We start from the raw sequence: 114,982 nt of genomic DNA, 5'->3' as shown, positions 1-114,982 counted from the left end.
TTATACTGTGAGTAATGGCCTGGTTCTCCTGCCCGCTGATTATTACAGGCATTTGGCACCACGCCTGCCGGTGGAAACCGGCTTCCTCCTGCACAGAACGGTGCTCAAGCACGAACTGGCAGTGAGGAATTCCTGACGGGCTGACCTTACGAAGCGGCGCCCTGCACACTGTGCCGGACAACACCAGGCGGTTGGCCATCAGTAATTACTCTTCAGAATCCCCAGCATCTGCATCATCTGCGGTTTCATTTGCGAAATCATCGCGACGCTCACGACGCTCGTCTTTCGCTTTAACCATCGGAGATGCTTCGGTAACAGCGTGTTTAGTACGCATAACCATGCTGCGGATAACGGCATCGTTGAAGCGGAAGTTTGTTTCCAGCTCATCGATCACTTCCTGCGGAGCTTCAACGTTCAACAGAACGTAGTGTGCTTTGTGCAGTTTGTTGATCGGGTAAGCCAGCTGACGGCGGCCCCAGTCTTCCAGACGGTGGATCGTACCTTCTGCTGCAGTGATTGCACCAGTGTAACGTTCGATCATGCCCGGAACCTGTTCGCTCTGGTCAGGATGGACCATAAAAACGATTTCGTAATGACGCATCGAATTGCTCCTTACGGATTATTCAGCCTCCTGTCTGGGTCAGCCGAATCCCGGGGAGGCAAGGAACGTGTTAAAGGTCGGCTGAAAAATTGACGCGTCATAATACTGATGTCCCCAGCCAAACTCAAGGCAATTGCACAAATAATTCGCACTAAGCGCAAAGAGAAGAGCGCCAGGCGAATTAGAATTAAGCACAACGCATTACGGCAATTTTTTGAACGACAGCATCAGAAATGGTCGCGATACCTTTTTGGGCTAACGCGTAAACTTTAAACAGGCCTCGAACATAAGGAGGAGAGATGGTGAAAAACTAAAAAACGGCGTTTTATCGGAGCATAACATCATGAAATACATCGCAATATTACTAACAACCTTGCTGCTTAGCGCCAATGCCGCAGCGGCAATTAAACTCAACAACCAGCAAGCCCGCAATATGGACGATGTGCACAGCTTAGGCGTTATCTATATCAATCATAACTTCGCCACTGAGCATGAAGCGGACGAGGCGCTCAATGACGAGGCCGACGCGCACAGCGCCAAATATTACCGTGCAGAGCTCACTCATGAGCCGGGAAGCAACGGCAACCTGCACGCCAGCGCGTTTATCTACCGCTAATCACACGTTTTACAGGCCAGTCCCTCTTGCATTCGCGGCCCCGCATTGGGGCCGCACACCGACGTGAGAATTCTTTTCTTATCCCCCTTATCAAACCCCTTTTCGGCAGGTTTAATAGCGCTCTGGCTGTGGTGATGGAAAGTTACGAGGAAAGCAATGTTCAAGCGGTTTTCAACGTTAGGTCGCATACCTGCGGGGGTCTGGGTATTAGGCGGTGTCAGTATGTTGATGGATATTTCATCGGAGATGATCCACAGCTTGCTGCCGCTGTTTATGGCCACGACGCTCGGCACAAGCGTCGTGATTATTGGCCTGATTGAAGGGCTGGCGGAAGCCACCGCGCTGATGGTGAAAGTCTTTTCCGGCATGCTCAGCGACTACATCGGCAAACGCAAAGGGCTGGCGCTGCTGGGTTATGGCATGGGCGCATTAAGCAAGCCGCTGTTTGCGCTGGCCTCGACATCCGGGCTGGTGTTTGGCGCGCGCATGATGGACCGGCTTGGCAAAGGCATTCGCGGCGCACCACGCGATGCGCTGGTTGCCGATGTCACCCCGGCAGAAATCCGCGGCGCAGCATTTGGGTTGCGCCAGTCGCTGGATACCGTTGGCGCGTTCCTCGGGCCATTGCTAGCGGTCGCATTGATGCTGCTGTGGAATGACAACTTCCAGGCCGTGTTCTGGATCGCGGTGATCCCCGGTGTGCTGGCGGTCGCGCTGCTATTCTTTGGCCTGCACGAGCCGAAAACACCCATCACCCAAAAGCGCACCAATCCCATTCGCCGCGAAAATCTCAAACGGTTAAGCCGTGCTTACTGGTGGGTAGTGGCGCTCGGTTTTGTTTTTACCCTCGCCCGCTTTAGCGAAGCATTTTTGGTGCTGCGCGCCCAGCAGATGGAGATCCCGCTGGCGACCATTCCGCTGGTGATGGTCGCCATGAACCTGGTTTATTCGGTCACCGCCTATCCATTTGGCAAACTGTCAGACCGCATCAGCCACAGCCGGTTACTACAGCTGGGTCTGGTGGTACTGATCCTCGCGGATATGGCGCTGGCGCTCAGCCAGCACTGGAGCACGCTGTTGCTCGGTGTCGCGCTGTGGGGTGTACATATGGGCATGACGCAAGGCTTGCTCGCGACCATGGTTGCCGATACCGCGCCAGCGGAACTGCGCGGCACGGCGTTCGGCATGTTCAATTTACTCAGCGGTGTGGCACTGCTGCTGGCAAGCCTCGGTGCCGGGGTTTTGTGGGAAACCCACGGCGCGGCGTCAACCTTCTGGGCGGGTGCCATCATCTGCGTTCTCACACTGGTGGTGATGCGCCTTCGCCGGGCGGCTTAAAGATAACGGCTAAAAAAGTCCGTTGTCGTACTCAGCGCTTGCGGGGTAATGCGGTGCGTTACCCCGGCTTCCCACTGATAAGCGAGATTGGTGTCCAGCCCCTGTTCCTGCAACGCTTGTTGTAAACGGAAAGATTCCGCCGCTGGCACCACATCATCCTGCTCACCGTGCCACAGCAGTAGCGGGCGATCGGCGATGCGCGACAGTTGCGTACTGACGTCCCACTGTGAGAACGGAGCAATAATCGCGTCGAATTCATGCTGCTGTTCCGGCGTGGTTACAGCCAGAGGCGGGAAAAGCGTACGGGCAAGCGTGGTGAAATAGCCGGAACCCATCAGGCTTGCGACACAGCGCACTTCCGGGTGCTGGGTCATAATACCCAGCGCTGTCATCCCCCCCATCGACGCGCCGCCGACCGCCAGTCGACGATTATCAATTAATTCAAAGCGATCCAGCGCGTCGCGCAGCGCGGCGAACTCTTCAATATTGCCCTGTAAGATTTGCCAGAACTGATGCAAGCGCCGCTCAACATTGCCACTAAAGCGCGCGCCATGCTCCGGTGCGTCTGGCATCACCACGCGAAAGCCGGCTTGCGCCAGCGCCACGGCAAAGTAGCTGTAAACCAGCTTTGATGAGGTGAAACCGTGATAAAACACGACACAAGGCAACGATTCGGCGCGTTTTCCCACCGGGAAGGCATGCAGTGTTTCGACACCCGCAAATTGTTCAACCTGAAGTTCAATCATTACTCCCTCCTTGATCTATAGTGCTGGTATGCCACTGGCGACAGGGTGGCGCAAGTCAGATTTCGCATGAGCATCTGACGACGTTGAGAGATAGATTACGCTTTCAAAATACTTTCATTCGAAATTAGTGCTCGGGATAACATTTCGGGAACATTCCCCCAAACGGAAATTCACCAGGAACTACACTATGGCAATCAGGAGAGATGAGAAAACCATGCGTGCTTTACCATGCTTACTGTTCGCCTTGTTATTAAGCGGCTGCGCAGTACTGGAAGGTAAGCCGCAATCTGCACCGCCAGTTAGCGACCATCCGCAGGAAATCCGCCGTAATCAAACGCAGGATCTTCGCGAGATTGGTGCCGTTAGCGTAACGGTACTGGGTTCTCCCATGGACGTGGAAGACGCAATCAAAGCCAAAGCCGTGGCCGCCCGCGCCAATTATTACGTCATCATCATGATGGATGACACCATAATTCCCGGTCGTTGGTTCGGACGCGCCCTGCTGTATAAACAGTAGCGAGGCGTTGATTTTCAGGACATTTACATTGCTTTGCGTCCATTGATGTTCTCCTGTGCACAATAGGATTTTTCGAATCCGTTGCGCGAAAGGAAGCCCTGCAAACAATCGGGGTAACGTAAAATGGAGCTGACTATGAAACGATCTCTTGCCTTAAACTCACTGTTGCTTTCTACCGGTTTGCTAAATACAACAGCGCAGCCTGCAGAGTTCGCCAGCGCTGACTGCGTGACGGGATTAAACGAAATCGGTCTTATCTCCGTCAATAATGTCTCAGGGAGCCTACAGGACGTTGAGCGGGTTATCGCGTTAAAAGCAGATGAACAGGGAGCCTCCTGGTATCGCATTGTGCGAATGCAGGAAGATCAACACGTTGACAACTGGCGAGTGCAGGCCATTTTGTACGCCTGAGCCGCTGGAAAAAGCCACCTAAATCTGGTGGCTTTTTTATGCCCCTACAATAATTAAGATTATGTTATTGTAAGGATACATCGATGTAACATCTTGTTACATTGACAAACTAAATGTTATCGCAATTGTGCCGTTGAAGGAGCCTCATACACAGAACAACGGACAAATTATGAGCGCCTTTTTTCGTCGCACCGGCCTGGGTGCAAAATTGTCACTTCTGACTGGCGCAAGCGTTGCAACGCTTTTCCTCTTATTCACTTTTCTGATGAGCAATAAAGCCAGCCAACAGCTGGAAACGCTGGCCATGGAAGACCTGCACAGCCAATCCACCGGGGTGGTGGATATGGTGGAAATGTTCAACAGTAGTCTCAGTGATGAGGTGGAGAGCTACACACGCTTGTTCAGCAGTTTTCTGCCGCAGCCGCTCGCGGTTGATCCACAACAGCGCCGCGAGATTAACGGTATCGATGTGCCACTCTTCAAAGGCGGCGATACTGAACTGCATAACAACAATGCTATCCCGGACGATTTCCTCAACCGAACCAGCGCTATCGCGACGCTATTCGTGCGCAGCGGTGACGACTTTGTGCGTGTTGCAACATCGCTGCGCAAAGAGAATGGCGATCGCGCCATCGGCACAAAGCTGGATAAAGCCAGCCCGGCTTTTGCGCCGGTAATGAAAGGTGAAGTCTATCGCGGGCTGGCGCTGCTGTTTGGCAAACGCTACATCACCCAATACCAACCGGTAAAAGACGCCAGCGGCAACACCATTGCCATTCTGTTTGTTGGCGTCGATATCTCCCGTTCGTGGGAGGTGATGCGCAATAAGATCCTCGGTCGTAAGCTGGGTGAAAGCGGTCATTTCTTCGTGCTTGATCGCAACCAGGGCAAGAATTACGGCAATTATCTGTTCCACGACACCGACGAAGGCAAACGCCCGCAGTGGGATGAAAAAGATCTGCAAACCCTGCTGACAAACAACAGCGGTACGCTGACGCGCCAGAGCGCGGACGGCCGCGAACTGCTGATGTCTTACACCGCACTGCCCGGCTGGAACTGGACAGTCGTTGGCGAAGTCGACAAAGCCGTACTGCTGCGCGATGTCACCACCATGCGTAACCAGTTCCTGCTGGCTGGACTGGTGGTTTCCCTGCTGTTCGCCGCGCTGTTTGTCATCATCATTCGCCGCTGGCTCAGCCGCCCGCTGCGTAGCGTTATCGAACTCGCCCAGCAGTATTCGGCAGGCGATCTGCGCGCCACTCTGGTGGTGGATCGTCATGATGAAGTCGGTCAGTTGATCGAAGCCATTAACGGCATTGGCGACGGGCTGCACAAGATTGTGTTGCAGGTGCGCGAATCCGCCGCCGAAATTAACCTCGGCACCAACGCGCTGGCCGCCGACAGCGGTGAGATCAGCGAGCAGATTAACAAGCAGGCCAGCAGCGTGGAGGAAACATCCGCCAGCATGGAGCAGCTTGCCGCCACCGTGCAGCAAAACGCCGCCAACATGGAACAAACGCAAAGCCTGGTGAATGAAACCACCGACGCGGTGCAAAAAGGCGGGAAAACCGTCGATCACTCAGTGGCGACGATGGAAGACATTCGCGCGGCATCGCAGCGCATTGCCGACATTACCCACGTGATTGAATCCATCGCTTTCCAGACCAATATCCTGGCGCTCAACGCCGCGGTAGAAGCCGCGCGCGCGGGCGAACACGGGAAAGGATTTGCCGTGGTTGCCCAGGAAGTTCGTGCCCTGGCCGCGCGCAGCGCCAACGCGGTGAAAGAGATTGAAGCGCTGATTGGTGACACGCTGAAAAAGGTGAGCGAAGGACATTCCCAGTCAGAGGCCACGCGCGTTGCTATGCAATCGATCATCAACCACATGGATCAGATCAACCAACTGGTGCATGAAATTAATCATGCCTCCCACGAGCAATCAGCGGGCATCAACCAGGTTAACCTGGCGATGACGCACATTGGCGATGCCACGCACGTCAACGCCGGGCGCGTTTCGCAAAGTGAGGAAACTGCCCGTACGCTGCGGGAAAAAGGGGCTCACCTGAGCGAGCTGGTAAGCCTGTTCCGCCTGAAGATGGATTAATTTGCTGCCCCCGTGGCGCGTAGCAGCAGGTCGTTTTGCACCTGCTCGCCAATCGGCGACGTGCCACGGGTATCCAGCATCATCTGGCACCACGCCTGTGCTATCGGCGGCGATGCGTGGCGCAGCATTTGCGCTCCTGTCCCCAGCCGCCAAAGCAGTTGCGTTATCTCCCTTCCCTGCGCTTCATCCGGTCTGCGCAGCCGCTGTTGTAGCTGTCGCCATGCGCGATCAAAATGGCGATCCTGCCCTTTCACTGCTGCAAAATCGTCACTGAGTAAACCCACTATCCCCGGCTGTTTACCCAGCACGCGCAGCACGTCCAGGCACATGACGTTGCCGGAACCTTCCCAGATGCTATTGACCGGCATTTCGCGGTACAAGCGCGGTAATTCGCTCTCCTCGCAATAGCCGATACCGCCAAGCACTTCCATCGCTTCGCCGACAAACGGGATACCGCCCTTACAGACCGCAAATTTCGCCACCGGGGTAAACAGGCGCGCAAAGAGCGCGTCTTGCTCATTGCGGCGGCTGTCCCATGCGCGGGCGAGGCGAAACAGCATGGTGGTTTGTCCCTCCAGCTCCAGCGCCATCCGGCTCAGTACGTGGCGCATCAGCGGCTGATCGACCAGGTTTTTGCCAAATGCCTGCCGCCGGTGCGCGTGATAGAGCGCCACCGAAAAGGCGCGGCGCATTAGCCCATGGCTTCCCAGCGCGCAATCAAAGCGCGTCAGCCCGCCCATTTTGAGGATCTGCCGCACGCCGTCGCCCTCTTCGCCAAGCAGCCAGCCGCTGGCATCGCAAAACTCCGCTTCGCTACTGGCATTGGAACGGTTGCCGAGTTTCTCTTTCAGACGCTCAAGCCGCACGCCGTTACGCTGGCCGTCAGGCAGAAAACGCGGCACAAAAAAGCAGGAGAGCCCGCCTTTGGCCTGTGCCAGCACCAGATGCGCATCGCTTTGCGGCACGGAAAAGAACCATTTGTGCCCCACCAGCCGGTATTCATCGCCGCTTTTTTCCGCTCGGGTGGTGTTGCTCAGTACATCCGTTCCACCCTGTTTTTCGGTCATTCCCATACCAATCAGCAGGCCGCGTTTCTGGTTACCTGGCGCTAAATGTGGATCGTAACGGTCACTCAACAGCGGTTTTAACCAGTCATGAAAAGGCATCGGCAATGCCTGTTGCAGCAGCGGCGTTGCGGCGAAGGTCATGGTGATGGGGCATAACGTGCCGGATTCAACCTGCGCGTGCAGCACAAACCGCGCCGCCCGCGCAACAAAAGAACCGACGCGCGCCTCCTCTTCCCAGGCCAGGTTATGCACCCGGTTGGCGCACAGCCCCTGCATCAGCAGATGCCACGCCGGGTGAAAACGCACATCATCCAGCCGCTCGCCGGTAGTGTCATAACGCAGCAGCTCCGGGGGATTGGCGTTGGCTAATCTTCCCAGCTCCAGTGATTCCGCCGCGCCCAATTGTTGGCCAATGCTGGCGAGCAACTCGGCGTCCCACGCCGCACCTTCGCGCATCACTGCCTCGCACAGAGGGCGATCGGAAAGAAAAAGATTGCTGTTTTTTAACGGAATGGGTTGGTTAAAAACGGTATGTGTCTGCCAGTGCATCGTGTCTCCCTCCTTCAATGGCAATGAAGATAAGTATGGACAGCCTGCGCTAACGCTGCATGGGAGTAGGCTCACAAGGCCGCGATTTGGCGGTAATCATTCGTGAAACGGCTCACACAATATAAGAATAATATATTTCATGAATGCGATTACTGATGAATAATTTATTCTCACCTTGCCAAAGAGAATCCTGATGCCAGCTTCCCAACACGCACCGAATGCGCACAAGCGCGCGTTAATTGCCGGCTCGATCGGTAACTTTATCGAGTGGTACGAATTCGCGGTTTACGGCTTTCTCGCCACCGTAATTGCGAAAAATTTCTTTCAGCTCGCGGGCGAAACCGGGCTCACCAGCCTGATCCTGACTTACGCCTCCTTTGCCGTCGCCTTTTTCTTTCGCCCCCTGGGCGCAATGGTATTCGGGCGTATCGGTGACCGGATTGGCCGCAAGCCGACGCTGATTATCGTGCTGGTGATGATGACGCTCGCTACCGCCGCAATTGGTCTGGTACCGGTGTATGCCAGCATTGGCGTCGCCGCGCCGCTCATCATTACCGGCTTGCGCATTTTGCAGGGGCTGTTTGCCGGGGGGGAATACGGTGGCGCGGTATCGCTAATGACGGAGTTCGCGCCGCGCGGCAAACGCGGGCTGTATGGCGCATGGCAATCTTTTACCGTGGCGCTGGGGCTGCTTGCAGGTGCCGGTATTGTGGCGTTGCTTTCCGTGTTGCTGACGCCAGAAGCGTTGCATGATTGGGGCTGGCGCATCCCCTTCTTCCTTGCGCTGCCGTTGGGCGTTGTTGCGCTGTGGTTGCGGGTGAGCATGGAGGAGACGCCAAGTTTTGTACAACAGCAGGCGCAACCGGCTACTGAACGCGCCCGGCTAAGCGACACGTTCAAAGCCATCATCATGGGGATTGGCCGGGTGATGGTGTGGTCTGCCGCCGGTTATACCTACCTTGTGATCATGCCCGCGTATTTACAGTCGGCGCTGCATACCGGCTTTAATCAGGCGCTACTGATTGCGGTGATATCCAATATTGGCTTTGCGTTGACGATCATTCCCTCCGGTATCCTGAGCGATCGTATCGGGCGTCGTGCGGTGATGGTGATTGCCACCGCGCTGCTGCTGATTCTGGCGTTGCCGCTACTGAAAATCCTGCAGGCGGAATCGAGCACGCTGGCGATAAAAGCCGTGGTGGTGCTGGTGGCAGGCGGTCTGGTGGGTATGCTGGCAGGGCCTGGCCCGGCGATGCTTGCAGAGATGTTTCCAACCCGCGTGCGTTACACCGGGCTTGGTCTGGCGTATTCGCTGTCGAACGCGCTGTTTTCCGGCTGCGCGGGGTTAATCATCACCGGTCTTATCAAAAAGACAGGCAATGTCGACATCCCGGCCTATTATGTGATGGCAACAGCACTGGTGAGCATTGTGGCGCTGATGACGCTCAAAAAAGATGACCATTTGCGCTCGCTTGAGGAGTGACGTTTTTTGCCAGGCCGCGTTGCGCTTGCCGGGCGGTGAATTACCCGGCAATGTAATGCGGCACAAACCGCGAGGTATCTTTAGTAATCAGGGTACAATCTTCGCGGATGCCCATGCCAACGGCTTCATCGTCTACCACCCAACTGCCAATCAGCGTGTAGCTGTCGCCAAAGCGCGGCAGCGGCTGAAAAGCCTGGTAGATCATCGGTTCTTCACCGTAGTCGCCCTCTTCATGGTCAATCACGTTATGCGCCCCGTCGAAAAGGGTGACATTGCCGCCTTCGCGGGAAAACAGCGGCTTGCGCACGTAGCTGGCGCCCGCCGCGATTTGCGGTTTTTCTCCGTCAAACCAGGCGGGCAGCAGGTTCGGATGATTGGGGAAGAAACGCCACAGCAGCGGCAATAGCCCCTTATTGCTGAGCACGCTTTTCCACAACGGTTCCAGCCACTGCTCGCGGCGTTTACACAACAATGGGCCGTTTTCGTCGCGCATCATCCACTCAAGCGGATAAAGCTTAAACGCCTGGCGAATGACGTTATCATCCAGATCCGTCAAAACGCCGCCCAGCCCCAGCCCAACGTCTTCGATATAAATAAATCGCGTATCGAGTCCGGCCTGGCGAGCGCAATCTTCAAGATAGAGCACCGTGCCGCGATCTTCCTCGGTTCCTTTGCAGCAGCAAAAGTAGAGCGGGTGACGGCTCTGGATCTCGGCGAAACGGGCAATCAACTTGTCCTGAATGGCATTGTACTGATCGGCGTCGCGCGGGAGCGTACCATTACGCCGCGCATCCTCCATCCACAGCCACTGGAAATAAGCCGATTCGTACAGCGAGGTTGGCGTATCGGCGTTGTATTCGAGCAACTTCACCGGATCTTTGCCACACCAGACAAAATCCATCCGCCCGTACAGCGACGGATCGCGGTTGCGCCAGCTTTCGGCAATCGCGTCCCAGTACAACGGCGGGATTGCTAGCTGGCGTAGGATCGCCTCGTCCGCCACGGCGCGATCCACAACCTCAAGGCACATATGATGCAGTTCGGCGGTCGGCTTTTCAATCTGCTCTTCTATCTGGTGCAGCGTAAAGCGGTAAGCCCGGCTTTCATCCCAGTAAATTTCGTTATCAATGATATGGAAGTCGAAACCGTGGTCGCGGGCGATCCGCTCAAGGTCCGGGCGCACAGCAACATCATGACGCAGCATCGTTAGCCTCCCCAGCTTCCGCGCGCGCTCGACGAGCGCCCAAAACCGCCACGTGATGAGGTGGTCGCCTTTTTGGTGGTGTAACCGTAATGGCTGCTCGCGCTGCTACTTCCGCCGGAGCGCCAGCTGTAATCTCCGTCGCGGTTGCGCCACACCGGGCGGGAAGCGTAAGAACTGCCGCCGCTGCTGTAGCTGTATTGCTCATCCCGGTCTTTACGCAAGGCTTTGCTGAGCAGAAAACCGCTGAGCACCGGCATCCAGCGCTGACCAATATTGTCGTAGTAGCAATTATCGTATTGCTGCACGCAATACGGCTGCGACATATTGCGCGGGATCTCTTGCTCGAAGTTCATGCGCGCGTTATTCCACGCATCGTTACACACCTGCGCGGTGTTGCCGTCGTCAACGCAATCCTGCTGCGAGGTGTAATAAACCCCGTCACCGTCGTTATCGTCTTTATGATCGTTACAGCCTTTTAAAGCAAAAAAGGCCGCACCGCCCATAATCGCCAGCGTCAGGTATTGCCCGCTTTTACGCTCTTTCGGCTGGGTGAAAATGGGCCGCTGGGTGCGGCTTTGCGCAGGCGAAAGGATAGGATTTTTTTGCCGATTTGATCGCTTTCTGGCCATGATGTTCCATTACCACGTCATGCAGGCAGCATTAAAAATCCCGCCCGCCAGTGCCGCCGCACCCATAAATAACCCGGCGGCAGTATTGCTGTTAATTATTTTGTCACTCAGTTTCGGCATATACAGACGCACACCGCCGTAAACAAGTAACTGCACCACCAGCGCAATAACGCCCCAGATTAAATAATCCGGAATACTCACTGAATTAATGGCCGCGCTGGAGAGCGGAATAATATAGCCCAGCAGCGAACCACTAAATGCTAACGATGCGGCGAGGTTATTCTCTTTAATTAATCGCCATTCATCGTGCGGGGTAATGCGCGTATAAACGAAAAGAAAACAGAGCACCATTGCAATGCCAATAAAAAAATAAGAGCAAAACGCCAGTAGCGATCCGAGAATATGCATGTCTAATCCCATAATTAACCAATGACCTTTAATGATGTCAGCGGAATATCCACGCCCAGCGCGCGCGAGTAGATCCACTCCGGCTGGTTTTGCGCATTAAACGTCTCTTCGCCATTTAGCAGCAAATATTCAAACACGTCAGCGGTGACTTCGCGCTGGTACGCCATCATAAAGTTGTGTACTTGCCAGCTTGCGCCAGCGTGGTTATTGACGGTTTCCAGCGTATAGACTGGTTCAATATCGCCCCGCTCTTCCGCGTTAAACACGCGCTGCCACTGGCAATCGCGCCAGCGTAACGCGGTCTTACCCATTGCATTTGCGCTTAGCATATCGCGCCAGGTTTTTTCACCGGAAACCCCCGCGCTCTCTTCATACACAAACAGTTTGATGTCATCGATGTTGTGCGTTTCCAGACCGCCCGAGGTGCTGATTTGCAGGAACTCATCGCCCGTTGTGTAGTAGCGATGAATCATGCATCCGGCGCCGAGATCGAACGACCCGCACGCGCCAATGGTGTACTCTTCGCCAGGAAGCTGAACCAGCAAATCGTCTTCGCACAGGCGAAACAGCAGCGTATCAAGGGTGAAACCCGCGTGCAGATGCAACCCAAGCGGCCCTCTTATCGGGGCCGCCGCATCAGGCCGCCCCAGCAGGTTTTTCAGAAAAGAGAGCATCACGGTTTCTGTTGCTGTTGCAGACGCGCCAGCACATCCTGCGCCGAGGTTTTATCGCTGCCGCCAATACCGGCTTGCGCCAGTTTTTCGTCGAGATCGCGCCCGTCGGCCACTTTCTCAAGCTGCGTTGCCACGTCCAGTCGGGCCTGGCGTTCAGCCTGACGCGCCTGCAGGCGTTTCAGGGATTCCGCCGCCGTCGCCACATTGTTGGACGCGCCCACGGTAGACGTGGTGACAGCCTGTTGCGCGCGCTGCATCGCATCGGTGGCTTTAATCACTTCCAGTTGCTGCTCAAACTGCTCAATACGTTGCGCCGTGGCGGTGACCGCTTTTTCAACGGCATCGCGCGACGTTTCAAGATTCGCCAGCACTTGCTCTTCCGCCGCAATGGTATTTTCCAGACGGGCAATTTCACTGGCGACTTCATTCAGCAAACCGGCGTCCACATTTTTCGCCATCGCTTCCAGCGCGCGGGCTTCAAGGCTGGCTTTGCGCTCGCGCAAATCGTTGAGTTTGTCGTTGCTCAACTTAACGCGTGCCAGCAGGTCGACGCGGGATTTTCCCGCTTTATCCAGCTCAGCGCGCGCATCGCGGATATGCTGCTCCAGCATGCGCACACCCTGTGTCTCTTCAATCGACTCTTCCGCCTGAGCAATAAAGGATTTACCCAGCGTAAACAGGCTTTTTAAAATTCCCATACAACCACTCCCTGACAATGTTATTGGGTAAAATCATCGGTTAGTTCAGCAAGATCCAGCGCGTTTTGCGCAAGCGTGGAGATTTCCAGCAGGATATCGTCGAGCGAGGAGTTAAGCGACAGCGCGCCGAAGGCGACATAATACTCTTCCCCACCGACCGGCGAGATGCCAACAGACGATAAAGGTAAAAGTTTTTGATTGCGCAGCAGGAAGGCGTTAAAAGCGTCCTGTTGTTTAATTTCACTTAAAGGACAAATATAGGTTTCAATAATTATCTGTCGGGAGGTCAGTAACAAATTTAATTGCAAATCGCCGTAGTCATCCAGCTTAATAATTAACGCATCGGTTTCGTGTTGGATATTTAACGTAAGCGTCGATGTTTGCAATAATGCCGCGCTAAGTGTCTCTACAGTCCATGCCATCATTTATACCCTGATTATTCCATCGCAATAAAAGTAAAAAGAGAAAATATCTGCCGGCAAATTCTACCAGTCTTCAGAGCAAAAAAAACCACCCGAATAAGGGTGGTTTTACTGAACGTTGCAAGCTTAAAGCGCGCGCTGGCGCACCGCTTCAAACAGGCAGATACCGGTGGCAACCGAGACGTTAAGCGACGACACACTGCCCGCCATCGGGATGCTGATAAGCTCATCACAATGCTCACGCGTCAGGCGGCGCATACCTTCACCTTCCGCGCCCATGACCAGCGCCATGCGCCCGGTCATTTTGCTCTGGAACAGGGTGTGATCGGCTTCGCCTGCCGTACCGACAATCCAGATGTTTTCTTCCTGCAACACGCGCATGGTGCGCGCCAGGTTGGTCACGCGGATCAACGGTACGTTCTCTGCCGCGCCGCAGGCGACTTTTTTCGCCGTGGCATTCAGTTGCGCGGATTTGTCCTTCGGCACGATCACCGCATGCACGCCCGCCGCGTCTGCGCTACGCAAACACGCGCCCAGGTTGTGTGGATCGGTAACGCCGTCCAGGATCAAGAAGAAGGGTTGCTCAAGGCTGGCTATCAGATCCGGCAGATCGTTTTCCTGGTACTGACGCCCCGGTTTCACGCGTGCAATGATCCCCTGGTGCACCGCGCCTTCGCTTTTTTCATCCAGATACTGGCGGTTCGCCACCTGGATCACCACGCCTTGTGCTTCCAGCGCGTGGATCAGCGGCAGCAGACGTTTGTCCTCGCGGCCTTTCAGAATAAACACTTCCTGAAAACGCTCCGGGGCGCGCTCCAGCAGGGCCTGCACCGCATGGATGCCGTAAATCATTTCACTCATTGATGGTACTCATTTGGGGCGGTTTCGCCGCGTTATGTGGGCCGTGACACTCATCACTTGCGCTCATTATAACCGACACGCGCCGCAGAAAGTACCTCCGCTAGCTCAGGTGCCGCTTTGCCTCCAGCCGGACGCGGTGCAGCACGTGTTGCTTGATCTCGCTGTATTGCGGATGACCCGCAATAGTTTCAATATCGCGTTCGCGGCCAAACGGCAGCGTAATCTCTTCAACTATTTTGCCTGGGCGCGCCGACATAATCAGAATGCGGTCGGCGAGAAACAGCGCCTCTTCCACATCATGCGTGACGAAAAGCAGCGTGGTGCGGGTTTCCAGCCAGGCGTCGCGCAGTAACTCCTGCATCATCAGCCGCGTTTGGGCATCAAGCGCGCCAAACGGTTCATCCAACAGCAGCACGTCCGGCCCTGGCAGCCATGCGCGCGCCAGCGCCACACGCTGTTTCATGCCGCCGGAAAGCTGCCACGGCGCGTGGTGTTCAAATCCTTTCAGGCCAACTCGCGCCAGCCAGTCCAGCGCCTGAGCATTGACCTCTTCTTTGCGATATTTGCCAAGCCGTGGGCCGAAGGTGACGTTATCCAGCACCGATAACCACGGAAACAAATTCGGTTGCTGGAAAATCATCCCCCGTGATGGTCCGGGTTGCTGCACCGCTTTGCCGCCCGCGAGCACCTGCCCGCTATCCGGGCGAGTAAAACCGGCCACCAGGTTGAGAATGGTAGATTTACCGCAGCCCGACGGGCCAAGCAGTACGACAAATTCCCCCGGTGACAGCGCCAGCGAGATATCCTCCAGCACGGTAAACGGCTGCGGTTTTGCCGCGAAGGTTAGCGACACGTTTTCCAGTGCGATATGCGCAGTCATCACTCTTTTCCCGCCCAGGGCACCAACCAGCGTTGCAGCCCCAATAGTAGTAAATCCAGTAGATAGCCAATGCCGCCCAGCAGCAGAATGCCGAGCATGACGATATCCGTACGTAAGTAAGAACTGGCGTTTATTACCATCCAGCCCAGGCCTGAACTGGCGGCGACCATTTCGGCGGCAATCAACGACGTCCAGCCAATGCCGATAGAAAGCCGCACAGTGGTAAACAGTTCCGGCAGCGCATCCGGCAGCACCACACGCAGGAAGATCTGCCCTTTTGATGCGCCGAGCGTTTGCGCCACACGAATTCGCGCGCGACCAATGCGTTCCACCGCCGCGCTCGCGCCAACCACCACGCTCAAAAACGTGGCGATGAAAATCAGAAAGAATTTCGACGCTTCACCAATCCCCAGCCAGACTACCGCCAGCGGGATAAGGGCGATTTTCGGCAGCGGACGCAGAAACTGCACAAACGGGTTAAGCACGGCGGAGAGACCCTCGGATAAGCCCATCAGCAAGCCCAGCGGAATGCCGATGATAATGGCGACCGAAAAAGCGCCAAGCGCGCGCGCCAGGCTAACCGCGATATGTTGCCACAGCGGCACCTGGCGATAGCCATCGGCCAGTAACTCTTCGGCGGTCAACCCAATGTCCGTTAGCGATGGCAGCAGGAGCGGATCGACCCACTGCCGGGTGGCCGCTATCTGCCAGAGCGCAAAGAAAACCGCCACCGACAGCACGCTGATGGCGATATGTTGACGCAATTTCATTTTGCCGTTGCCGCCGCATCACGAATGTAACGGGAGTCGATAGCACTGTCCCAGTTAGCTGGAATATCACGTTTGCGGATCTCGCCGATCCCGGCAAGGAAGTCAGAGGTTTTGCTCAGCGCTTTGCCGATACCGCTGTCGCTGGTTTGCGTCCCGTTACCCAACCATGTCGCCGTGCCCTGCTCGCTCAACGTCGGGTACTCCAGCCCGCCAAGCGTATTCGCTGCAGTCGTGACCGGCGCGCCAACCTCTTTCGCCACAATGGCAGCGGCACGTTCCGGATCCTTTTTAAATTCATCCACTTTCTGCTGATGAACGCGCAAGAAGGCGGTCACCGCTTCTGGATACTGTTCAGCAAAGGCTTTACGCACGACGTAGTTGTTGTAAATCAGGTAGCCGTCTTTCTGCAGATCTTTGGTGGCGAAGACCTGATGCCCACCGGATGATTCCAGCTCTTGCGCAAACGGCGCCCAGACATAACCCGCATCGATGTCGCCACGTTTCCAGGCCGCTACCATTTCTGCCGGGCGTAGCGGCAGCAGCGTGATTTTGCTGCGGTCGAGTTTATTGACGCTGATCGCCGCTTCCAGCGCATACTGCGCCGTGGAATTCGGCGGGTAGGCTACGCGTTTGCCTTCGATATCGCGAAGTTGATGAATACCCTCTTTGCCAATTAAGCGTTCGTAACTGGCAATCACACCGGAAACGCCAATAATTTCGACGGGTAATTTCCGCACAATACCGGCGGTAGCCGGACTGGAACCAAAATTGGCAATATCGATGGCGTTGCTGGCGAAATAACTTAATGCATCCGCGCCGGAGGCGAATTGCACCCACTGCACTTTGCTGTTTAATGCTTTATCCAGTGAGCCGTCGGCTTTCGCCAGCATTAATACCTGCGAACCGCCGCTGTATGCGATGCGGACTTCTGTTGGTGTTGCTGCGAAGCTGGCGTTGGCCCATAAGCCACCCGCTGCCAGTAATAAGCAGAGACTTTTTTTCATTTTATTTAACCTTTGATTTAATTAGCGCTGAAACACTATATCGGGGGGTTGTCGTTTTATTTATTCAAATTATTGCATTAGGTATGCGTGAAATAAGAATCACGATATTCCAGCCAGTAGTGGGCACAGCGTTGCGCCAGTAATTGCGCCGGATCGTGGGAAACGTCAAGCACAGGAGAATTCACCGCCCGCAGAGCCACCGGCACTTCAGTACAGGCCAACAGCAACTGCTCAGCACCACGCGCCAGCAATGCCTCGGCCAGAAGCGCAAGTCGTTCCCCGCCTTCGCTTACCGCTCCGCGTTTTACCGCGTAACAGCCAGGGACAAACCACTGCTGTAGTTCCTCTGTGGAAGGCTGCAGTACATCAATACCCTGCGCCGCCAGCCCGCGCTGATACCAGCCGGCGTCCAGCGTGCCCTGGGTGGCAATCAGCCCTACTCGCGGCGGCTTTTTCGGCAGGCTCAGCAGATGCTCAACGGTGGCATCGACAATATGCAGTAGCGGCGCGGCGCTGGCGCGGCTCAACGCTTCAAACCAGTGATGCGCCGTATTACACGGGATGGCAATGTGGCTGGCTCCGGCCTGATTCAGTTTTTCGATGCCGTGCAATAACTGCGGTAGTGGCGAAGGACCAAGCCCGGCAAGGGCTTTTTGCCGATCGGCAACTTGTGGCACATTCCATACCACCGAAGGCAATTGCTGCTGGTCGCTCTGCGCCGGGGTTGCCAACAGCAACTGATGCTGAAAATCGAGCGTGGCGAGCGGCCCCATGCCGCCCAGCACACCGAGCAAAAAGGGCTTAGCCACGGTGATGCGCTTCCAGCACCTGACGATAGCCAAACAGCCCGGCAGAACCGCCAGTATGAACAAAGACCACGTTTTCATCACGACCAAAGTGACCTTTACGGATCAGGTCGATAAGCCCGGCCGCGCCTTTGCCGGAGTATACCGGGTCAAGCAAGATGCCTTCGTGGCGGGCGAACAGCGTCAGCGCTTCCAGCATCCCTTCTGTTGGCAGACCGTAACCCTCCCCCACGTAATCGCTGTTAGCCACCACGGCTTCACGCGGTAATTCACCGCTAACCCCCAGCAGTTCACGGGTGCGCGATGCCAGATTCCATACGTTCTCTTCCTGCTTCGCTTTGGGCGCGCGCACGCTGATACCGAGCACGGGGATCTGGCTGTTGGTCGCCGTTAAACCAGCAACAAGCCCTGCTTGCGTGCCGGTGCTACCGGTGGCATGCACCACGCTGTCGATGCGCAAGCGTAACTGGGATGACTGGAACAACAGTTCTTCAGCGCAGGCGACATAACCGAGCGCGCCGATGGGGTTGGAACCGCCGCCAGGAATGACATACGGGTTGTGCCCCTGTTCGCGCAGCTGTTGCGCCAGCTCTTCCATGGCGTTTTGCATATCGGTGCCGCCCGGCAGATGGGCGACAATCTCACCGCCCAGCAGGTCATCCAGCAAAATATTGCCGGAACGCTGATACGCCTCGCCAAAATCAGTCACGCGCTTTTCCAGCAACACTTTGGTTGGCAAACCAAGCTTTGCCGCTCCGGCGATGGTCTGACGAACATGATTGGACTGTGTTGCACCCTGGGTGATGATCACATCAGCTTTTTTCGCCAACGCATCCGCCAGTAAAAATTCCAGTTTGCGCGTTTTATTTCCGCCGGTAGCAAGCCCGGTGGCGTCATCGCGTTTAATCCATAATTTAGGGCCGCCGAGTAAGGCGGTTAAATTTTCCAGCGGCTCTAATGGCGTGGGGAAATGCCCTAAAGACAGACGAGGGAAACGGGCCAGATGCATAATCGCTCCTTGCAAAATAGGCAGATGCCGAAGCGATAATGCTCCGGTTTTAATCAGGTGAATTAAGGATGGATATTCACTATATAGATCTGCGTGCGCGGGCTAACGATAAATACCGAATATCAATGTGCAGGAAATAACTAAGACATATAAAAAAGCCCTTCATAAGGAAGGGCTTCGTAATATTACTGGTCGGTTTTCTTTTTCGCCGCGCGTTTCGCTTTGGTCGCGGCGGCGATTTTTTGCGTTTTCGCCGACGGTTTTTTGGCTTTTTTCGCTTTGCCTTTTCCACCTTCACCGCGGAAGGCGCTGTCTGGCTCGAAATTCACTTTTTTGCCCATCTGGCGGCGCGGCGGCTTTTTCGCAGTGCCGTTTTTGCCAGCCGAACCTTTCTTCGCTTTTTCACGCTCGGTTTTACCCACGTTACGCGGGCTGCGCTCACTGGAGATCAGCGAGAAGTCGATTTTGCGCTCATCCATGTTGACCGCTTCAACTTTTACCTGCACCCGATCGCCGAGGCGATACGTTTGCCCGCCGGATTCGCCAATCAGGCGCTGACCGATCTGATCGAAACGGTAATAGTCGTTATCCAACGAAGAGACATGCACCAGACCATCGATAAACAGATCGTCGAGCCGCACGAAGAAACCAAAGCCGGTCACGCTGGCGATAACACCCGGGAAGGTGTTGCCGACCTGATCCTGCATAAAGTCGCATTTCAGCCAGTCCGAGACATCTCGAGTGGCTTCATCAGCGCGGCGTTCGGTCATCGAACAGTGCTGGCCCAGTTGCAGCACTTCTTCCATGCTGTAGTGCCAGCCGCCAGTTTCGGTGCTGTTGCCCTTCAGCCCCTGCTCTTTCGCCAGTAAATATTTAATGGCACGGTGCAGTGATAAGTCCGGATAGCGGCGAATTGGCGAAGTGAAGTGCGCATAAGATTGCAGCGCCAGGCCGAAGTGGCCGCGGTTTTCCGGATCGTAAATCGCCTGTTTCATCGAGCGCAGCAGCATGGTTTGCAGCATTTCGTGATCCGGACGATCGGCAATCGATTCCAGCAGCGCGGCGTAATCGCGCGGCTCCGGTTTATTGCCACCCGGCAGCTCCAGACCCAGTTCGGCAAGCACGGAGCGGAACGCGGTGATCGCATCGTTGGTCGGCTTATCGTGAATACGGAACAGCGCCGGCTCGTCGGCTTTCTCTACAAAACGTGCTGCGGAGATGTTGGCGAGGATCATGCACTCTTCAATCAGCTTGTGCGCATCGTTACGTTGAGTCTGCTCAATACGCTCAATGCGGCGCTCAGCGTTGAAGATAAACTTCGCTTCTTCGCTCTCAAACGAGATGCCGCCGCGCTCAGCGCGCGCCTGATCGAGCACTTTATACAGGTTATGCAGCTCTTCGATGTGTTTCACCAGCGGCGCGTACTGCTCGCGCAGTTCCTGATCGCCTTGCAGCATATGCCACACTTTGGTGTAGGTCAGACGTGCGTGGGAGCTCATCACCGCTTCGTAGAATTTAAAGCCGGTTAAGCGCCCTTTTGAAGAGATGGTCATTTCACAGACCATGCACAGGCGATCCACTTGCGGGTTCAGCGAGCACAGACCGTTCGACAATACTTCCGGCAGCATCGGCACCACTTGCGATGGGAAGTAAACCGACGTACCACGGTTGCGGGCTTCGTTATCAAGCGCAGTGCCATGACGTACGTAGTAGCTCACATCAGCAATCGCCACCCACAAGCGCCAGCCACCGCCACGTTTTTTCTCGCAGAAAACGGCATCGTCGAAGTCGCGCGCGTCTTCGCCATCAATGGTCACCAGCGGCAGGTCGCGCAGATCCACGCGCCCAACTTTGGCTTCTTCCGGCACTTGCTCTTTCAGCCCGGCGACCTGTTTTTCTACTTCCGGCGGCCACTGGTATGGAATTTCATGAGTACGCAGCGCCATGTCGACCGCCATGCCGGTACCCATATTGTCGCCGAGCACCTCGACGATTTTACCAATCGCTTTTGTGCGGCGGGTTGGACGCTGCGTCAGCTCAACGACCACCACAAAGCCCATACGCGCGCCCATTACCTCTTCAGGCGGGATCAGGATGTCAAAACTCATGCGGCTATCATCCGGCACGACAAACCCGACGCCTGCATCGGTAAAGTAGCGACCAACGATCTGCCCGGTTTTCGGCACCAGCACGCGTACGATGCGCGCTTCGCGGCGGCCTTTGCGATCGGCACCCAGAGGTTGCGCCAGCACCTGATCGCCGTGAATACACATTTTCATCTGCTCGCTGGAGAGATAAAGATCGTCTTTGCGGCCTTCAACGCGCAGAAAACCATAGCCGTCGCGGTGACCAATCACCACGCCTTTGAGCAGATCAAGACGTTCCGGTAAGGCGTAGCACTGACGGCGGGTAAAGACTAATTGTCCGTCGCGCTCCATAGCGCGCAGACGGCGGCGCAGCGCTTCTTGTTGCTCTTCACCTTCGATATTGAGTTCAATAGCCAGTTCGTCCCGGCTGGCAGGTTTCTCGCGTTTGGCTAAGTGATCGAGGATGAATTCGCGGCTGGGAATGGGGTTGGTATATTTTTCAGATTCGCGTTCGAGGAAAGGATCTTGTGACATTGCGGTTCCTCCGTTGTCAGCTCTGGTGGAAATTTTCGTCATTCCACCAGCAATAATTTGTAAAGCGGTTGATTCTCTTCAACCAAATCGGCCAGCGTGTAGTTATCCAGCTCCTTAAGAAAACTTTGCACAGCTTTGGCAAGCGCCTTTTTCAGGCGACAGGCACTGGTAATATGGCAAAACTCGCTGCTGCAATTGACCAGCGCCAGCGGCTCAAGCGAGCGGACAACATCACCAATACGAATATCCTGCGCGGGTTTCCCCAGCCGGATCCCACCGTTTTTCCCACGGACGGCCGCGACGTAGCCTTCACGGCTCAGCTGATTGATTATCTTGACCATATGATTACGGGACACGCCATACGTTTCTGTAACTTCAGTAATGTTGGTCATTTGTCCTGCCGGTAGCGACGCCATGTAAATCAGGGCGCGCAAACCGTAATCGGTAAAGCTCGTTAACTGCACATCAACCTCATAAAAGGGAAAAAGATGAGATACCCGCAGGTATTGACACTACTGATGATAAACCAGCCACCTGTCAGGTCGCTAATTTATTTGAACGGAAGGGTGAAAAAAGCGAAGAAAAAGGGCGCGATTTACGCGCCCTTAAACCATATTATGCGTCGAACGGATCGCGCAGGATCATGGTTTCAGTACGATCCGGACCGGTGGAGATGATGTCGATCGGCACGCCGGTAAGTTCTTCAATGCGTTTGATGTAATTCAGCGCCGCCTGCGGTAGACCACTGCGATCTTTTACACCAAAGGTCGATTCAGACCAGCCAGGCATGGTTTCGTAAATCGGCTCGATACCTTCCCAGTTGTCAGCCGCCAGCGGTGTGGTGGTGACTTCGCGGCCATCCGGCATGCGGTAAGCAACGCAGATTTTCACTTCTTTCAGGCCGTCCAGCACGTCCAGCTTGGTCAGGCAGAAGCCGGACAGGGAGTTGATCTGTACTGCGCGGCGTACAGCAACCGCGTCCAGCCAGCCGGTACGACGACGACGACCAGTAGTGGCGCCATATTCGTTACCCTGCTTGCAGAGGAACTCGCCGATATCGTCGAACAGTTCGGTCGGGAACGGACCCGCGCCAACGCGAGTTGAATAAGCTTTGATGATACCGAGCACATAATCCACGTAACGCGGACCAAGGCCGGAACCCGTCGCTACACCGCCAGCGGTGGTGTTGGAGGAAGTCACGTACGGATAAGTACCGTGATCGATATCCAGCAGCGTACCCTGCGCACCTTCGAACATCACGAAATCGCCGCGTTTACGCGCTTGATCCAGCAGATCGGAAACGTCTACCACCATTGCCGTCAGGATGTCGGCAATCGCCATAACATCATCCAGCACCTTCTGGTAGTCCACTGCTTCCACTTTGTAAAAGTTCACCAGCTGGAAGTTGTGATATTCCATCACTTCTTTTAGTTTGTCGGCGAAAGTCGCTTTATCGAACAGATCGCCAACGCGCAGACCACGACGAGCGACTTTATCTTCGTACGCAGGACCAATACCGCGACCGGTAGTACCGATAGCTTTCGCGCCGCGCGCTTTTTCACGCGCCACGTCCAGCGCCACATGATAATCAAGGATTAACGGACATGCTTCAGAGAGCAGCAGACGTTCGCGAACCGGGATACCACGGTCTTCCAGTTCTTTCATCTCTTTCATCAGCGCAGCGGGAGACAGCACAACGCCGTTACCGATGATGCTGGTGACGTTTTCGCGAAGAATGCCTGATGGAATAAGATGGAGGACGGTTTTTTCACCGTTGATTACGAGAGTATGGCCTGCGTTGTGACCGCCCTGGTAGCGTACAACATATTTAGCCCGTTCAGTCAGAAGATCAACAATCTTCCCTTTACCTTCGTCACCCCATTGGGTGCCCAGTACGACGACGTTGTTACCCATTTTTCAAAATCACCGTTTGCTTAAAAATGGATTCTACCACCGCTTTTTTTCAGATTCAGCACTTTTTCTGTGCAAAAATGCCCAAAGAACACCTGATTTCCCTCAGCCAATCGTTTTCCTCAACATGTAGTAGATAACCACACCCGCGACCACAAGCCCACCGCCAAATCGACGCAAAAGATGATCCGGTAACAGGCTCAGAGAGGCGATCATACGCCGCCAGGCGCGCGGATAAAGCATCGGTCCAAGCCCTTCCAGTACCAAAACCAGCGCCAGAGCGAGCCAGATTGTCGAATTCATTGCTGATCCTTATAAACACAAAACCACCGCCGGAAAAGGCGGTGGTTTTTACGATGAAAACCGCAGGTTATCTTAACGAGTCGCGGAAGTCGGCGTCTTCATATAACGGAAGAAATCGCTATCCGGGCTAAGCACCATCACATCCTGGTTGCTCTGGAAGCTGCTTTCATAGGCACGCAGACTACGGATAAAGGCATAGAAGTCCGGATCCTGACTGAATGCATCAGCAAACAGTTTCGCCGCTTCAGCATCACCTTCACCGCGCAGGATGCGTCCCTGACGCTCAGATTCCGCCAGCGTTTTGGTCACTTCGTAATCCGCTGCGGCACGCAGTTTTTCCGCTTCTTCCTGACCCTGTGAACGGTGGCGACGGGCAACTGCTTCACGCTCGGCGCGCATACGGTTGTAAATCGCATCCGACACTTCAGTCGGCAGGTTGATCTGCTTAATACGCACATCAACCACTTCAATACCCAACGCCGCCATACTGTTCGGGTTGATAACCGGCACTTTGCCGTTGGTTTCAGCCTGAACGCGCTCCGCTGCTTTTGCGATGGCGTCATCAGCAGCAGGCGTCGACACTTCGTCTTCTGTACCCGCAGAGCCCGAATTCAGCGCATCGCGTACTTCGAGCGTCAAACGACCGCGAGAATCGGTAACGATGTCTTTTACGTCCAGACGACCGATTTCAGAACGCAGACGGTCAGAGAACTTACGTTTCAGTAACACTTCCGCCTGGGAGACGTCGCCGCCGCCGGTCGCCAGATAGTAACGGCTGAAATCGCTGATACGCCACTTGATGTAAGAGTCGACGATCAGGTCTTTTTTCTCTTTGGTCACAAAGCGATCCGCCTGGTTATCCATGGTCTGGATACGTGCATCAAGCAACTTAACCGACTCAATGAACGGCAGTTTGAAATGCAGGCCCGGCGCATATACCAACGGCTTGTTTTCATCATCACGCAGCACTTTACCAAAGCGCAGCGAGATGCCGCGCTCGCCTTCTTTCACTACAAAGATAGAGGTGTAGAGCACTACCAGCGCGATGATGATGATTGCGATAACTGACTTACGCATCGTTATTCCCCCTGACGCTGGTAATCGTTACGCTGCGCGTTAACGCGGCGTTGGTCCATGATATCTCCCGCAGACGTTGCGGGGGCGCTGTTGGCGCTGCTGCTGGAGCTTGACGCTGGCGGCAGACGCAGCAAGTTATTCGCGGCACTGTTGTCACTCTTTGCCGCAGGAGCGGTGTTACCGCCTTTCAGCATCTGATCCAGCGGCAGAACCATCAAGTTGCCGCCTTTATCGTTAACCAGCACTTTGCGAGTATGGCTCAGCACTTTTTCCATGGTTTCGATATACAGACGCTCACGGGTAATTTCCGGCGCGGCTTTATATTCCGGCAGGATCTTAGCGAAGCGCGCCACTTCACCCTGTGCTTCCAGGATAGTTTGCGTTTTGTACGCGCGCGCCTCTTCGAGGATACGCTGCGCCTGACCGTTCGCACGCGGCTGAACTTCGTTGGTGTAGGCTTCGGCTTCACGAATGTACTGCTGCTCGTTTTCACGGGCGGCAATCGCATCATCAAACGCGGCTTTCACCTCTTCCGGCGGACGAGCGGCCTGGAAGTTAACGTCTAACAGGGTAATTCCCATGTTATACGGGCGAATGGTCTCTTCCAGCTCGCGCTGGGTATCGCTACGAATAACGGTACGGCCTTCGGTCAGAATACGATCCATGGTGTATTTACCGATAACGCCGCGCAGCGCGCTGTCCGTCGCCTGACGCAGGCTGTCGTCGGCGCTGGTAACGCTAAACAGATAGCGCTCAGGATCGGTAACGCGATACTGCACGTTCATTTCAACACGCACGACGTTTTCATCAGACGTCAACATCACACCAGATGCCGCCAGTTCACGAACGGATTCTACGTTTACTGCAGTCACGTTATCGATAAAGGTCGGTTTCCAGTTAAGGCCCGGTTCGACCAAATGGCTGAACTTGCCAAAACGGGTCACAACGCCACGTTCCGCTTCTTTGATGGTGTAGAACCCGGTTGCAGCCCAGATAATAACGACCGCTGCGGCAACAATGCCCACAATGCGCCCGCTCGCCTGGCCGCGTGGGCCAGAGGAACCCGGATTACCGCCGCCGGTGCTTTTACCACCGCCCAGGCCACCGAGTTTTTTACTCAGTTTGCGGAAAATATCATCCAGATCAGGTGGCCCCTGATCGCGACCGCCTTTGTTTCCATTTCCCTCAGAGTTGCCGCCTGGTTTGCTGCTTCCCCACGGGTCGCGGTCTTGTCCGTTGTTACCGGGCTGATTCCACGCCATGTATGTGCTCCATATTTATTTGCGGTGTATACCCGGCCTTTGGCGGGCACCCCCAAAGGGGAAAAATCTTCAGGCTGCCGGTCAAACGACGTACTCTTCGAGTGCCGGTTCTTGTTTACAGAGTCGACGCCAGTCGACGATCGGCATACGCACCTGCATACCTACGCTGCCATCGTCTTCCATCCACTCTTTTTCTATTGCCTGAAGCTGGTGAAACCGACTTCTCAGACGCCCTTCCTGCGGCGGTAATCGCAGCGTGTGCTGCGCCACTTCACCCGCAAGACGCTCAGTCAAAGCCTGGAATAACAGTGGTACGCCCATCCCTGTCTGCGCGGAGAGCCAGACGCGGATCGGTTTGTTCTCTTCATCCCGGTCGATACGCGGTTCAAAATCGTCCAGCATATCGATTTTGTTCATCACCAGCAGCGTCGGGATATCGTGCGCCTCTATCTCTTCCAGCACGGTGTTCACTGCATCGATGTTTTCCTGCACCCGCACATCGGCGGCGTCAATCACATGCAGCAATAGCGTCGCCTGGCGCGTCTCCTGCAAGGTTGCTTTAAACGCGGCAACCAAATCGTGCGGCAAGTGGCGAATAAATCCTACCGTATCTGCCAGCACCGTTTCACCGACATCCGCGACATCGATACGACGCAGGGTCGGATCGAGGGTGGCGAATAACTGATCGGCCGCATAGACCTGCGCTTCCGTTATCTGATTGAACAGCGTGGATTTACCGGCGTTGGTGTACCCCACCAGTGAGACCGTTGGAATATCGGCTTTCGTGCGGGAACGACGCCCCTGTTCACGCTGCTTTTCAACCTTTTCGAGGCGCGAGAGGATCTGAGTAATGCGGTTACGCAACAAACGACGGTCGGTTTCGAGCTGGGTTTCACCCGGACCGCGCAAACCAATGCCGCCCTTTTGTCGTTCAAGGTGGGTCCAGCCACGCACAAGGCGTGTCGCCAGATGGCGCAACTGCGCCAGCTCAACTTGCAATTTCCCCTCATGCGTACGCGCACGCTGGGCAAAAATATCTAATATCAGACCGGTGCGATCGATAACTCGGCATTCGCACAGTCTCTCCAGGTTACGTTCCTGGGCTGGGGTTAGCGCATGATCAAAGAGCACAACAGAAGCGCCCGCAGATTTTACGGCATCCGCAATTTCAACTGCTTTACCTTCACCAACAAAATATTTTGGATGCGGTGCTTTACGGCTACCGGTAATCACCTGCATTGCTTCGACACCGGCGGAAGAGACCAGAGATTCAAACTCCTGGAGGTCTTCCATATCTTTGTCTTGCGAAAAATAGATGTGTACCAGTACCGCCTGCTCACCGGCGTCATAACGGTCAAACAAGCGTAAACCCTCATAAAATACCAGCGGGGAACACAGCTTTACTGGCTCCCCGATCTGGAAAATCAGCCGTCAACCTTATTCGGTCTCTTCGCCTTCCTGCTGTGCAGAGCCCTGCGCGTTGCTACCGTGATGGTAGTTACTGCTGGTACCGCCGCCGGCATTGTTGCTGTGATGAGAAACCGGACGAGATGGAACAACAGTTGAAATCGCGTGCTTATAGACCATCTGACTGACCGTGTTTTTCAACAGGATCACGAACTGATCGAAAGACTCAATTTGCCCTTGCAGCTTAATACCATTCACCAAATAAATTGAAACTGGAACACGTTCCCGACGCAGTGCGTTCAGGAACGGATCTTGTAAAGATTGCCCCTTAGCCATTCTATCTTTTCCTTATATGCTTGTTTTGTACTTAGAACCCGTAAGTTCTGAAAACTGCGTAAAAATTTGCGCGCCATACGACTTAATTGTACACATTCACCCTGCGATAGCACTAACAACCTGTAGCACGTCACGGTAAGACTTTTCTGGCTTTTCACTCTCTAACCAATGAACGCCATCCCAGCCCCGCAACCAGGTTATCTGCCGCTTGGCTAACTGCCTCGTCGCGCAAATACCTCGATAAACCATTTCATCGTATGAAATTTCGCCTTCAATGTATGACCACATCTGGCGGTACCCCACACAACGAACGGAAGGCATATCCGTATGCAAATCACCACGAGCAAAAAGCGCCCGCACTTCTGCTTCAAAACCTGAAGCCAACATCTGATGAAAACGCTGCTCGATTCGTTGATGGAGCAGTTCACGGCTCGCCGGGGCGATGGCGAACTGATGCACCTGGTAAGGCAGAGCGTCTCCTGACGTTTGCGTCAGATCCGTTAAAGTTTTACCCGAAATGAAAAAAACTTCCAGTGCCCGGGAAAGCCTTTGCGGATCATTTGGATGAATCCGCGCTGCCGCAACGGGATCGATCTCCCGTAACTGCTGATGCAACGCTTCCCATCCACGCTCTGCCGCCTGTTTTTCAATGTCTGCTCGCACTTGCGCGTCTGCTGACGGAAGAGGCGATAACCCTTCCAGCAGCGCCTTAAAGTAGAGCATCGTACCGCCCACCAGCAGAGGAATGCGCCCTGCATCGGTTATCTCTTTCATTTCCGCCAGCGCATCGCGGCGAAAATCAGCGGCAGAATAAGCTAACGCCGGATCGAGAATATCCAACAACCGGTGCGGCGCAGCCTGTAATTCTTCCGCGCTCGGCTTGGCGGTACCGATATCCATTCCCCGATAAATAAGGGCAGAATCTACGCTTATCAACTCAACTGGCAAAACTTTACGAAGCTCAATGGCTAATGCGGTTTTGCCGGAGGCCGTTGGCCCCATCAAAAAAATTGCCTTCGGCAGGCCAGCCTTACTTACTTCACTCATTTTTCAGGGCGTTCATCGCCTTTTGTAAATCAACAGGTTGTAATAAACCATCCGGCGGGGTCTTCACCAGATGCGGACAAAGCCGTTCAACGTCGGCAAGCAGGGTTATCGCCTGCGCCACACTCCATTGTGGATGCTCACTCGCCAACTGGCGCGCCAGCCAGTGCGCAATATTCACCGCATCAATGCTTGTCTGCTGCGCCAGGTAGCCTATCAGAGCGGGAATCAAGATTTGTAAATTTTGTTGGCGCAAGGGTAAAGGCACTGCGCGAATGGTCACGTGCTGTCCATCGGGAACAAATTCGATGCCCATTTCCGCAAGCACTGCCTGCGCACGCTTCAATACTGCGCTCTCTTGCGCAGAGATTTTTAAACGCACCGGAATCAATAACGGCTGACCGCAGGCAGGTGCGTGGTCTGGCGACAGTTGCGCATGGCGCAGCCAACGTTCAGCCACCGGCAACGCCAGTAACGCCAGTTTTCCATCACGCTCAAGAAGCGCGAAATGCGGCGCAATAAGCGTCAATACGCGACCAAAACTCTGGCTGTGTCCATCCAGTGCCGGAGCGGCAGGCTCCGCTTTTTCATTGTTACGTTCGACAACAGGGGTTTCCAGCAATTGCCGATACAGCGCCCCCTGCTGTTTCTGATAACCCGGCTGAGCGTTAGGCCACGGTTGAGCACCTGCGGTATTGCTACGCGCGCCCCCCGAAGTAGATGTGGGAACACGCGGTGCTTGCGGCTCGCGAGCGATCAGCGGTTCGGCAAACTGGTTACGCCCTGCCGCCACGCGGTTTTCCGGCAGCGCTCTTGGCACGGGTTCGTCAGAAAGTGGTAACGGTGTTTCCATCTGCTGTTGCAGCACACTCAACACGCCCTGGTAGATAAAATCATGTACCAGGCGAGACTGATGAAAGCGCACCTCATGTTTTGCCGGATGGACATTCACATCCACTTGATGCGGATCGATTTCCAGATAAAGCACAAACGCTGGCTGCTGATCCGCACCCAGCTTGTCTTCACACGCCTGGCGAATGGCGTGGTTAATCAGCCGGTCGCGCATCATGCGGCCATTCACATAGCAATACTGGATTTCAGCGAAAGCACTGGACGTCGTTTTGGGATCGGCCACCCAGCCACGCAATGCTAAGTCACCGTGTTGCCACTCAATGGCCAGCGCTTGCTCTAAGAATGCCGTGCCGCAAATCGCGCCAAGGCGGCGCTCTTTCTGCCCTCCTTCCGCAACGGCACGGTACTGACGCACCAATTTGCCGTTGTGATTGAGGTTGATAGTGACATCAAAACGCGCCAGCGCGATGCGGCGGATCACTTCATCGATATGGCCGAACTCGGTTTTTTCCGTACGCATAAACTTGCGCCGCGCCGGCGTGTTGTAAAACAGATCCAGCACTTCAAGCGTTGTGCCCACCGGGTGCGCAGCAGGTTTCACCGTTACCGCCATCTCGCGCCCTTCGGCGTAAGCCTGCCAGGCTTCTTGCTGTTCGGCAGTACGGGAAGTCAATGTTAAGCGGGAAACCGAGCTGATACTCGCCAGCGCTTCACCGCGGAAACCGAGGCTAATGATCGCTTCCAGGTCATCCAGAGAGGCGATTTTGCTGGTAGCGTGACGCGCCAGCGCCAGCGCCAGCTCCTCTTTTTTGATGCCGGCACCGTTATCACGGATGCGAATCAACTTCGCGCCGCCACGTTCAATATCAATATCAATGCGCGTAGCGCCAGCATCAAGGCTATTTTCCACTAACTCTTTCACCACCGACGCAGGGCGTTCAACCACTTCGCCCGCGGCGATCTGGTTCGCAAGCTGTGGCGGTAGAACCTGTATCGGCATGAAAAAAATCCTTAGTTAAGCAGCCCGTTAGCAGATGAGCCCGCACTGGCGGTTTGCCCGCCGCTCTGCGGCGAGGATTGCAACGGATGTGCGAGGAAATAGTTACGTAGCCCGCCGTAAATCGCTTCGGCAATTTGCTGCTGGTAGGCATCGCTTCCCAGCAGCCGCTCTTCGCTGCCGTTACTGATAAAACCGGTTTCGACCAGCACCGACGGAATATCCGGCGAGCGCAGAACACCAAGGCTGGCGTGCTCAGGGCGGCGTTTATGTAATGCACCGATACGCTGAAGCTGGCTGAGCATGCTGGTGGCGACATCATAGCCTACACGCTGGGAATGGCCGAACTGTAAATCCAGCACCGCCTGGCTCAGATACGGGTCAGACTGGCTATTTGCCAGCACATCGCCCGCGCCGCCAAGCAGCTCGGACTGCTTCTCATGCTGCTCCAGCCAGCCCGCCATTTCACTGTTTGCACGGCGGTTAGACAGCACCCATACCGAAGCGCCGGTTGCATCGCGGTTAGGCGCAGCATCCGCATGAATCGAAACCAGAAAGTTTGCGTTCTGCTTACGCGCCACGTCGGAGCGGCCCATCACCGAAATAAAGTAATCGCCATCGCGGGTCATCACCGGTTTGAACATCGGGTCACCATTCAGTAACGCCCGCAGCTTCCGCGCGATGGAGATCGTGACATTTTTCTCCTGCGTTCCCCCCGCGCCAATCGCGCCGGGGTCCTGACCGCCGTGCCCGGCGTCGATGGCAATCACCACTTTATCGCCAGAAGCCGCGCGCGACTGCATCGCAGGCCGCGTGATGGTATTACTGCTGGTGACGCTGGTGATGCGATCGTTTTCGCCTTTAAACGGATTACGCCCCGGTGCCGTTTGTTGCGGCATAACCGCCGGAGGTTCTGCGCGTTTCACCACCACTTTTGGCGGCGGTGGTGGCGGAGGAACGTCGGCATCAATGGTAAAGACGACGGTGTAACCCGCACCGCTTTGCTGTTTCACCGCGCGGGTTTTGCCGTTCTGCGTCAGATCCACAACCAGTCGAATCGACTGGTTGTCCTGTGCGGTACCGGCACGAATGCTTCTCACCAGATTATTGCCACTGAATTGCAGCGGCAATCCCTGAATCACGCCGGTCTGCTTGATGTCCAGCGCAACGCTGCGCTTGCCCTGCTGCGAAAACGAATAGTCAGGATCGCCCATAAAACTGAAGGTAATACGCGCCTGGCTATCGCCATTCGACACCTGAATATCCGCTAAACTCGCCGCACTCACCTGCGTACACAGCAGTAACAATGCGAGCGCCAACCAACTTTTCACGCGACAGATCATTCCGTCATCCTTCCGGTTAACCGGCCATACGTGCCAGTAACGAATCGCCAGATGAGGATACAGCGCTAACGCGCGCCTCACGCCCCTGCGCCTGGTAATCTAAATGAATTTCGACATCCGGGTCAGGCAGTACACCCGCACCTTGTTGCGGCCACTCGACCAGGCAAATCGCATCGTTGGCAAAATAATCACGGATCCCCATAAATTCCAGCTCCTCCGGATCCGCAAGGCGGTACAAATCGAAGTGATACACCATTAATTTATCGAGAGTGTAAGGTTCAACCAGTGTGTAAGTCGGGCTTTTGACATTGCCGTTATGGCCTAAAGCCTGCAGAAATCCCCGGCTAAAGGTGGTTTTACCTGCACCAAGATCGCCATATAAATAAATCACTGTCGCGCCGTCGCAGGCCTGCGCCACACGCTTGCCGAGATCCAGTGTTGATTGCTCGTCAGGTAAAGGGATAACTCGATTAATCATCTTCTGTTTCAATTACATTCGGGTTAACAACACGCACCAGCGTGCTAAAAAGATCGGTTGCCAGCATACCTCGCTGGCCGTGCTGCACCGCCAGGCGATCCGCCGCCGCGCCGTGCGCGACACACCCGGCGCAGGCCGCGTCATACAGGCTCAATTTTTGCCCCAGTAGCGAACCGATAATGCCCGACAGCACATCGCCCATTCCGCCACTTGCCATCCCGGCGTTACCGGCATCAATAATGCCCGTTTCGCCTTCGTCGCTCGCGATAACCGTACCCGCACCTTTCAGCACGACAACACCTGCGTAACGTTTTACCAGACGCCGGGCGGAAAGTAAGCGGTCGCTTTCAATTTCTGCCACGCTACAGTTAAGCAGGCGAGCAGCTTCGCCGGGGTGCGGCGTCAGAACGCGATTGTGACGTTTATCGGGATTGATTGCCAGAAGGTTCAGCGCATCCGCATCCCATAACATCGGTTTGCGAAAATTTTCCACTTTCTGTAGCGCCTTTTTACCCCACTCCTGTTGCCCAAGACCGGGGCCGATAACCACCACATCCGCCCATTCAAGGCTCTCATCCAGCGACTCGGCGGTGAGTTCGTGCACCATCAATTCCGGACGCGCGGTAATAATGGGCGGGATATTCTCGCTACGCGTCAGTACCCGCACCAGGCCTGCTCCTGTGCGCAACGCGGCCTCTCCCGCCATGCGCACCGCGCCAGCCGTTCCGTGATCGCCACCGATAATCACCAGCCGCCCGAAATCGCCTTTATGCGAAGTGGGCCGCCGTGGCGTAAACCACTGGCTAAGCAGGGTTGCATCAAAACGGGAAAGAGATGTTTGCTGGCCTGAAAGCCAGGCGTCAAGCCCCAGCGCATGGTGATGTAATTGACCAACCACATCGCGCGCTTTGCCCGTTAGTAAGCCGGGTTTAAGGGCGATAAACGTTACCGTATGACGTGCCTGCATCACCGCACCAGCAGCCGCGCCGGTTTGCGCATTCAGGCCAGAGGGAATATCCAGCGCCAGCACAGGAGCCGAGTGCGCATTGGCATGATCAATCAGCGCCGTCACATCATCGCGCGGCGCACGGGTAAGGCCGGTGCCAAGCAGCCCATCAATGATGAGATCAACCTGTTCCGGCCATAGAACGTCAGCCGCATGGATCTCGCCGCCCGCGTTGAGCCACGCATCGCGCGCCTGCGCAGCCTCTTCCGGCAGCGGTTTGTTGCCTTCCAGCGCCAGCAGCGTCACGGAAAGCCCCGTCGCTGCGGCTAAACGCGCCACCACATAGCCGTCGCCACCGTTATTGCCGTGACCGCATAGCACGAGCCAGCAGCGCGCATCAGGAAACTGTTCCCGCGCAATGTTGAATGCCGCTTCTCCCGCGCGCAGCATCAGTTCATAAAGCGTAATGCCAAGGCTATCCGCCGCCTCTTTTTCAGCGCGCCTGAGGTCCTCAGCAGGCCAGACAGAGTGTGGTATACTTGCTGCGATTTTCTTCATTGTATGGTCCGTCATGTCAGAACCCCTCGATCTCAATCATTTAGCGCAACAAATCAAACAGTGGGGCACTGAACTGGGTTTTCAGCAGGTCGGTATTACCGATACCAATCTCAGCGCCAGCGAACCTGCGCTACAGGCATGGCTGGATAAACAATATCACGGCGAGATGGAGTGGATGGCGCGTCACGGCATGATGCGCGCCCGCCCCCATGAGCTTCTCCCCGGCACGCTGCGCGTTATCAGCGTGCGAATGAACTACCTTCCCGCACAAGCGGCCTTCGCCAGCACGTTGAAAAACCCGGCGCTCGGGTATGTCAGCCGCTATGCGCTGGGTCGCGATTACCATAAGCTGCTGCGCAACCGGTTAAAAAAGCTCGGTGAGCTGATCCAGCAGCAATATGCTTCGCTGAATTTTAGACCTTTTGTCGATTCTGCGCCCATTCTTGAGCGCCCGTTGGCGGAAAAAGCCGGGCTTGGCTGGACAGGTAAGCACTCACTTATCTTAAGCCGCGACGCAGGCTCGTTCTTTTTCCTTGGCGAGTTATTGATCGATTTACCGCTGCCCGTCGACCAACCGGTTGAAGAAGGCTGCGGTCGCTGCGTGGCCTGCATAACCATCTGCCCGACCGGCGCAATTGTCGAACCTTACACGGTCGATGCCCGACGCTGCATTTCTTACCTCACCATTGAACTGGAAGGCGCTATCCCTGAAGAGTTTCGTCCGCTGATAGGTAACCGTATCTACGGCTGCGACGATTGTCAGTTGATCTGCCCGTGGAATCGTTTCTCTCAGCTGACCGAAGAAGAGGATTTCAGCCCGCGTAAAGCGCTGCATGCCCCAGCGTTGATTGAACTATTCGCCTGGACCGAGGCGTATTTTTTGAAAATCACTGAGGGCTCGGCCATACGCCGTATTGGTCATCTGCGCTGGCTGCGAAATATTGCCGTCGCGCTGGGGAATGCGCCGTGGGACGCAGCCAATATTCAGGCACTGGAACAACGTCTGGGTGAGCACCCACTTCTCGACGAACACATACGGTGGGCGATTGCGCAGCAGATTGAGAAGCGTAACGCCTGCGTGGTGGAAGTCCAAACGTCGAAAAAACAACGGCTGGTGAGGGTGGTTGAAAAAGGGTTGCCACGCGATGCCTGAGCCATCCACAGCTTGTGAATAAAATTAAAAACACATTACGATTCAACGTTCACAAAATCGTCAAGCGATCGCGTTAACAGTTTGAAATGTTATTTTGTTATTTATTATCAAGCAATTAAAAGAAAATCGTTTGCTTATCGAAGTAATCGTTGTGTTGCGAATGAAAGGCTCGCCTGTGGATAAGTCTGTTCACAAACGTTTAGCGAAGACAATAAAAAACGTCCCCAACGAGGAAACCCGCTGTGGATAATTTATTGGATTTGAAAATTTGGAGCGGGAAACGAGACTCGAACTCGCGACCCCGACCTTGGCAAGGTCGTGCTCTACCAACTGAGCTATTCCCGCATACTTATCTGGTTTGGCTTGCTTGCCGCCACCAGTAAATCTTGATGGTGCGTGCCTTTCGGCATTTCAAATTTGGAGCGGGAAACGAGACTCGAACTCGCGACCCCGACCTTGGCAAGGTCGTGCTCTACCAACTGAGCTATTCCCGCATATTTATCTGGATTCAACGTCAATGCCGAAGCCAGTAAATCTGGATGGTGCATTTCAAATTTTGGAGCGGGAAACGAGACTCGAACTCGCGACCCCGACCTTGGCAAGGTCGTGCTCTACCAACTGAGCTATTCCCGCTTATCATCGATTTTTCAGTAAGTTGCTTAAGCTTTTCACTAAAATTTCGTGATGCCGTGTTGCACATTTCTGTGTCTTCACGGGAGGCGCATTATACGAGAAATCCTTCCTGCTGCAAGCCCCCGAAAGCAAATTTTCGCTTTTTTTGTTCAAGTGCCGATTTAATCGACAAAACGCGCATTTTTCCAGCAAAACCGCATCACTACTGGCCTACAGGGCCGACGATAAAATTTTCGACCCTGCGCCGTTACCGCATTACAGCTTAATAAAATGCTCGCGATAGTAAGCCAGTTCCGCCACCGATTCGCGAATATCATCCAGCGCCTGATGGGTGTTCTGCTTTTTCAGCCCCTCCAGCACTTCCGGTTTCCAGCGACGCGCCAGCTCTTTCAGCGTGCTGACATCCAGGTAACGATAGTGGAAATAGGCTTCAAGCTCCGGCATGTACTTAAACAGAAAGCGGCGATCCTGGCCGATACTGTTACCGCAAATCGGAGATTTTCCCGCTGGCACCCACTCTTTCAGGAACGCGATGGTCGCCAGTTCTGCCGCACGGTCATCCAGTTGGCTGGCCTTGACGCGATCCACCAGGCCGCTGCCGGTGTGTGTGCGTACGTTCCAGTCATCCATCAGCGCTAATTGCGCGTCGGATTGGTGAACGGCAATTACCGGACCTTCCGCCAGAATATTGAGGTTTGCATCGGTCACCAGCGTCGCGATTTCAATAATGCGATCGCGCTCGGGATCTAACCCCGTCATTTCAAGATCGATCCAAATGAGGTTGTTTTCATTTGCGCTCATGCTATTTTCCACCCTTCTCGCGTAACTATATTCATCTAAAATTGCGTGTATCATAGTCGTTTTGCCCATCCGGGGCGACCAGGAGCCAGCACGATTGAGTAAAAATAAACTCTCCAAAGGGCAGCAGCGCCGCGTCAATGCGAACCACCAGCGCCGACTGAAAACGTCTGCGGAGAAAGCTGACTACGATGACAACCTGTTCGGCGATCCGTCCGAAGGGGTGGTGATCAGCCGCTTTGGCATGCATGCCGATGTGGAATCCGCCGATGGCGAAGTGCATCGCTGCAACATACGTCGAACTATCCGCTCGCTGGTCACCGGCGACCGCGTGGTATGGCGTCCGGGTAAAGCGGCGGCTGAAGGCGTCACCGTGAAAGGCATCGTAGAAGCGGTCCATGAACGCACCTCGGTGCTGACCCGCCCTGACTTTTACGATGGCGTCAAACCGATCGCGGCAAACATCGACCAGATCGTCGTGGTTTCCGCCATCCTGCCGGAGTTATCGCTCAATATAATCGACCGCTATCTGGTGGCGTGCGAAGCCTTGCAGGTCGAGCCGTTAATTGTGCTGAACAAGATTGATCTGCTGGATGACGACAACTTGCGCTTCGTTAACGAGCAGATGGATATTTATCGTGGGATTGGCTACAAGGTGCTGATGGTTTCAAGCCATACGCAAGACGGGCTGGCACCGCTTGTTGAAGCCTTGACCGATCGCATAAGCATCTTCGCGGGTCAATCCGGGGTGGGTAAATCGAGCCTGCTCAATGCGTTGCTCGACTTTCAGGAAGATCAAATCCTCACCAACGACGTTTCCGACGTCTCTGGTCTTGGCCAGCACACCACGACTGCGGCGCGGCTTTATCATTTCCCGCATGGCGGCGATGTGATTGATTCACCGGGTGTTCGCGAATTTGGCCTCTGGCATCTCGAACCGGAACAAATCACCAACGGTTTTGTCGAATTCCATGACTATCTTGGTCATTGCAAATACCGCGACTGCAAGCACGATACCGATCCAGGTTGCGCCATCCGCGCAGCGGTAGAGAAAGGCGAAATCGCCGAAAGTCGGTTTGAAAACTACCACCGCATTCTTGAGAGCATGTCGCAAGTAAAAACGCGTAAAAGCTTTTCTGAATCTGATGACTGACAACTACGCTTAGCGTCGCTAAAATCGTCCCCTTTTTAAAGGCTTCGGCGCTTACGTGCCGGGTCAGGAACGACAAAAACAATAGCCTGGAGGCTACCTTGTTAAACTCATTTAAACTTTCGCTTCAATACATTCTGCCAAAACTGTGGCTCACTCGCCTGGCGGGCTGGGGCGCGAGCAAACGTGCAGGCTGGCTGACCAAACTGGTCATCGATCTATTCGTGAAATACTACAAGGTCGATATGAAAGAAGCGCAAAAGCCGGACACCGCCAGCTACCGGACTTTTAACGACTTTTTCATCCGCCCACTGCGTGACGAAGTGCGCCCGCTCAACACCGATCCGAACGTGCTGGTGATGCCTGCGGACGGTGTGATTAGCCAACTTGGCGCTATCGACAACGACAAAATTCTGCAGGCCAAAGGGCACAACTACACCCTTGAAGCGCTGCTGGCGGGCAACTACCTGATGGCGGATCTGTTCCGTAACGGTAGCTTTGTCACCACCTATCTCTCGCCGCGCGACTATCACCGCGTGCACATGCCGTGCAACGGTATCCTGCGCGAGATGATTTACGTGCCGGGCGATCTTTTCTCCGTGAACCATTTAACGGCGCAGAACGTGCCGAACTTGTTTGCCCGTAACGAACGTGTGATCTGCCTGTTTGATACCGAGTTTGGTCCGATGGCGCAAATCCTTGTCGGCGCGACGATTGTCGGCAGCATCGAAACCGTATGGGCGGGCACCATCACTCCGCCGCGTGAAGGCATCATTAAACGCTGGACCTGGCCTGCCGGTGAAAGCGAAGGTGCGGTTGCGCTGCTGAAAGGCCAGGAGATGGGCCGCTTTAAACTCGGCTCCACGGTAATTAACCTGTTTGCGCCGGGCAAAGTAAATTTAGTCGAGCAATTGCAGAGCCTGTCAGTGACCAAAATTGGCCAGCCACTGGCGATTTCCGCCGAAACCTTCGCACCTGTTGATGCACAACCGGCACCGCTTCCGGAAGCGGAAATCAAAGCAGAGCATGACGCCAGCCCGCTGGTTGATGACAAGCAAGACGAAAGCTAAGCCTTAACCATTCTGGAGACTGATGTGCGCCTGATTATCGTTTTTCTGATGGCCTGGTGCCTCAGCCTGGGGGCTATCGCCGCAACGGCCCCCGATGCCCGACAAATCGCCCAGGAGCTGGAGCAAGCCAAAGCGGCGAAAAACACGCCAGATCAGGCAGAAACCGTCGAGGTGCTCCAGGCCGCGCTAAACGCGCTCGAAGAACGTAAAGGTTCGCTCGAGCGCGCCAAACAATATCAAGAAGTTATTGATAACTTCCCCAAACTCTCCAGAACGTTGCGTGCGCAGCTGGATAATCTGCGTGATGAACCGAAATCCGCTCCGGCAGGCATGAGCAGCGATGCGCTGAATCAGGAGATCCTGCAAGTCAGCAGCCAGTTGCTGGAGAAAACCCGTTTAGCTCAGCAGGAGCAGGAGCGCGCACGGGAAATTAGCGATTCGCTAAGTCAGCTACCGCAGCAGCAAACCGATGCGCGCCGCCAGGTCACTGAAGTTGAACGCCGCCTCGGCGCGCAAAACAGCAATACCCCACTGGCACAAGCGCAAAACTTTGGCGCGCAGGCGGAATCCGCGAAGCTGAAAGCGCTGGTTGACGAACTGGAACTGGCGCAGCTATCGGCGAATAACCGCCAGGAGCTGGCGCGCATGCGCTCCGAGCTGGCGCAAAAACAGAGCCAGCAATTAGACGCGTATTTACAAGCGTTGCGTAATCAACTCAATAGCCAGCGCCAGCGCGAAGCGGAACAGGCACTGGAAAGCACCGAATTACTGGCCGAAAATAGCGCCAACTTACCGGCGGGAATTGTCGAGCAGTTTCGCATTAACCGCGAGCTGTCACAGGCGCTGAACCAGCAGGCGCAGCGTATGGATCTGGTGGCCTCACAGCAGCGCCAGGCCACCGGGCAGACATTACAGGTCCGTCAGGCGCTGAACACCCTACGTGAGCAGTCGCAATGGCTTGGCGCCTCCAATATGCTCGGTGAAGCGTTGCGCGCGCAGGTCGCTCGTCTGCCTGAGATGCCAAAACCACAGCAGCTTGATACCGAAATGGCGCAGTTGCGTGTGCATCGCATGCGCTATGAAGATCTGCTGAATAAGCAGCCGCAACTGCGCCAAATCCGCCAGGCGGATGGACAGGCGCTGACGGCTGAGCAAAATCGTATTCTGGAAGCACAACTGCGCACCCAGCGCGAGCTGCTGAATTCGCTATTGCAGGGCGGCGATACGCTCATCCTTGAACTCACCAAGCTCAAAGTTTCCAATAGCCAATTGGAAGACGCGCTAAAAGAAGTAAATGAAGCCACTCACCGCTATCTGTTCTGGACGGCGGATGTCAGCCCTATCTCCTTCGCCTGGCCGATTGAGATCGTACAGGATCTGCGCCGCTTGCTATCGCTCGATACCATCAGCCAGTTGGGCAAAGCCAGCGCCATGATGCTCACCAGCAAAGAGACGCTTTTCCCGCTGTTTGGCGCGTTGCTGCTGGTGGGCTTTAGCATTTACTCCCGCCGTCATTTTACGCGCTTTCTGGAGCGTTCCAGCGCGCGCGTGGGCAAAGTAACGCAGGATCACTTCTGGCTCACCATGCGGACGGTGTTCTGGTCGATTCTGGTTGCCTCGCCGTTGCCGGTATTGTGGAAAACGCTCGGCTACGGCTTGCAGGAAGCCTGGCCCTATCCGCTGGCAGTGGCGATTGGCGACGGCGTGACCGCCACCGTGCCGCTGCTGTGGGTGGTGATGATCTGCGCCACGTTCGCCCGCCCAACCGGCTTGTTTGTCGCCCACTTCGGCTGGCCGCGTAACCGCGTGGCACGGGGAATGCGCTATTACCTGATGAGCATCGGTTTTATTGTGCCGCTGATCATGGCGCTGATCATGTTTGATAACCTTAACGATCGTGAGTTCTCCGCGTCGCTGGGGCGGCTCTGTTTTATTCTGATTTGCGGGGCGCTGGCGATCGTGACGCTAAGTCTGAAGCGTGCCGGGATCCCGCTGTATGTTGATAAAGCTGGCAACAGCGACAATATGCCCAACCACCTGCTGTGGAACCTGCTGCTCAGTGCGCCTCTGGCGGCGATTCTGGCCGCCTGCGTGGGTTATCTGGCTACGGCGCAGGCGCTGCTGGCGCGTCTGGAAACGTCTGTCGCCATCTGGTTCCTGCTACTGGTGGTGTATCACATCATCCGCCGCTGGATGCTGATCCAGCGCCGCCGTCTGGCCTTTGAACGCGCTCGCCACCGCCGCGCGGAGATCCTTGCCCAGCGCGCCCGTGGTGAAGAAGATGTTCCCCATCACACCAGCACCGAAGGCGTTGCCGAGGTGGATGAGCAAGAAGTTGATCTCGATGCCATTAGCGTACAGTCACTGCGCCTGGTGCGTTCGATCCTGATGCTGATCGCCCTGCTGTCGGTGATTGTGCTGTGGTCCGAAATCCATTCCGCCTTTGGCTTTCTGGAAAATATCCCGCTGTGGGATGTCACCTCAACAGTACAAGGCGTGGAGAGCCTGGAGCCCATCACCCTCGGCGCGGTGCTGATCGCCATTCTGGTGTTTATTATCACCACCCAGCTGGTGCGTAACCTCCCCGCCTTGCTGGAACTGGCGTTGCTGCAACATCTGGATCTGGCACCGGGCACCGGTTATGCCATCACCACGATCACCAAATATCTGTTAATGCTGTTTGGCGGGCTGGTAGGCTTCTCGATGATCGGTATTGAGTGGGCCAAATTACAGTGGCTGGTCGCAGCGCTCGGTGTCGGGCTGGGTTTTGGCTTACAGGAGATTTTCGCCAACTTTATCTCTGGCCTGATTATCCTGTTTGAAAAGCCGATCCGCATTGGCGATACGGTGACGATCCGCGATCTGACTGGCAGCATCACCAAAATCAATACGCGCGCGACGACTATCAGCGACTGGGATCGCAAAGAGATCATCGTGCCAAACAAAGCGTTTATCACCGAGCAGTTTATTAACTGGTCGTTGTCGGATTCGGTCACGCGCGTTGTGTTGACGGTACCGGCGCCAGCCGATGCCAACAGCGAAGAGGTCACGCAGATTCTTTACACCGCGGCTGAACGCTGTTCGCTGGTGATTGATAACCCGGCGCCGGAAGTGTTCCTCGTCGATTTGCAGCAAGGCCTGCAACTGTTTGAGCTGCGAATTTATGCGGCGGAAATGGGGCATCGCATGCCGCTGCGCCACGAAATCCATCAGCTGATTCTGGCGGGCTTCCGCGAACACGGTATCGATTTGCCGTTCCCACCGTTCCAGATGCGTCTGGAGAGTCTTGATGGCAAACGCAGCGCAAGAACGCTGACATCCTCAGGCAAAAGCAGCCGCCCGGCGGGCAGTTTGTAAGCCAACAAAAAAGGCGCTTCAGGCGCCTTTTTTACCGTGTACTCAATGGGTCATCAGGCCCGATCGACGGTAAACGCAATCACATCCGCCAGGCTTTCAGCCTGCAACGCCAGCATCACCAGACGGTCAACACCCAGCGCGACGCCGGAGCAATCCGGCAGACCGGCTTTCAACGCTTCCAGCAGGTTTACATCCACCGGTTGCTGCGGTAAACCGCGCGCGGCACGTTTGCGATTATCCTGCTCGAAACGCTGCTGCTGTTCGCGGGCATCGGTCAGCTCATGGAAACCGTTCGCCAGCTCGATACCTTTGAAATAAACCTCAAAACGCTCTGCTACGCGGTGATCTTCTGTGCTGATCTGTGCCAGCGCCGCCTGGCTTGCCGGGAAGTGATACACAAAAGCCGGACGATCTTTGCCGATCTGCGGCTCCACGCCCATGGTGAACAGCAGTTGCAGCAGCGTGTCCCGATCTTCTTCTGTATCGGCGATATTACTCAGATCAAGTTTCGCCGCCGCTTCACGCAACTGGGTTTTATCAGCAGAAAGTGGGTCGATTTCCAGATAACGCTGGAAAGCCTGCTGGTAAGAGAGCGACTCTGCCGCCGGGCACTCCAGCACCTGTTGCAGCAAATCATCCACTTCATTCATCAGACGATACATGTCGTAGTGCGGGCGATACCACTCGAGCATGGTGAATTCAGGGTTGTGATGACGTCCCATCTCTTCGTTACGAAAGCTTCTGCACAGCTGGAAAACCGGACCACAACCCGCAGCCAGCAAGCGTTTCATGTGGTATTCCGGGCTGGTCATCAAATAGAGATTTAGCCCCTGAGAGTGGCCAGGACCAACAAAACGGGTTTCGAACGGGAACAGGTGAATATCTGTCACCGTCGCCTGGCTCATACAGGGCGTTTCCACCTCAAGCACACCGCGATCGGCAAAGAAACGGCGAATTTCCGCCATAATTGCCGCGCGTTTCAACAGGTTGGGGATGGATGCGCTCGGCTGCCAGGTTGCCGTCTCGCTCATGGTACTTTCTCCGATTTCAGACAAGGGCACGAAGTCTACCCGCATCGATCCGCAGAGACAAATTTTGCGCAAAATAATTTCATTAATGTCGTCTATAACTAGATGGGTAAACATTTAATGGTGATATCAATCAAGATCGATGACATATCACCGCATAGAACAGCAAAAAAATCGAACGCATCAAATTTCCCCCGAATCTCTACGGTTATACTGCCCGTACCCAAAAAGGAGCAGTGGAACATATCCGCAACTACCTTGAGCGCTTCAGGCTTATCGTTGCGGAACAACAATAATCTGGAGGAATGTCGTGCATACCTTTCAAGCCGATATCGCTGTGATTGGCGCAGGCGGAGCGGGATTACGCACCGCGATCGCTGCGGCGCAAGCCCACCCCAACGCCAAAATCGCACTGATTTCAAAAGTCTATCCCATGCGCAGCCATACCGTTGCTGCGGAAGGCGGCTCTGCCGCCGTCGCCCAGGATCATGACAGCTTCGAGTACCATTTCCACGATACCGTTGCTGGCGGTGACTGGCTCTGCGAACAGGATGTCGTTGACTATTTTGTGCATCATTGCCCGACAGAGATGACCCAGCTTGAACAGTGGGGCTGTCCGTGGAGCCGCCGTCCTGACGGCACGGTCAATGTGCGCCGTTTCGGCGGGATGAAAATCGAACGCACCTGGTTCGCCGCCGATAAAACCGGCTTCCATATGCTGCATACCCTGTTCCAGACATCCCTTCAGTTCCCACAAATCCAACGTTTCGATGAGCATTTCGTACTGGATATCCTGGTCGATGACAACCATGCCCGTGGGCTGGTGGCCATGAATATGATGGAAGGTACGCTGGTGCAAATCCGCGCCAATGCGGTGGTGATGGCAACGGGCGGCGCGGGCCGCGTTTACCGTTACAACACCAACGGCGGCATTGTCACCGGCGACGGCATGGGCATGGCGCTGGCGCACGGCGTGCCGCTGCGCGATATGGAGTTTGTGCAGTATCACCCGACCGGCCTGCCCGGCTCCGGCATTCTGATGACCGAAGGTTGCCGTGGTGAAGGCGGGATCCTCGTCAACAAGAACGGCTATCGCTATTTGCAGGATTACGGCATGGGCCCGGAAACGCCGCTCGGCGAGCCGAAAAACAAATATATGGAGCTTGGCCCGCGCGACAAAGTGTCGCAGGCGTTCTGGCACGAGTGGCGCAAAGGCAACACCATCTCCACGCCGCGTGGCGATGTGGTGCATCTCGATTTGCGTCATCTTGGCGCGAAGAAAATTAACGAACGTTTGCCGTTTATCTGCGAGCTGGCGAAAGCCTATGTTGGCGTCGATCCCATTAAAGAGCCGATTCCGGTACGCCCAACCGCGCACTACACCATGGGCGGTATCGAAACCGATCAAAACTGCGAATCCCGCATCAAGGGTCTGTTTGCCGTGGGTGAGTGCTCTTCTGTCGGCCTGCACGGCGCAAATCGTCTGGGTTCGAACTCGCTGGCGGAACTGGTGGTGTTTGGCCGTCTTGCTGGTGAACGCGCTATGGAACGCGCCGCAACCGCAACCGAGGCCAATGACAGTGCGCTGAACGCACAAGCCGCCGACGTGGAAAAACGCCTGAAAGCTCTGGTGAATCAGGACGGCACCGAAAGCTGGGCGAAAATCCGCGATGAAATGGGTGAATCCATGGAAGAAGGTTGCGGCATCTACCGTACGCCGGAGCTGATGCAGAAAACCGTGGATAAACTGGCGGAGTTGCAGGAGCGCTTTAAACGTGTGCGCATCACCGACACGTCCAGCGTCTTTAATACCGATGTCCTTTACACCATTGAACTGGGCCACGGCCTGAATGTCGCCGAATGTATGGCGCACTCCGCGCTGGCACGTAAAGAGTCTCGCGGTGCGCATCAGCGTCTGGATGAAGGCTGTACCGAGCGCGATGACGTTAACTTCCTCAAGCACACGCTGGCGTTCCGCGGTGCCGATGGCGCGACCCGTCTGGAGTACAGCGACGTGAAGATCACCACGCTGCCGCCAGCAAAACGCGTCTACGGTGCTGAAGCTGAAGCGACCGAGAAGAAGGAGACGAACAATGGCTGAGATGAAGAATCTGAAAATCGAGATTGTCCGTTACAACCCGGAAGTGGACAACGCGCCGCACAGTGTTTTTTACGATGTGCCCTACGATGAAGCCACTTCGCTGCTCGATGCGCTGAACTATATCAAAGACAACCTCGCACCGGACCTGAGCTATCGCTGGTCGTGCCGTATGGCGATTTGCGGCTCTTGCGGCATGATGATCAACAAAGTGCCAAAACTCGCCTGTAAGACCTTTCTGCGTGATTACGAGAAAGGGCTAAAAGTCGAAGCGCTGGCTAACTTCCCAATCGAGCGCGATTTGGTGGTCGATATGACTCACTTTATCGAAAGCCTCGAAGCGATTAAGCCCTACATTATTGGTAACACGCGCACGCCGGATCAGGGGCCCGGCAAGCAAACTCCGGCGCAAATGGCGAAGTATCACCAGTTCTCCGGCTGTATCAACTGCGGTTTGTGTTATGCCGCTTGCCCGCAATTCGGTCTGAATCCGGAGTTTATTGGCCCGGCAGCGATCACGCTGGCGCATCGCTATAACCTCGACAGCCGCGACAACGGTAAGAAAGAGCGCATGGGGCAACTCAACAGCCAGAACGGCGTGTGGAGCTGTACGTTTGTCGGTTACTGCTCGGAAGTCTGTCCGAAGCATGTCGATCCGGCTGCCGCCATCCAGCAGGGCAAGGTAGAAAGCTCGAAAGACTTTCTTATCGCCACCCTGAAACCACGCTAAGGAGTGCATTATGACGACTAAACGCAAAGCCTGGGTTCGTCCCATGCCATCAACCTGGTGGAAAACCCTGCCGTTTTATCGCTTCTATATGCTGCGTGAAGGAACGGCGGTCGCGGCAGTCTGGTTCAGCCTCGAACTGATCTTTGGTCTGTTTTCGCTGAAACATGGGCCGGAAAGCTGGGGCGAGTTTGTGCATTTTCTGCAAAACCCGATTGTGCTGATCCTCAACCTGATCGCGCTGGCGGCAGCGCTGCTGCACACCAAAACCTGGTTTGATCTGGCACCGAAAGCGCAGCTCATTATTGTTAAGGGCGAAAAAATGGGTCCAGAGCCGGTTATTAAAGGGCTTTGGGTGGTAACGGCAGTGGTCACCGTGGTGATCCTGTTTGTCGCACTGTTCTGGTAAGGAGGCCAACGTGATTAACCCGAATCCAAAACGTTCTGACGAACCCGTTTTCTGGGGATTATTTGGCGCTGGCGGTATGTGGGGCGCGATTGTCACACCGGTTATCGTGCTGTTGATTGGCGTGTTGCTGCCGCTGGGATTCTACCCCGGCGACGCACTCGGCTATGATCGCGTGCTGGCGTTTGCGCAAAGCTTTATTGGCCGCGTCTTTATCTTTTTAATGATTGTATTGCCGGTGTGGTGCGGTCTGCATCGTATCCACCACATGATGCATGATTTAAAAATCCATGTTCCCAGCGGTAAATGGGTGTTTTATGGCCTTGCGGCCATTCTCACCGTCGTTACCCTGATCGGTGTGTTATTTCTTTGATATCAGTCGCTCTCCTGCGTAAGCAGGAGAGCAAATTTCCCGCCAGCGTCTATACCCTAAAGAAAAGATCTGGAAGGAAAATCTCATGCGCCTGATGCTTCTCATCGTGACTATTATCGCTGCGCTGTTCATTTCCGGCTGTAGTTCTCCCACTCCTCCTGACGGCGTGACCGTCGTACAAGACTTCAATACGCAACGCTATCTGGGTAAATGGTACGAAATCGCCCGCTTTGACCACGCATTTGAACGCGGGTTGGAAAGGGTCACCGCCACGTATAGCCTGCGCGACGATGGCGGTTTGACGGTGGTGAATCGCGGCTACAACACACAACGCGCTATGTGGCAGCAAGCCATCGGCACGGCGTATTTCACCGGTGACTCACGCACAGCCGCGCTGAAAGTCTCCTTCTTCGGCCCTTTCTACGGGGGCTATAACATTCTCGCGCTGGACAATGACTATCGCTACGCGCTGGTTTGCGGGCCGGACCGAGACTATCTCTGGATACTGTCACGCACGCCAACCCTGCCGGCGGACGTAAAACAGCAGATGCTCGATATTGCGGCCCGGCAGGGATTTGCTGTGGAAAAACTGCTCTGGATTAACCAGCCCCATTAATGGGCGCTGAGTTTCAACCCGATAATGCCCGCCACAATCAGACAGAGGCTGAGGATACGCGCCAGGCTTGCCGATTCGCCGAGCAGCACAATGCCGGCGACGGCGGCACCGACTGCGCCAATGCCGGTCCAGATGGCGTATGCCGTTCCCACCGGCAACGTTTTCATTGCCCATGAGAGTAGCACGACGCTTGCCACCATCGCCGTCACGGTAATAATGCTTGGCGTTAACCGGGTAAAACCGTGGGTGTATTTCAGGCCGATAGCCCAAACCACTTCAAGAAGACCTGCAATAAGAAGAATTAACCAGGACATTTTTGGCTCCAGTGTGGGGCCGTCCCCATTGTGAATGAGCGCAAACGGGTCGTCCCGTTTGGCGTGTTAGAGAGGGAAATTTTGACGTTTTAGGCTCGTTATTTCAATATTTTTGTTCTTGCGCAATTTTAGGCGTTTTAAAGCGAGAAATAGCCACTGTTCGCAGCGGAATTCCGGCATTTATTCACCATATCTACCCCCTATGATAAATCCGCTCTCCTGAATTCAGGACGTTGTGCGCCACTCTCTGACTGCGAAGAAAAATATGTTCAAGATTCTCGTGATTGACCGCTGTTACTTCACCCGCACAGGGATGGAATCCTGGCTCAATCAACCCGATTTGTTCCCCGCTTCCTTCCTGGTAACCGCGTTGCATAACTTGATGCTCGCCAAAGAACATATTGTGCAGTGGCAACCGGACCTGGTGATTGCCGACCTTCACGGATTCAAGAATGAAATACATCATATTCAACAGCTTGCGTCGTTTTTCTCCGTTTGCAGCGACCCCACGCAGGTGATGTTGTTAGAGTCAGGCGAAGATGCGCAACTGTCAGAATTTTGCGCGCAGTTTGCTATTCAGGCGACGCTATTGAAAACAGAACCGCTGGAAAAACTGGCGAAAATTATCGACGCAATGGTGCTGGCGCGCCCAATCCGGGCGATACCGAAAATCGCTACCCCGCTGCTGACAAAGCAGGAAGAGAAAGTACTAACGCTATGGATGGAAGGGAATAATAACCAGGCGATTGCCAGTAATCTCAGCATTAACGGTAAGACCGTTTACACCTACAAGCGCAATATCAGAATGAAGCTGGGGATGGGAAACCGTTTTACACCGTTCTTATCACTGCCGGAAAACTCAAACTAACGGTACGGCAAGCGCCGTACCGACAGTGATTACTGTTGCGCTTTTGACGCCGCGCCAGAAATCGCGTTACCGCCATCGGAGATGTCTTCTCCCACACCACGCGTGGTGTTACAGGCCGTCAGGACTGAGGAAAGAACCAGAACAGAAAAGATCGCAGCAATTGTCTTCTTAACCATAATATCTTCCTTTTGTAGCCAATATTGTTTGTGTATAGCCACTTAAGCATAGACAAAATTCGGAAGGTTACCGGAGCGGAAGCATTTTTAGGAAGAGAGGAAGTTTTAGTTCGCTGCGCGAGAGATGACATGGCCCAGACTTTGAATGTCTTCGCCAACGCCTCGGGCGGTATTGCAACCGGAAAGCAGTGCGCAACTGATAAGAAGTAGAGAGAAGAATTTCGTCAGACGTTTCATATCATCCCTGCCTGCAAAGTTCGACGGCGTAGCACGGCGCTACGCCGACGTCGTGAGGATTATTTCACGCGAGATACGTATTCGCCAGAGCGAGTATCTACTTTAATCACTTCACCAATCTGCACGAACAGCGGAACTTTAACCACTGCGCCAGTGCTCAGGGTTGCCGGTTTGCCGCCGGTACCTGCAGTGTCACCTTTCAGACCTGGATCGGTTTCAATAACCTCCAGTTCAACGAAGTTCGGCGGGGTAACGGCGATAGGCTGGCCGTTCCACAACGTTACGATGCACTCAGCCTGATCCAGCAGCCATTTTTCGCTGTCGCCAATGGCTTTTGCGTCAGCGGAAAGCTGTTCGAAAGTTTCGTTGTTCATGAAGTGCCAGAACTCACCGTCGTTGTACAGGTAAGTCAGGTTCATATCGACAACGTCCGCGCCTTCTGCGGAATCAGTGGATTTGAAGGTTTTTTCTACACGCGTACCGGTCAGCAGACGACGCAGTTTAACGCGTGCGAAAGCCTGGCCTTTGCCTGGTTTAACGAATTCGCTGGCTTCAACCGCATAAGGTTCGCCGTCCATCATGATTTTAAGACCGGCACGAAAATCGTTGCTATAGTAAGTCGCCATAAGGCCCTCTGAAATTGTTAACTGGTAGCTAAGCCACAAAATGGCGCATATTGTAACCCTAAAAACCCCATCCAGAGAAGATTGGTTAATACAACTTGCCGATGTAATCACCGATCCGGATGAACTGTTACGTCTTCTAAAGATAGACACTGATGAAAATTTAATCGCTGGCGGTGCGGCAAAGCGCCTGTTTCCGCTGCGCGTTCCCCGCGCATTCGCAGCGCGCATGCAGCCGGGAAACCCGCATGATCCTCTTCTGCGTCAGGTACTTACTTCACAGGAAGAGTTCATTGCCGCGCCAGGTTTCAGCACCGATCCGCTGGAAGAACAGAGCAGTGTTGTCCCCGGTTTACTGCACAAATATCGCAACCGAGCGCTGCTGCTGGTTAAAGGTGGCTGCGCGGTAAATTGTCGTTATTGCTTCCGTCGCCACTTTCCTTATGCCGATAACCAGGGCAACAAACGCAACTGGCAAGGCGCGCTGGACTATATCGCGGTGCACCCGGAACTGGATGAGATCATTTTTTCCGGCGGCGATCCGCTGATGGCAAAAGATCATGAACTGGACTGGCTGCTTGCCCAACTGGAAGCAATCCCACATATCAAGCGCCTGCGCATTCACAGCCGTCTGCCGATTGTGATTCCGGCGCGGATCACCGATACGCTAAGTGCGCGTTTTGCCCGCTCATCGCTGCAAATTCTGCTGGTGAACCACATCAACCACGCGCAGGAAATTGGTGATGATTTTCGCCATGCAATGGCGCAACTGCGTCAGGCCAATGTCACACTGCTGAACCAGAGCGTGCTGCTGCGCGGCGTGAATGATAATGCGCAAACGCTGGCGGATTTAAGTAATGCATTGTTCGATGCGGGCGTTATGCCTTATTACCTGCATGTGCTGGATAAAGTACAGGGTGCTGCACACTTTATGGTTAGTGATGAAGAGGCACGCACGATTATGCGCGAACTGCTGACACTGGTATCGGGTTATATGGTGCCGAAACTGGCGCGTGAGATTGGTGGGGAACCCAGTAAAACACCGCTGGATCTGCAGCTTCGTCAGAGTTAAAAAAAACGGCTACGCGATGAGAGCAAACGTAGCCGCGAAACAGACGAGCCTACAGCGGCTCGTCGCTAAAACTTAAAAAGTTTCCCATCCATCATCTCCGCCACCCGCCACTGCCGGGCGCGGCTGTCTGACTGGCAGCACGGAAGACTTCACGACAGCCGGTTGTTGACCGGGCAAACGGAAGACATCAACCAGCTGTTGCAGTTTGGTGGCTTGATCTTCGAGGCTACCGGCTGCCGCAGACGATTCCTGAACTAACGCGGCGTTCTGCTGAGTGGTGGTATCCATCTCGGACATCGCCTGGGCAATCTGCGAAATGCCACGGTTTTGTTCGTCGGATGCAGCGGCAATTTCCTGCATCAAATCTTTCACCTGCAGCACCGAGTTGACGATACCGCTCATGGTTTCGCCCGCCAGGTCAACCTGCCGCGAGCCCTCTTCAACAAACGTGACCGATTCGCTGATCAACGCTTCAATCTCTTTTGCCGCCTGAGCACTGCGCTGGGCTAATGAGCGCACTTCACCGGCCACCACGGCGAAACCTCGCCCTTGATCTCCGGCTCTTGCCGCTTCAACGGCCGCATTGAGCGCCAGAATATTGGTCTGAAAAGCGATGCCGTTGATGACCGACGTAATTTCCGAAATACGTTTGGAACTATCCATAATATCTTTCATGCGGCTGACTGCGGCTCCGACAACGCTCCCACCTTGAGATGCGGTATCAGAGGCGGTAAGGGCAAGCTGGCTGGCCTGATGCGCATTCTCTGCGTTCTGTTTTACCGTCGAACTTAGCTCTTCCATACTGGCAGCGGTTTCAACCACGGCGGCAGATTGCTGCTCGGTGCGCGCAGAGAGTTCGTTGTTGCCCAGCGCTATCTCATTGGCGGCGGTGTTCACAGAACCGGAAGCAGCACGCACCATGGCCAGCGATTCAGCCACACGCTCAACAAGATTATTAAATGCGCTTACTGCCTGCCCGATTTCGTCCAGACGCCCTGTCGGTAACGCATGGCTGAGATCCAGTTTTTCGCTAATAGTGACCATGCCGTCTTTCATGCCGTTCAGGCGACGTTTGATATTAAGGACAGTGAACAACCCAAACAGCCCCAGAATGAGGGTTGCGGCGAGCGTTGCCGTTAATGAAAGCATCATTGCTCGGGAAATTAAATTGTCGTTTGCTTCAACGGCCTTAGCAACTAATGATGAGTTGTAGGTCACTTGCTCAGAGAAATCATTAATTAACAGAGCAATGTTATCCGCAACAAACCCACCTTTCTGCATAGACTTAATAATGGCAACACGGTCATTACTTTCAGATACTTTAAAATACTGGTCCATTACCGAACGGAACTTATCTAAATCACTTAATGTTTTATTGGATAAATCCTGATCATGTTGGTCAGAAGTAAGATCTTTAATGTAACCCTGGTGCATGGCGTAGAGGTCGTCATACAATTTTGTTGCACTCTGTTTTATTTCTGCCATCCCGGCGGGATCATCCGTCAAACCATGTAAAAAGAGTTGTCCACGAACCTTCAGGATTTGCAACATCTCCTTATTCATTGCGTCGAGACTTGGTAACGTATTTTCCTGGAAGTAATTTTGTGAATCACCAATTTTGGAGAGAGATAATATAGCGATAACATTAGTGCCGATGAGGCTTAAGATCAGTAACGAGAAAGCAAGTAACAATCTCTTTGTAATATTCATTAGTAACTCCCGACACCATCATGCATAAAATATATTGTTAAATTATACAGTCCCTCGTTTTTTGTCCTAAGGGGGGTATCGGCAAGTCGTAATATTACTTTAGTCACGAATGAATTTTTTGGTGAAAAATATATTCAAAGCTGTGAATATAATCACATTAGATAAATCTTAAGAAAACTTAATATTCAGGATGATAGCAAGGTTAATTAGCAGAGGAATTATATTCACGCTTATTCATACTTAAATAACTAGAAGCAACATATTGAGGATGAAAGAGAGATTATTTTATATAGTCACGCACCCGCCATTACTGGCGGGGCGCTATTAACTATCTCAGTTCGGGCATTTATACACTTGCGCATTCATTTCGCTGGCGGTCGGCACGAAGCTGGATAAGAAGCCTTGTGTTGGGCTTGAGACGCTGTACAACACGTTACCGCCCATCGCCGCCGCCTGATTACGCAACGCATTCGCCGCGCCGCGTAACGAGCCGCCTTCCTCACCATGCTGGCCAGAGAGCCAGTTGCTCTGTGAACCCGTGGCGGTGCCGAGGTACTGGCAGGTTGCCGCCGGTTTCTCCTCGACAAAGCGGACGTTCTGCCCACCACTTGTCAATTCATTGCTGCTGCTACACCCTGCCAGCAACAGCGAGGCGCCAATAATCCCTGCTAAATGTTTTACGTACATGTTATTCCCCATAATCAATGAGCTGGACGCATGTCGCCCGTGTGTAAACCTTATACTAAAAAGATGACCAAAAGAAAAATGCCGCCATCTCAGGCCGCACAAATTGGGGAAAATAGTGAAAAAGGGCTGGAGCGAAGTGTAAAAATTCAACGTCACTGAAAGCGGCAGCGATTACGCCATGAAAAAGCGTACCAACGGCCTTAAAAGGTACCTGGCCAGCTCGTTAAAATCCAAAAACAATACGGCTGAACCATGAGCTGAAGATGAGCGCGTCCGCAGCACGTGGTGTTCACGTTAACAATAAAAAAAGAGCGGGCCGAAGCCCGCTCTTTTTCGTTGAACTCGCGCCAGGTCGCCCTGAACGCGTGTTCGGCAGCGATTACATCATGCCGCCCATACCGCCCATGCCGCCCATACCACCAGCAGCACCTAAGTCCGGTGCATCGCCTTTCGGCAGGTCAGTCACCATGCACTCGGTGGTGATCATCAGGCCAGCTACAGATGCCGCGTACTGCAGAGCAGAACGGGTCACTTTCGTCGGATCCAGGATACCCATGTCGATCATGTTGCCGTACTCTTCGGTAGCCGCGTTGTAACCGTAGTTGCCGTCGCCAGCTTTAACGGTATTCGCCACAACAGACGGCTCTTCACCGCAGTTCAGCACGATCTGACGCAGCGGAGCTTCCATCGCGCGCAGCGCAACTTTGATACCCACGTTCTGATCTTCGTTCTGACCTTTCAGGTCAGCGATTTTGCTGGCTACGCGAATCAGCGCCACGCCACCACCTGCTACCACGCCTTCTTCAACGGCAGCACGGGTTGCGTGCAGCGCATCTTCAACGCGGGCTTTTTTCTCTTTCATTTCAACTTCGGTCGCCGCACCAACTTTGATTACCGCAACACCGCCAGCCAGTTTCGCTACGCGCTCTTGCAGTTTTTCACGGTCGTAATCGGAAGTGGCTTCTTCGATCTGCTGGCGAATCTGAGTCACACGACCCTGAATTGCCGCTTCTTCACCCACGCCATCGATGATGGTGGTAGTGTCTTTGTTGATCACAACGCGTTTAGCCTGGCCCAGATCTTCCAGGGTCGCTTTTTCCAGTTCCATACCGATTTCTTCAGAAATCACGGTACCACCGGTCAGAGTTGCGATGTCCTGCAGCATCGCTTTACGACGGTCGCCGAAGCCAGGTGCTTTAACCGCAGCCACTTTCACGATACCGCGCATGGTGTTCACCACCAGCGTTGCCAGTGCTTCGCCTTCAACATCTTCAGCGATGATCAGCAGCGGTTTGCCTGCTTTCGCAACGGCTTCCAGAACCGGCAGCATTTCGCGGATGTTGGAGATTTTTTTATCAGCCAGCAGGATGAACGGGCTTTCCAGTTCTACTGCGCCAGTTTCCGGCTTGTTGATGAAGTAAGGAGAGAGGTAACCGCGGTCAAACTGCATACCTTCAACCACGTCCAGTTCGTCCTGCAGACCGGTACCGTCTTCAACGGTGATCACGCCTTCTTTACCGACTTTGTCCATCGCTTCGGCGATCAATTTACCTACGGTTTCGTCGGAGTTAGCGGAGATAGTACCAACCTGTGCAATGGCTTTAGAGTCAGAGCACGGTACAGACAGGGCTTTCAGCTCATCAACCGCAGCAGCGACAGCTTTATCGATACCACGTTTCAGATCCATCGGGTTCATGCCCGCAGCAACGGCTTTCAGACCCTCGGTGATGATGGACTGCGCCAGTACGGTTGCAGTGGTGGTACCGTCGCCCGCAGCGTCGTTCGCTTTGGAAGCCACTTCTTTCACCATCTGCGCGCCCATGTTTTCGAACTTATCTTCCAGTTCGATTTCACGTGCTACAGAAACACCATCTTTGGTGATGGTCGGTGCACCGAAAGATTTATCCAGAACCACATTACGGCCTTTCGGACCGAGGGTAACTTTCACTGCATCTGCCAGAACATTCACGCCGCGCAGCATTTTTACACGAGCGTCATTACCGAATTTTACGTCTTTAGCTGCCATTTTCTTTATTCCTTAAATTCGTTCAGGTTCGTTCGCGCGCGCTGTTACGCTTCCACAATTGCCAGAATGTCGCTTTCGGACATGATCAGCACTTCTTCGTTGTCGATCTTCTCAGCTTTCACACCGTAACCATCGTTGAAAATCACGATATCACCCACTTTCACGTCCAGCGGTTGCACAGTACCGTTTTCCAGGATGCGGCCCTTACCGACAGCGATGATTTCGCCACGAGTTGATTTACCTGCCGCAGAACCGGTCAGCACGATACCGCCAGCAGATTTAGACTCAACTTCTTTACGTTTGACGATCACACGATCATGTAACGGACGAATACTCATTGATAGCTCTCCTTTGAGAAAGTCTTTATCAGTTATGGATGACGCCGGGCCACAAACGGTTGTCCGGCTGGTGACCTGAGAGATGGGGTTGGCTTTTTCCCCCTTCAAGGGGGAGCAGCAAAAAAAATTTGCGAAAGTTTATCCGCACATAAGCCACCATTGCTGACAGGGGCTTGCGCAGTCATCAGCAAATCTGATTGTGATAACATCGACGCTCCTGACGATAAGCAGACAAAAGACAATGAGCGGATTAAAACAAGAGCTGGGGCTGGCTCAGGGCATTGGGTTACTTTCCACCTCCTTACTGGGCACCGGCGTGTTCGCCGTTCCGGCGCTGGCCGCGCTGGCGGCGGGCAACAGCAGCCTGTGGGCATGGCCGTTACTGATCCTGCTCGTGTTCCCGGTAGCCATTGTTTTTGCCGCGCTGGGCCGCCACTTCCCCAGCGCGGGCGGTGTGGCGTATTTCGTCGGGATGGCCTTCGGCCCGCGTCTTGAACGCGTAACGGGCTGGTTGTTTCTCTCTGTTATCCCGGTCGGATTGCCTGCCGCGCTGCACATTGCTGCCGGTTTCTGGCAAGGCATGTTTGGCTGGCAGGGTCCGCAATTGTTGATGACGGAGCTGGGTACACTGGCGCTGATTTGGCTGCTGGGTACACGAGGCGCAGGTTCCAGCGCGAACCTGCAATCGATTATCGCCGGGTTGATCGTGGCGTTAATTGTGGCGATCTGGTGGCGCGGCGGCATTAGCTTCAGCGATATTCCCTTTCCACCGATCTCGCAGGTACCCGTTTCGGCGATGTCGGCCTCGCTGGCGGTGATGTTCTGGTGTTTCGTCGGGCTTGAAGCTTTCGCCCATCTGGCCTCTGAATTCAAAAACCCCGAGCGGGATTTCCCCCGCGCGCTGATGATTGGCCTGCTGCTGGCGGGATCGGTTTACTGGGCCTGTACCGTTGTGGTGCTGCATTTCGATGCCTGGCACGCACAGGGCGCAGCGGCGTCGTTGCCGGTGATTGTCGTCGAGTTGTTTGGTAAACAGGCGCTGTGGATTGCCTGCATTATTGGTTATCTGGCCTGTTTCGCCAGCCTGAATATCTATATCCAGAGTTTTGCCCGGCTGGTGTGGTCGCAGGCGGCATACAAACCGGATAGCGCACTGGCAAAACTCTCCAGACGCCAGTTGCCCTTGAATGCGCTGAACGCGGTGATTATCTGCTGCATGTTCTGCACCCTCACGATTTATGCCTTCAGCGTGAATCTTGATACGCTGATCATCTACGCGAACGGTATTTTCATCATGATTTATCTGCTGTGCATGCTGGCGGGCTGCCGCTTGTTGAAAGGGCGGTTTAAAGCACTGGCGGTACTCGGAAGTGCTTTATGTTTGCTGCTGTTGGTGATCCCCGGCTGGAAGAGCCTTTACGCGGTGTTCATGCTGTTCGCATTGTGGTTGCTGCTGCCAAAGCGCCGCACAACATCCATTCATTCCGCCCAACCATAAAAAGAAGCCCGGCATTGCCGGGCGTCAATAATCAGCGATCATCTTTGTTATCCAGACGATCGCGCGGATTGTCTTTGCGCTGATATTCGCCCTCAAATGTCTGCCCGTCAGTCCCCCCCGCGCCAAACCCGCCGCCCGGCATCCGCGAAAAACGTAAATGCGGCATCAGTTTCAGCGTCAGGTGTTTTTGTACCGGGGGTAACAGCAACAGCAGACCCAGGAAGTCGGTAAAGAACCCCGGCAGCACCAGCAACAAGCCAGCGATAATCAGCGAAACGCTTTTGATCATCTCCGCCGCCGGGCTTTCGCCTGCCGCCATCTTCTGTTGCATCAGCAAAAAGTTCTTAAATCCCTGGTTGCGTACCAGCGACATGCCAATCACCGAGGTGAAGATCACCAGAATCAGTGTCATCAGTACGCCAAAAACATGCGCGACCTGAATAAAGATCGAGATCTCGATGTAAACGTATAAAAAGACTGCAATAAACGGTATCCAGCGCACTGGCTTCTCCTGTCAATGGACAGCCGCGTCAAAGCGTCTGCCGAAATGGGTTTGCAAATCGCATCCCTACCAAATGGTGGCAAATGCAAAAAATTCAATTTCGCGGCGGTTGTAAATTTTTGTCTGTTACGAAGCGGTGACTTATTTCACATATTATTAATTATGATGCATTGACGGGGATAATAAGTGATCCCGATTACGGAATTTCCTTTCCTTCAGCATATAATTTCAGACATCCGGCCGATTAAGGGGATAATCGTCGGTCGAAAAAGACACATAACCACATTAATATTGTGTGTTTGGTGTATTCATTCGTAGCTTGAAAAAGAAGGTTCACATGTTAAACAACATTCGTATCGAAGAAGACTTGTTAGGTACCAGGGAAGTGCCAGCGGATGCCTACTACGGCGTGCATACTCTGAGAGCGATTGAAAACTTTTATATCAGCAACAGCAAAATCAGCGACATTCCTGAGTTTGTCCGTGGCATGGTGATGGTGAAAAAGGCGGCAGCGCTGGCGAACAAAGAGCTGCAAACCATCCCGAAAAGTATCGCCAACGCTATCGTTGCCGCATGTGATGAGGTCCTCAACAATGGCAAATGCATGGATCAGTTCCCGGTAGACGTCTATCAGGGCGGCGCGGGCACCTCCGTGAACATGAACACCAACGAAGTACTGGCGAACATCGGTCTTGAGCTGATGGGCCATCAGAAAGGTGAATACCAGTTCCTCAACCCGAACGATCATGTTAACAAATGCCAGTCCACCAACGACGCCTACCCAACCGGGTTCCGCATCGCGGTGTACGCCTCCATCGTTAAACTGGTTGATGCCATCAAACAGCTTGGCGAAGGCTTCGAAAACAAAGCCGTGGAGTTCAAGGATATCCTGAAAATGGGCCGCACCCAGTTGCAGGACGCGGTGCCGATGACTCTGGGTCAGGAGTTCCACGCTTTCAACGTGCTGCTGAATGAAGAAACCAAAAACCTGCTGCGTACCGCCGAACTGCTGCTGGAAGTGAACCTTGGCGCAACGGCAATCGGTACGCGTCTCAACACCCCGGACGGCTACCAGCAACTGGCCGTACAAAAACTGGCGGAAGTGAGTAACCTGCCGGTGGTTCCGGCGGAAGACCTGATTGAAGCGACCTCCGACTGCGGCGCCTACGTGATGGTGCACAGCTCGCTGAAACGCCTGGCGGTGAAGCTCTCCAAAATCTGTAACGACTTGCGCCTGCTCTCCTCCGGGCCGCGCGCCGGGCTGAATGAAATCAACCTGCCGGAATTGCAGGCGGGTTCCTCCATCATGCCGGCGAAAGTGAACCCGGTGGTGCCGGAAGTGGTGAACCAGGTGTGCTTTAAAGTGATCGGCAACGACACCACCGTCACCATGGCGTCCGAAGCGGGACAGTTGCAGTTGAACGTGATGGAGCCAGTGATTGGCCAGGCCATGTTTGAGTCGGTGCATATTCTGACCAACGCCTGCTACAACCTGCTGGAAAAATGCATCAACGGTATTACCGCCAACAAAGAAGTATGCGAAGGCTACGTCTACAACTCCATCGGCATCGTCACCTACCTCAACCCGTTTATCGGCCACCACAACGGCGACATCGTTGGCAAGATTTGCGCCGAAACCGGTAAGAGCGTGCGTGAAGTCGTGCTGGAGCGCGGCCTGCTGACGGAAACAGAGCTGGATGACATCTTCTCTGCGCAAAACCTGATGCACCCGGCCTATAAAGCGAAGCGTTATACCGATGAAAGCGAACAGTAATTCCGACGGTTAGAAAGACAAAAGGCACGTCCTGAGCGACGTGCCTTTTTCTTTTGGATGGTTACTAAACTATAACAATTCGATATCACTTAGTTAAACAAGGAAGCCAACTATGTTTGCTGCAGAGCTTGTCCTCGTCCTGATTGCTATCTACCTTGGCGCCAGATTAGGCGGCATCGGCATTGGTTTTGCCGGTGGCCTTGGTGTACTGGTTCTCACCCTGTTCTTTCAAATCAAACCCGGGGCGATTCCCTTCGATGTCATAGAAATTATTATGGCGGTCATCGCCGCTATCGCTGCCATGCAGGTAGCGGGCGGGATGGATTATCTGGTGAACCTGGCGGAAAAAATGCTGCGCCGCCATCCGAAGTACATCACCTTTCTCGCGCCGCTGGTCACCTGGTTTATGACCATTCTCGCGGGTACCGGACACACCGCGTTTTCCACGCTGCCAGTAATTACCGAAGTGGCGAAAGAGCAAGGCATTCGCCCGTCGCGTCCGCTGTCGATTGCTGTCGTCGCCTCGCAAATTGCGATTACCGCGTCGCCCATCTCCGCGGCGGTGGTCTTTTTTGCCGGCATCCTCGAACCGCTTGGCGTCAGCTATCTGACACTGCTGGCAATCTGTATTCCGGTGACGCTGATTGCCGTCATGTTGACGGCGGTGGTCTGTAACTTCCTCGGCTGTGAGCTGAAAGATGATCCGGTGTACCAGGAGCGCCTGGCAAAAGGCGAAGTGAAGCTGCGCGGCAGCCAGGTTTTTGCCATGAAGCCGCATGCTAAACGTTCGGTGCTACTGTTCCTGATTGGTATTGTCGCGGTCATGCTCTACGCCACCGCCATTAGCCCGACCGTTGGCTTAATCACTAACCCGGTGCTGCCGCGTAACGAAGCGATTGTGGTGTTTATGCTGACCATCGCCACGCTGATTTGCCTGACCTGCAAAATCGACACCGGTGAAATTCTTAACGCCAGCACCTTCAAATCCGGTATGAGCGCCTGTATTTGTGTGCTCGGCGTGGCGTGGCTCGGCGATACCTTCGTGAAACACCATATTGAAGATATCCAGATGGTGGCAGGCGATCTGCTGCACAGCTACCCATGGCTGCTGGCGGTGGTGCTGTTTTTCGCCGCAACGCTGCTCTATTCCCAGGCCGCAACCACCAAAGCGCTGATGCCTGCCGCGCTGCTGCTCGGTGTCACCCCGCTGACGGCAATTGCGTCGTTTGCCGCCGTTTCCGCGCTGTTTGTGCTGCCAACTTACCCAACTCTGCTGGCGGCGGTCGAAATGGATGACACCGGCTCAACGCGCATCGGCAAGTTTGTTTTTAACCATGCGTTCCTCGTTCCCGGCGTGATCGCCATCGCCCTGTGCGTCGTGCTGGGCTTTATCTTCGGCGGTATCTTGTTGTAAAGGTCTTAAAATCGGGTCGCCCGGCGGCCCGCTCCTCTCACTTCGCGTGGTATAGTCGTTGCTTTCGCGCTTACGAGGTTGACGATGAACACGCCTGACGCCGTTGTTGTACTCTGCACCGCCCCGGATGAAGCCACCGCCCAGGATCTGGCGGCCAAAGTGCTGGCAGATAAGCTCGCTGCATGTGTCACCATTTTGCCGGGCGCGACTTCGCTCTATTACTGGGAAGGCAAACTCGAACAAGAGTATGAAGTGCAACTGCTGCTTAAAACCGACGTCGCACATCTCGAAGACCTCTTCGCCAGCATCAAATCGCACCATCCTTACAAAACCCCGGAATTACTGGCTTTACCCGTCACCCACGGAGATTACGATTACCTCTCATGGCTCAACGCATCTTTACGCTGATCCTGCTGCTGTGCAGCACATCCGCTTTTGCGGGCTTATTCGACGCGCCCGGTCGCTCCAGTTTTGTGCCCGCCGACCAGGCGTTTACCTTTGATTTTCAGCAGCATCAGCACGATTTAACGCTCAACTGGCAGGTTAAAGAGGGTTACTACCTTTATCGCCAGCAAATTCGCGTCACCCCGGCGCAGGCAACTATTGGCGCGTTAACGCTGCCCAAAGGGGAGATGCATGAAGACGAGTTCTACGGCAAAACGGAAATCTACCGTAAACGGCTGAACCTGCCGCTCGATATCAACGCGGCGGCAAAAGGCGCGACGCTGACCGTCACTTACCAGGGCTGCGCCGATGCCGGGTTCTGTTATCCGCCGGAAACCAAAGTGGTGCCGCTGATGGAAGTCGCGGCGGCTACACCGGTAAATGCGCCACCGGCCGCACCGCAGGAAACCACTGCAAGCCAGCTTCCCTTCTCTGCGCTGTGGGCGCTGTTGATCGGCATCGGCATCGCGTTTACGCCGTGTGTGCTGCCAATGTACCCGCTGATTTCCGGCATTGTGCTTGGCGGAAAACAGCGCCTTGCCACACCGCGCGCGCTGCTGCTGGCGTTTATCTACGTGCAAGGGATGGCGCTTACCTATACGGCGCTGGGGCTGGTTGTTGCGGCAGCAGGTTTATCATTCCAGGCGGCACTGCAACACCCGTACGTGCTGATTGGCCTGTCGGTGATGTTCACGCTGCTGGCGCTGTCGATGTTCGGCCTGTTTACCTTACAGCTTCCTTCTGCGCTGCAGACCCGTTTAACCCTGTGGAGCAACCGCCAGCAGGGCGGCTCCGTGGGCGGTGTGTTTGCCATGGGCGCGATAGCCGGGCTGATTTGTTCGCCCTGCACCACCGCGCCGTTAAGCGCCATCCTGCTCTATATTGCGCAAAGCGGTAACCTGTGGCTCGGTGGCGGCACGCTCTATCTTTACGCGCTGGGCATGGGCCTGCCGCTGATCCTCGTGACCGTCTTCGGCAACCGGTTACTGCCGAAAAGCGGGCCGTGGATGGAGCAGGTCAAAACCGCTTTTGGCTTTGTGATCCTCGCCCTACCGGTCTTTCTGCTGGAGCGCGTGCTCGGTGAAACCTGGGGGCTGCGGCTGTGGTCGCTGCTCGGCGTGGCGTTTTTCGGCTGGGCATTTATCACCAGTCTGGGCGCGAAGCGTGCGTTTGTCCGCGTGCTGCAAATCGCGCTGCTCGGCGCGGCACTGGTCTGCGCGCGTCCGTTACAGGATTGGGCGTTTGGTGCCCCCACCGCGCAGACGCACTCGCCGCTGGCGTTCACGCCGGTTTCGACCGTCGACGACCTGAACCAGGCGCTGGCGCGGGCTAACGGCCGCCCGGTGATGCTGGATCTCTACGCCGACTGGTGTGTGGCATGTAAAGAGTTTGAGAAGTACACCTTTAGCGACGCCGGCGTACAGGCTGCGCTGAAAGATACCGTGTTATTGCAGGCCAACGTAACGGCCAACAACGCCCAGGACGCCGCGCTGCTGCGCCATCTCAATGTGCTGGGTCTGCCAACGATTCTGTTTTTCGACGCGCAAGGTCATGAGCAACCGGCAGCCCGGGTGACCGGGTTTATGGACGCCGCTGCGTTCGCCGCGCATTTGCGCAATCACGCCCCGTAAACAACACTTTGTGGGGGAGTGAGCTTCAGATAACGGAGGATATCACCGTGCAACGCGAAGACGTTTTGAGTCAAACTTTGCAATTACTTGAATTAAGAGGGATTGCGGACACCACTCTTGAAATGGTTGCCGAGCGCATCGACTATCCCATCGATGAGTTCCGCCGTTTCTGGCCAGACAAAGAGGCGCTGCTGTATGACGCGCTGCGTTATCTCAGCCAACAGGTGGATGTCTGGCGCAGGCAACTGCTGTTGGATGAGACGCTCAGCAATGAGCAAAAACTGCTGGCGCGCTACGGCGCGCTCACTGAGTGCGTGAGCAATAACCGCTATCCAGGTTGTTTGTTTATTGCCGCCTGCACCTTCTTCCCGGACCCGGCGCACCCGATCCACCAGCTTGCCGATCAGCAAAAGCGCGACGCCCATGATTTCTCGCATCAGTTGCTGACGCAGTTAGAAGTGGACGATCCGGCGATGGTGGCGAAGCAGATGGAGCTGGTGCTGGAGGGTTGTCTGAGCAGGATGCTGGTTAACCGCAGCCAGGCCGATGTTGATACGGCCCAGCGGCTGGCGGAAGATATTCTGCGTTTTGCCCGCTGCCGCCAGGGCGGCGCGCTGACCTAAGCGCCCAGAAATCCCGCCCACGCGGAGAGCAACAGGCACAGTGCCATCACTCGCTGAAACCAGAGCAGCGATGTGGTGGTGCGAAACAGCCGGTTGACCGCCTTGCCGAGCAGCGTCCACGCGCTCAGGCACAGCAGAGAGATCAACAAAAACCACAGCGACAGCAACGACACCTCGCGTAGCGGATGCGCGCCGTGCGGGGCAAACAGGCTGACCACCGCCAGCGCCATCATCCAGGTTTTCGGGTTAATCAGTTGCAGCATTGCCGCCGCACGGCCGCTAAACGGTCGCTGCGCTTCGCCCTGCAAATCGGCCGCGGGCGCGGTAAATAATTGCCAGCTCAGCCAGCTTAACCACAACGCCCCCGCCCAGTTCATCACCTCACGCACCAGCGGATAACTGCGCAACACTTCACCCGCACCCGCGCCGGAAATAAACACAATCAGGCTGGCCGCCACGCAGGCGCTCACCACCGCAGGCAACGTCGCTTTGATACCAAAGCGCTGGCTGCTGGTCAGGATCAAAATGTTGGTTGGGCCAGGCGTAATCGACGCCACAAAGGCGAAGAGTAAAAACGGCAGATAGCTATAAAACGGGTTCACAGGCAGGCTCCTTATTAATGAGCCTTAGACTGTCGCGTTATTTGCCGTCGTCGTCTGGAAGATTTGTGCACAGCCTGCGGTATTGCGCGGGCGAGAGGCGGTAGGCGCGCTGGAACCAGCGTCCAAGATGGCTTTGATCGGCAAATCCCAGCGCGGCAGCAACGCCTGCTGGCGTCTCCCCTTTCGCCAGTTGCGAACGTGCGGTGGCCAGTCGCAGCTGAATCAGCCAGGCGTGCGGGCTTAAGTGGAACTCGCGTTTAAAGCAGCGTGTCAGCGTAAAGCGATCGGTTCCCGTCTCCCGCGCCAGATCCGAAAGGCCAACGTTGTCGCCAATGTGCGCATGCAGATAATCACGCGCACGGTGTGCAATGGCTGTACTTTGCAACTGCGACGGCAGCCGTTTGCGCCACTGGCAATGGTGCGTAAGCTGGCTGAGCAGCCCATCCATGGCGCTTTGCTGGACGATGCGCATCTCTTCGCTGTGCAGTGCGTAAAAGGTGTGCGCAATTGCGCGGATCAGTTGCGGTTCCCTGGCGATAGTGTGGGAAAAATGCAGTGAATAGCTGGACGGGACCGATTCATACAGGCCACGTAACGTGTCGCTGAGCCAGCGATCATCAAGGTAAAAGGTCAGATAGGTAAACCCGCCTTCAACCGGGGCGTCACCATCATGGATCTCACCCGGTTCCAGCAAAAAGGCATCGCCCGGCGTGCTACGGTGGCGCTCCCGCCGACAGTGAAACTGCTGCGTCCCGGAAAGCGTAATGCCCACCAGATAGCTGTCGTGCCAGTGCGGATCGTAAGCGTGCCCTTCAAAATGGGCGCGGATGGTTTCAATTCCCGTATCCGCGTGTTGCCGCAGTTCCAGCCAGTCTTTCGCCATATCGCCTCCAACGTGCCACCGGAAGTTAGCATTCATCTCCTTAAGGTAAAAGTCTGGAAGATTTGTGCAAGGGTCGATTTGTGCCGTGCAAATGCGCAGATTGCCGCAAAGTTGAGCAACTGGATAGAATTGAAGGAAATAAAGTTGACGCCTTAATACGATTAAGGTTTAATGCGCCCCGTTGCCCGGATAGCTCAGTCGGTAGAGCAGGGGATTGAAAATCCCCGTGTCCTTGGTTCGATTCCGAGTCCGGGCACCACTTATTCAGAGAACCCGCCCAAAAGGCGGGTTTTTGCTTTTCTGCTCCCGACACCTTCATCGAACTGCATTCGATTATTCGCCGCAAGCGACTCCGTTTGTGCTTGTTGAACGGTCACGTCTGATTCGCCCAACAAAACCACATGAAAAATCCTGGAAACATATTGATGCGCTCTGCGTATATCTGCTGATCACTCTCCTTGTTTAGAAGTGAGTCATCTCTCCGAGGCAGCATGAAAGGGGCATGTAACTCTCTCGACCCTATGCGGAATATCACCGGACAGGCACAGAAAGGACAGCGTTCTACGCCTGGTAATCTCCCAAAAATTGCTTATGTTTTATACAGCGAACACCGATCCAATTAAAAGGTGATGCCCTCACTCGCTGATCGCTTTTAACCACTGCCGCTCAGGCGCTCGCTGTTTGTTGGGCGAGGATAAACGTATAACTTTTGACAACGGCTGGCATTGATATCCTTAACGGGAGTCTGAAAATGAACGCGCAGGTACAGTACGAGCTTTTTCGCAAAACACCTACCGTTAATGTCCTGAATAACCGTGGGCAGACAGTCCGGGAGATCCAGTATTATCGCCATCCGGAAAACCTGGAGTCCACGGACGAGCGTGTTACCCGCCATCACTATAATGCCCGGAACTTTCTGGTGCAGAGCACCGACCCACGGCTATATGAATTACAGCAAAGCGACCCGTCAATCCGTCCCAATTTTACTTACCTTACTTCCCTCTTCGGAACGGTACTGCGTACGGAGAGCGTCGATGCCGGCACGACGATATCCCTGAGTGACGCTACCGGACGCCCATTTCTGGACGTCACCGCAGAAGGCGCTGTCTTCACCTGGCAATATGAAGAGAGCACTCTCCCCGGCAGGCCGTTATCCATAACAGAGCAGAATTCCCGGGATACTCCGTCCCGGATTACAGAACGCTTTGTCTACGCCGGAGCAACGCCAACGGAGCAAGCCTGGAACCTGGCCGGATCATGTGTACGTCACTACGATACGGCGGGTCTGGCTCAGACCGACAGTATGGCTATAACGGGCATTAATCTGTCTGTCACCCGCCAGTTGCTGAAAGATGCGGATAACCCAGGCAGCTCCCCCGACTGGACAGGAGAAGACGCATCAGCCTGGAATGATCAATTAGCGCCGGAATCGTATACAACCCTCACTACGTCCGATGCCACGGGCGCTGTATTAACTGCCACAGATGCCGCCGGCAATATACAACGCGTCGCATATAATGTGGCAGGAATGCTTTCTGGCTCATGGCTGAGAGTGGCGGGGAAAGTTGAGCAGGTCATTGTCAAATCCCGGGCTTATTCGGCTGCGGGTCAGATACTACGCGAAGAACACGGTAATGGCGTGATCACTACTTATATTCGCGAGCCACAAACACAGCGCCTCTCAGCAATAAAAACAGAACGCCCTGCAGGCCACCCCTCAGGTGAGAAGGTATTGCAAGATCTGCAATACCTCTACGACCCGGTAGGTAATGTCCTACGCGTCACCAATAATGCAGAAGAGACCTTGTTCTGGCGAAATCAGAGGGTCGTGCCAGAAAATACATACAATTACGACAGCTTGTACCAGTTGGTCAACGCTACCGGGCGGGAAATGGCCGGGATTGTTGACCAAAATCTCACCGGGCCTTCTCCCGCAGTCCCTCTGGTGTCGGATAGCAACGCCTACACAGCGTGGCTTCGTTCTTACCGCTATGATTCCGGGGGCAACTTGACGCAAATCCAGCACAGCGCCCCAGCAACCGGTAACCGGTATACCACTGCGATCACCGTTTCCAATAGCAGTAACCGGGGAGTACTGCGTTCACTGGCAGACACAGCGGATAAAGTGGAGAGCCTGTTTATGGCGGGGGGAAACCAGAAACAACTCGTTCCCGGACAATCTCTGACATGGACCTCCAGAGGCGAACTCATGGGGGTGACGCCAGTGACTCGCGACGGGCAGCCATCTGACTATGAAATGTACCGATATGATGCGAAGAGCCAGCGCATCCTCAAAATCAGTCAGCAAAAGGCAGGGAGCAATATTCTGGGCCAGCGCACACTTTATTTACCGGGGCTGGAGATAAGAACGACACTGAATGACGGCGTTGAAAACGATGTTCTGCAGAGCATCGTTATGGACGGTGTACGGATACTACACCGGACCACCGGAGCTATTGATGACCAGATACGTTACAGCTACGGTAACCTGACAGGCAGCAGCGAATTAGAAGTGGATGGCACTGGCAAGGTCATCAGTCGGGAAGAGTACTACCCCTACGGAGGCACCGCGGTGTGGACATCGCGCAGCCAGTCGGAAGCAGATGACAAAACCATTCGCTACATGAGCAAGGAGCGGGATGCGACAGGGCTGTACTACTACGGTTTTCGCTACTACCAACCCTGGGCAGGCAGATGGCTGAATGCAGACCCGGCGGGGACGGTGGACGGCGTAAATTTATATGCCTTTGTAAAAAATAATCCTGTTAAAAATATTGATGCTGACGGCCGAATGCTCAAACGCGAACGCACTAAAGTCACAGCGACTTCTGATGAAGAAAGAGGAATCGTCGTCGAAACGAATATCCTTACACTATACAGAGCAGACACACGCTCTCCAGAAGACATTATTAAAGCCGGTGGTTTTTCAGCATCAGGAGGAATCAACGATGCAGGAACACTAGGACGGTATAACAATGGAAAGGCGGAGGAACCTATTCTGTATACAGCAGAAACGGAGCTAGGGATGAAAGATTTTGCTTTTGATATGCCTAACGAACGGCATTTTTATGCCATTGATGCGGAAGGCTTAACGGTTGCCAGATATACAAAGAATTTCGAAGGTTTAAAAAATAGAAAGAACTTAACTGCGCATTTAAAGAAACAAGAACTTTTGATGGCCAAGGTCATTGGCGAAGACTGGAAAAACAAAACAGAAGCTGAATTAAGAAGAGAGCTCTATGCTGTCGAAGGCAAAACGTCCTGGTTTGATCTGACTACTGGCGTTAAAGAGGCACATATTATTGGTAAGCCAGAACAAATGTGGTCTCCTGAAGATTTACATTCTGGTACTCCCCTTCCCGTTTTAGTGCCTCTGGAGCGGTTAAGTTATATCGGTTCAAAAATGAAAGGGATTAAAAAATCGGTTCGACTGACGCAATTTGTCAGCGAGTTACAGGTGTAAATCTCTGCATTCTGTCAAAACGAGGCGTGCTGTAGCACACCGCATTGTTCTGCGGAAAATCGCAGCGCCTTGTTTTTCCATACGATCGCGTCAATAGTGTCTTTTTTTTCTGAAACGGATATTCCCATGGTTAAGAGCGTAAATCGCGCCTCGCTATCTGCGGCGGCGCTGGTACTGTTAGTGATCCTTATTTATACCGGCTGGTTTGCTAAAGACCGGGTAACCTGGCTGATGGAAGTGGTTCCGGTCATGATTGTCGTGCCATTGTTGCTCGTTACCTGGCGCCGTTATCCGCTGACATCGCTGCTGTATGTGCTGATCTTTTTCCACGCCATTATTCTGATGGTCGGCGGAATGTATACCTACGCGAAAGTCCCGGTTGGTTTTGATGTGCAACACCTTTTAGGGCTGAGCCGTAACCCCTATGACAAACTCGGTCATTTCTTCCAGGGGCTGGTGCCGGCGCTTGCCGCCAGAGAAATACTGCTGCGCGGGCAATATGTGCGGGGCGGGAAGATGCTCGACTTTATCGTCTGCTGCATTGCGCTGGCGATTAGCGCCACCTATGAACTCATTGAGTGGTGGGCAGCGCTGGCAATGGGCCAGGGCGCGGATGAGTTTCTCGGCACCCAGGGCGATCCGTGGGATACCCAGTCGGATATGTTCTGCGCCCTGCTTGGCGCGCTGACTACGGTGCTGGTTCTGGGGCGCTGGCACAAACGCCAGCTCAACGTGTAAGACAAAGCGCGGCGAAGACTGGAGCCAACGGTATTCGCCGCCTATACTCCGGAGATTCCCCCCAACGCCCACACACCTATGACCACGCAACTTCTCACCCGTGACTGGCGCTTACCCGCCGCCGTTGCCCTGCTGGCGGTGGTGCTGGCTGCTGTCTTCGTTTTACATGCGCACTGGGCGGCCTTTTTGCAATGGTGCCTGGCAACGCAAATCACCCTGCACCGCTATCTGGTGATGTATTTACTGCAACTGAACAACCACCAGTACAGCGGCGGCTTATGGCTGCTGACCGGCGCTTTCTTTTATGGCGTGCTGCACGCGATTGGCCCAGGCCACGGCAAGTTTATCGTTACCACCTGGCTTAGCACCAATAACGAAAGCCAGACCGCGGCGCGTGTCATTCCCGTATTGGGCAGCCTGATGCAAGGCGTCAGCGCCATTCTGTTCGTCTTTATTCTGGCGGTCGGTTTCAACCTTGCCGCAGGCGATCTCAGTGAAAGCCGCTGGTACGTTGAGAAAATCAGCGCGGTGATGATTGGCGGTTTTGGTGCGTTTGTCGTCTGGAACGCGCTGAAAGGCCTCAAGCCGCGCAAACTGGCAATCCGATCACTGACTCCCGCGCATCAGCATGACGATCATTGCGGCTGCGGCCACCATGGCGTTGGCGTTAGCACGCAAGGCGACTGGAAAACACGTCTCGGTGTGATCCTCGCTATCGGCGCACGGCCTTGCAGCGGAGCGATCATGATTTTGCTCTTCGCCAATGCGCTCGGCATCGTGAGTTGGGGCATTGCGGCGGTGATGACCATGGCGGTCGGCACGGCACTGTCGATCGCCGGATTGTCGCTGGCGGTGCGTTATGCGCGTAACAGCACGGCGGCGTTTTTTGGCGGTGAAGCCAGCACGTTATACAGGTTCGTTCCGGTGCTGAAAATCGCCGGTGGCGTAGCCCTGATCCTGTTCGCACTGGTACTGTTTTTAACGGTTATTCCGGTGAGCGCGAACGGGGATTATATTGCGGCGGGATGTTAAAAAATCCCGGATGACAGCGCCATCCGGGATTGGTATTACTCGTTTATTTTGGGATGCTGTTGCACCAGGCGCGCACGTTTTTCCTGCAACTGAGCGATCTCTTCATCAATGTCTTCGATTTTCTGCTCAATGTTATCGTGATGCTCCTGCAAGATTTCCCGCGCTTCCTGCAGATCCGACGCCGCCGGGGTCGCCCCTTTCAGCGGTAAGTTCGCCGTCTCTTTCATCGTCAGGCCGGTAATCAGGCCAATCACCGCAACCACCATCAAGTAATAGGCAGGCATCAGCAGGTTGGCTGAACTTTCCACCAGCCAGGCTGCCAGCGTCGGTGTCAGACCGGCAATCAAGATAGAGATGTTGAACGCACTCGCCAGCGCACTGTAACGAAGATGTGTCGGGAACATCGCCGGTAACGTTGATGCCATCACGCCGGTAAAGCAGTTCAGCACCACCGCCAGCATCAGCAGACCCGCGAAGATCAGGCCAATAATGTTGCTGTTAATCATGATGAAGGCCGGGATCGCCAGCACAAACAGCGCAACGCTGCCGAGAATAACAAACGGACGGCGGCCAAAACGGTCGCTCAACAGCCCCATCACTGGCTGCACAAACAGCATACCAATCATGATAGCAATGATGATCAGCACGCCGTGGTCTTCGGAATAATGCAGGTTATGCGACAAGTAACTTGGCATGTACGTCAGCAGCATGTAGTAGGTCACGTTGGTGGAAATCACCAGACCAATACAGGCCAGCAGGCTGCGCCAGTGTTTCGTCGCAATCTCTTTAAATGAGACTTTCGGCCCATCCTGCAACCCCTCGCGATCGCCCTGCTCCAGTTTGTCGACGTGCTGCTGGAATGCCGGCGTCTCTTCCAGCGCATGGCGCAGATAGAGACCAATTAACCCCAGCGGCAGCGCCAGGAAGAACGGGATACGCCAGCCCCAGTCGAGGAAGTTCTCCTCACCGACAATGGTAGAAAGCAGAACGACTACGCCCGCGCCGAGCACAAAACCGGCGATGGAACCGAAGTCCAGCCAGCTACCCATAAAGCCGCGTTTTCGATCCGGCGAATATTCGGCGACAAAGATGGACGCCCCGGTATATTCGCCGCCCACCGAGAAGCCCTGCGCCATCTTACACAGCAGCAGTAAAATCGGTGCCCAGATACCAATGGTGGCATACGACGGGATCAGACCAATACAAAAGGTACTGACGGACATGATTACTATCGTTATCGCGAGGATTTTTTGTCGGCCGTATTTATCGCCCAACATGCCGAAGAACAGGCCACCTAACGGACGAATCAGGAACGGAACCGAGAAGGTCCCAAGCGCGGCAATCATCTGCACGCTGGGGTTTGCATCGGGGAAGAACACCTTACCAAGGGCGTAGGCCACAAAGCCGTAAACGCCGAAATCAAACCATTCCATGGCGTTACCCAACGATGCGGCGGTAATTGCTTTACGCAATTTGCCATCATCGATAATGGTCACATCACGCAAGGTGATGGGTTTAATTTTTTTCCTTTTTAGCATGCATCTATTCCTCTTTAGACTTTCGCCCTGAACCGCCCGGCGTACTCTCCCTGCCGGGCGTTTTAACTGGCTTTTCAGCCTTCCTGTTCAAGCGTAGCAGGTTTACTTACACGGACTGTTTAAAGCCTGTACAACCGAACCTGTTGACGCCTGCTGGGCAGTGGATGACCTTTTTACCCTAACAGGGTTTAAAAATGTGATCAAATTCACATAGTTTTACTACGCAATAATCCTCCTCACAGTTTTAACGCTTTTTCTCTCCTCTGGAATAAGAAACATCTAATGCGTTACAGGCTAAAAATACGCCGGTAATCACCCTCGTGATTATTACCTTCCTTGTCATCTTCTCCATATATTTCTTCACAACTCATTTACAGCAAAAATAAATAAACAAATATCAGATTATCTTTACGCAAAATATGTGATCGACGTAACTAAAACATTGTTTCATTCTTATTGAATAGATATTCCATTGATCGGATGATAACGACATAAACCCGCAACACATCGTCTTTTGATGCGGAGACCAGCGGCAATCGATAGCGAATGCCCTGCCTGAGAAATTCTTTAATGAATTGAAAATATTCACTATTAATTTTTAGCTTTCCTCGTTCATGGTAATGACGAGCAGTGAGGATTTATTATGAAAATCAAGGCCACGATAGAACGCATTCCTGGCGGGATGATGCTGGTTCCGCTGCTGTTAGGCGCAATTTTGAATACGCTGGCACCGGATACCGGTGCTTATTTTGGTTCATTCACTAAAGGGATGATTACCGGCACGGTACCCATCCTTGCCGTGTGGTTTTTCTGTATTGGCGCATCCATTGATTTACGCGCTACCGGCACCGTTTTACGTAAATCCGGTACGCTGGTACTGACTAAAATTGCCGTCGCCTGGGTAGTGGCAATGATCGCCGCGTCGTTTATTCCGGACACCGGCATCCAGACCGGGTTCTTCGCCGGGCTTTCCGTGCTGGCACTGGTTTCAGCCATGGACATGACCAACGGCGGTCTGTACGCGAGCCTGATGAACCAGTACGGCAGCAAAGAGGAGTCTGGCGCGTTTGTGTTGATGTCGCTGGAATCCGGCCCGCTGATGACCATGGTGATCCTCGGCTCCGCCGGTCTGGCCTCGTTTGAACCGCACCATTTTGTCGGTGCAGTGCTGCCGTTCCTGATTGGTTTCGCGCTGGGTAACCTCGATCACGATTTACGCGCTTTCTTCAGTAAAGCAACGCCAGTGCTGATCCCGTTCTTCGGCTTCGCGCTGGGTAATACCATCAACCTGAGCGTTATCATGCAAACCGGCCTGTTGGGCATCTTTCTCGGCGTCGCGGTGATCATCATCACCGGTATTCCATTGATCATCGCCGACCGTGTAATTGGTGGCGGTAACGGAACGGCAGGTGTCGCGGCCTCGTCTGCGGCGGGTGCAGCGGTGGCGAACCCGGTGATTATCGCGCAGATTAACCCGGCGTTCGAACCGGTTGCCGCATCCGCAACCGCGCTGGTCGCCGCGAGTGTAATAGTCACGGCCATACTGGTGCCGATTATCACCGCGCTGTATGCGAGACGCTTCGGGCATGTGCCGCAAGCTAAAGAAGAAGCAGAGGATCCGATCGAGTCGACAGGACACTAAAGGTGCTCGATCAAAAAAGCCCCGTCAGGGGCTTTTTTGTTGCCAGTAGAAAACCGCTTCCGCCACGCGCGATCAGCAACAAACATTGGCTCTGGCATGCACTCGCGCATGACGGGAGAACATGCACTTTATGAGTTTTGAGCGGCTCTTTCACCGTGACTCAACGCCGCCTTTCTTTATATAGATATAGGGATGTTTACGGGTGTGAAAGCGGCTACTCGCCAAACACTTCGTCCACCATCGCCGTCGCGATGCGTGTCGCAGAACAGAGCCGTGGCATGCCCAGCGCTACCGTTTGCCAGCTCTGGGTGACAGACCAGCAGATCGGATGGCGTTCAGCATCACACCAGTCGCCAAGCCAGCCGAGTAAATCTTTGTAGTCCATCAATCCTGGCGTTGAAGGTGTCGCCAGCCATTGATGGTAGAAATGTCGGGTCGCCGGAGAAGCATTGATCCCCTGTGCCAGAAAATCAGCAGCCATCGCGCGCAGATTATCTTTTAGCATTTTCGCCACGCCTTCATTCGCCAGGCGACAGGCATCACCAAACGCCCCCCAGCGCAACTCTTCCAGCGCGATATAGCAGCGCCCGGCCATCGACCAGCCGTTGTAATTCCCGGCGCGCCAGTGGGCAAAAACTTGTTCGCTATGGTTCCCCGCCTGGACGGCCAGCCCGCGTTGGGTCAGCGCTTTCTCTTTCCACGCCGCGCGTTGGCTAAAATGGTCAACCAGCTCGTCATATTGCTGCGACGCGCCAGGCGTCGCGTTGGCAGGACGGCGCTCAGCTTGTTGTAACGCCGCCAGCCGCTCGGTAATGCGGGTTAATGCCAGATACCCCGGATCAAGCATACTGGCCAGTTTTTCCGCCAGCCCCAGACGCAGCGCGTCGTTCTCATTTAATACGCCAGACATCGCCCACGGGCGCAGCTGCGTTTGCGCCATGATCTCCTGCGTCAGCCGCTCACGAAACAACTGCTGTTGAGGCACAATCGGCGTCTGGCGCGGCGCATCAACGCCCTGCACTAAATCCACGATAAATTTCGGGTGAATACACTCAAGTACGCGCCCCGGGCCGTCCAGTAGTCGATTTTTCATGGTAGATCTGCCGCGAAGAGGGTTTGTATATCATCGCGTAACAGGCGTGCGTCCTCATGGATCCAATTGGCTGTCCTGATACTCTGCTGCAACTGCTGGCGCAACGCCAACACTGACGACTCGTTCTGCTGTCGTATCGCCAGGCTGTCACGCAAACTTTCCTGTAGTCCCGCGAGACTTAACGAGAACTCGGCAAAAAATGTCGCCATTCCCGCCGTAACAGAAACATCGACCTGCGCGCTCAAAGCTTTACGAATTTGTTCACAAAAATGAGCAACATGGTCGATGAGTTTCTTATTTAACGCCGTAAGGTCGATCACATAGCGGGTACGCGTGGCGACATAATCGTCCCACCCCCAACTGGGGTTATTGAGCCAGCGCGACACGGTTTCCCGCATGCTGCCAGCGCGCGGCGCCTGACCGGCCGGCAAATCTTGCGGCGCTATCACATTGGTAAACAGCGAACGGGCGTTAAAGTTGAGCGCGCTCGCCTGGAACGCCGGGAAACTGATACGGGCGCGAAAACCGGCGTGCGTGAGTTCCTCTTTAATGCGTGTTTCGATGGGGCGCATCGCATCGTTCAACGAGCGCGCCAGCGTATTTTCCAGCTCGTCGAAACGTTGTGCCAACTCACGGCTGATGCGCTCCTGCGCCGCGACTAAAATCGTCTCGCACACCGAACGAATTTTACTGAGTGCGACCTGCGCCTGGCCTTCATTTTCCAGCACCAGTTGCCCCGGCGCGAAATGTTCATCAAAACGCAGGTCGGCATGGCTTTCGCTGACCATGGTCATTAACTGACCATCATGGAACCAGGCATCAATGGCTTCGACAATTTCAAATTGTTGGCCATGAATATAGATTTCGGCTGCGGCGAGCGCCTCTTCCACTTCGTGTTCAATTTCATCGCTAACACCTTCCTGGCTGCTACGCAGCAGCGCCATGTCCTCTTCCAGCCGGGAAATGTTTTGCTCCAGCTTTTCGTAGGCCACGGTTAATCCCTGATAGCGAAAGTCAAGGTACTCGCGGGCGCTTTGGGTGTAGTTCAGCAGCTTATGCGACGCCGAACGCAGCGCATAAAGCGAGGCGTTCGCGTGCGCGGCATGCAGCAGTGTGCGAATCGGTTTTTCAAACAGCGAATCTTCCCACAGCAGATCGGCGGCATGGCGGATATGCTCAATATCCTCTAAATCGGCGTTGCGCCAGCGGCGTCCGAGCGCAGCTTCGGCGAAATCCTGCACCCAGCGCTGCTCTTGCGGATCCGGCAAACACCCCTGGTGCTGCAACTCGTGGCGGGCACGGTTTGCCAGATAACCCCACATTGAAGAAACGGGGAAAATCTGTGTCGGGTTAATGTTTCCTTTCATTAACGTACCGGAAATCAGCGCCTTCACCTGATCTTCATCGTCGCTGTTGCGATCTTTTTGATCGAATTTATTCACCAGCGCATACAACGGCACCGAACGGCCGACCGAGGAGATCGCGCGGCGCACTTCTTCATCAGAGATGGATTTAAGCTGTGTGTAGTCCATCACTGCCAGCACCGCCGACGCGCGCGCCAACTGCTCATTGAGCATTTTTTGCAGATGTGGCTGCCCGGCTTCATTCGGCCCGGGGGTATCCAGCAGCGTCAGTTGGCCCAGTTGATTATCCAGACCGGCCAGATGCACAAACTCCACCTCAATCACCGGAATATGTTCAATCGCCGCATACGCGGAAAATGGGAAGTCCACATCAAGCGCTTTGGAGAGACGCACCAGATCATTGAGGCTTTTCAGGCAGTGGAAGATCGGCTGAGCACCCAGATAGTGCTTATCAAAAGCATCGCCTTGCGCAATGCGATCCAGCAGAGCGGCCATGTCTTTATCGATTTCAATTTTTTGCGCCAGCTTTTCACGGTTGTAATTAAAAAGCCGCGTCTGAAGCTGTTGCGCAAGCGCGTCGATAGGCCCGACGTGAGAAAAGTGCAGCACCGGCTCTTTTTGACCAGGCGTATGGCGAATAAGAGTTGGCAGCGCGGTCATCGGCCGGTTACGGTTGGGCAGCACTTCCGTGCCAACAATCGCGTTGATGGTGGTCGACTTTCCTGCCTTCATGGTACCGACAATCGCCAGCACCATTTCCAGCCGGGTAATTTTCCGTAATTCGTTATGCAGCGTCGCCTGCTGCGCTTCAACGCCGCGCGCGCTGAAATGCAACGGCAAAACATTGGCGTTTTCCGCCTTACCGGTAGCATTCGTCTCATCAAACGTCGCTGTCGGTATTTTTTTTAAAGCCTGGAGATTGTGCAAGGAAAGTTGCAACAATCTTTCTGCTTCCTGGCTTAATTCAAAAATTGTTTGTGTGTGCATGTTAAAAGTCTTTCCTTAACGCAAATTTTCTTACTTTTATTTAGCCGGAATGTTTTATTAGTGAAGTTTCGGCTTTTATAATTACGTGTGGAAAATATCTTCGAAAAGATAAACACCTGATGATACTCAGGAAAATATATAATTTGTTTCTCAAAAAATGACAGCAGCACAACTCCGGCGATAAAAACCAGAGAGTTTGAGCTTAGCTCATTTCTAAGAACAGCCAGGATATATCATCATTTATTTACCCACCCAATTTGAGAGGTAATAACCACCATTGCTGGTAGCGTAGCAGGCATGACAGTTCGGGTTCGAATAACACCAGATACTACATGCCACCTTATCTGAATTAGTAAATGCTGGCAATTTCCACCAGAAAATAATCTAAATAACTGGCATAAGCATTTACTCATTATGTTTCTGGGATAAGCATCGCTTACGCGAATGACAGGTTATGTCACTACTATCATTTTTTTATGTTTTTTCTGAAAAAAATAATAACAACGGCAACTGTACGGTTTTGCTGTATAATCGCTGCCTTTCTGGCGCTGAGCCTTTGTGCGGTTTATCCCGCTCTGTATGTACTTTTGAGGAACTCCCTATGCAACTCCCCCACTGTCCAAAATGTAATTCCGAATACACCTATGAAGATAATGGCATGTTCATTTGCCCGGAATGCGCTCACGAGTGGAACGATGCGGAACCTGCTCACGATGCAGATGAATTAATCGTCAAAGATGCTAATGGCAATCTTTTAGCCGATGGTGATAGCGTCACCGTAATTAAGGACTTGAAAGTAAAAGGCAGTTCTTCAATGTTGAAGATCGGCACCAAGGTAAAAAATATTCGTCTGGTCGAAGGCGATCATAATATCGATTGTAAAATCGACGGTTTCGGTCCAATGAAACTCAAATCTGAATTTGTTAAAAAGAATTGATGTTTTGGCGGGGAGCTTTGTCTTCCCGCCTGGTTTACTTTTTCCCGCAACCGCTACACTTAATGGCAGATTTCGTTACCCGAGGTAATGATTATGCCGCTCAGTCCCTACATCTCTTTTTCTGGTCAGTGCCAGCAGGCCATCGAGTTTTACCAACAGGCACTCCATGCCGAATTAACCTATAAGATAACGTTTGGTGAAATGCCCAAATCCCCGCAAGAGAATAATAGCGATGAAGGCTGCGCTGCGGGTCAGGCTTTTGCTGATAACGATATTGCCCATGCGAATTTACGCATTGCCGGTAGCGAAATAATGTTGAGCGACGGCAGGCAAAACAGCGGGGATTACAGCGGTTTTACCTTAAGCCTCGCCACACAAGATGTCGATCAGGGTAAAGCCTGGTTCGACGCGCTTGCCGCCGGCGGGCGCGTCACCATGCCGTGGCAGGAGACATTTTGGGCGCACGGCTTTGGCATGGTGACCGATAAATTCGGCATTCCCTGGATGGTGAATGTCGCCAAAGCACCACAAGCCGCTTAATCTCTTCATTTAACTTAATCTCTTCATTGAAAAAGGAGCCGTTGGCTCCTTTTTCATTTTCATACCGCCATACAGCTTTTTCTGTTTGCCAAGATTCATCCCCGCGCAATCATCGTATAACCAAAATGCAACATTTGCGCTTCACGATAAGACCACTTTTTACCTGGCCCGCGGAGCTACAATGAGCATGCACTTGTCCAGACATCCGACCAGTTATCCCACGCGCTATCAGGAAATTGCCGCAAGGTTAGAGCAGGAACTGCGCAGCAACTATCGCTGCGGCGACTGGCTGCCCGCAGAACAGCAACTGGCTACGCGTTTTGAGGTTAACCGCCACACGCTGCGCCGCGCGATCGATCAACTGGTGGAAAAAGGCTGGGTACAGCGCCGCCAGGGCGTTGGCGTAATGGTGCTGATGCGCCCGTTCGATTACCCCCTCAATGCGCAGGCGCGCTTTAGCCAGAACCTGCTCGATCAGGGCAGCCATCCCACCAGCGAACGTCTGCTGGCGGTGCTGCGCCCGGCGTCTCAACACGTCGCCGATGCGTTAGGCATCCAGGAGGGCGACAACGTGATTCACCTGCGCACTCGCCGCCGGGTGAATGGCGTGGCGCTGTGTCTTATCGATCACTATTTCTCCGACCTGCAGTTATGGCCGCTGCTGCAACAGTTTGATAGCGGTTCGCTGCACGACTTTTTACGTGAACAGGCCGGTGTCAGCCTGAAGCGTACCCAGACGCGCATCAGCGCCCGCCGCGCACAAGTTAAAGAGAGCCGCTGGCTGGAGATCCCCAATATGGCGCCGCTGCTCTGCGTGCGCACCCTTAACCATCGTGAAGGCGAGGTCAACGCCACGGAATACTCCGTCAGCCTGACGCGCGCCGACATGATTGAATTCACCATGGAGCATTGAATGCATTTTGATACGCCAACCCGACAGCGCTGGATGGCCGCACTTGCGCACTCCACGCCGGAGATGCTGCGCGGCCGAATGCGCACACTCGGACTCGCCCCGGAATACGAACAGGTGCGCGCCCCGCAGACAGGCCTGGTGCAGATCCAGGCACGCATGGGCGCGACCGGCGAGCGTTTCTTTCCGGGTGACGCCACGTTAACGCGCGCCGTTATTCGCCTTGAGTGCGGCACACTCGGTTTTAGTTGGGTGCTCGGGCGCGATAAAGGCCACGCCGAGCGCTGCGCCGTCTGTGATGCGCTACTGCAGAGCCCTTCCTATTTCCAGACGTTGATGGAAACCCTTATTACACCGCTGGAAGCGGACCGCGCCGCGCGCCTCACTGCGCGCCAGGCCGAAGTCAACGCCAGCCGGGTCGACTTCTTTACGCTGGTTCGCGGAGATAACGCATGACCTTACAACCCGCTTTCGCTTCGGCGGTTCACGATGCCCAACACTGTTTTCGCCGTCTGTTAAAAGCCATGAGCGAGCCGGGCGTGATTGTCTCGCTGCCGCAGTTAAAACATGGCTGGCCGCCGCTCAACCCGGCCACCACCAGCGTGTTGCTGACGCTTGCCGATAACGACACGCCGATTTGGCTTTCCGCCGCCGTGGATAACGACATTGTGCGCCAGAACCTGCGCTTTCACACCAACGCGCCGCTGGTCGATCAACCGCAACACTCGCTGTTCGCCATTGCCGACAGCACCCTCAGCGCCGAGCAACTGAGCGCCCTGCCAGGCGGCACGGATATCAGCCCGGAAAGCAGCGCGACCCTGATTTTACAGCTCCCGGCACTGAGCGGCGGGCGCATGCTGCGCCTGACCGGACCGGGCATTCTGGAAGAACGCATGATTGCCCCGCAGTTGCCGGAGTGCATTACCGATGAGTTTACCGACCGTCCGCACTCGTTCCCGACAGGCATCGACGTGATCCTGACCTGTGGCGAACGCGCGCTGGCAATACCGAGAACCACGCTGGTGGAGGTGTACTGATGTACGTTGCTGTCAAGGGGGGCGAAAAGGCCATCGCCGCTGCCCACGCGTTGCAGGAGCATAAACGCCGTGGCAACGCGGAGCTTTCGGAGCTGAGCGTTGCACAAATTGCCGACCAGTTGCATCTGGCGGTCGACCGCGTGATGACCGAAGGAGGCATTGCCGATCGGGAACTGGCGGCGCTGGCGTTAAAACAGGCAAGCGGCGATAACGTCGAAGCCATCTTTCTACTGCGCGCTTACCGCACCACGCTGCCGCGCCTGGCCGTGAGCGAACCCATCGACAGCGCGAAAATGCGTTTAGAACGCCGTATCTCGGCGGTTTACAAAGATATTCCCGGCGGCCAGATGCTTGGCCCCACTTACGATTACACCCACCGCCTGCTTGATTTTACCCTGCTCGCCGAAGGCGAAACGCCGACGCTCACCACGCGCGAAGCGCAGCAGGACGCCGCACCGCACGTGTTCAGTTTGCTGGTCAATGAAGGGCTGGCAAAAGCCGAAGAAGATAGCGGCGCAACCCCGGACGACATTACCCGTAATCCCCCGGTTTACCCCTGTTCACGCTCCTCACGTTTGCAGCAACTGGCGCGCGGCGATGAGGGTTACTTGCTGGCACTGGCCTACTCCACTCAGCGCGGTTACGGGCGCAACCACCCGTTTGCCGGTGAGATCCGCAGCGGGTATATCGATGTGGAAATTGTGCCGGAAGAGCTGGGTTTTGCGGTCAACGTCGGCGAATTGCTGATAACCGAATGCGAAATGGTTAATGGCTTTGTCGCTCCGCATGATGAGCCGCCACACTTTACCCGCGGCTACGGGCTGGTGTTCGGCATGAGCGAACGCAAAGCGATGGCGATGGCGTTGGTCGACCGCGCTCTGCAAGCCGCCAACTACGGTGAGCCGATAAAAAGCCCGGCGCAGGATGAAGAGTTTGTGCTGGCGCACGCGGATAACGTTGAAGCGGCGGGCTTTGTCTCGCACCTGAAACTCCCCCACTACGTTGATTTCCAGGCCGAACTGGATTTGCTCAGACAGCTGCAACAGGAGAAACACCGTGGCTAACGCGCTGACCGGTTACAACTTTGCTTTTCTTGATGAGCAAACCAAACGCATGATCCGCCGCGCGCTGCTGAAAGCAGTGGCGATCCCCGGTTACCAGGTGCCGTTTGGTGGGCGCGAAATGCCGATGCCCTATGGCTGGGGCACCGGCGGTATTCAGCTCACCGCCAGCGTGATCGGCGAAGATGACGTGCTGAAAGTGATCGACCAGGGCGCGGACGATACCACCAACGCCGTCTCTATTCGCCAGTTCTTCACCCGCGTTACCGGCGTGGAAACCACCGAGCGCACCGCTGAAGCCACGCTGATTCAGACACGTCACCGCATTCCCGAAACGCCGCTCAAAGAAGATCAAATTCTGATTTACCAGGTGCCGATCCCCGAACCACTGCGCTTTATCGAGCCGCGCGAGACAGAAACCCGAACAATGCATGCGCTGGAAGAGTACGGCGTGATGCAGGTGAAGCTGTACGAAGATATTGCCCGTTTCGGCAATTTCACCACCCGTTATGCATGGCCGGTCAAAGTGAACGCCCGCTACGTGATGGACCCGTCACCAATTCCGGCGTTCGATAACCCGAAAATGCACATGATGCCCGCCCTGCAACTGTTTGGCGCCGGGCGTGAAAAACGCATCTACGCCGTGCCGCCCTATACGCAGGTGGTGAGCCTCGATTTTGAGGATTACCCCTTCGCGCCACAAAAATGGGATCAGCCGTGCGCTATATGTGGTTCAACCCACAGCTACCTCGATGAAGTGGTGCTGGATGATACCGGCACGCGCATGTTCGTCTGCTCCGACACCGATTTCTGCCGCCAACAGAGCGAGGCTTTACGCAAATGACCCAACCGCTGCTTTCGGTGAATCACCTTTCCCATCTTTATGCGCCAGGCAAGGGTTTTCAGGACGTCTCTTTCGATTTGTGGCCGGGCGAAGTACTGGGCATTGTCGGCGAATCCGGCTCTGGCAAAACCACGCTGCTGAATGCCATTTCGGCGCGTCTGGTGCCGCAACACGGCACCATCACTTACCAGGCGCGCGATCTCTACGCGATGAGCGAAGCCGAACGCCGCCGCTTGCTGCGCACCGAGTGGGGCGTAGTCCATCAGCATCCGCTGGATGGTCTGCGCCGCCAGGTTTCCGCCGGTGGCAATATCGGCGAGCGTCTGATGGCGACCGGAGCGCGCCATTACGGCGATATCCGTGACTGCGCTGAGCAGTGGCTCAGCGATGTCGAGATCCCGCCCTCGCGCATTGACGACTTGCCGACCACCTTTTCCGGCGGCATGCAGCAGCGTCTGCAGATCGCCCGTAACCTGGTCACTCGCCCGAAACTGGTGTTTATGGATGAGCCCACCGGCGGGCTGGATGTTTCCGTCCAGGCGCGTTTGCTCGACCTGCTACGCGGCCTGGTGGTGGAGATGAACCTTGCCGTGGTGATGGTGACCCATGATTTGGGCGTCGCGCGGCTGCTGGCGAACCGCTTGCTGGTGATGAAACAAGGTCAGGTGGTGGAAAGTGGGTTAACCGATCGGGTGCTCGACGATCCGCACCACCCCTACACCCAATTGCTGGTCTCCTCGGTATTGCAAAATTAAGGAGTGGATGATGACTGTTTTGCGTGTGGAAAATGTCAGCAAGACCTTTGTTCTGCATCACCAAAACGGCGTGCGCCTGCCGGTGCTGCGCGAAACATCGCTCAGCGTCGGGGCCAGTGAATGTGTAGTGCTGCATGGCCATTCCGGCAGTGGGAAATCGACCCTGCTGCGCTCGCTGTACGCCAACTACCTGCCCGACGCCGGACATATTCATGTCAAACACGGCGATGAATGGGTGGATTTAGTGCAGGCCCCGGCGCGTAAAGTGCTGGAGGTGCGCCGTCACACCATTGGCTGGGTCAGCCAGTTTTTACGCGTTATTCCCCGCGTGAGCGCACTGGATGTGGTAATGCAACCGCTGCTGGAACAGGGCATTGCCCGCGAGCAGTGCGCGCAAAAAGCGGGTGAACTGCTCACCCGGCTGAATGTGCCGGAACGCTTGTGGCACCTCGCTCCCGCGACCTTTTCCGGCGGAGAGCAGCAGCGCGTCAATATCGCGCGCGGGTTTATTGTCGATTACCCGATTCTGCTGCTCGATGAACCTACCGCTTCGCTGGATGAGAAAAACAGCGCTGCTGTCGTTGAACTGATCGCACAAGCAAAAGCGCGCGGCGCAGCGATTGTCGGCATCTTTCACGATGGCGCAGTCCGGGAACATGTCGCCGACCGCCTCTACCCGATGGGGATCTCCGCATGATTATCAACAATGTAAAACTGATCCTCGAAGACGAGGTGATCAGCGGCTCGCTGGAAGTCCGTGATGGTGTGATTCGTGCGTTTGCCGAAACCCAAAGCCGCCAGCCCGGCGCGCATGATGGCGACGGCGGCTGGCTGATGCCGGGGCTTATTGAGCTGCATACGGATAACCTGGATAAATTCTTCACCCCGCGCCCGAAAGTGGACTGGCCCGCCCATTCCGCGATGAGCAGCCACGACGCGCTGATGGTTGCCAGCGGTATTACAACGGTGCTGGATGCGGTAGCGATTGGTGATGTGCGCGACGGCGGCGACCGGCTGGAGAATCTGGAAAAGATGATCAATGCCGTGGAGGATTCGCAAAAACGCGGGCTGAACCGCGCGGAGCACCGCCTGCACTTGCGCTGTGAACTGCCGCACCACACCACTCTGCCGCTGTTTGAAAAACTGGTGGGCCGCGAGCCGGTCGCGCTGGTGTCGCTGATGGACCACTCGCCAGGACAGCGCCAGTACGCCAGCTATGAGAAGTATCGTGAATATTATCAGGGCAAATATCACCTCACCGATGAGCAGATGGATCAGTTCGAGCAGGAGCAACTGGCGCTCGCCGCGCAGTGGTCGCAGCCCAACCGGTTAGCCATCGCCGCTATATGCAATGCGCGTAATCTGCCGCTTGCCAGCCACGATGACGCAACGCGCGAGCACGTTGTCGAATCGCACCAGCTCGGCAGCGTGATTGCTGAATTCCCGACCACTTTCGCGGCGGCCGAAGCCTCGCGAGACCATGGATTAAGCGTGCTGATGGGCGCACCCAATATCGTGCGCGGCGGTTCCCACTCCGGCAACGTGGCGGCACATAAACTGGCGCAGCTTGGCATGCTGGATATTTTGTCGTCCGACTACTACCCCGCCAGCCTGCTGGATGCGGTGTTTCGCGTAGCCAGCGATGAAGAGAATGATTTCAGCCTCGAGAAAGCGGTTCACCTGGTGACCAAAAACCCGGCGCAGGCGCTGAATCTTAACGATCGCGGCGTGATTGCCGAAGGGAAGCGGGCGGATCTGGTGCTGGCGCACCACAAAGGCGACCACGTACGCATTGATCATGTCTGGCGCGAGGGGAAAAGGGTGTTCTGATGGGCAGACTGATCTGGTTAATGGGGCCGTCCGGCGCAGGCAAAGACTCGCTGCTGGCGGCACTGCGCCAGCGGGAACACCCGCAATTACTGGTCGCGCACCGCTACATTACTCGCCCGGCCAGTGCCGGGAGCGAAAACCATATCGCATTGAGCGAAAAAGAGTTTTTCACCCGCGCCGAGCAGCATCTGTTTACGCTGAGCTGGCATGCCAACGACTTTCATTACGGCATTGGCGCAGAGATAGACCTCTGGCTCAACGCCGGGTTTGATGTGGTGGTAAACGGTTCGCGCGGGCATCTGCAGCAGGCGCAAACGCAATATGGCGACACGCTGATGCCCGTCTACGTGCAGGTTTCGCCAGCCATTTTGCGCCAGCGCCTGGAAAAACGCGGGCGAGAGAGCGCCGCAGAGATTGAAGCGCGGCTGGAACGCGCGGCGCGTTACCAGCCGGGTAATTGCCTGACGCTGAATAACGACGGCAGTTTGCTACAGTCAGTAGAAGGACTGGTCATGCTGATTCGTGCGCAACAAGGGAAAAGCGCGTAATGATGTCGGCGTAGCGTTGCTGCGCCGGTTACGTTGACTCAACCGTTAAAGCGAGGCGCTATGAGCCTGACAATTACCCTTACCGGCACCGGCGGTGCACAACTGGTGCCGGCTTTTGGTTGCGACTGCGCAGCCTGCCGCCGTGCCCGTCAGAATGAAACTTATCGCCGCAAGCCCTGTAGCGCCGTCGTGAAGTTTAACGATGCAGTGACCTTACTTGACGCCGGTATCCCCGATCTAATGGATAACTTTCCCGCCGGTCATTTTCAGCAGTTCCTGCTTACTCACTATCACATGGATCATGTGCAAGGGCTGTTTCCGTTGCGCTGGGGCGTGGGCGAAAAAATTCCGGTCTATGGCCCGCCGGATGAGCAAGGTTGCGACGATTTGTTTAAGCACCCCGGCCTGCTCGATTTCAGCCATACCGTTGAACCGTTTGTGGTGTTTGATCTGCAAGGTCTGCAGGTGACGCCGCTGCCGCTGAATCACTCGAAACTCACGTTCGGCTATTTGTTCGAATCGGCGCACAGCCGGGTGGCGTGGCTGTCGGATACTGCCGGGTTACCGGACAAGACGCTGAAGTTTTTGCTCAATAATCATCCGCAAGTGGTGGTAATAGATTGTTCTTATGAACCGCGTGCGCAAACGCCGAAAAATCACTGCGATTTGAACACGGTTATCGCCTTAAATGAGGTGATTGGCTGTCCAAGAGTTATCCTAACGCATATCAGTCATGTCTTTGATCAATGGATGATGAAAAACCCGCTGCCGGCGGGGGTTGAAGCAGGGTATGATGGCATGCGGATTGTGCTGGATTAGACCGCGTAATACCGATATATTCGTCGCATCTTTTCCGGTGGAAGCGGAATAAGCAGACGCAGCCTGTAAAGAGGTCGTTTGAGGGATTAAGCGTACAGACTCGAAGCAAAAAAAGTTGTTGCGCATAACGCAACGGGGTCTTACTTACCCGCGTGTGAGCTGCAGTTATTAGCACATCGCGGCTTTGACAGAGTATTGAGCTTGCCATGAATGTGCTTTTTATTTGTAGCCGAAACCAGTGGCGCAGCCCCACGGCTGAGCAGGTTTTTCGCCGCTACCCTGGGCTAAATGCCCGTTCCGCTGGCACCCAGCGCCAGGCGAGAAAAACCGTCTCCCCCGCCATTCTCTCCTGGGCGGATGTTATCTGCGTCATGGAAGAACATCACAAAAGCCGGATTCTGGAAGACTTCAGCCGCCTGGTGCAGCATAAACCGGTTTACGTGCTGGATATTCCTGACCATTACCACTTTATGGATCCGCAACTGATCGCGTTGCTGGAAGATGTTGTTCCGGCGCGTTTAGGTTTGCGCATCCCTGCGTAGCCGCGTTAGCGATAATCATCGTCATCCAGCCTGCGCTGTTCATCTTCCAGCTGGCGCCGCTCGCGATCGAGCTGGCGCTGGCGGTCATCCAGTTGACGACGCCGGTCCTCAAGCTGCTGATAACGGTCGTCGTACTGTCTGCGCTGGTCGCGACTTTGATAGTCATCATCGCGCCGGTCATCGCGGCTATCCGTGTTATACGCCTCGCCAATCGCCCGCTGGATATTACCAATCGCATCATCAATCATATCCGCGTGGGCAACCTGACCACTGAGTAAGAGAGCGCCGAGCACCAGCGCGTTCGCGTAACGTTTCATAAAGGCCAGCCTCAAATAGGGACGAGGCTTACGTTAATTCAGCCACGCGCGCGCCGGGTAGCGGAGGAATCTCAAATCCCCTATGCCGCAATGCGCCGCAGCGCCTGAGCGAGTTGTACGCGGGTAAAGGGTTTGCGCAACAGTTCAACATCCGGCAACGCAGGGTTATGCGCCGGGCGCAGGTCCTGGCCGCTTATCAGCAACAGCGGCAGTTGCGGATAGTGCTGGCGCGCAAGGTTGATCACTTCCGCCCCACTTAGCGTTCCGGGCAACATCAGGTCGCTAATCAGCGCGCCAATCTCCGGCGACGCGCTCAGCAATTGTAACGCCTGCTCGCCACTTTCGGCCTCCAGCGTTAAATACCCCAGCTCATGCAGCTGTTCACATAGCGTCTGGCGGACATCTGCTTCATCTTCCAGCACCAGAATCAGCGTGTCGCGGGTATCACGCGTTTGCGCCATATCCGGCTCGGGGTGATTGACCACCTGCACCGCCGCGCGTGGCAGTTGTAAACGCACCGTGGTGCCCTGCCCTGGCGCGCTTTCAATCTCTACCCGTCCGCCGGACTGGCGGACAAAGCCGTAAACCATCGATAGCCCTAACCCGCTGCCGCTACCGGTCTGCTTGGTGGTGAAGAACGGTTCAAACACCTGCGCTTTTATCTCTTGCGACATCCCGCAGCCGTGATCCACCACTTCCAGCGCCACCATATCCTGCTTGCGCCCGTCGCTGCGGGTGACACGCTGGTTCCAGGTGCGCACTTTGATAACGCCGCTTTGTCCTTCCATGGCATCGCGGGCGTTCATCACCAGGTTAATGATGGCGTTTTCCAGTTGCCCGACGTCGATCCACGCGGGCCACGCCGGGTTCTGCGCCTCAATCTCCAGCGTCAACGTCGCTGGCAGGGAGTGGCGCATCAGCTCGCCGAGGTTTTCCAGCAGCGGCTGCATCTCTACCGCGTGCGGATGCAGCGACTGCTTACGTGAAAACGCCAGCAAGCGCTGCGTGAGCAACGCCCCGCGCTCGGCAGCTTTCAGCGCCCGCGAAATGCGCGGCGCATCCGGTGAATCGGGCGCAACCAGTTCGAGGCTACCGATGATCACCGCCAGCAGGTTGTTAAAGTCATGCGCCAGCCCGCCGGTCAGTTGCCCGACCGCTTTCATCTTCTGGCTGTGCAGCAATGCGGCTTCCAGCCCTTTACGCTCGGTTCGGTCCAGCACCACGTTAACTATTCCGCGCCCCGGCACCGGGCTGAAGCGCAGCTCAATGGTGCGGTCATCCGCCAGCCGCAACTCCTGCGGTTTTGGCAGCGGGCGCGCCAGATTCTCCTGCACGTGACCGGGTAAATCACTCACCTGGTGCAGCAAACGCTGATAGTGCTGGCCCCGCTGGAGCGCATCGGCGGTTAACCCCAGCAGCAGCGGATATTGCGGGTTCCACACCACCAGACAGCCCTGGTTATCAAACAGGGCAAAACCGTCGCGCATGGCGTGAAAAGTGGTTTCCAGTTGCGTACTTTTCTCTTTCAGCAGCTTTGAGGTGTGCTCCAGCGAGGCGGTGTTGCGCGCGAAGACGTTAAACGCCCGCGCCAGTTCGCCCAGCTCGTCACGCCGCTGCAAACCCGGTACGGAAACCTCCTTTTCACCGTGCGCCAGCCGCGACATCGCGCGCGAAATCGCGGTTAAATTAGACCCCAGGTTACGGTAGATATACCAACCGGCAAAGCCGGTGATCACCAGCGCCAGCAGGGCGAAAACGCTGATAAACACAATGATGGATCGCATCTCCTGGTGGCTCTGGGTGGTGCGCAGTTCAGAGGCGTTCGCCACTTCAGAGACATACTGGTTAATGTCGCTGTTGAGTAGCGCCACCAGCGCTTTGATGTGAAACATCGACCAGCTGATCGCCAGATCGCTCTCTTCCAGTTGCAGCGACAGCGGCTCCAGTTTGCGCAACTCAGCGCTGAAATCGGGCAGGATAAACGCCACCGTTGGGCTGGCGCTTTGCAGCGGTAATGTTGCCATCACTTCCGATAACTGCTTGATGGTCGGGCGCGGGGAGGGCGTTTGAATGGCGGCAATGATGAGCCGGTCCATCTCTTCCAGTTGGCGGCTGTCGGGGATATTTCCCCCTTCCCGCGTATTTATTTCCTGTAAATGGCGCAAGTAGCTTTGGCTCTGGTAGAGCGAACTGAGCAGCGCATTACGCTCCAGGTGACGGCGCTGCCCGCGTTGCAGCATCTCGGTGACGCTTTGCTGCAACTCATGGCTGCGCCGCGTGATCTGCGCCACCAGCTGCGGTTCCAGTTGCGCCAACGGCGCGTTCGCAAGCTGGTTAAGCGAATGTTGTAGCGCACTTTGCGTCGCTTTCAGCCGCTCGGCTTCCCCTTTGTACTCCAGCGCGCCGACCACCTGCGACAAACGCACCGCCGCCGTGGCGACGTTGGCGGTATCGCGCGCCAGGTTCATGCTGCCGGTCATATCGTCCAGCGTCTGCTGCTGCACCTGTTCCTGAATCTGGCTGGCATGGCGAAAGCCGAACACCGCCACGCCGCACACCATTAAGGTTACCGCCACCACTAACACATTAAAAAACAGCAGCCGCCCACGGGCGCTGGAAAAGAACGGATTCGCGCGATACGGCATAGTGGCTCCACAAGAGGCTCAACGCGGTTATGTGGCGTCACTATGACAAATATGAACAGCTTCTGACATTGTGCATTTACGAACGTGTGATGAAGTGCCGATATCGTCCTTCCGAGGAGCCTGACATGAGCACAACGCCCGTTCTGGAGATGCGCAACATTGCCAAAGCGTTTGGCAAGTTTTACGCGCTCAAAGGGGTGGACCTGACGGTCTGGCCCGGCGAGATCCACGCGCTGATGGGGGAAAACGGCGCGGGGAAAAGCACGTTAATGAAAATCCTTGCCGGGGCTTATAGCGCCACCAGCGGCGAGATCCTGATTGACGGCCAGCCTTACAGTATCAAAGGCCCGAAAGACGCACTGGCTGCGGGCATTACCTTGATTTACCAGGAGATGCAGCTCGCGCCCAATCTTACCGTCGCCGAAAACATCTTTCTCGGCAGCGAAATCGCCCGTGGCGGGCTGGTGCAGCGCAAAGAGATGGCCGCGCAAGCCCAGGCGGTGATCGATCGCCTTGGCGCAAATTTCAAAGCCACCGACCGGGTGATGACCTTAACCATCGCCGAACAACAGCAGGTGGAGATCGCCCGCGCGTTGCATCGCAACAGCCGCATTCTGGTGATGGATGAACCCACCGCTGCCCTCTCCTCGCGTGAAACTCACCGCCTGTTCGATCTGATCCTGCGCCTGCGCGATCAAGGTATGGCGATTATCTACATCAGCCACCGCATGGCGGAAGTATATGAGCTTTCCGATCGCGTCAGCGTGCTGCGCGACGGGCAATACGTCGGCAGCCTGACCCGCGACAAACTAAATGCCTCCGAACTGGTCCGCATGATGGTCGGGCGACCGCTCAGCGATCTGTTTAACAAAGAGCGCGATATTCCGCTCGGCAGCCCGCGTCTGAGCATTCACCACCTGACCGATAACGAAAAGATCCAGCCGGTTAGCTTGCATGTCCGCGCCGGGGAGATCGTCGGTCTCGCCGGGCTGGTTGGTGCGGGGCGATCGGAACTGGCGCAGTTGATCTTCGGCGTGCGTAAAGCCACCGGCGGCATGATCGAAGTGGATGGCGAACCAGTGGTGATCCACTCCCCGCGCGCCGCCATTGATTTGGGCATCGGTTTTTTGACCGAAAACCGCAAAGAGCAAGGGCTGTTTCTCGAACTGGCGGCGCAGGAGAACATCACCATGGCGACGCTTGAGCGCGACGCCGCCTGGGGAATGCTCGATCGCAAAAAAGCGCAGTCGATCTCCGATGATGCCATCAAGCTGCTCAACATCCGCGTACCGCACGCGCAAGTACGGGCGGGCGGGCTTTCCGGCGGTAACCAACAAAAACTGCTGATCTCGCGCTGGGTGGCGATTGGCCCGCGCATTTTGATCCTCGACGAGCCAACACGCGGTGTCGATGTCGGCGCGAAAAGCGAGATCTACCGGATCATGAACCAGATGGCGCGCAAAGGCGTGGCGATCCTGATGATCTCCAGTGAGTTACCGGAAGTGGTCGGCATGAGCGATCGCGTATATGTGATGCGCGAAGGCGAGATTGCCGGAGAGTTACTCAACGGCGACATCACCCAGGAAAACATCATGACGCTGGCGACCGGCGTTAACGAATCCCTACACCCGGCGGTACACCATGACTGATTCCAAAGAAAATACAGCCACCGAGGTCGCCAAATCGGCCTCCGCCAAAAAGATGTTGATGGGCGATCTGATGCAAACGGTCGGCATCTTGCCGATTTTGATCCTCATCGTCGCCATATTTGGCTTTATCGCACCGAACTTCTTTACCGAAAGCAATTTGCTGAATATCACCCGCCAGGCGTCGATCAACATTGTGCTGGCGGCGGGAATGACCTTCATCATTCTGACCGGCGGCATCGACCTGTCTGTCGGTTCGATTCTGGGCACCACGGCAGTGGCAGCCATGGTGGTGTCGTTGATGCCGGAGCTCGCCATGCTGTCGGTGCCGGCGGCGCTGATGCTTGGCCTGGTTCTGGGGCTGTTTAACGGCGCGCTGGTGGCGTTCGCCGGGTTGCCGCCGTTTATCGTCACGCTCGGCACTTACACCGCGCTGCGCGGTGCGGCCTATCTGCTGGCTGACGGCACCACGGTTATCAACTCCGACATCAGTTTTGAGTGGATCGGCAATAACTACCTCGGCCCGGTGCCGTGGCTGGTGGTGATCGCACTGGCGGTGATTGCGGTGTGCTGGTTCATTCTGCGCCGTACCACGCTTGGCGTTCATATTTACGCGGTGGGCGGCAATATGCAGGCCGCACGCCTGACCGGCATCAAAGTGTGGCTGGTTTTACTGTTCGTCTATGGCATGAGCGGGTTGCTTTCTGGCCTTGGCGGGGTGATGAGCGCCTCGCGCTTGTACAGCGCCAACGGCAACCTTGGCATGGGCTATGAGCTGGACGCCATCGCGGCGGTGATCCTCGGCGGCACCAGCTTTGTCGGCGGGATTGGCACCATCACCGGCACGCTGGTGGGGGCGCTGATTATCGCCACCTTAAACAACGGGATGACGCTGATGGGCGTCTCCTACTTCTGGCAATTGGTGATCAAAGGGGCGGTGATCATCATAGCGGTGCTGATCGACAAATACCGTACCCGGCATCATCAGGCAGCATAACAATACCCTACAAAACAGCAACATAAGTGAGGATTACAGCATGCGTCTTAAACCTCTTGTCACTGCGCTCTGCGCGGGTGCTCTGCTGGCAAGCGCCCCGTTCGCGCAGGCCAAAGAACTGAAGTCCATCGGCGTCACGGTGGGCGATCTGGCGAACCCCTTCTTCGTGCAAATCACCAAAGGGGCGGAGCTGGAAGCGCGCAAACTAGCGGGCGATAAGGTCAAAGTCACGCTGGTTTCCAGCGGCTACGATCTGGGTCAGCAAGTGGCGCAAATCGATAACTTTATCGCCGCCAAAGTCGACATGATCATCCTCAACGCCGCAGATTCCAAGGGCATCGGCCCGGCGGTGAAACGGGCGAAAGACGCCGGGATCGTCGTCGTGGCGGTTGACGTGGCGGCAGAAGGCGCTGACGCCACCATCACCTCCGATAACACCCAGGCTGGCGAAATGGCGTGTAAATACATCACCGATCGTCTGAAAGGCAAAGGCAATGTGGTGATCATCAACGGGCCACCGGTTTCCGCCGTGCAGAACCGTGTCGAAGGTTGCCAGACCGAGTTTAAACGCCACCCGGACATCAAGGTGCTTTCCGATAACCAGAACGCCAAAGGCAGCCGTGAAGGCGGGCTGGAAGTGATGACCTCACTGCTTGCCGCTAACCCGAAAATCGACGGCGTATTTGCGATTAACGATCCGACGGCGATCGGCGCCGATTTAGCCGCTAAACAGGCGCAACGCAACGAGTTCTTTATCGTTGGCGTCGACGGCAGCCCGGACGGTGAAGAGGCGCTGAAACGTAAGAACTCGCTATTTGTCGCCACCCCGGCTCAGGATCCACAAGTGATGGCCGCCCGCGCGGTGGAAATTGGCTATGACATCCTGCAAGGCAAACCCGCGCCGAAAGCGCCGGTGCTGATCCCGGTGACCATGATCGATAAACAGAATGTGGGTAGCTACAAAGGCTGGACGGTGAAATAACGGTTTATCCCTCTCCCGCAAGGGAGAGGGAGCGCCAACACAGGGGATACCATGAAACGCTCCGCCATTAATGAGATTCTCGGCCATACACGACAGTTCTTCTCGATGCACGATGTGCATCTGCCTCCTTTTGCCAGTTTTCCACCGACCAAATGGCAACAGCTGGACAGAGAGGCCTGGCGCGAAGTGTTCGATCTGAAGTTAGGCTGGGATGTCACCGCCTTTGGCAGTTCGAATTTCTACGCCCAGGGACTGACGCTGTTTACGCTGCGCAACGGCTCGCCCAACGGCGCGCCTTATGAAAAATGTTATGCGGAAAAGATCATGCATGTGCGCGACGCGCAGGTGACACCGATGCATTTTCACTGGCGCAAGCGCGAGGACATCATTAATCGCGGCGGCGGTAATTTAATTATTGAACTGTGGAACGCCGGAGCGAATGACGAAACGCTCAACACCGACGTTACCGTGGTCATTGATGGCTGCATTCAGACACACGCGGCGGGCAGCCAGCTGCGCCTCTCACCAGGGGAAAGTATTTGCCTGCCACCGGGGCTATATCACAGCTTCTGGGGCGAACCCGGCTTCGGCGATGTGCTGGTCGGGGAAGTGTCGTCGGTTAACGATGACGAACATGACAACCACTTCCTGAACGCCATGGATCGCTACAACAACGTTCTGGAAGACGAACCGGCGCTGCTGGTGCTGTGCAACGAGTATCATCTGTTTCTGAGCTAAAGGAGTTTGCTATGCCGCTGATTTCTCTTGCCGAAGGCCTGGCCCACGCCCGCGAACATCACTACGCCTTAGGTGCGTTCAACGTGCTCGACTCCCACTTTCTACGCGCCTTGTTCGCCGCCGCGAAGCAGGAGCGATCGCCGTTTATCATCAATATCGCCGAAGTGCATTTTAAGTACATCTCGCTGGACTCGCTGGTCGAAGCGGTGAAATTCGAAGCCGCCCGCAGTGACATTCCGGTGGTACTCAATCTCGACCACGGCCTGCATTTTGAATCGGTGGTGCGTGCCTTGCGGCTCGGCTTTAGTTCGGTGATGTTCGATGGCTCCACGCTGGAGTACGAAGAGAATATTCGCCAGACGCGGGAAGTGGTGAAGATGTGCCACGCGGTGGGCGTTTCCGTTGAAGCCGAACTGGGCGCAGTGGGCGGCGATGAAGGCGGTGCGTTGTACGGCCACGCTGATGAAGCCTGTTTCACCGATCCGGCGCTGGCGCGGGATTTTGTGGATCGCACCGGCATCGATACGCTGGCGGTCGCCATTGGCAATGCGCACGGTAAGTACAAAGGCGAACCGAAACTTGATTTTGAGCGCCTTGACGCCATTCGCCAGCAAACCGGCCTGCCGCTGGTGCTGCACGGCGGTTCCGGTATCAGCGATGACGATTTCCGCCGCGCCATCTCGCTCGGCATTCATAAGATCAATTTTTACACCGGCATGTCGCAAGCCGCACTGGGCGCCATTGAGCAGCGCATGGGCAACCGCCAGCCGCTGTACGACGAGTTCGCGCAGCTCTTGCTCAGTGTTGAAGAAGCCATTACCGATACCGTCGCCGGGCAGATGCGTATCTTTGGCAGCGCGGGGCAACTGTGATGGAACGTAAAGGGGTTATCGCCGCCGGAAATATGCTGGTCGATCATGTCCACCAGATTGTGCAGTGGCCAGAGCGCGGCTGGCTGGCGGAAATCACCCACAGCGAGCGTTCCACTGGCGGTGCGCCGCTGAATGTGTTGTTGACGCTGGCGAAAATGCACGTTGGCTTACCGTTGCAGGCGGTTGGGCTGGTGGGGGAAGACAGCGACGGCGATTATATTCTGGCGATGCTGGAGCAATATCACGTCAACCGCCAGCACGTGCAGCGCACCACGTCTGCACCGACGTCGATGTCGCAGGTGATGACCGACCCTTCCGGTCAGCGCACCTTTTTCCACTCGCCGGGTGCGAACCGTCTGCTGGATTTGTCTGCCTTTGACGGGCTGGATGACAGCATGAAGATTTTCCATCTCGGCTATTTGCTGCTGCTCGACAGCCTTGATAAAGCGGATGAGGAGTTTGGCACCCGCAGCGCGCGCCTGCTGGCGCAAATGCGCGAACTGGGTTTTGAAACGTCGCTGGATTTAGTGTCGCGCAAGGGCGATCCACGCTATCAACCGCTGGTGCTGCCCTGCTTGCCGCACCTCGATTACCTGGTGATCAACGAACTGGAAGCGGGCGAATTCAGCGGACTACCGATGCGTACTGCCGACGACGGACCACATATCGACAACATCGCTCTCGCGGCGGCCAAACTGCTGGCGGCGGGCGTAAAACAGCGGGTGGTGATCCACTGCCCGGAAGGTGCCTGGGGTGAAGCGCCCGGCGATGCGGGCAGTTGGGTGCCTTCGCGAATGCTGAGCCAGGCCGAAATTATTGGCAGCGTGGGGGCGGGAGATGCCTTTTGCGCGGGCTTTTTATATGGCTGCCACGAAAGCTGGCCGCTGCAAAAAAGCATCCTGCTGGCACATGCCTGCGCCCGCGCCAGCCTGCTGTGCGCCAATGCCATTGACGGCGCGAAAACGCTGGACGCGTTATTACAGGAGTGCTGAGGCTCAGGCGGCTTTATCGCCGTGCGAAACGTCTGCGGCAAACACGTAGCCAAGCCCGCGCAAGGTTTTGATCAACGCGGGTTGGTGGGGATTGGTTTCGATTTTGCGGCGCAGGCGCATAATCAACACGTCAATAGTGCGGTCAAACACATCGACGCTTTCGCTGTGCGTCAGCTCCAGCAACTGTTCGCGATTCAGTACCCGGCGCGCGTTTTGTACCAGCGCCAGCAACAAGCTGTACTCACCTTGAGTTAGGCCAACACTCTGCTGCTGCGGGTTAAACAGCTCGCAGCGCTCGGGATCGAGATGCCAGCCGTTAAAGACAAACCCCGGCGTTTTGATGGCGGTGGCTTCCGCCGCCAGCACGCCAGTACGTCGCAATACGGCTTTGACGCGCGCGACCAGCACACGCGCGTTGAATGGCTTGCCAATGTAGTCATCGGCACCCATTTCCAGGCCGACCACCACATCCGATTCGCTGCCAAGCCCGGTGAGCATCACCACCGGCAGCGACGGGCGCAGTTTTTGCAACTGCTGTAACACCTGCAAGCCGTTGATATCTGGCAACATCATATCTAACAGCACCAGCGCGATATCCGCATGCTGCGCACAGAGGTTTACCGCATCGCGCCCGTTATGGCAGGCGTAGACCGTAAAGACGTGCTCGTTGAGCACATCTTCCAGCAGTGAACACACCGCCGTATCGTCATCTACAACCAGAATCGCAGGTTTCATTGTCCGCTTCCGCCAGGCTTCATTTGCTCATTCTGGCTCATTCTGTTGGCTGCGATTGATAAATGCAGCGACTAAATGCCGGATTTTTAACCGGGGTCACATCCCCCTCGCCTTTCGACACGTCACTTTTGACGATGACCTGCGTTTCGTCAGTATTTTGACCAAATATCCGCCGTAATATCAGTGAATACCCCCAGCAACACTGTGGCATAGAAGATGCATAATCGGGGGCGATATTCTTAACTGGAGCGAAAGTGATGAAAAAAGTCGTCACGGTTTGCCCGTATTGCGCCTCAGGTTGCAAGATTCACCTGGTGGTCGATAACGGCAAAATCGTTCGGGCGGAGGCAGCGCAGGGCAAGACCAATCAGGGCACTCTGTGTCTGAAAGGTTATTACGGCTGGGATTTTATTAACGATACCCAGATTCTGACGCCTCGCCTGAAAACCCCGATGATCCGTCGCCAGCGCGGCGGCAAACTGGAGTCTGTATCCTGGGATGAAGCGCTCGATTATGTCGCCGGTCGTCTGAGCGCCATCAAAGAGAAGTACGGTCCGGACGCGATCCAGACCACCGGCTCTTCCCGCGGTACGGGTAATGAAACCAACTACATAATGCAAAAATTCGCGCGCGCCGTTATTGGTACCAATAACGTCGACTGCTGCGCTCGTGTCTGACACGGCCCATCGGTTGCAGGTCTGCACCAGTCGGTCGGTAATGGCGCGATGAGTAATGCCATTAATGAAATTGATAACACGGACTTAGTGTTTATCTTTGGTTACAACCCGGCGGATTCTCACCCGATCGTCGCTAATCATGTGATTCGCGCGAAACAAAACGGGGCGAAAATCATTGTCTGCGATCCGCGCAAAATCGAAACCGCGCGCATTGCGGATATGCACGTTGCATTGAAAAACGGGTCGAACATCGCCCTGCTCAACGCGATGGGGCATGTCATTATTGAGGAAAAGCTGTACGACGAAGCGTTTGTCGCCAATCGTACCGAAGGGTTTGAAGAGTACCGGAAAATCGTTGAAGGCTATACGCCGGAATCGGTCGAGGAGATCACTGGCGTCACGGCGCAGGAGATCCGCCAGGCCGCCCGCATGTATGCCGGTGCGAAAACCGCCGCCATTCTGTGGGGCATGGGCGTGACCCAGTTCTACCAGGGTGTGGAAACGGTGCGTTCGCTGACCAGCCTCGCGATGCTGACGGGCAACCTCGGAAAAGCACACGTTGGCGTGAACCCGGTGCGTGGTCAGAACAACGTACAGGGTGCCTGCGATATGGGCGCGTTACCGGATACCTACCCTGGTTACCAGTACGTGAAAGAGGATGCGCACCGCGAGAAATTCGCCAAAGCCTGGGGCGTTGAAAGCCTGCCTGCGCATACCGGTTATCGCATTAGCGAGCTGCCGCACCGCGTTGAGCACGGCGAAGTCCGCGCCGCTTATATCATGGGCGAAGATCCGCTTCAGACAGATGCCGAGCTTTCAGCGGTACGTAAGGCGTTTGAAGGGCTTGAACTGGTGATTGTGCAGGACATTTTCATGACCAAAACCGCAGCCGCGGCGGACGTCATCCTGCCATCGACCTCCTGGGGTGAGCACGAAGGTGTTTATACCGCAGCGGATCGCGGCTTCCAGCGCTTCTTTAAAGCGGTGGAACCGAAGTGGGATCTGAAAACGGACTGGCAAATCATCAGCGAGATCGCCACCCGGATGGGTTATCCGATGCATTACAACAACACGCAGGAAATCTGGGATGAGTTGCGTCATCTTTGCCCGGACTTCTACGGCGCCACCTACGAAAAAATGGGTGAGCTGGGCTACATTCAGTGGCCGTGTCGTGACACGTCGGATGCCGATCAAGGCACGTCGTATCTGTTTAAAGAAAAATTCGATACGCCGAATGGGCTGGCGAAGTTCTTCACCTGCGACTGGGTCGCGCCAATGGATAAACTCAACGAGGAGTATCCGATGGTGCTTTCCACCGTGCGAGAAGTGGGTCACTACTCCTGCCGTTCAATGACCGGTAACTGCGCCGCGCTCGCCGCGCTGGCGGATGAACCGGGTTATGCGCAAATCAACACGGCCGACGCTGCAAGGCTGGGCATTGAAGATGAAGCGCTGGTGTGGGTGAACTCGCGCAAAGGCAAAATCATCACGCGTGCGCAGGTCAGCGAGCGTCCGAATAAAGGCGCGGTGTATATGACCTACCAGTGGTGGATTGGCGCCTGTAACGAGCTGGTGACGGAAAACCTCAGCCCGATAACCAAAACGCCGGAGTACAAATACTGCGCCGTGCGTGTGGAGCCGATCGCCGATCAGCGCGCCGCCGAACAGTATGTGATAGATGAGTACAACAAACTGAAGACTCGCCTGCGCGAAAGCGCAATGGGTTAAGTCGTTAATGCGGGGTGTTCACCACCCCGCATTTTTTTCAGATCGCTTTGGTAAAACAGCCAAACCAGAACCCATTTTCTCGTTCGAACTTTTCATCGCCAAAAGCGCGAGTATGTTCGGAAACCACATCCAGACAGCAAACAGACAATCCCGTCAGATAGCGTTTCAGTTCATCCGCCGAATAGGCTTTTTCAATCATGTTGTCGAATTTACGTTTGAACAGGCCCGGTTCATCCAGCGTTACATCGACGACTTTATCGTTAAACACCGCCTGGTTACTGACGGCAAGGAAGAAATAAGCGCCGCCCGGTTTCAGGAGCCTGACCACGTTGTTGAAATAAGCGACGCGTACCGCTTCATCGGGAATAAAAGTAATAGCGGACATAATATCGAAAATGCAATCGAAGTGATCATTCGGAAAGGGTAAATCACCTGCCGCGTTGGCCTTAATAATCTGTACAATGCCTTTCTGTTGATAATCACTGAGCAGCTCCGTTGCTTTATGAATCGCGATATCGGTCTGATCAATACCGACGTAATTATCAGAAAAACCATGGGTAATAAGGTAATGAAGATTGCGACCAAACCCACAGCCAATTTCCAGTGTGTTGACGGTGGTGGAGTGAGTTTGAATATATTCCAGGCTTTCGTAGATTCGTTTTATGGCGTAACTGGGTGTGGTGCGCACACGTTCATCCGCCGATTTTTTATGTAACTCTTCCCATTTACTTTTATTTTGCTGGCTACGCTTATTTGATGCAAAGATATCCATGGAATTCACCGTATTTCATGATCGTGGCAATTTGTTTAAACCCGACTTCCGCAAGGATCTTTCTGTTTTCTCGTTCGGTGCAGGGCCGCATCATTCCTTCGAGGCTAAATTTTTTAGCGAGAATTTCATCAACCGAAAACCCTCGCGACAGTTTGAATTTAAGATAACAAGACTCGATCATTTCATTTATTTTTGAGTCGTCAATAACCTCTTTTTCAAAAAGAATTAACGCACCACCCGGGATTAACGCATCATATAATTTTTCATAAGCCATTATGCGCTTAGTTAGTGGAATAAACTGCAAGCAGTAATAAGAAGCGATAAAGTCGCACGCTTCCATGTCGATATTTTCAATGGTGTTATGCAGATATTCAATGGGTAAACTGCCGGTTCTTTTTTTCGCCTGCGCGATCATATTCTGAACCGGTTCAACGCCAATAAACCGTGTCGCTGCTTTTTGGCTATGACGGGTATAAATTTTATGAATTAGCGCACCAGTGGAGCAGCCTATTTCATAAAACACTGAACCGTCTTTAATAAAGAAATCACTTAAAAAACCAATAAGTTCATGTCCCTCCTGATAAACCGGCACCGACATTTGCACATGTTCATCAAAATGGCTGGCGACATCATTATCAAAAGACCATTGTTGCCCGGTTGATATTGAAATACTGTTACCCACTTCCATGTTAATACTCCCGATTAAGAAGAAAGAGTGAAAGGACAATCAGGCATCCGCCGATAATAAGCTGGATGGAAAGACCATCATGCAACGTGAAAATTGAAAAGATCGTTGAAAAGAGAGGAACCAGAAACAGAAAGCCGCTGGCAAGCGTTGCGCCGCCCTGCCGTAGCGCTGAAAACCACAGGCCGAACGAGCCGACGCTGGCGGGTAAAATAAGCCAAATAAACCACACCCAGCCCCAGGTTTGTAAATCGCCGATGTCATATTTTTCATGTCTTATCCAGGCGATGATCAACATAAACAACGCACCGAGAAAAAGCTGCCAGCCGGTAAATACCCAGCTATCTTTATCAAAAACAAATCGCTTACTCACGACCGTGCATACCGCCCAGCATAGCGATCCCAGAAACGCATAAAATAAACCGGTTCCGCCTTTAACGCTCTCAAGCCCCAGACAAACAATCACCCCCGCGACACCGATGACCAGTGAGATTATTTTTCGCTTATTTAATTTATCGTGCAGCAGATAATGCGCTAATATCGCGAGCCATAAAGGGTTGGTAAAAAGAATAATAGAAGACATGGATGAGGTAACGCTCTCCAGCGCCAGGTTGAGAAAGCCCATTGTTCCTGTCGTCTGCAGCGCGCCAACGACAGCGGTTAAAAGCAGCCCCTTCGCGACAGAACCTTCACTGGTCGGAATGATGGCCTGAACGCCACGGGTAAAAACCGGGATTAACAGCATAAAAAGCCCGGCCGCCATAAACCGCCAGCCGCCCATTAAAAACGGTGGCATATTTTCGTAAGAGATTAAGTATTTCCCGGTTGGAAAAGAAGACCCCATACAGAGGGTCGCAATAACGACTTTTATTAGAAAGTTCATATTTCTCGTGGTCACACTGCTTTCCTTTTATCAATACAGCCAATGGCAAACAATAAAACGAATGAAAGAGCAATAACGAGCATAGAGAGAAAGAGATAATCCAGCTGACTAAAAAAAGCCACGGCGGTAAACAAATATTGAATAATGACCAGCGCCAGCAGTAGCTTTCGGATAAATGCATCCCCATGCCGAATAGAAAAGAGAATACCTAAAGGTGCAAAAATAATGACCACCGGAATCGTTGCACTAAGGTATTTTAATGTCTGCATACTCACATTACCGGCACTGATATTTAACGCTGTTGCAAAGATGGATATTAATGCCATCACAATGACCGCAGAAGGTGTTGCCACGGATTCAGTGCGGGAAAACAGTAAAATCAACACGCAAAAAAAGACCACATCGATACCATTACCAATCCACGACGTCACAATTCCACCCGCGAAGCAAATAGAGATAAATAGCAATAATCGCCAGCCGCTCGCGTGAGCAGTTTCAATAGTCTGCGAAATAGTTTTTTTTCTTCTGACAAGGAAAATCGCTGCGCCAAAAGCAAGCCAGAAAGAGGAGAAAAAGACTTTTAATCCTGCGGATGAAAAAGGATTGGGAATATAAAACAGCGCCAGCAGATAACCTATAAAGCTGGTAATGACACACCAGGTAATTAGAAATTTATCCACCGGTATCTTGCGGGTATATATCGCTAAAGAAGATGCCGACATGCCAAACGATTGCATTGCCAGGCAAAAAACAGCGGCTTCTTTCGCAGGGATCTGCTTGATAAAGGTCAGTACCGGAAACGCAACCACACCACCGCCCACGGGTGTGGCACTGCCGACAAACGCGCCGATCATCATGGAGAGACTTAAAATATAATTCTCGGCAATACTAACAAAGCCAGTAATATAAACCGTCAATAGAAGCCATAAAATTAAAGCAAAAAATCTGAAAAAGAGGAGGGAGTCCTTATATAAAGGTCGTTGTAAGAACATTATGACTGCCTTGTCTGTTCTGAATTGCGGTATTCTTTACGAACAAACACATAAATGTTTAATTCTTTAATGAACTATGAACGTCATGACAGAACAACTTCCTAATTTTAGTCGGTTGGCTTGTTTGTTAGCAGATGCGAGCCGGGCAAGAATGCTCTGCGCGTTAATGGATAATAGCCGGCTCACCGCATCGCAATTAGCCATTACCGCCGGGCTTTCCCCCCAATCCACAAGTAATCATCTGGCGAAACTCATCCATTGCCGCGTCGTTGCCTTCGATAAGATTGGCCGCAACCGTTATTACCGGCTTTATAACTCGCTGATTGCCCAGGCGATAGAATCAATGATTGTCGCCACCTATGCCGATAGCAATTTTCAGGAACGGCTAAAACCCAGCGGGTTCAAGAAAATGTGTTATGCCAGAACTTGCTACGACCACATTGCCGGGCATGTCGGCGTGGCGATTTACGAGCACCTTTGCCAACAAAAAGTGCTCGAGGCCGCAGAAGGAAATCTTGCCATCGGCACCACTGGTGTTACGTGGTTCGGCACTCACTTAGGTATTGATGTTAACGCGCTTCGCCATTCACGCCGGGCACTGGTTATTCCCTGCATGGACTGGAGCGAACAGAGTTACCATCTTTCGGGAGAGCTCGGCGCGCACCTCTTTAGCGCTCTGCTCAAGAAGCGTTTTATTCTCAAAACCAATGAAGCACGTATTTTGGCCCTCACCCCTGCCGGTAAAGCGTTTTTGCAACGCAGCCTGGGGATTCATAACCTTGATGATGAATAATGTGCCGTTTATCAGCTCCTGCGCCAGCTAATCGTGAAACGTTTTGCCCCGGGCACAGGGGACCGCGTAGAGGAGACAAAACAAACACTCTGCTCCGCCACCGCTTCGATGGCAAAAATTGGCAGCACGCGCTCTGAAATTTACGGTTTGCAGCCGGTATTTATCAGCAAAAAAAGAGTTCTTCGTCGATAATGCCTTTTCAGCCGAATTTTATTTCGGCAAGAAAAAAATAAACATCGCAGGAAAATAAAAATAAATATTACACCGCCAGTAAAACTGGCAACCATCATTCATCATAAATAGCTACATTATAAACAGCTTATTTCGTTATTATTAAATGCCGCGTCAATGTTACCCTCTTGATATAACTAACAAAATTAGCCAAAATTCACATTCCACCACTAAATATCATTCGCTCTATAAATAATTAAACCCAACAACATGGAAGTTACCAATAATAAGTGAGGCAACAATGCATCGTATTACCCGATTATTAAGCATCATTTCATTTCTGTTTTTATTTACGCTGAGCTCTCACGCTTATAGCGAAACGATCAATATAAGCTCGAAATTCTCGTCATCATCTGGAAACGACTTTATCAATACCACGCCGCAAGGCGGGTTTTGTAGAGAATATTCACAGCAATGCAGCGGCAATAAGACGTACAGTATCTCGCTCGCCCTGACGGCATCATTAATGCAGGACTGGATCCTGGCGTATGGCGCGCCTCAGGATGCTATGTACTATAAAATGCCGGGAGCCTTACGGAGTGTGAAAGTGACGAATGCCGAACACAAAAGTGTATTTGTCCATTTTAGATTTGCCGGGCTCGCCGCCACCTATTCCACGCATTTTGACTGGACCGTTGCCCAACACACTGATTCCTGGGTTGGCGGTGCATTTATTAACGCGCCTGGCCCGTGCATCTCTTCCGGCGTCGGGGTGCCTTTAACAAGAAAATATATCTTTATGTGGAAATGGCCCGAAAACAATGTGGCTTGCTATAAAACCCCGGTCGCGGATCTGCACTATGAACCTTATCTGATAAGTGACATGAGCATTGTTTATGAATTGCGAACACCTGACCCATTTCAGCTGGCACCCGGTGACTATAAGGGAACATTGCATTTCACTATCGGCCCCGGCGGGGATATGGATTTTGGCGATCGTTTTGTCCCCAGCGATTCCAGCCTTGATATTAACTTCCTGTTGTCCGTGAACCATGAGTTTAAAATAACCACCTCCGCAGAAGACCGGATGGTGGCGCTACAGCCCTGCAAACCGGGCCAGGTCTGTTCTGCAAAAGAGGGCGAGGCAAACTGGGAGCGCTGGATGGTCAGCCGCGTCACACCGCAGCTCACAGGGCGAAGTAACTTCGGTATCACCAGCTCCGGGGATTTCACCGTTTACCTTGCCTGCATGAATAGCCAGATTGGTCAGGACTGTGCGCTGGAAAGTGATAACACCGCGCAGCAGGTGCCATTCTCTGCCTTTATCAACCTGCCCGCGAATATTGTGGATAGCACCACGGGAGCGGCGGTCGTTCAGCAGCGCTTACACATTGGCAAAGATCCCGCGAAGAATCTCTTTACCACCAAAACCTATGCGCAGAATCAAAAAGGCAGTATCGATTTCCTGGTTTCTCAACGCGATGTTGAAGCCATGCTCAGCACCCGGCCGGATACCTATCGCGGCGGCGCAACGGTGATTTTCGACCAGAACATAAATTAACGGCGAGTCTGCTATAAAAATCCCTCCGTGAAGGAGGGATTAAAAAAACCACTGTTCGCCTGCTTACGCCGATTATCGCCACATTCCTTCCTCATAAAACGGCACTGTTTAGCACTTAATTTATCCCGGTAATTCCAGCGTCTTTTCCGGCGGAAAGTACGTTTCAGATATCGCTTAATAGATAAAAAACGAAAAACCGAAAGGCAAAACACTCACAGTTAAACGCCATAAAAATTTATTTCCCCATCACCATTCATCATAAAAAGCGCCAATATTGCCGGGTAATCGCCCTATTATTATTCACCTCCTAAATGCTACCCTCATCGCTATATGGGTAAGATTTAGCGGAATTATTCCCCGCCGTTATTTTCCTGGCGGGATACTATCGTTTTGGTCACAGAACAAGATGGCAATAAAAAATTAAGTGAGACAGCAATGGGTCGCATCATCAAATTATTCAACGTTATTTCATCTACTTTCTTGCTTATTGTAAGTTTTCATACTTACGGCCAAACGCTCAGCATTAGCCAGGAATACAACTCCGCATCCGGAAACACCTTTGTTAATACCACACCGCAAAGCGGTTTTTGTATAGAACATGCTCCCCTGTGTACCGACGGTAAAACGTTCAGTCTCTCACTCCATTTAACAGCAACGTTGATGAAGACATGGATCCTTGCGAACGCAGCCCCACGAGATGGCGTGTACATAAAATTGCCGGGGGTCGGGGGTGATGTGAGGGTCATCAATGCTGAGGGGAAAATCACCACGGTTCATTTCAGGATTGTGGGTTTAGCCGCGAATTATAATACCCATTATGACTGGGATCTTGCTGATCACATTAACTCATGGGTCGGTGGATCGTTTGAGACAGCGCCCAGCCCATGTACCTCTTCCGGTATAAGTCAGGCTCTCACCCGATACTACCAATTTATGTGGAGATGGCCTAAAAGCGCTGTGGCCTGTTATAAAACTGCAGCAAGGGATCTCGAAAATGAACCCTATTTATTAAATGAGCTGAGCATTGTCTACGAATTAACAAATGCCAGCCCGCAACAATTAGTGTCGGGGGATTATACCGGGACATTACATTATTCCGTCGGTCCCGGCGGAGATATTGATTTTGGTGACGCGTATGTCCCCAGCGATACTTCCGGTATTGATATTAATTTTCGCCTGACCGTGAAGAATGAGTTTAAAATCACCACCACCGCAGACGACCGACAAGTTGCTCTGCAACCGTGCAAGCCCGGCAAAATCTGCACACCAGATGAAGGCGAAGCAAACTGGGAGCGCTGGATGGTCAGCCGCGTCACACCGCAGCTCACAGGGCGCAGTAATTTCGGCATCACCAGCACCGGCAACTTCACCGTTTACCTTGCCTGTGCTGACGGCCAGGTAGGCCAGGATTGCGCCTTAAAAAGCGATAACAGCGGGCAGCTGGTACCGTTCAGAGCATCACTCAACCTGCCAACAAATATCGTGGACAGCACGACGGGCGCGACAGTTGTTCAACGGCACCTGAACGCCGGGAAAGATCCGTCGCAGAACATCTTTACCACCAAATCCTATGGCCAGGATCAAAAGGGCAGTATCGATTTTCTGGTCCCGCAACGCGATGTTGAAACCATGCTCAGCACAAGGCCGGATACTTATAGAGGCGGTGTGACGGTGATGTTCGACCAGAGTATTAATTAGCAAACGACGTTATTTAACAGGCAAGGCGGATAAGCCCGCCTGATGTAAAAATCCCTCCGTGAAGGAGGGATTGAGAAGGTTACTGATCGGCAGTTTTATCAAATTTGCCCAACATCTCGCGCTCGTAAGCGCGCGCTTTTTTACGGTCAAACTTGTGTTCCCACTTGGCGATCACCAGCACCGCCAGCGCATTACCCACCACATTCAGCGCAGTACGTGCCATATCAAGGATACGGTCAACACCGGCGATAAACGCCAGCCCTTCCAGCGGAATACCGACGCTACCCAGCGTTGCCAGCAGCACCACAAAGGAAACGCCCGGCACACCCGCAATCCCTTTCGAGGTGACCATCAGCGTCAGCACCAGGATGATTTCCTGCCACAGCGACAGGTCAATGCCATACAGCTGCGCAATAAAGATGGCCGCAATGCTCTGATACAGCGTCGAACCATCGAGGTTAAAGGAGTAACCGGTCGGCACCACGAAACTGGTGATCGACGCCGGTGCGCCATAGGCTTCCATCTTCTCGATAATGCGCGGCAGCACGCTTTCCGAACTGGCGGTGGAGTACGCCAGAATCAGCTCATCTTTCAGGATGCGGATCAAAATCCAGATGCTCAGCCCGCACACACGGGCCACAATTCCCAGCACCACCAGCGCAAAGAACAGAATGGCGAAATAGACCAGGATAACCAGCTTTGCCAGCGGCCACAGCGAAGCAAAACCGAAGTTCGCCACCGTTACTGAGATCAGCGCAAACACGCCGACCGGTGCATAGCGCATCACCATATGAGTGACTTTAAACATGGTTTCGGAAATAGAACGGAACACGGTGACCAGCGGTTCGCGGTGCGAGGCTGGCAGAGAAGAGAGCCCCAGGCCAAACAGCACCGAGAAGAAGATGATCGGCAGCATATCGCCCTTCGCCATCGACGCGATGATATTGGTCGGCACCAACGATAAAATCGTCCCCATCAAGCCGTGGGCGTGGCTTTGCACATCCGCGGTGGTGCTTTGGTATTTCGAAATATCCACCGTCGCCAGCTGCGACATATCAATTCCCGCGCCCGGCTGGAACACATTCGCCAGCGTGATACCGAGAATAATCGCCACCGTAGTGATCACTTCGAAATAGATGATGGTCTTCGCGCCGATTCGGCCAAGCTGTTTCGCGTCGCCAACGCCTGCAATGCCGACAATCAGCGTCGAGATAACAATCGGCACGACAATCATTTTGATCAAATGGATAAAGATATCGCCTGCCGGAGACAGGAGATTCGCAATCAGCCATTCGCGGCTGTCGCTGTGGTAGTGCAGATAACTACCCAAAAGAATACCCAGCACAAGGGCTAGCAGAATCTGCCAGGCCAGGCTGATTTTCATGTTTTTCATAACTACAGACATCCTCAATGAAGCGCCATTCCAGGTCCGGAACGACCCATACTGAAAGGGTATGATTAGCGTCGCACAGTATTGCGGGGTTTTTTAACGCGCATTATCAGTATCATTTGCAGGGTGTAACGCGCAACCCTATACCGGGAGGGGGTTTGACTGAATTTTTACTCAAAAACCGTCTTTTATTTCAGTTATTATAAATAACTCTTTGTTATGAAAAACTTTTCACTACTCTTAAATCCAATATTTACCATTAGAAATTATTACGCATAATTCGTTCATTTGCGCATTTTTTAATCATGAAAAATGCCATCCCGACCAATCTTTACCGAAATTTCGTCTGCCTTTCGTAATGAATGCAGTGAATAATACACAGCACCAACCATTATCAGGCTAATAATCGAGTAGTGCATTTTCATAGACTTGCATCAGCCTGCATTTTTACGCCGATAGTAAGCGTAATCGAACTGCCACATTCCATAACTTGCTGTTATGAAGCGCCTTTCTTTCCGCTCCACCTTTTTGCGTTCTTTCGCGCGCCAGCACATTTATTTTGCTCGCTTTTTGCACAATTCATTTAATGCGTGATCTATCGCGCAAATAGTAAACAAAGCTGGCAAAGGCCCTACAATTAACGTTCTTGTGACATATTATTAACATCTTACAAGGAGAGCAATCGCCATGAGCCAAATACATAAACACGATATTCCCGCCAATATTGCGGAACGTTGCCTGATAAATCCGGAGCAGTATGAAGCCAAATACCAGCAATCGGTAACTGACCCTGACACATTCTGGGGCGAACAAGGCAAAATCCTCGACTGGATCAAACCTTACAAGAAGGTGAAAAACACCTCCTTCGCGCCAGGCAATATTTCCATTAAATGGTATGAAGACGGCACGCTGAACCTGGCGGCCAACTGCCTCGACCGCCACCTCGCCGAACGCGGCGATCAAACGGCCATTATTTGGGAAGGTGATGACGCAAGCCAGAGCAAACTCATCACCTACCGTGAATTGCACCGTGATGTCTGCCGCTTCGCCAATGTGCTGGTGTCGCTCGGTATCAAGAAAGGCGATGTCGTCGCCATCTATATGCCGATGGTGCCGGAAGCCGCTGTGGCAATGCTCGCCTGTGCGCGTATTGGCGCGGTGCATTCGGTTATTTTCGGCGGCTTCTCGCCGGAAGCGGTCGCCGGGCGCATTATTGACTCAAGCTCGCGGCTGGTGATCACCGCCGATGAAGGTGTGCGTGCCGGGCGCAATATCCCGCTGAAGAAAAACGTCGATGACGCGCTGAAGAACCCGAACGTCAGCAGCGTCGAGCATGTCGTGGTGTTCAAACGCACCGGCGGCAACATCGACTGGCACGAAGGGCGCGATCTGTGGTGGAACGAGCTGACCGACAAGGCCAACGACCAGCACCAGCCTGTTGAAGTGGGCGCAGAAGATCCGCTGTTTATCCTTTATACCTCCGGCTCCACCGGGAAACCGAAAGGCGTGCTACACACCACTGGCGGTTACCTGGTCTATGCCGCGTCAACCTTTAAATATGTCTTCGATTACCATCAGGGCGATGTCTACTGGTGTACTGCCGACGTCGGTTGGGTTACCGGGCACAGCTACCTGCTGTACGGACCGCTGGCCTGCGGCGCCATCACGCTGATGTTTGAAGGCGTGCCGAACTGGCCGACCCCGGCGCGCATGAGCCAGGTGGTGGACAAACATAACGTGAATATCCTCTATACCGCGCCAACGGCCATTCGCGCGCTGATGGCGGAAGGGGATAAAGCGATTGATGGCACCAGCCGTGCTTCGCTGCGGATCCTCGGCTCCGTGGGCGAGCCGATTAACCCGGAAGCCTGGGAGTGGTACTGGTCAAAAATCGGCAACGGTAAGTGCCCGGTCATGGACACCTGGTGGCAGACGGAAACCGGCGGCTTTATGATCACCCCGCTGCCGGGAGCAACCCAGTTGAAAGCCGGTTCCGCCACGCGCCCGTTCTTCGGAGTGCAGCCTGCGCTGGTGGATAACGAAGGTAACGCGCTTGATGGCGCGACCGAGGGCAACCTGGTGATCACCGACTCCTGGCCGGGCCAGGCGCGCACGCTGTTTGGCGATCATGATCGCTTTGAGCAGACCTATTTCTCCACCTTCAAAAACATGTACTTCAGCGGCGACGGCGCGCGTCGTGACGAAGATGGTTACTACTGGATCACCGGTCGCGTGGATGACGTGCTGAACGTCTCCGGTCACCGTCTGGGGACAGCTGAAATCGAATCGGCGCTGGTGTCGCACCCGAAAATCGCCGAAGCGGCGGTGGTGGGCATTCCGCACAACATTAAAGGCCAGGCCATTTACGCTTACGTCACGCTCAACCACGGTGAAGAGCCGTCGCCAGAGTTGTACACCGAAGTGCGAAATTGGGTGCGTAAAGAGATTGGCCCGCTGGCGACGCCGGACGTGCTGCACTGGACAGACTCACTGCCGAAAACCCGCTCCGGCAAAATCATGCGCCGTATTCTGCGCAAAATCGCCGCTGGCGATACCAGCAATCTCGGCGATACCTCAACGCTCGCCGATCCTGGCGTAGTGGAAAAACTGCTCGAAGAGAAGCAGGCCATTACCATGCCATCGTAATAATCGTAAAACCCTGCCGGATAGCGGCGCGAAAGCGTGTTATCCGGCGGCAAACGCAACCATAACGCTCTCCTTCCAAGGAGAGGAAACAACCACCTCACCCTACAATTCCTAATGGATTTCGTGTTGCAGGAAAGCGGCAAACGCGCATATCCCAGGCGCAACAATAACGATGTGACTGGGGCGGGCGCGTGCGGCCAACCGACCGGCAGCGCGTAAGACAACGGGGAGACCTCTGGAGAATTCTGTGATGAATAACATTTATCAACAGATAGAAAACAGTGCGCATTTCAGGGAGTTAGTCGAAAGACGGCAACGGTTTGCCTTTATGCTTTCCATCATCATGCTGATTATCTACGTCGGCTTTATTCTGCTTATCGCATTTGCCCCGCACTGGCTCGGTACGCCATTACATGAAGGCACCAATGTCACGCGCGGCATTCCGATTGGCATTGGTGTGATTGTGATTTCGTTTGTGCTGACCGGCGTGTACGTCTGGCGGGCAAACGGCGAGTTTGATCGTCTGACAAAAGCGGTTCTGAGCGAGGTAAAAGCATCATGAAGAGAGTCCTGACGGCGCTGGCCGCCACACTTCCTTTTACGGCTCACGCCGCCGATGCCATCACCGGCGAGGTACAGCGCCAGCCGACCAACTGGCAGGCGATCATTATGTTCGTCATTTTCGTCGCGCTGACGTTGTACATCACCTACTGGGCATCCAAACGGGTGCGTTCGCGCAGCGATTACTACACCGCGGGCGGCAATATCACCGGTTTTCAGAACGGGCTGGCCATAGCCGGTGACTTTATGTCCGCAGCCTCGTTCCTGGGGATTTCCGCGCTGGTGTATACCTCCGGCTACGACGGCCTGATCTACTCGCTCGGCTTCCTCGTCGGCTGGCCGATCATTCTGTTCTTGATCGCAGAGCGCTTGCGTAACCTGGGGCGTTATACCTTTGCCGATGTGGCCTCTTATCGCCTGAAACAAGGCCCCATCCGCACCCTTTCCGCCTGCGGTTCGCTGGTGGTTGTCGCGCTGTATTTGATTGCGCAAATGGTCGGCGCGGGCAAATTAATCGAGCTGCTGTTTGGCCTGAATTACCACGTCGCCGTGGTGCTGGTTGGCGTGTTGATGGTGCTGTATGTGCTGTTCGGCGGCATGCTCGCCACCACCTGGGTACAGATTATCAAAGCGGTGCTGCTGCTGTTCGGCGCAAGTTTTATGGCCTTTATGGTAATGAAACACGTCGGTTTCAGCTTCAACAACCTGTTCACGGAAGCGATGGCGGTCCACCCGAAAGGCGCGGCAATCATGAGCCCTGGCGGGCTGGTGAAAGACCCGATCTCCGCCCTTTCACTCGGGCTTGGATTGATGTTCGGCACCGCCGGTTTACCGCATATTCTGATGCGTTTCTTCACCGTCAGCGACGCGCGTGAAGCGCGCAAAAGCGTGTTCTACGCCACCGGGTTTATGGGTTACTTCTACATTCTGACCTTTATCATCGGTTTCGGTGCCATCATGCTGGTGGGCGCAAACCCGGCGTTTAAAGACGCGGCGGGCGCGCTGATTGGCGGCAACAACATGGCAGCGGTGCACCTGGCAGATGCAGTCGGTGGCAACCTGTTCTTAGGTTTTATCTCCGCCGTGGCGTTCGCCACCATTCTGGCGGTGGTTGCCGGGTTAACGCTGGCGGGTGCCTCTGCGGTTTCTCACGATCTCTATGCCAACGTGATCCGCAAAGGCGCGACAGAACGCCAGGAACTGAAAGTGTCGAAAATCACCGTGCTGGTGCTGGGGGTTGTCGCCATTCTGCTTGGCATTCTGTTCGAAAAACAGAACATCGCCTTTATGGTCGGACTGGCGTTCTCCATTGCCGCCAGCTGTAACTTCCCGATCATTCTGCTCTCGATGTACTGGTCGAAGCTGACTACGCGCGGTGCGATGATCGGCGGCTGGCTGGGTCTGTTAACGGCGGTTGTCCTGATGGTTCTCGGCCCGACAATTTGGGTGCAGATCCTCGGTCACGCCGCACCGGTGTTCCCGTATGAGTACCCGGCGCTGTTCTCCATCGCCGTGGCGTTTATCGGCATCTGGATCTTCTCCGCCACCGATAACACCGAAGCCGGCAAACTGGAGCGCGAGCAGTTCCGTGCGCAGTTTATCCGTTCGCAAACCGGGATCGGTATCGAACAAGGCCGTGCTCATTAATCTTTTTACCCCGGTCAGTAATGGCCGGGGATCACACTTTCCCCCCTTTTCTCTACCCCTCTTCTGTCAGCGCGCTACAGTACCCTCAGCTTATTGAAACAATGTTTTTAATACATCAGCACGTTAATTCATTTATGACTTAAGAGGGTGTGATGAAAAAATATGCTTTAGTGGGAACCGGCGGGCGCGCCGGGTTGTATATTTCCGCCATCGGCGGGCAGTGGAAAGAGAACGCCCGTATGGTGGCGTTTTGCGACAGCAACCAGACGCGCATGGATTACGCCAATCAGCTGTTACAAAAAGAAGACGCGCAACCCGTTTCCACGTGGAAAGCGGCGCAGTTTGAAGCGATGATCCACGAAACCCGGCCAGACATTGTTATCGTCACCACCATGGACAGAACCCATGACGACTACATTGTGCGGGCGTTACACGCAGGCTGCGATGTGATCACCGAAAAGCCGATGACCATCGACGAACAGCGCGCGCTGCGCATTCTCGATGCCATTGAACAGACCGGCAAAACCGTGCGCGTGGCATTTAATTACCGTTATGCGCCGCACCACAGTAAAGTACGCGAGTTGCTGATGAACAACACCATCGGTGACGTTTATTCGGTGCATTTCGAATGGCTGCTGAACACTGAACACGGCGCCGATTATTTCCGCCGCTGGCACCGGGAAAAGCGCAACAGCGGCGGGCTGCTGGTACATAAATCGACCCACCATTTTGATCTGATGAACTTCTGGCTCAACAGCTACCCACAGCGGGTATATGCCGAAGGCGGGCTGCGTTTTTATGGCAAAGAGAACGCCGAAAAACGTGGTGTTACCCAATTTTACCCGCGCACGCACGGCTATGCCGCCGCTCACGATGATCCTTTCTCGCTGCATATGGCGGATAATCCGCAGTTAAAAGCGCTCTATCTCGACGCGGAACATGAAGATAACTACTGGCGCGACCAGAGCGTGTTCAGCGATGGCATCACCATCGAAGATACGCTTTCAGTGCTGGTGAAATACCAGAACCAGTGCCAGTTGAGTTATTCACTCAACACCTACTTGCCATGGGAAGGGCTAAACGTGGTATTTAACGGCAGCCAGGGGCGGCTGGAGATGAAAATCGTCGAGAAATCCTACGTTAACGCCGGCGGCGAACGCGCCAATGAAGGCAGCCTTGAATCCTGCGACATCACCGTGTTTCCGATGTTTGCCGCACCGTGGAAAGCAGATTTTACCCTTGGCGAAGGCGGCCACGGCGGCGGCGATAATGCCATGCTGGCGGATTTGTTTGGCACACCGGGCAATGACCCGCTAAAACGCGCCGCCGATCACCGCGCAGGCGCGATGTCGATTCTGACCGGCATTGCCGGCAACATTTCCATGCAGCAACAACGCCCGGTTAACTTTAACGAGTTTGAACTGGTTGCAAGGCTGAAAAAATACTGACCTTCCCGCTCCCTGTTGCACGGCGGGGAGCTAAAACATCACGCGGGCGATCAAGGGCGCTGCCAGCACCATCAGCACGCCAGAAAGCATCATCACCAGACTTGCGACCACGCCCTCCTGCTGACCCAGCTCATAAGAACGCGCCGTGCCCGCGCCGTGCGAGGCCGCGCCAAAACCCGCGCCTTTCGCCACACCTTCGCGAATCGATAAGCGCAGAAACAGCACATCGCCCACCGCCATGCCAAACACGCCAGTGACCACTACAAACAGCGCCACCAGATCCGGCTGGCCACCAATCGGCCCGGCCGCCGCCAGCGCAAAGGGCGTGGTGATTGAACGCACCGCGAGGCTGCGCTGGATCTCATCCGGCAACGTAAACAGGCGCGCCAGCCAAACCGAGCTGGTCACCGCCACCACGGAAGCGGCGATCACGCCCGCCGAAAGCGACATCCAGTGACGGCGAATAATCGCCAGGTTGTCATACACCGGCACGGCGAAAGCAATGGTCGCGGGCCCCAACAGCCACATCAGCCAGTGGGATCCCCCGATGTAGTCCTGCCAGGAAATATGACCGAACACCAGCATTAACACCAACAGCAGCGGCGTGAATACCAGCGGCATCAGCGGCAATTTACGAAAACGGCGGTAGAGCCGTTTATTGAGGAAATAGCACACCAGCGTCATCGCCAGGCACAGCAGGCTTAAAGCGAAATCACTCATTTTTCAGCCTGCTGAGTTCGAAGCGGTAGACTTTATCCACCACCCAGGCGGTGGCACCGAGCACCAACAGCGTGCTCAAACCGATCACCATAAAAATGCGCCAGCCTTCCACCATCAACAGTTGCGCGTAATTGACCACGGCGACCACCGCAGGCACAAAGAACAGCAGCATTTCCGCCAGCAACCAATGCGCACCGGCGCGTACCCAATTGAGCGGGATCACCCGGCAAAGAATTAACCCCA

109 protein-coding genes and 4 tRNA genes (2 of these 113 cut by a window edge) are annotated in these 114,982 nt (G+C 54.5%); 55 read left to right on the top strand and 58 right to left on the bottom strand.

Annotated elements, in window-relative coordinates; translation table 11 throughout:
- Together priB and rpsF are read right to left on the bottom strand one after the other, a co-directional pair.
- Positions 1 to 199, bottom strand: the 5' portion of a protein-coding gene (priB, locus tag JKP81_RS13415; RefSeq protein ID WP_017459147.1) for a primosomal replication protein N. Its footprint begins 116 nt before the window's first position; 199 of the gene's 315 nt are visible here — the first part of the coding sequence; the start codon lies at positions 197 to 199; its stop codon lies off the left edge, out of view.
- Between the two features lie 6 nt (positions 200 to 205).
- Positions 206 to 601: a 30S ribosomal protein S6 gene (rpsF, locus tag JKP81_RS13410; protein ID WP_006686337.1), complete on the bottom strand. Its 396-nt coding sequence runs from the start codon at positions 599 to 601 to the stop codon at positions 206 to 208.
- A 343-nt stretch (positions 602 to 944) separates the two neighbouring features.
- Here rpsF and yjfY point away from each other — a divergent pair, with 343 nt between their 5' ends.
- Together yjfY and JKP81_RS13400 are read left to right on the top strand one after the other, a co-directional pair.
- Positions 945 to 1,217, top strand: coding sequence for a DUF1471 family protein YjfY (gene yjfY, locus JKP81_RS13405; protein WP_045513716.1), 273 nt, complete (start codon positions 945 to 947; stop codon positions 1,215 to 1,217).
- Between the two features lie 156 nt (positions 1,218 to 1,373).
- Positions 1,374 to 2,555 carry an MFS transporter gene (locus JKP81_RS13400; protein WP_200552131.1) on the top strand — a complete coding sequence of 394 codons (1,182 nt, stop codon included), beginning with the start codon at positions 1,374 to 1,376 and terminating at the stop codon, positions 2,553 to 2,555.
- Here JKP81_RS13400 and yjfP read toward each other — a convergent pair.
- A complete protein-coding gene (gene yjfP, locus JKP81_RS13395) occupies positions 2,552 to 3,301 on the bottom strand; it encodes an esterase (RefSeq protein ID WP_200552130.1) in 750 nt (249 codons plus the stop codon). The two genes, JKP81_RS13400 and yjfP, sit on opposite strands and share 4 nt — an antisense overlap.
- Before the next feature lie 187 nt (positions 3,302 to 3,488).
- Here yjfP and bsmA point away from each other — a divergent pair, with 187 nt between their 5' ends.
- The 3 genes from bsmA (at position 3,489) to JKP81_RS13380 (ending at position 6,333) form a co-directional block, all read left to right on the top strand.
- Positions 3,489 to 3,818 (top strand): biofilm peroxide resistance protein BsmA, encoded by a 330-nt coding sequence (bsmA, locus tag JKP81_RS13390; protein WP_200552129.1) that lies wholly within the window; start codon positions 3,489 to 3,491, stop codon positions 3,816 to 3,818.
- A gap of 123 nt (positions 3,819 to 3,941) precedes the next feature.
- The gene (yjfN, locus tag JKP81_RS13385; protein ID WP_017459153.1) at positions 3,942 to 4,229 is read left to right on the top strand and encodes a DUF1471 family protease activator YjfN; all 288 of its coding nucleotides are present in this window, start codon (positions 3,942 to 3,944) and stop codon (positions 4,227 to 4,229) included.
- Positions 4,230 to 4,398: 169 nt separating this feature from the next.
- Positions 4,399 to 6,333, top strand: coding sequence for a methyl-accepting chemotaxis protein (locus JKP81_RS13380; protein ID WP_200552128.1), 1,935 nt, complete (start codon positions 4,399 to 4,401; stop codon positions 6,331 to 6,333).
- Here the strand turns inward: JKP81_RS13380 and JKP81_RS13375 are convergent.
- Positions 6,330 to 7,949, bottom strand: coding sequence for an isovaleryl-CoA dehydrogenase (locus JKP81_RS13375; RefSeq protein ID WP_200552127.1), 1,620 nt, complete (start codon positions 7,947 to 7,949; stop codon positions 6,330 to 6,332). The two genes, JKP81_RS13380 and JKP81_RS13375, sit on opposite strands and share 4 nt — an antisense overlap.
- A gap of 193 nt (positions 7,950 to 8,142) precedes the next feature.
- On the opposite strand from JKP81_RS13375, the gene JKP81_RS13370 reads away from it, so the two are divergent.
- Positions 8,143 to 9,432, top strand: a complete 1,290-nt coding sequence (locus JKP81_RS13370) for an MFS transporter (RefSeq protein ID WP_200552126.1) — start codon at positions 8,143 to 8,145, stop codon at positions 9,430 to 9,432.
- A 40-nt stretch (positions 9,433 to 9,472) separates the two neighbouring features.
- Here the strand turns inward: JKP81_RS13370 and JKP81_RS13365 are convergent, their stop codons facing one another.
- The 25 genes from JKP81_RS13365 to nnr form a co-directional block, all read right to left on the bottom strand.
- The gene (locus JKP81_RS13365; protein WP_200552125.1) at positions 9,473 to 10,636 is read right to left on the bottom strand and encodes a glutathionylspermidine synthase family protein; all 1,164 of its coding nucleotides are present in this window, start codon (positions 10,634 to 10,636) and stop codon (positions 9,473 to 9,475) included.
- Between the two features lie 2 nt (positions 10,637 to 10,638).
- Positions 10,639 to 11,265, bottom strand: coding sequence for a DUF1190 domain-containing protein (locus tag JKP81_RS13360; protein ID WP_200552124.1), 627 nt, complete (start codon positions 11,263 to 11,265; stop codon positions 10,639 to 10,641).
- Between the two features lie 9 nt (positions 11,266 to 11,274).
- A complete protein-coding gene (locus JKP81_RS13355; RefSeq protein ID WP_017459159.1) occupies positions 11,275 to 11,673 on the bottom strand; it encodes a DUF350 domain-containing protein in 399 nt (132 codons plus the stop codon).
- 14 nt (positions 11,674 to 11,687) lie between these two features.
- Complete coding sequence (locus tag JKP81_RS13350; RefSeq protein ID WP_200552123.1) at positions 11,688 to 12,347, bottom strand: DUF2491 family protein; 660 nt, start codon at positions 12,345 to 12,347, stop codon at positions 11,688 to 11,690.
- Complete coding sequence (locus JKP81_RS13345) at positions 12,347 to 13,045, bottom strand: PspA/IM30 family protein (RefSeq protein WP_200552122.1); 699 nt, start codon at positions 13,043 to 13,045, stop codon at positions 12,347 to 12,349. Before JKP81_RS13345 ends, JKP81_RS13350 begins: the two co-directional genes overlap by 1 nt.
- A 20-nt stretch (positions 13,046 to 13,065) precedes the next feature.
- The gene (locus JKP81_RS13340) at positions 13,066 to 13,467 is read right to left on the bottom strand and encodes a YjfI family protein (RefSeq protein ID WP_200552212.1); all 402 of its coding nucleotides are present in this window, start codon (positions 13,465 to 13,467) and stop codon (positions 13,066 to 13,068) included.
- 126 nt (positions 13,468 to 13,593) lie between these two features.
- Positions 13,594 to 14,328 (bottom strand): 23S rRNA (guanosine(2251)-2'-O)-methyltransferase RlmB, encoded by a 735-nt coding sequence (gene rlmB / locus JKP81_RS13335; protein ID WP_200552121.1) that lies wholly within the window; start codon positions 14,326 to 14,328, stop codon positions 13,594 to 13,596.
- A 100-nt stretch (positions 14,329 to 14,428) separates the two neighbouring features.
- Complete coding sequence (locus JKP81_RS13330; RefSeq protein ID WP_200552120.1) at positions 14,429 to 15,208, bottom strand: ABC transporter ATP-binding protein; 780 nt, start codon at positions 15,206 to 15,208, stop codon at positions 14,429 to 14,431.
- Positions 15,208 to 15,978, bottom strand: a complete 771-nt coding sequence (locus JKP81_RS13325) for an ABC transporter permease (protein WP_131407239.1) — start codon at positions 15,976 to 15,978, stop codon at positions 15,208 to 15,210. Before JKP81_RS13325 ends, JKP81_RS13330 begins: the two co-directional genes overlap by 1 nt.
- The gene (locus tag JKP81_RS13320; protein ID WP_200552119.1) at positions 15,975 to 16,982 is read right to left on the bottom strand and encodes a glycine betaine ABC transporter substrate-binding protein; all 1,008 of its coding nucleotides are present in this window, start codon (positions 16,980 to 16,982) and stop codon (positions 15,975 to 15,977) included. The genes JKP81_RS13325 and JKP81_RS13320 overlap by 4 nt, the downstream gene beginning before the upstream one ends.
- A 77-nt stretch (positions 16,983 to 17,059) precedes the next feature.
- Complete coding sequence (locus JKP81_RS13315; RefSeq protein ID WP_200552118.1) at positions 17,060 to 17,791, bottom strand: amino acid racemase; 732 nt, start codon at positions 17,789 to 17,791, stop codon at positions 17,060 to 17,062.
- Positions 17,784 to 18,797 carry a D-cysteine desulfhydrase gene (locus JKP81_RS13310; RefSeq protein ID WP_200552117.1) on the bottom strand — a complete coding sequence of 338 codons (1,014 nt, stop codon included), beginning with the start codon at positions 18,795 to 18,797 and terminating at the stop codon, positions 17,784 to 17,786. Before JKP81_RS13310 ends, JKP81_RS13315 begins: the two co-directional genes overlap by 8 nt.
- 185 nt (positions 18,798 to 18,982) lie before the next feature.
- On the bottom strand, positions 18,983 to 21,418 hold the full coding sequence (gene rnr, locus JKP81_RS13305; protein ID WP_200552116.1) for a ribonuclease R: 2,436 nt from the start codon (positions 21,416 to 21,418) through the stop codon (positions 18,983 to 18,985).
- A gap of 38 nt (positions 21,419 to 21,456) precedes the next feature.
- Entirely contained in the window at positions 21,457 to 21,882 is a 426-nt protein-coding gene (gene nsrR, locus JKP81_RS13300) for a nitric oxide-sensing transcriptional repressor NsrR (RefSeq protein WP_017459165.1), read from the bottom strand.
- Positions 21,883 to 22,033: 151 nt separating this feature from the next.
- Positions 22,034 to 23,332, bottom strand: a complete 1,299-nt coding sequence (gene purA / locus JKP81_RS13295; RefSeq protein ID WP_017459166.1) for an adenylosuccinate synthase — start codon at positions 23,330 to 23,332, stop codon at positions 22,034 to 22,036.
- 102 nt (positions 23,333 to 23,434) lie between these two features.
- Complete coding sequence (locus JKP81_RS13290; RefSeq protein ID WP_017459167.1) at positions 23,435 to 23,632, bottom strand: DUF2065 family protein; 198 nt, start codon at positions 23,630 to 23,632, stop codon at positions 23,435 to 23,437.
- 72 nt (positions 23,633 to 23,704) lie between these two features.
- Positions 23,705 to 24,709 (bottom strand): protease modulator HflC, encoded by a 1,005-nt coding sequence (hflC, locus tag JKP81_RS13285; protein ID WP_017459168.1) that lies wholly within the window; start codon positions 24,707 to 24,709, stop codon positions 23,705 to 23,707.
- A 2-nt stretch (positions 24,710 to 24,711) separates the two neighbouring features.
- Positions 24,712 to 25,971 (bottom strand): FtsH protease activity modulator HflK, encoded by a 1,260-nt coding sequence (gene hflK / locus JKP81_RS13280; protein ID WP_200552115.1) that lies wholly within the window; start codon positions 25,969 to 25,971, stop codon positions 24,712 to 24,714.
- 81 nt (positions 25,972 to 26,052) lie between these two features.
- Positions 26,053 to 27,333, bottom strand: a complete 1,281-nt coding sequence (hflX, locus tag JKP81_RS13275; RefSeq protein ID WP_200552114.1) for a ribosome rescue GTPase HflX — start codon at positions 27,331 to 27,333, stop codon at positions 26,053 to 26,055.
- Positions 27,334 to 27,408: 75 nt separating this feature from the next.
- On the bottom strand, positions 27,409 to 27,714 hold the full coding sequence (hfq, locus tag JKP81_RS13270) for an RNA chaperone Hfq (protein ID WP_017459171.1): 306 nt from the start codon (positions 27,712 to 27,714) through the stop codon (positions 27,409 to 27,411).
- Between the two features lie 96 nt (positions 27,715 to 27,810).
- A complete protein-coding gene (gene miaA, locus JKP81_RS13265; protein ID WP_017459172.1) occupies positions 27,811 to 28,761 on the bottom strand; it encodes a tRNA (adenosine(37)-N6)-dimethylallyltransferase MiaA in 951 nt (316 codons plus the stop codon).
- Complete coding sequence (gene mutL / locus JKP81_RS13260) at positions 28,754 to 30,610, bottom strand: DNA mismatch repair endonuclease MutL (RefSeq protein WP_200552113.1); 1,857 nt, start codon at positions 30,608 to 30,610, stop codon at positions 28,754 to 28,756. The genes miaA and mutL overlap by 8 nt, the downstream gene beginning before the upstream one ends.
- Positions 30,611 to 30,621: 11 nt before the next feature.
- Entirely contained in the window at positions 30,622 to 31,950 is a 1,329-nt protein-coding gene (gene amiB / locus JKP81_RS13255; protein WP_200552112.1) for an N-acetylmuramoyl-L-alanine amidase AmiB, read from the bottom strand.
- A 16-nt stretch (positions 31,951 to 31,966) separates the two neighbouring features.
- On the bottom strand, positions 31,967 to 32,428 hold the full coding sequence (tsaE, locus tag JKP81_RS13250; protein WP_200552111.1) for a tRNA (adenosine(37)-N6)-threonylcarbamoyltransferase complex ATPase subunit type 1 TsaE: 462 nt from the start codon (positions 32,426 to 32,428) through the stop codon (positions 31,967 to 31,969).
- Positions 32,421 to 33,947: a bifunctional ADP-dependent NAD(P)H-hydrate dehydratase/NAD(P)H-hydrate epimerase gene (gene nnr / locus JKP81_RS13245; RefSeq protein ID WP_200552110.1), complete on the bottom strand. Its 1,527-nt coding sequence runs from the start codon at positions 33,945 to 33,947 to the stop codon at positions 32,421 to 32,423. The genes tsaE and nnr overlap by 8 nt, the downstream gene beginning before the upstream one ends.
- Between nnr and queG the strand changes: the two genes are divergently transcribed.
- The gene (gene queG, locus JKP81_RS13240) at positions 33,946 to 35,085 is read left to right on the top strand and encodes a tRNA epoxyqueuosine(34) reductase QueG (RefSeq protein WP_200552109.1); all 1,140 of its coding nucleotides are present in this window, start codon (positions 33,946 to 33,948) and stop codon (positions 35,083 to 35,085) included. The two genes, nnr and queG, sit on opposite strands and share 2 nt — an antisense overlap.
- A 269-nt stretch (positions 35,086 to 35,354) precedes the next feature.
- Here the strand turns inward: queG and JKP81_RS13235 are convergent.
- The 4 genes from JKP81_RS13235 to orn form a co-directional block, all read right to left on the bottom strand.
- Positions 35,355 to 35,430 (bottom strand) — tRNA-Gly (locus tag JKP81_RS13235).
- Between the two features lie 73 nt (positions 35,431 to 35,503).
- A tRNA-Gly gene (locus JKP81_RS13230) sits at positions 35,504 to 35,579 on the bottom strand.
- Positions 35,580 to 35,642: 63 nt separating this feature from the next.
- Positions 35,643 to 35,718 (bottom strand) — tRNA-Gly (locus JKP81_RS13225).
- Between the two features lie 255 nt (positions 35,719 to 35,973).
- Entirely contained in the window at positions 35,974 to 36,519 is a 546-nt protein-coding gene (gene orn / locus JKP81_RS13220; protein WP_020456224.1) for an oligoribonuclease, read from the bottom strand.
- 94 nt (positions 36,520 to 36,613) lie between these two features.
- Here orn and rsgA point away from each other — a divergent pair, with 94 nt between their 5' ends.
- The 3 genes from rsgA to mscM all read left to right on the top strand — a co-directional run bounded on the left by rsgA (position 36,614) and on the right by mscM (position 42,093).
- A complete protein-coding gene (gene rsgA / locus JKP81_RS13215) occupies positions 36,614 to 37,669 on the top strand; it encodes a small ribosomal subunit biogenesis GTPase RsgA (protein WP_200552108.1) in 1,056 nt (351 codons plus the stop codon).
- Positions 37,670 to 37,767: 98 nt separating this feature from the next.
- The gene (asd, locus tag JKP81_RS13210) at positions 37,768 to 38,736 is read left to right on the top strand and encodes an archaetidylserine decarboxylase (RefSeq protein ID WP_200552107.1); all 969 of its coding nucleotides are present in this window, start codon (positions 37,768 to 37,770) and stop codon (positions 38,734 to 38,736) included.
- Positions 38,737 to 38,760: 24 nt separating this feature from the next.
- Positions 38,761 to 42,093 carry a miniconductance mechanosensitive channel MscM gene (mscM, locus tag JKP81_RS13205; RefSeq protein ID WP_200552106.1) on the top strand — a complete coding sequence of 1,111 codons (3,333 nt, stop codon included), beginning with the start codon at positions 38,761 to 38,763 and terminating at the stop codon, positions 42,091 to 42,093.
- Positions 42,094 to 42,146: 53 nt separating this feature from the next.
- Here mscM and epmA read toward each other — a convergent pair whose 3' ends face one another.
- Positions 42,147 to 43,124, bottom strand: a complete 978-nt coding sequence (gene epmA / locus JKP81_RS13200) for an elongation factor P--(R)-beta-lysine ligase (protein WP_200552105.1) — start codon at positions 43,122 to 43,124, stop codon at positions 42,147 to 42,149.
- A gap of 307 nt (positions 43,125 to 43,431) precedes the next feature.
- Between epmA and frdA the strand changes: the two genes are divergently transcribed.
- From frdA to blc, 5 genes are all read left to right on the top strand, one after another.
- Positions 43,432 to 45,222 carry a fumarate reductase (quinol) flavoprotein subunit gene (gene frdA / locus JKP81_RS13195; RefSeq protein ID WP_200552104.1) on the top strand — a complete coding sequence of 597 codons (1,791 nt, stop codon included), beginning with the start codon at positions 43,432 to 43,434 and terminating at the stop codon, positions 45,220 to 45,222.
- Complete coding sequence (locus tag JKP81_RS13190) at positions 45,215 to 45,949, top strand: succinate dehydrogenase/fumarate reductase iron-sulfur subunit (protein ID WP_200552103.1); 735 nt, start codon at positions 45,215 to 45,217, stop codon at positions 45,947 to 45,949. Before frdA ends, JKP81_RS13190 begins: the two co-directional genes overlap by 8 nt.
- Before the next feature lie 10 nt (positions 45,950 to 45,959).
- Positions 45,960 to 46,355 (top strand): fumarate reductase subunit FrdC, encoded by a 396-nt coding sequence (gene frdC / locus JKP81_RS13185; protein WP_200552102.1) that lies wholly within the window; start codon positions 45,960 to 45,962, stop codon positions 46,353 to 46,355.
- A gap of 10 nt (positions 46,356 to 46,365) precedes the next feature.
- Positions 46,366 to 46,725, top strand: coding sequence for a fumarate reductase subunit FrdD (frdD, locus tag JKP81_RS13180; protein WP_017459187.1), 360 nt, complete (start codon positions 46,366 to 46,368; stop codon positions 46,723 to 46,725).
- Positions 46,726 to 46,810: 85 nt separating this feature from the next.
- Positions 46,811 to 47,341 carry an outer membrane lipoprotein Blc gene (gene blc, locus JKP81_RS13175; protein WP_200552101.1) on the top strand — a complete coding sequence of 177 codons (531 nt, stop codon included), beginning with the start codon at positions 46,811 to 46,813 and terminating at the stop codon, positions 47,339 to 47,341.
- Here the strand turns inward: blc and sugE are convergent.
- The gene (gene sugE, locus JKP81_RS13170) at positions 47,338 to 47,655 is read right to left on the bottom strand and encodes a quaternary ammonium compound efflux SMR transporter SugE (protein WP_200552100.1); all 318 of its coding nucleotides are present in this window, start codon (positions 47,653 to 47,655) and stop codon (positions 47,338 to 47,340) included. The two genes, blc and sugE, sit on opposite strands and share 4 nt — an antisense overlap.
- A 265-nt stretch (positions 47,656 to 47,920) precedes the next feature.
- Between sugE and JKP81_RS13165 the strand changes: the two genes are divergently transcribed.
- Positions 47,921 to 48,523: a LuxR C-terminal-related transcriptional regulator gene (locus tag JKP81_RS13165; protein ID WP_020456214.1), complete on the top strand. Its 603-nt coding sequence runs from the start codon at positions 47,921 to 47,923 to the stop codon at positions 48,521 to 48,523.
- Positions 48,524 to 48,552: 29 nt separating this feature from the next.
- Here JKP81_RS13165 and ecnB read toward each other — a convergent pair whose 3' ends face one another.
- From ecnB to efp, 3 genes are all read right to left on the bottom strand, one after another.
- Positions 48,553 to 48,699, bottom strand: a complete 147-nt coding sequence (gene ecnB, locus JKP81_RS13160; RefSeq protein WP_020456213.1) for a lipoprotein toxin entericidin B — start codon at positions 48,697 to 48,699, stop codon at positions 48,553 to 48,555.
- 105 nt (positions 48,700 to 48,804) lie between these two features.
- Positions 48,805 to 48,936 (bottom strand): entericidin A/B family lipoprotein, encoded by a 132-nt coding sequence (locus JKP81_RS13155; RefSeq protein ID WP_071925253.1) that lies wholly within the window; start codon positions 48,934 to 48,936, stop codon positions 48,805 to 48,807.
- Positions 48,937 to 48,995: 59 nt separating this feature from the next.
- Positions 48,996 to 49,562 carry an elongation factor P gene (gene efp, locus JKP81_RS13150; RefSeq protein WP_017459193.1) on the bottom strand — a complete coding sequence of 189 codons (567 nt, stop codon included), beginning with the start codon at positions 49,560 to 49,562 and terminating at the stop codon, positions 48,996 to 48,998.
- 40 nt (positions 49,563 to 49,602) lie between these two features.
- Here efp and epmB point away from each other — a divergent pair, with 40 nt between their 5' ends.
- Positions 49,603 to 50,631, top strand: a complete 1,029-nt coding sequence (gene epmB / locus JKP81_RS13145; protein ID WP_200552099.1) for an EF-P beta-lysylation protein EpmB — start codon at positions 49,603 to 49,605, stop codon at positions 50,629 to 50,631.
- A gap of 72 nt (positions 50,632 to 50,703) precedes the next feature.
- Here the strand turns inward: epmB and JKP81_RS13140 are convergent, their stop codons facing one another.
- The 4 genes from JKP81_RS13140 to JKP81_RS13125 form a co-directional block, all read right to left on the bottom strand.
- On the bottom strand, positions 50,704 to 52,341 hold the full coding sequence (locus JKP81_RS13140; RefSeq protein ID WP_200552098.1) for a methyl-accepting chemotaxis protein: 1,638 nt from the start codon (positions 52,339 to 52,341) through the stop codon (positions 50,704 to 50,706).
- A gap of 333 nt (positions 52,342 to 52,674) precedes the next feature.
- On the bottom strand, positions 52,675 to 53,028 hold the full coding sequence (locus JKP81_RS13135; RefSeq protein ID WP_065369904.1) for a DUF4156 domain-containing protein: 354 nt from the start codon (positions 53,026 to 53,028) through the stop codon (positions 52,675 to 52,677).
- A gap of 379 nt (positions 53,029 to 53,407) precedes the next feature.
- Positions 53,408 to 55,054, bottom strand: a complete 1,647-nt coding sequence (gene groL, locus JKP81_RS13130) for a chaperonin GroEL (RefSeq protein WP_200552097.1) — start codon at positions 55,052 to 55,054, stop codon at positions 53,408 to 53,410.
- A gap of 44 nt (positions 55,055 to 55,098) precedes the next feature.
- The gene (locus tag JKP81_RS13125; protein WP_007372708.1) at positions 55,099 to 55,392 is read right to left on the bottom strand and encodes a co-chaperone GroES; all 294 of its coding nucleotides are present in this window, start codon (positions 55,390 to 55,392) and stop codon (positions 55,099 to 55,101) included.
- A gap of 241 nt (positions 55,393 to 55,633) precedes the next feature.
- Between JKP81_RS13125 and yjeH the strand changes: the two genes are divergently transcribed.
- Entirely contained in the window at positions 55,634 to 56,890 is a 1,257-nt protein-coding gene (gene yjeH / locus JKP81_RS13120; protein ID WP_200552096.1) for an L-methionine/branched-chain amino acid transporter, read from the top strand.
- A gap of 31 nt (positions 56,891 to 56,921) precedes the next feature.
- On the opposite strand, the gene JKP81_RS13115 is transcribed toward yjeH, so the two are convergent.
- Positions 56,922 to 57,392 (bottom strand): FxsA family protein, encoded by a 471-nt coding sequence (locus JKP81_RS13115; RefSeq protein WP_200552095.1) that lies wholly within the window; start codon positions 57,390 to 57,392, stop codon positions 56,922 to 56,924.
- A 337-nt stretch (positions 57,393 to 57,729) separates the two neighbouring features.
- On the opposite strand from JKP81_RS13115, the gene aspA reads away from it, so the two are divergent.
- From aspA to JKP81_RS13090, 5 genes are all read left to right on the top strand, one after another.
- The gene (gene aspA, locus JKP81_RS13110) at positions 57,730 to 59,166 is read left to right on the top strand and encodes an aspartate ammonia-lyase (RefSeq protein WP_200552094.1); all 1,437 of its coding nucleotides are present in this window, start codon (positions 57,730 to 57,732) and stop codon (positions 59,164 to 59,166) included.
- Positions 59,167 to 59,278: 112 nt separating this feature from the next.
- A complete protein-coding gene (locus JKP81_RS13105; RefSeq protein WP_200552093.1) occupies positions 59,279 to 60,580 on the top strand; it encodes an anaerobic C4-dicarboxylate transporter in 1,302 nt (433 codons plus the stop codon).
- Between the two features lie 84 nt (positions 60,581 to 60,664).
- Positions 60,665 to 60,988 (top strand): divalent cation tolerance protein CutA, encoded by a 324-nt coding sequence (gene cutA, locus JKP81_RS13100; protein ID WP_200552092.1) that lies wholly within the window; start codon positions 60,665 to 60,667, stop codon positions 60,986 to 60,988.
- Entirely contained in the window at positions 60,964 to 62,655 is a 1,692-nt protein-coding gene (locus tag JKP81_RS13095; protein ID WP_200552091.1) for a protein-disulfide reductase DsbD, read from the top strand. Before cutA ends, JKP81_RS13095 begins: the two co-directional genes overlap by 25 nt.
- 47 nt (positions 62,656 to 62,702) lie before the next feature.
- Positions 62,703 to 63,278, top strand: a complete 576-nt coding sequence (locus JKP81_RS13090; protein ID WP_200552090.1) for a transcriptional regulator — start codon at positions 62,703 to 62,705, stop codon at positions 63,276 to 63,278.
- Here JKP81_RS13090 and JKP81_RS13085 read toward each other — a convergent pair.
- Together JKP81_RS13085 and JKP81_RS13080 are read right to left on the bottom strand one after the other, a co-directional pair.
- Positions 63,275 to 63,880: a LysE family translocator gene (locus JKP81_RS13085; RefSeq protein ID WP_200552089.1), complete on the bottom strand. Its 606-nt coding sequence runs from the start codon at positions 63,878 to 63,880 to the stop codon at positions 63,275 to 63,277. The genes JKP81_RS13090 and JKP81_RS13085 overlap by 4 nt on opposite strands.
- Positions 63,881 to 63,917: 37 nt before the next feature.
- Complete coding sequence (locus tag JKP81_RS13080; protein ID WP_200552088.1) at positions 63,918 to 64,763, bottom strand: AraC family transcriptional regulator; 846 nt, start codon at positions 64,761 to 64,763, stop codon at positions 63,918 to 63,920.
- Positions 64,764 to 64,946: 183 nt separating this feature from the next.
- Here JKP81_RS13080 and JKP81_RS13075 point away from each other — a divergent pair.
- The 4 genes from JKP81_RS13075 to JKP81_RS13060 all read left to right on the top strand — a co-directional run bounded on the left by JKP81_RS13075 (position 64,947) and on the right by JKP81_RS13060 (position 69,996).
- Positions 64,947 to 65,022: transfer RNA gene (locus tag JKP81_RS13075), tRNA-Phe, on the top strand.
- 492 nt (positions 65,023 to 65,514) lie between these two features.
- The gene (locus tag JKP81_RS13070) at positions 65,515 to 68,226 is read left to right on the top strand and encodes an RHS repeat-associated core domain-containing protein (RefSeq protein ID WP_200552087.1); all 2,712 of its coding nucleotides are present in this window, start codon (positions 65,515 to 65,517) and stop codon (positions 68,224 to 68,226) included.
- A 126-nt stretch (positions 68,227 to 68,352) separates the two neighbouring features.
- A complete protein-coding gene (locus tag JKP81_RS13065) occupies positions 68,353 to 68,964 on the top strand; it encodes a DUF2238 domain-containing protein (RefSeq protein WP_200552086.1) in 612 nt (203 codons plus the stop codon).
- Between the two features lie 78 nt (positions 68,965 to 69,042).
- Entirely contained in the window at positions 69,043 to 69,996 is a 954-nt protein-coding gene (locus JKP81_RS13060) for a nickel/cobalt transporter (protein ID WP_200552085.1), read from the top strand.
- Between the two features lie 35 nt (positions 69,997 to 70,031).
- On the opposite strand, the gene proP is transcribed toward JKP81_RS13060, so the two are convergent.
- The gene (proP, locus tag JKP81_RS13055) at positions 70,032 to 71,534 is read right to left on the bottom strand and encodes a glycine betaine/L-proline transporter ProP (protein ID WP_200552084.1); all 1,503 of its coding nucleotides are present in this window, start codon (positions 71,532 to 71,534) and stop codon (positions 70,032 to 70,034) included.
- Positions 71,535 to 72,177: 643 nt separating this feature from the next.
- On the opposite strand from proP, the gene kdgT reads away from it, so the two are divergent.
- Positions 72,178 to 73,176, top strand: coding sequence for a 2-keto-3-deoxygluconate transporter (gene kdgT / locus JKP81_RS13050; RefSeq protein ID WP_200552083.1), 999 nt, complete (start codon positions 72,178 to 72,180; stop codon positions 73,174 to 73,176).
- Positions 73,177 to 73,390: 214 nt separating this feature from the next.
- Here the strand turns inward: kdgT and JKP81_RS13045 are convergent, their stop codons facing one another.
- A complete protein-coding gene (locus tag JKP81_RS13045; protein ID WP_200552082.1) occupies positions 73,391 to 74,269 on the bottom strand; it encodes a diguanylate cyclase regulator RdcB family protein in 879 nt (292 codons plus the stop codon).
- Positions 74,266 to 76,620 (bottom strand): clamp-binding protein CrfC, encoded by a 2,355-nt coding sequence (gene crfC / locus JKP81_RS13040; protein WP_200552081.1) that lies wholly within the window; start codon positions 76,618 to 76,620, stop codon positions 74,266 to 74,268. The genes JKP81_RS13045 and crfC overlap by 4 nt, the downstream gene beginning before the upstream one ends.
- Before the next feature lie 601 nt (positions 76,621 to 77,221).
- Here crfC and JKP81_RS13035 point away from each other — a divergent pair.
- The 13 genes from JKP81_RS13035 (at position 77,222) to JKP81_RS12975 (ending at position 86,443) form a co-directional block, all read left to right on the top strand.
- The gene (locus JKP81_RS13035; protein ID WP_017459520.1) at positions 77,222 to 77,557 is read left to right on the top strand and encodes a zinc ribbon domain-containing protein YjdM; all 336 of its coding nucleotides are present in this window, start codon (positions 77,222 to 77,224) and stop codon (positions 77,555 to 77,557) included.
- Positions 77,558 to 77,650: 93 nt separating this feature from the next.
- Positions 77,651 to 78,097 carry a VOC family metalloprotein YjdN gene (gene yjdN / locus JKP81_RS13030; RefSeq protein WP_200552080.1) on the top strand — a complete coding sequence of 149 codons (447 nt, stop codon included), beginning with the start codon at positions 77,651 to 77,653 and terminating at the stop codon, positions 78,095 to 78,097.
- Between the two features lie 187 nt (positions 78,098 to 78,284).
- Positions 78,285 to 79,010: a phosphonate metabolism transcriptional regulator PhnF gene (gene phnF, locus JKP81_RS13025; RefSeq protein ID WP_044489777.1), complete on the top strand. Its 726-nt coding sequence runs from the start codon at positions 78,285 to 78,287 to the stop codon at positions 79,008 to 79,010.
- Positions 79,011 to 79,463, top strand: coding sequence for a phosphonate C-P lyase system protein PhnG (gene phnG, locus JKP81_RS13020; RefSeq protein ID WP_200552079.1), 453 nt, complete (start codon positions 79,011 to 79,013; stop codon positions 79,461 to 79,463).
- The gene (gene phnH, locus JKP81_RS13015) at positions 79,460 to 80,044 is read left to right on the top strand and encodes a phosphonate C-P lyase system protein PhnH (protein WP_200552078.1); all 585 of its coding nucleotides are present in this window, start codon (positions 79,460 to 79,462) and stop codon (positions 80,042 to 80,044) included. The genes phnG and phnH overlap by 4 nt, the downstream gene beginning before the upstream one ends.
- Positions 80,044 to 81,108, top strand: a complete 1,065-nt coding sequence (locus JKP81_RS13010; protein WP_200552077.1) for a carbon-phosphorus lyase complex subunit PhnI — start codon at positions 80,044 to 80,046, stop codon at positions 81,106 to 81,108. Before phnH ends, JKP81_RS13010 begins: the two co-directional genes overlap by 1 nt.
- On the top strand, positions 81,101 to 81,949 hold the full coding sequence (locus JKP81_RS13005) for an alpha-D-ribose 1-methylphosphonate 5-phosphate C-P-lyase PhnJ (RefSeq protein WP_200552076.1): 849 nt from the start codon (positions 81,101 to 81,103) through the stop codon (positions 81,947 to 81,949). Before JKP81_RS13010 ends, JKP81_RS13005 begins: the two co-directional genes overlap by 8 nt.
- The gene (gene phnK / locus JKP81_RS13000; RefSeq protein ID WP_200552075.1) at positions 81,946 to 82,704 is read left to right on the top strand and encodes a phosphonate C-P lyase system protein PhnK; all 759 of its coding nucleotides are present in this window, start codon (positions 81,946 to 81,948) and stop codon (positions 82,702 to 82,704) included. The genes JKP81_RS13005 and phnK overlap by 4 nt, the downstream gene beginning before the upstream one ends.
- Positions 82,705 to 82,714: 10 nt before the next feature.
- Positions 82,715 to 83,401 (top strand): phosphonate C-P lyase system protein PhnL, encoded by a 687-nt coding sequence (gene phnL / locus JKP81_RS12995; RefSeq protein WP_200552074.1) that lies wholly within the window; start codon positions 82,715 to 82,717, stop codon positions 83,399 to 83,401.
- Complete coding sequence (gene phnM, locus JKP81_RS12990) at positions 83,398 to 84,534, top strand: alpha-D-ribose 1-methylphosphonate 5-triphosphate diphosphatase (protein ID WP_045511850.1); 1,137 nt, start codon at positions 83,398 to 83,400, stop codon at positions 84,532 to 84,534. The genes phnL and phnM overlap by 4 nt, the downstream gene beginning before the upstream one ends.
- On the top strand, positions 84,531 to 85,082 hold the full coding sequence (gene phnN / locus JKP81_RS12985; RefSeq protein WP_200552211.1) for a ribose 1,5-bisphosphokinase: 552 nt from the start codon (positions 84,531 to 84,533) through the stop codon (positions 85,080 to 85,082). The genes phnM and phnN overlap by 4 nt, the downstream gene beginning before the upstream one ends.
- 60 nt (positions 85,083 to 85,142) lie before the next feature.
- Complete coding sequence (gene phnP, locus JKP81_RS12980; RefSeq protein ID WP_200552073.1) at positions 85,143 to 85,901, top strand: phosphonate metabolism protein PhnP; 759 nt, start codon at positions 85,143 to 85,145, stop codon at positions 85,899 to 85,901.
- A 206-nt stretch (positions 85,902 to 86,107) separates the two neighbouring features.
- On the top strand, positions 86,108 to 86,443 hold the full coding sequence (locus tag JKP81_RS12975; protein ID WP_020456181.1) for a low molecular weight protein tyrosine phosphatase family protein: 336 nt from the start codon (positions 86,108 to 86,110) through the stop codon (positions 86,441 to 86,443).
- A 5-nt stretch (positions 86,444 to 86,448) separates the two neighbouring features.
- Here JKP81_RS12975 and yjdP read toward each other — a convergent pair whose 3' ends face one another.
- Positions 86,449 to 86,760, bottom strand: a complete 312-nt coding sequence (gene yjdP / locus JKP81_RS12970; protein ID WP_200552072.1) for a DDRRRQL repeat protein YjdP — start codon at positions 86,758 to 86,760, stop codon at positions 86,449 to 86,451.
- An 80-nt stretch (positions 86,761 to 86,840) separates the two neighbouring features.
- Positions 86,841 to 89,405, bottom strand: a complete 2,565-nt coding sequence (locus JKP81_RS12965) for an ATP-binding protein (RefSeq protein ID WP_200552071.1) — start codon at positions 89,403 to 89,405, stop codon at positions 86,841 to 86,843.
- 125 nt (positions 89,406 to 89,530) lie between these two features.
- Between JKP81_RS12965 and JKP81_RS12960 the strand changes: the two genes are divergently transcribed.
- The 6 genes from JKP81_RS12960 to JKP81_RS12935 are packed head-to-tail and all read left to right on the top strand — an operon-like array spanning position 89,531 to position 95,632.
- A complete protein-coding gene (locus tag JKP81_RS12960) occupies positions 89,531 to 91,054 on the top strand; it encodes a sugar ABC transporter ATP-binding protein (protein ID WP_200552070.1) in 1,524 nt (507 codons plus the stop codon).
- Positions 91,047 to 92,048 (top strand): ribose ABC transporter permease, encoded by a 1,002-nt coding sequence (locus JKP81_RS12955; RefSeq protein ID WP_200552069.1) that lies wholly within the window; start codon positions 91,047 to 91,049, stop codon positions 92,046 to 92,048. Before JKP81_RS12960 ends, JKP81_RS12955 begins: the two co-directional genes overlap by 8 nt.
- Positions 92,049 to 92,088: 40 nt before the next feature.
- A complete protein-coding gene (locus JKP81_RS12950; protein WP_017459503.1) occupies positions 92,089 to 93,030 on the top strand; it encodes an ABC transporter substrate-binding protein in 942 nt (313 codons plus the stop codon).
- A gap of 51 nt (positions 93,031 to 93,081) precedes the next feature.
- Positions 93,082 to 93,768, top strand: coding sequence for a D-lyxose/D-mannose family sugar isomerase (locus JKP81_RS12945; protein ID WP_200552068.1), 687 nt, complete (start codon positions 93,082 to 93,084; stop codon positions 93,766 to 93,768).
- A gap of 11 nt (positions 93,769 to 93,779) precedes the next feature.
- Positions 93,780 to 94,640, top strand: coding sequence for a ketose 1,6-bisphosphate aldolase (locus JKP81_RS12940; protein WP_200552067.1), 861 nt, complete (start codon positions 93,780 to 93,782; stop codon positions 94,638 to 94,640).
- Positions 94,640 to 95,632 (top strand): carbohydrate kinase family protein, encoded by a 993-nt coding sequence (locus JKP81_RS12935; protein ID WP_200552210.1) that lies wholly within the window; start codon positions 94,640 to 94,642, stop codon positions 95,630 to 95,632. Before JKP81_RS12940 ends, JKP81_RS12935 begins: the two co-directional genes overlap by 1 nt.
- 3 nt (positions 95,633 to 95,635) lie before the next feature.
- On the opposite strand, the gene JKP81_RS12930 is transcribed toward JKP81_RS12935, so the two are convergent.
- A complete protein-coding gene (locus JKP81_RS12930; RefSeq protein ID WP_200552066.1) occupies positions 95,636 to 96,367 on the bottom strand; it encodes a response regulator in 732 nt (243 codons plus the stop codon).
- A gap of 257 nt (positions 96,368 to 96,624) precedes the next feature.
- Between JKP81_RS12930 and fdhF the strand changes: the two genes are divergently transcribed.
- On the top strand, positions 96,625 to 98,772 hold the full coding sequence (gene fdhF, locus JKP81_RS12925; RefSeq protein ID WP_200552065.1) for a formate dehydrogenase subunit alpha: 2,148 nt from the start codon (positions 96,625 to 96,627) through the stop codon (positions 98,770 to 98,772).
- A 37-nt stretch (positions 98,773 to 98,809) separates the two neighbouring features.
- On the opposite strand, the gene JKP81_RS12920 is transcribed toward fdhF, so the two are convergent.
- The 4 genes from JKP81_RS12920 to JKP81_RS12905 are packed head-to-tail and all read right to left on the bottom strand — an operon-like array spanning position 98,810 to position 102,104.
- Positions 98,810 to 99,544, bottom strand: coding sequence for a class I SAM-dependent methyltransferase (locus JKP81_RS12920; RefSeq protein ID WP_200552064.1), 735 nt, complete (start codon positions 99,542 to 99,544; stop codon positions 98,810 to 98,812).
- Positions 99,522 to 100,232: a methyltransferase domain-containing protein gene (locus JKP81_RS12915; protein WP_200552063.1), complete on the bottom strand. Its 711-nt coding sequence runs from the start codon at positions 100,230 to 100,232 to the stop codon at positions 99,522 to 99,524. The genes JKP81_RS12920 and JKP81_RS12915 overlap by 23 nt, the downstream gene beginning before the upstream one ends.
- A gap of 1 nt (position 100,233) precedes the next feature.
- Positions 100,234 to 101,127, bottom strand: a complete 894-nt coding sequence (locus JKP81_RS12910; protein ID WP_340222822.1) for a DMT family transporter — start codon at positions 101,125 to 101,127, stop codon at positions 100,234 to 100,236.
- Positions 101,124 to 102,104 (bottom strand): sulfite exporter TauE/SafE family protein, encoded by a 981-nt coding sequence (locus JKP81_RS12905; protein ID WP_234455634.1) that lies wholly within the window; start codon positions 102,102 to 102,104, stop codon positions 101,124 to 101,126. The genes JKP81_RS12910 and JKP81_RS12905 overlap by 4 nt, the downstream gene beginning before the upstream one ends.
- 85 nt (positions 102,105 to 102,189) lie before the next feature.
- Here JKP81_RS12905 and JKP81_RS12900 point away from each other — a divergent pair, with 85 nt between their 5' ends.
- From JKP81_RS12900 to JKP81_RS23610, 3 genes are all read left to right on the top strand, one after another.
- Entirely contained in the window at positions 102,190 to 102,897 is a 708-nt protein-coding gene (locus tag JKP81_RS12900) for a helix-turn-helix transcriptional regulator (RefSeq protein WP_234455633.1), read from the top strand.
- 697 nt (positions 102,898 to 103,594) lie between these two features.
- On the top strand, positions 103,595 to 104,629 hold the full coding sequence (locus tag JKP81_RS12895) for a hypothetical protein (protein ID WP_234455632.1): 1,035 nt from the start codon (positions 103,595 to 103,597) through the stop codon (positions 104,627 to 104,629).
- A 390-nt stretch (positions 104,630 to 105,019) separates the two neighbouring features.
- On the top strand, positions 105,020 to 106,327 hold the full coding sequence (locus JKP81_RS23610) for a hypothetical protein (RefSeq protein WP_234455631.1): 1,308 nt from the start codon (positions 105,020 to 105,022) through the stop codon (positions 106,325 to 106,327).
- 79 nt (positions 106,328 to 106,406) lie between these two features.
- Here the strand turns inward: JKP81_RS23610 and gltP are convergent, their stop codons facing one another.
- The gene (gene gltP / locus JKP81_RS12885) at positions 106,407 to 107,720 is read right to left on the bottom strand and encodes a glutamate/aspartate:proton symporter GltP (RefSeq protein ID WP_017459491.1); all 1,314 of its coding nucleotides are present in this window, start codon (positions 107,718 to 107,720) and stop codon (positions 106,407 to 106,409) included.
- 684 nt (positions 107,721 to 108,404) lie between these two features.
- On the opposite strand from gltP, the gene acs reads away from it, so the two are divergent.
- The 4 genes from acs to JKP81_RS12865 all read left to right on the top strand — a co-directional run bounded on the left by acs (position 108,405) and on the right by JKP81_RS12865 (position 114,019).
- Positions 108,405 to 110,363, top strand: coding sequence for an acetate--CoA ligase (gene acs / locus JKP81_RS12880; protein WP_200552062.1), 1,959 nt, complete (start codon positions 108,405 to 108,407; stop codon positions 110,361 to 110,363).
- Between the two features lie 247 nt (positions 110,364 to 110,610).
- The gene (locus tag JKP81_RS12875) at positions 110,611 to 110,925 is read left to right on the top strand and encodes a DUF485 domain-containing protein (RefSeq protein WP_025263759.1); all 315 of its coding nucleotides are present in this window, start codon (positions 110,611 to 110,613) and stop codon (positions 110,923 to 110,925) included.
- Positions 110,922 to 112,571: a cation/acetate symporter ActP gene (gene actP / locus JKP81_RS12870; RefSeq protein ID WP_200552061.1), complete on the top strand. Its 1,650-nt coding sequence runs from the start codon at positions 110,922 to 110,924 to the stop codon at positions 112,569 to 112,571. The genes JKP81_RS12875 and actP overlap by 4 nt, the downstream gene beginning before the upstream one ends.
- Before the next feature lie 152 nt (positions 112,572 to 112,723).
- Entirely contained in the window at positions 112,724 to 114,019 is a 1,296-nt protein-coding gene (locus JKP81_RS12865) for a Gfo/Idh/MocA family protein (protein ID WP_200552060.1), read from the top strand.
- A 30-nt stretch (positions 114,020 to 114,049) separates the two neighbouring features.
- On the opposite strand, the gene JKP81_RS12860 is transcribed toward JKP81_RS12865, so the two are convergent.
- Both JKP81_RS12860 and JKP81_RS12855 read right to left on the bottom strand, forming a co-directional pair.
- Entirely contained in the window at positions 114,050 to 114,739 is a 690-nt protein-coding gene (locus JKP81_RS12860) for an LrgB family protein (RefSeq protein WP_200552059.1), read from the bottom strand.
- Positions 114,732 to 114,982, bottom strand: partial view of a CidA/LrgA family protein gene (locus JKP81_RS12855; RefSeq protein WP_131407096.1) — the 3' portion only. 160 nt of this gene lie beyond the right edge of the window; 251 of the gene's 411 nt are visible here — the last part of the coding sequence; the start codon falls outside the window, past its right edge; its stop codon occupies positions 114,732 to 114,734. The genes JKP81_RS12860 and JKP81_RS12855 overlap by 8 nt, the downstream gene beginning before the upstream one ends.

The organism is Kosakonia sp. LAM2021, from assembly GCF_016620385.1.
GTDB lineage: Bacteria > Pseudomonadota > Gammaproteobacteria > Enterobacterales > Enterobacteriaceae > Kosakonia > Kosakonia sacchari.
This window is presented reverse-complemented; position numbering and strand designations above follow the sequence as displayed.

Coding starts and splice junctions, on each gene's coding strand:
- JKP81_RS13155 (WP_071925253.1), bottom strand. CDS start 48,936: ATGAAACGTCTGACGAAATTCTTCTCTCTACTTCTTATCAGTTGCGCA.
- cutA (WP_200552092.1), top strand. CDS start 60,665: ATGAACACGCCTGACGCCGTTGTTGTACTCTGCACCGCCCCGGATGAA.
- tsaE (WP_200552111.1), bottom strand. CDS start 32,428: ATGATTAATCGAGTTATCCCTTTACCTGACGAGCAATCAACACTGGAT.
- aspA (WP_200552094.1), top strand. CDS start 57,730: ATGTTAAACAACATTCGTATCGAAGAAGACTTGTTAGGTACCAGGGAA.
- efp (WP_017459193.1), bottom strand. CDS start 49,562: ATGGCGACTTACTATAGCAACGATTTTCGTGCCGGTCTTAAAATCATG.
- JKP81_RS13400 (WP_200552131.1), top strand. CDS start 1,374: ATGTTCAAGCGGTTTTCAACGTTAGGTCGCATACCTGCGGGGGTCTGG.
- JKP81_RS13355 (WP_017459159.1), bottom strand. CDS start 11,673: ATGCATATTCTCGGATCGCTACTGGCGTTTTGCTCTTATTTTTTTATT.
- JKP81_RS13330 (WP_200552120.1), bottom strand. CDS start 15,208: ATGACTGCGCATATCGCACTGGAAAACGTGTCGCTAACCTTCGCGGCA.
- JKP81_RS12905 (WP_234455634.1), bottom strand. CDS start 102,104: ATGTTCTTACAACGACCTTTATATAAGGACTCCCTCCTCTTTTTCAGA.
- JKP81_RS12965 (WP_200552071.1), bottom strand. CDS start 89,405: ATGCCGTATCGCGCGAATCCGTTCTTTTCCAGCGCCCGTGGGCGGCTG.
- JKP81_RS13190 (WP_200552103.1), top strand. CDS start 45,215: ATGGCTGAGATGAAGAATCTGAAAATCGAGATTGTCCGTTACAACCCG.
- JKP81_RS12915 (WP_200552063.1), bottom strand. CDS start 100,232: ATGGAAGTGGGTAACAGTATTTCAATATCAACCGGGCAACAATGGTCT.
- crfC (WP_200552081.1), bottom strand. CDS start 76,620: ATGCACACACAAACAATTTTTGAATTAAGCCAGGAAGCAGAAAGATTG.
- JKP81_RS12960 (WP_200552070.1), top strand. CDS start 89,531: ATGAGCACAACGCCCGTTCTGGAGATGCGCAACATTGCCAAAGCGTTT.
- gltP (WP_017459491.1), bottom strand. CDS start 107,720: ATGAAAAACATGAAAATCAGCCTGGCCTGGCAGATTCTGCTAGCCCTT.
- miaA (WP_017459172.1), bottom strand. CDS start 28,761: ATGAGTGAAGTAAGTAAGGCTGGCCTGCCGAAGGCAATTTTTTTGATG.
- JKP81_RS13045 (WP_200552082.1), bottom strand. CDS start 74,269: ATGAAAAATCGACTACTGGACGGCCCGGGGCGCGTACTTGAGTGTATT.
- JKP81_RS13105 (WP_200552093.1), top strand. CDS start 59,279: ATGTTTGCTGCAGAGCTTGTCCTCGTCCTGATTGCTATCTACCTTGGC.
- JKP81_RS13360 (WP_200552124.1), bottom strand. CDS start 11,265: ATGGCCAGAAAGCGATCAAATCGGCAAAAAAATCCTATCCTTTCGCCT.
- JKP81_RS12940 (WP_200552067.1), top strand. CDS start 93,780: ATGCCGCTGATTTCTCTTGCCGAAGGCCTGGCCCACGCCCGCGAACAT.
- queG (WP_200552109.1), top strand. CDS start 33,946: ATGTCAGAACCCCTCGATCTCAATCATTTAGCGCAACAAATCAAACAG.
- orn (WP_020456224.1), bottom strand. CDS start 36,519: ATGAGCGCAAATGAAAACAACCTCATTTGGATCGATCTTGAAATGACG.
- yjfY (WP_045513716.1), top strand. CDS start 945: ATGAAATACATCGCAATATTACTAACAACCTTGCTGCTTAGCGCCAAT.
- JKP81_RS13375 (WP_200552127.1), bottom strand. CDS start 7,949: ATGCACTGGCAGACACATACCGTTTTTAACCAACCCATTCCGTTAAAA.
- phnK (WP_200552075.1), top strand. CDS start 81,946: ATGACCCAACCGCTGCTTTCGGTGAATCACCTTTCCCATCTTTATGCG.
- JKP81_RS12860 (WP_200552059.1), bottom strand. CDS start 114,739: ATGAGTGATTTCGCTTTAAGCCTGCTGTGCCTGGCGATGACGCTGGTG.
- frdC (WP_200552102.1), top strand. CDS start 45,960: ATGACGACTAAACGCAAAGCCTGGGTTCGTCCCATGCCATCAACCTGG.
- rlmB (WP_200552121.1), bottom strand. CDS start 14,328: ATGAGTGAAATGATTTACGGCATCCATGCGGTGCAGGCCCTGCTGGAG.
- JKP81_RS12865 (WP_200552060.1), top strand. CDS start 112,724: ATGAAAAAATATGCTTTAGTGGGAACCGGCGGGCGCGCCGGGTTGTAT.
- JKP81_RS13065 (WP_200552086.1), top strand. CDS start 68,353: ATGGTTAAGAGCGTAAATCGCGCCTCGCTATCTGCGGCGGCGCTGGTA.
- JKP81_RS13060 (WP_200552085.1), top strand. CDS start 69,043: ATGACCACGCAACTTCTCACCCGTGACTGGCGCTTACCCGCCGCCGTT.
- JKP81_RS12950 (WP_017459503.1), top strand. CDS start 92,089: ATGCGTCTTAAACCTCTTGTCACTGCGCTCTGCGCGGGTGCTCTGCTG.
- yjfN (WP_017459153.1), top strand. CDS start 3,942: ATGGAGCTGACTATGAAACGATCTCTTGCCTTAAACTCACTGTTGCTT.
- JKP81_RS12935 (WP_200552210.1), top strand. CDS start 94,640: ATGGAACGTAAAGGGGTTATCGCCGCCGGAAATATGCTGGTCGATCAT.
- JKP81_RS13340 (WP_200552212.1), bottom strand. CDS start 13,467: ATGGCATGGACTGTAGAGACACTTAGCGCGGCATTATTGCAAACATCG.
- JKP81_RS13345 (WP_200552122.1), bottom strand. CDS start 13,045: ATGGGAATTTTAAAAAGCCTGTTTACGCTGGGTAAATCCTTTATTGCT.
- groL (WP_200552097.1), bottom strand. CDS start 55,054: ATGGCAGCTAAAGACGTAAAATTCGGTAATGACGCTCGTGTAAAAATG.
- JKP81_RS12900 (WP_234455633.1), top strand. CDS start 102,190: ATGACAGAACAACTTCCTAATTTTAGTCGGTTGGCTTGTTTGTTAGCA.
- rnr (WP_200552116.1), bottom strand. CDS start 21,418: ATGTCACAAGATCCTTTCCTCGAACGCGAATCTGAAAAATATACCAAC.
- kdgT (WP_200552083.1), top strand. CDS start 72,178: ATGAAAATCAAGGCCACGATAGAACGCATTCCTGGCGGGATGATGCTG.
- acs (WP_200552062.1), top strand. CDS start 108,405: ATGAGCCAAATACATAAACACGATATTCCCGCCAATATTGCGGAACGT.
- JKP81_RS12930 (WP_200552066.1), bottom strand. CDS start 96,367: ATGAAACCTGCGATTCTGGTTGTAGATGACGATACGGCGGTGTGTTCA.
- JKP81_RS13035 (WP_017459520.1), top strand. CDS start 77,222: ATGCAACTCCCCCACTGTCCAAAATGTAATTCCGAATACACCTATGAA.
- epmA (WP_200552105.1), bottom strand. CDS start 43,124: ATGAGCGAGACGGCAACCTGGCAGCCGAGCGCATCCATCCCCAACCTG.
- epmB (WP_200552099.1), top strand. CDS start 49,603: ATGGCGCATATTGTAACCCTAAAAACCCCATCCAGAGAAGATTGGTTA.
- hflC (WP_017459168.1), bottom strand. CDS start 24,709: ATGCGTAAGTCAGTTATCGCAATCATCATCATCGCGCTGGTAGTGCTC.
- JKP81_RS12945 (WP_200552068.1), top strand. CDS start 93,082: ATGAAACGCTCCGCCATTAATGAGATTCTCGGCCATACACGACAGTTC.
- JKP81_RS13010 (WP_200552077.1), top strand. CDS start 80,044: ATGTACGTTGCTGTCAAGGGGGGCGAAAAGGCCATCGCCGCTGCCCAC.
- JKP81_RS13125 (WP_007372708.1), bottom strand. CDS start 55,392: ATGAGTATTCGTCCGTTACATGATCGTGTGATCGTCAAACGTAAAGAA.
- yjdN (WP_200552080.1), top strand. CDS start 77,651: ATGCCGCTCAGTCCCTACATCTCTTTTTCTGGTCAGTGCCAGCAGGCC.
- blc (WP_200552101.1), top strand. CDS start 46,811: ATGCGCCTGATGCTTCTCATCGTGACTATTATCGCTGCGCTGTTCATT.
- JKP81_RS13135 (WP_065369904.1), bottom strand. CDS start 53,028: ATGTACGTAAAACATTTAGCAGGGATTATTGGCGCCTCGCTGTTGCTG.
- amiB (WP_200552112.1), bottom strand. CDS start 31,950: ATGATCTGTCGCGTGAAAAGTTGGTTGGCGCTCGCATTGTTACTGCTG.
- proP (WP_200552084.1), bottom strand. CDS start 71,534: ATGCTAAAAAGGAAAAAAATTAAACCCATCACCTTGCGTGATGTGACC.
- hfq (WP_017459171.1), bottom strand. CDS start 27,714: ATGGCTAAGGGGCAATCTTTACAAGATCCGTTCCTGAACGCACTGCGT.
- JKP81_RS13290 (WP_017459167.1), bottom strand. CDS start 23,632: ATGAATTCGACAATCTGGCTCGCTCTGGCGCTGGTTTTGGTACTGGAA.
- rpsF (WP_006686337.1), bottom strand. CDS start 601: ATGCGTCATTACGAAATCGTTTTTATGGTCCATCCTGACCAGAGCGAA.
- phnL (WP_200552074.1), top strand. CDS start 82,715: ATGACTGTTTTGCGTGTGGAAAATGTCAGCAAGACCTTTGTTCTGCAT.
- JKP81_RS13095 (WP_200552091.1), top strand. CDS start 60,964: ATGGCTCAACGCATCTTTACGCTGATCCTGCTGCTGTGCAGCACATCC.
- JKP81_RS13070 (WP_200552087.1), top strand. CDS start 65,515: ATGAACGCGCAGGTACAGTACGAGCTTTTTCGCAAAACACCTACCGTT.
- phnG (WP_200552079.1), top strand. CDS start 79,011: ATGCATTTTGATACGCCAACCCGACAGCGCTGGATGGCCGCACTTGCG.
- JKP81_RS13140 (WP_200552098.1), bottom strand. CDS start 52,341: ATGAATATTACAAAGAGATTGTTACTTGCTTTCTCGTTACTGATCTTA.
- mutL (WP_200552113.1), bottom strand. CDS start 30,610: ATGCCGATACAGGTTCTACCGCCACAGCTTGCGAACCAGATCGCCGCG.
- ecnB (WP_020456213.1), bottom strand. CDS start 48,699: ATGGTTAAGAAGACAATTGCTGCGATCTTTTCTGTTCTGGTTCTTTCC.
- JKP81_RS13310 (WP_200552117.1), bottom strand. CDS start 18,797: ATGCATCTGGCCCGTTTCCCTCGTCTGTCTTTAGGGCATTTCCCCACG.
- JKP81_RS13350 (WP_200552123.1), bottom strand. CDS start 12,347: ATGCTCTCTTTTCTGAAAAACCTGCTGGGGCGGCCTGATGCGGCGGCC.
- JKP81_RS13080 (WP_200552088.1), bottom strand. CDS start 64,763: ATGGCGAAAGACTGGCTGGAACTGCGGCAACACGCGGATACGGGAATT.
- JKP81_RS12920 (WP_200552064.1), bottom strand. CDS start 99,544: ATGGATATCTTTGCATCAAATAAGCGTAGCCAGCAAAATAAAAGTAAA.
- sugE (WP_200552100.1), bottom strand. CDS start 47,655: ATGTCCTGGTTAATTCTTCTTATTGCAGGTCTTCTTGAAGTGGTTTGG.
- yjfP (WP_200552130.1), bottom strand. CDS start 3,301: ATGATTGAACTTCAGGTTGAACAATTTGCGGGTGTCGAAACACTGCAT.
- purA (WP_017459166.1), bottom strand. CDS start 23,332: ATGGGTAACAACGTCGTCGTACTGGGCACCCAATGGGGTGACGAAGGT.
- JKP81_RS12955 (WP_200552069.1), top strand. CDS start 91,047: ATGACTGATTCCAAAGAAAATACAGCCACCGAGGTCGCCAAATCGGCC.
- yjeH (WP_200552096.1), top strand. CDS start 55,634: ATGAGCGGATTAAAACAAGAGCTGGGGCTGGCTCAGGGCATTGGGTTA.
- phnF (WP_044489777.1), top strand. CDS start 78,285: ATGCACTTGTCCAGACATCCGACCAGTTATCCCACGCGCTATCAGGAA.
- phnH (WP_200552078.1), top strand. CDS start 79,460: ATGACCTTACAACCCGCTTTCGCTTCGGCGGTTCACGATGCCCAACAC.
- JKP81_RS12895 (WP_234455632.1), top strand. CDS start 103,595: ATGCAGGACTGGATCCTGGCGTATGGCGCGCCTCAGGATGCTATGTAC.
- JKP81_RS13365 (WP_200552125.1), bottom strand. CDS start 10,636: ATGCTGCGTCATGATGTTGCTGTGCGCCCGGACCTTGAGCGGATCGCC.
- actP (WP_200552061.1), top strand. CDS start 110,922: ATGAAGAGAGTCCTGACGGCGCTGGCCGCCACACTTCCTTTTACGGCT.
- hflK (WP_200552115.1), bottom strand. CDS start 25,971: ATGGCGTGGAATCAGCCCGGTAACAACGGACAAGACCGCGACCCGTGG.
- nnr (WP_200552110.1), bottom strand. CDS start 33,947: ATGACGGACCATACAATGAAGAAAATCGCAGCAAGTATACCACACTCT.
- JKP81_RS13380 (WP_200552128.1), top strand. CDS start 4,399: ATGAGCGCCTTTTTTCGTCGCACCGGCCTGGGTGCAAAATTGTCACTT.
- JKP81_RS13165 (WP_020456214.1), top strand. CDS start 47,921: ATGTTCAAGATTCTCGTGATTGACCGCTGTTACTTCACCCGCACAGGG.
- JKP81_RS13370 (WP_200552126.1), top strand. CDS start 8,143: ATGCCAGCTTCCCAACACGCACCGAATGCGCACAAGCGCGCGTTAATT.
- JKP81_RS12975 (WP_020456181.1), top strand. CDS start 86,108: ATGAATGTGCTTTTTATTTGTAGCCGAAACCAGTGGCGCAGCCCCACG.
- JKP81_RS13325 (WP_131407239.1), bottom strand. CDS start 15,978: ATGAAATTGCGTCAACATATCGCCATCAGCGTGCTGTCGGTGGCGGTT.
- bsmA (WP_200552129.1), top strand. CDS start 3,489: ATGGCAATCAGGAGAGATGAGAAAACCATGCGTGCTTTACCATGCTTA.
- JKP81_RS13320 (WP_200552119.1), bottom strand. CDS start 16,982: ATGAAAAAAAGTCTCTGCTTATTACTGGCAGCGGGTGGCTTATGGGCC.
- phnP (WP_200552073.1), top strand. CDS start 85,143: ATGAGCCTGACAATTACCCTTACCGGCACCGGCGGTGCACAACTGGTG.
- yjdP (WP_200552072.1), bottom strand. CDS start 86,760: ATGAAACGTTACGCGAACGCGCTGGTGCTCGGCGCTCTCTTACTCAGT.
- phnM (WP_045511850.1), top strand. CDS start 83,398: ATGATTATCAACAATGTAAAACTGATCCTCGAAGACGAGGTGATCAGC.